The sequence below is a fragment of the Winogradskyella sp. UBA3174 genome, from assembly GCF_002364335.1.
GTDB lineage: Bacteria > Bacteroidota > Bacteroidia > Flavobacteriales > Flavobacteriaceae > Winogradskyella.
Genome location: NZ_DEXW01000080.1, coordinates 1 through 115,343, shown reverse-complemented (window position 1 = coordinate 115,343; position 115,343 = coordinate 1). Strand labels below are relative to the sequence as shown.

Annotated in this window: 106 protein-coding genes and 3 tRNA genes (1 of these 109 running past the window's edge); 67 read left to right on the top strand and 42 right to left on the bottom strand. The window is 32.1% G+C overall.

The window, feature by feature from the left end; all coding sequences use genetic code 11:
- On the top strand, nucleotides 1-17 hold the 3' portion of the coding sequence (locus B2U95_RS15630; protein ID WP_296317800.1) for a hypothetical protein. Its footprint begins 505 nt before the window's first position; 17 of the gene's 522 nt are visible here — the last part of the coding sequence; its start codon lies beyond the left edge, outside the window; it ends in the stop codon at nucleotides 15-17.
- A gap of 53 nt (nucleotides 18-70) precedes the next feature.
- Here the strand turns inward: B2U95_RS15630 and B2U95_RS15625 are convergent, their stop codons facing one another.
- Nucleotides 71-955 (bottom strand): patatin-like phospholipase family protein, encoded by an 885-nt coding sequence (locus B2U95_RS15625; RefSeq protein ID WP_296317798.1) that lies wholly within the window; start codon nucleotides 953-955, stop codon nucleotides 71-73.
- The gene (locus B2U95_RS15620; RefSeq protein WP_296317797.1) at nucleotides 955-2,928 is read right to left on the bottom strand and encodes a M1 family metallopeptidase; all 1,974 of its coding nucleotides are present in this window, start codon (nucleotides 2,926-2,928) and stop codon (nucleotides 955-957) included. Before B2U95_RS15620 ends, B2U95_RS15625 begins: the two co-directional genes overlap by 1 nt.
- Nucleotides 2,929-3,119: 191 nt before the next feature.
- On the opposite strand from B2U95_RS15620, the gene B2U95_RS15615 reads away from it, so the two are divergent.
- The 3 genes from B2U95_RS15615 (at nucleotide 3,120) to B2U95_RS15605 (ending at nucleotide 7,110) form a co-directional block, all read left to right on the top strand.
- Complete coding sequence (locus B2U95_RS15615) at nucleotides 3,120-3,881, top strand: universal stress protein (protein WP_296317795.1); 762 nt, start codon at nucleotides 3,120-3,122, stop codon at nucleotides 3,879-3,881.
- 166 nt (nucleotides 3,882-4,047) lie between these two features.
- A complete protein-coding gene (recG, locus tag B2U95_RS15610; protein ID WP_296317793.1) occupies nucleotides 4,048-6,150 on the top strand; it encodes an ATP-dependent DNA helicase RecG in 2,103 nt (700 codons plus the stop codon).
- 123 nt (nucleotides 6,151-6,273) lie between these two features.
- The gene (locus tag B2U95_RS15605) at nucleotides 6,274-7,110 is read left to right on the top strand and encodes a DUF6671 family protein (RefSeq protein ID WP_296317791.1); all 837 of its coding nucleotides are present in this window, start codon (nucleotides 6,274-6,276) and stop codon (nucleotides 7,108-7,110) included.
- Nucleotides 7,111-7,557: 447 nt separating this feature from the next.
- Here B2U95_RS15605 and B2U95_RS15600 read toward each other — a convergent pair whose 3' ends face one another.
- Nucleotides 7,558-8,784, bottom strand: a complete 1,227-nt coding sequence (locus B2U95_RS15600; RefSeq protein ID WP_296317789.1) for a peroxiredoxin family protein — start codon at nucleotides 8,782-8,784, stop codon at nucleotides 7,558-7,560.
- Nucleotides 8,785-9,031: 247 nt separating this feature from the next.
- On the opposite strand from B2U95_RS15600, the gene pheT reads away from it, so the two are divergent.
- Entirely contained in the window at nucleotides 9,032-11,458 is a 2,427-nt protein-coding gene (gene pheT, locus B2U95_RS15595) for a phenylalanine--tRNA ligase subunit beta (protein WP_296317787.1), read from the top strand.
- A gap of 95 nt (nucleotides 11,459-11,553) precedes the next feature.
- On the opposite strand, the gene B2U95_RS15590 is transcribed toward pheT, so the two are convergent.
- Complete coding sequence (locus B2U95_RS15590; protein WP_296317785.1) at nucleotides 11,554-12,261, bottom strand: hypothetical protein; 708 nt, start codon at nucleotides 12,259-12,261, stop codon at nucleotides 11,554-11,556.
- A 303-nt stretch (nucleotides 12,262-12,564) separates the two neighbouring features.
- Between B2U95_RS15590 and tpx the strand changes: the two genes are divergently transcribed.
- The 7 genes from tpx to ribB all read left to right on the top strand — a co-directional run bounded on the left by tpx (nucleotide 12,565) and on the right by ribB (nucleotide 20,578).
- The gene (gene tpx, locus B2U95_RS15585; protein WP_296317781.1) at nucleotides 12,565-13,065 is read left to right on the top strand and encodes a thiol peroxidase; all 501 of its coding nucleotides are present in this window, start codon (nucleotides 12,565-12,567) and stop codon (nucleotides 13,063-13,065) included.
- Nucleotides 13,066-13,070: 5 nt separating this feature from the next.
- On the top strand, nucleotides 13,071-13,439 hold the full coding sequence (locus B2U95_RS15580; RefSeq protein WP_296317779.1) for a diacylglycerol kinase family protein: 369 nt from the start codon (nucleotides 13,071-13,073) through the stop codon (nucleotides 13,437-13,439).
- 76 nt (nucleotides 13,440-13,515) lie between these two features.
- Entirely contained in the window at nucleotides 13,516-13,884 is a 369-nt protein-coding gene (locus B2U95_RS15575) for a D-alanyl-D-alanine carboxypeptidase family protein (RefSeq protein WP_296317775.1), read from the top strand.
- Nucleotides 13,885-14,312: 428 nt separating this feature from the next.
- Nucleotides 14,313-16,739 carry an FtsK/SpoIIIE family DNA translocase gene (locus B2U95_RS15570; protein WP_296317773.1) on the top strand — a complete coding sequence of 809 codons (2,427 nt, stop codon included), beginning with the start codon at nucleotides 14,313-14,315 and terminating at the stop codon, nucleotides 16,737-16,739.
- Between the two features lie 21 nt (nucleotides 16,740-16,760).
- Nucleotides 16,761-17,402 (top strand): LolA family protein, encoded by a 642-nt coding sequence (locus B2U95_RS15565; RefSeq protein WP_296317770.1) that lies wholly within the window; start codon nucleotides 16,761-16,763, stop codon nucleotides 17,400-17,402.
- A 17-nt stretch (nucleotides 17,403-17,419) separates the two neighbouring features.
- Nucleotides 17,420-19,399, top strand: a complete 1,980-nt coding sequence (locus tag B2U95_RS15560) for an LptF/LptG family permease (RefSeq protein WP_296317769.1) — start codon at nucleotides 17,420-17,422, stop codon at nucleotides 19,397-19,399.
- Between the two features lie 30 nt (nucleotides 19,400-19,429).
- A complete protein-coding gene (gene ribB / locus B2U95_RS15555) occupies nucleotides 19,430-20,578 on the top strand; it encodes a 3,4-dihydroxy-2-butanone-4-phosphate synthase (RefSeq protein ID WP_296317767.1) in 1,149 nt (382 codons plus the stop codon).
- Here ribB and B2U95_RS15550 read toward each other — a convergent pair whose 3' ends face one another.
- The 3 genes from B2U95_RS15550 to B2U95_RS15540 all read right to left on the bottom strand — a co-directional run bounded on the left by B2U95_RS15550 (nucleotide 20,579) and on the right by B2U95_RS15540 (nucleotide 24,132).
- Nucleotides 20,579-22,141 carry a family 16 glycosylhydrolase gene (locus tag B2U95_RS15550; RefSeq protein WP_296317765.1) on the bottom strand — a complete coding sequence of 521 codons (1,563 nt, stop codon included), beginning with the start codon at nucleotides 22,139-22,141 and terminating at the stop codon, nucleotides 20,579-20,581.
- Nucleotides 22,142-22,234: 93 nt separating this feature from the next.
- Nucleotides 22,235-23,428, bottom strand: coding sequence for a DegT/DnrJ/EryC1/StrS family aminotransferase (locus B2U95_RS15545; protein WP_296317763.1), 1,194 nt, complete (start codon nucleotides 23,426-23,428; stop codon nucleotides 22,235-22,237).
- Between the two features lie 74 nt (nucleotides 23,429-23,502).
- Complete coding sequence (locus B2U95_RS15540) at nucleotides 23,503-24,132, bottom strand: NAD(P)H-dependent oxidoreductase (protein ID WP_296317760.1); 630 nt, start codon at nucleotides 24,130-24,132, stop codon at nucleotides 23,503-23,505.
- A gap of 126 nt (nucleotides 24,133-24,258) precedes the next feature.
- Here B2U95_RS15540 and B2U95_RS15535 point away from each other — a divergent pair, with 126 nt between their 5' ends.
- From B2U95_RS15535 to B2U95_RS15505, 7 genes are all read left to right on the top strand, one after another.
- On the top strand, nucleotides 24,259-25,275 hold the full coding sequence (locus B2U95_RS15535) for an XdhC family protein (protein ID WP_296317758.1): 1,017 nt from the start codon (nucleotides 24,259-24,261) through the stop codon (nucleotides 25,273-25,275).
- A gap of 6 nt (nucleotides 25,276-25,281) precedes the next feature.
- Nucleotides 25,282-25,860 carry a nucleotidyltransferase family protein gene (locus B2U95_RS15530; protein ID WP_296317756.1) on the top strand — a complete coding sequence of 193 codons (579 nt, stop codon included), beginning with the start codon at nucleotides 25,282-25,284 and terminating at the stop codon, nucleotides 25,858-25,860.
- A 13-nt stretch (nucleotides 25,861-25,873) separates the two neighbouring features.
- Nucleotides 25,874-26,881: a hypothetical protein gene (locus B2U95_RS15525; protein ID WP_296317755.1), complete on the top strand. Its 1,008-nt coding sequence runs from the start codon at nucleotides 25,874-25,876 to the stop codon at nucleotides 26,879-26,881.
- Nucleotides 26,874-27,371 (top strand): nucleoside-triphosphatase, encoded by a 498-nt coding sequence (locus B2U95_RS15520; protein ID WP_296317754.1) that lies wholly within the window; start codon nucleotides 26,874-26,876, stop codon nucleotides 27,369-27,371. The genes B2U95_RS15525 and B2U95_RS15520 overlap by 8 nt, the downstream gene beginning before the upstream one ends.
- A 76-nt stretch (nucleotides 27,372-27,447) precedes the next feature.
- Nucleotides 27,448-27,909 carry a (2Fe-2S)-binding protein gene (locus tag B2U95_RS15515; protein ID WP_296317753.1) on the top strand — a complete coding sequence of 154 codons (462 nt, stop codon included), beginning with the start codon at nucleotides 27,448-27,450 and terminating at the stop codon, nucleotides 27,907-27,909.
- Nucleotides 27,910-27,920: 11 nt separating this feature from the next.
- A complete protein-coding gene (locus tag B2U95_RS15510; RefSeq protein WP_296317752.1) occupies nucleotides 27,921-30,080 on the top strand; it encodes a xanthine dehydrogenase family protein molybdopterin-binding subunit in 2,160 nt (719 codons plus the stop codon).
- A 122-nt stretch (nucleotides 30,081-30,202) separates the two neighbouring features.
- A complete protein-coding gene (locus tag B2U95_RS15505) occupies nucleotides 30,203-30,490 on the top strand; it encodes a hypothetical protein (protein WP_296317750.1) in 288 nt (95 codons plus the stop codon).
- 236 nt (nucleotides 30,491-30,726) lie between these two features.
- Here the strand turns inward: B2U95_RS15505 and B2U95_RS15500 are convergent.
- Nucleotides 30,727-30,811, bottom strand: a tRNA-Ser gene (locus tag B2U95_RS15500).
- Between the two features lie 177 nt (nucleotides 30,812-30,988).
- Between B2U95_RS15500 and B2U95_RS15495 the strand changes: the two genes are divergently transcribed.
- The 5 genes from B2U95_RS15495 (at nucleotide 30,989) to B2U95_RS15475 (ending at nucleotide 35,162) form a co-directional block, all read left to right on the top strand.
- Nucleotides 30,989-31,768 carry a DUF3108 domain-containing protein gene (locus B2U95_RS15495; RefSeq protein ID WP_296317748.1) on the top strand — a complete coding sequence of 260 codons (780 nt, stop codon included), beginning with the start codon at nucleotides 30,989-30,991 and terminating at the stop codon, nucleotides 31,766-31,768.
- A 45-nt stretch (nucleotides 31,769-31,813) separates the two neighbouring features.
- Complete coding sequence (locus B2U95_RS15490) at nucleotides 31,814-32,152, top strand: FUSC family protein (protein ID WP_296317745.1); 339 nt, start codon at nucleotides 31,814-31,816, stop codon at nucleotides 32,150-32,152.
- A gap of 68 nt (nucleotides 32,153-32,220) precedes the next feature.
- The gene (locus tag B2U95_RS15485; RefSeq protein ID WP_296317743.1) at nucleotides 32,221-33,252 is read left to right on the top strand and encodes a M28 family metallopeptidase; all 1,032 of its coding nucleotides are present in this window, start codon (nucleotides 32,221-32,223) and stop codon (nucleotides 33,250-33,252) included.
- 133 nt (nucleotides 33,253-33,385) lie between these two features.
- A complete protein-coding gene (locus B2U95_RS15480) occupies nucleotides 33,386-34,960 on the top strand; it encodes a M28 family peptidase (RefSeq protein ID WP_296317741.1) in 1,575 nt (524 codons plus the stop codon).
- A 126-nt stretch (nucleotides 34,961-35,086) separates the two neighbouring features.
- Nucleotides 35,087-35,162: transfer RNA gene (locus B2U95_RS15475), tRNA-His, on the top strand.
- Between the two features lie 43 nt (nucleotides 35,163-35,205).
- On the opposite strand, the gene bshB1 is transcribed toward B2U95_RS15475, so the two are convergent.
- From bshB1 to B2U95_RS15430, 9 genes are all read right to left on the bottom strand, one after another.
- Entirely contained in the window at nucleotides 35,206-35,928 is a 723-nt protein-coding gene (gene bshB1 / locus B2U95_RS15470) for a bacillithiol biosynthesis deacetylase BshB1 (protein WP_296317739.1), read from the bottom strand.
- Between the two features lie 24 nt (nucleotides 35,929-35,952).
- Nucleotides 35,953-37,107, bottom strand: a complete 1,155-nt coding sequence (locus B2U95_RS15465; RefSeq protein ID WP_296317738.1) for a trans-sulfuration enzyme family protein — start codon at nucleotides 37,105-37,107, stop codon at nucleotides 35,953-35,955.
- 26 nt (nucleotides 37,108-37,133) lie between these two features.
- A complete protein-coding gene (locus B2U95_RS15460) occupies nucleotides 37,134-37,553 on the bottom strand; it encodes a hypothetical protein (protein WP_296317736.1) in 420 nt (139 codons plus the stop codon).
- Between the two features lies 1 nt (nucleotide 37,554).
- Nucleotides 37,555-37,938, bottom strand: coding sequence for a DoxX family protein (locus B2U95_RS15455; protein ID WP_296317734.1), 384 nt, complete (start codon nucleotides 37,936-37,938; stop codon nucleotides 37,555-37,557).
- Complete coding sequence (locus tag B2U95_RS15450; protein ID WP_296317732.1) at nucleotides 37,923-38,306, bottom strand: alkyl hydroperoxide reductase; 384 nt, start codon at nucleotides 38,304-38,306, stop codon at nucleotides 37,923-37,925. Before B2U95_RS15450 ends, B2U95_RS15455 begins: the two co-directional genes overlap by 16 nt.
- A gap of 148 nt (nucleotides 38,307-38,454) precedes the next feature.
- Entirely contained in the window at nucleotides 38,455-38,643 is a 189-nt protein-coding gene (locus B2U95_RS15445; protein WP_296317730.1) for a hypothetical protein, read from the bottom strand.
- A gap of 72 nt (nucleotides 38,644-38,715) precedes the next feature.
- The gene (ccsA, locus tag B2U95_RS15440) at nucleotides 38,716-41,913 is read right to left on the bottom strand and encodes a cytochrome c biogenesis protein CcsA (RefSeq protein WP_296317729.1); all 3,198 of its coding nucleotides are present in this window, start codon (nucleotides 41,911-41,913) and stop codon (nucleotides 38,716-38,718) included.
- 105 nt (nucleotides 41,914-42,018) lie between these two features.
- Nucleotides 42,019-42,468, bottom strand: a complete 450-nt coding sequence (gene mscL, locus B2U95_RS15435) for a large conductance mechanosensitive channel protein MscL (RefSeq protein ID WP_296317728.1) — start codon at nucleotides 42,466-42,468, stop codon at nucleotides 42,019-42,021.
- 57 nt (nucleotides 42,469-42,525) lie between these two features.
- Entirely contained in the window at nucleotides 42,526-42,915 is a 390-nt protein-coding gene (locus B2U95_RS15430) for a group III truncated hemoglobin (RefSeq protein ID WP_296317726.1), read from the bottom strand.
- Nucleotides 42,916-42,985: 70 nt separating this feature from the next.
- On the opposite strand from B2U95_RS15430, the gene B2U95_RS15425 reads away from it, so the two are divergent.
- From B2U95_RS15425 to B2U95_RS15375, 11 genes are all read left to right on the top strand, one after another.
- Complete coding sequence (locus B2U95_RS15425) at nucleotides 42,986-43,747, top strand: Rossmann-like and DUF2520 domain-containing protein (protein WP_296317724.1); 762 nt, start codon at nucleotides 42,986-42,988, stop codon at nucleotides 43,745-43,747.
- Entirely contained in the window at nucleotides 43,734-44,267 is a 534-nt protein-coding gene (locus B2U95_RS15420) for a KdsC family phosphatase (RefSeq protein ID WP_296317722.1), read from the top strand. Before B2U95_RS15425 ends, B2U95_RS15420 begins: the two co-directional genes overlap by 14 nt.
- 48 nt (nucleotides 44,268-44,315) lie before the next feature.
- Complete coding sequence (locus B2U95_RS15415) at nucleotides 44,316-45,245, top strand: geranylgeranylglycerol-phosphate geranylgeranyltransferase (protein WP_296317721.1); 930 nt, start codon at nucleotides 44,316-44,318, stop codon at nucleotides 45,243-45,245.
- A 1-nt stretch (nucleotide 45,246) separates the two neighbouring features.
- Nucleotides 45,247-45,840 (top strand): Maf-like protein, encoded by a 594-nt coding sequence (locus tag B2U95_RS15410; protein WP_296317719.1) that lies wholly within the window; start codon nucleotides 45,247-45,249, stop codon nucleotides 45,838-45,840.
- 93 nt (nucleotides 45,841-45,933) lie between these two features.
- Complete coding sequence (locus B2U95_RS15405; RefSeq protein WP_296317718.1) at nucleotides 45,934-46,878, top strand: septum formation inhibitor Maf; 945 nt, start codon at nucleotides 45,934-45,936, stop codon at nucleotides 46,876-46,878.
- Nucleotides 46,879-46,943: 65 nt separating this feature from the next.
- On the top strand, nucleotides 46,944-47,486 hold the full coding sequence (locus B2U95_RS15400; RefSeq protein ID WP_296317717.1) for a mechanosensitive ion channel domain-containing protein: 543 nt from the start codon (nucleotides 46,944-46,946) through the stop codon (nucleotides 47,484-47,486).
- Between the two features lie 3 nt (nucleotides 47,487-47,489).
- On the top strand, nucleotides 47,490-48,566 hold the full coding sequence (gene corA / locus B2U95_RS15395) for a magnesium/cobalt transporter CorA (RefSeq protein WP_296317716.1): 1,077 nt from the start codon (nucleotides 47,490-47,492) through the stop codon (nucleotides 48,564-48,566).
- A gap of 32 nt (nucleotides 48,567-48,598) precedes the next feature.
- On the top strand, nucleotides 48,599-49,393 hold the full coding sequence (locus B2U95_RS15390; protein ID WP_296317715.1) for a cation transporter: 795 nt from the start codon (nucleotides 48,599-48,601) through the stop codon (nucleotides 49,391-49,393).
- A gap of 124 nt (nucleotides 49,394-49,517) precedes the next feature.
- A complete protein-coding gene (locus B2U95_RS15385) occupies nucleotides 49,518-52,037 on the top strand; it encodes a PIG-L family deacetylase (RefSeq protein ID WP_296317713.1) in 2,520 nt (839 codons plus the stop codon).
- A gap of 158 nt (nucleotides 52,038-52,195) precedes the next feature.
- Entirely contained in the window at nucleotides 52,196-54,004 is a 1,809-nt protein-coding gene (locus tag B2U95_RS15380) for a sodium:solute symporter (protein ID WP_296317711.1), read from the top strand.
- On the top strand, nucleotides 54,004-54,981 hold the full coding sequence (locus B2U95_RS15375; RefSeq protein ID WP_296317710.1) for a Gfo/Idh/MocA family protein: 978 nt from the start codon (nucleotides 54,004-54,006) through the stop codon (nucleotides 54,979-54,981). Before B2U95_RS15380 ends, B2U95_RS15375 begins: the two co-directional genes overlap by 1 nt.
- 241 nt (nucleotides 54,982-55,222) lie before the next feature.
- Here B2U95_RS15375 and B2U95_RS15370 read toward each other — a convergent pair whose 3' ends face one another.
- Complete coding sequence (locus B2U95_RS15370; protein WP_296317709.1) at nucleotides 55,223-56,068, bottom strand: DUF2911 domain-containing protein; 846 nt, start codon at nucleotides 56,066-56,068, stop codon at nucleotides 55,223-55,225.
- Nucleotides 56,069-56,252: 184 nt separating this feature from the next.
- On the opposite strand from B2U95_RS15370, the gene B2U95_RS15365 reads away from it, so the two are divergent.
- The 22 genes from B2U95_RS15365 (at nucleotide 56,253) to B2U95_RS15260 (ending at nucleotide 72,563) form a co-directional block, all read left to right on the top strand.
- Nucleotides 56,253-56,585 carry an ArsR/SmtB family transcription factor gene (locus B2U95_RS15365; protein WP_296317707.1) on the top strand — a complete coding sequence of 111 codons (333 nt, stop codon included), beginning with the start codon at nucleotides 56,253-56,255 and terminating at the stop codon, nucleotides 56,583-56,585.
- Nucleotides 56,586-56,596: 11 nt separating this feature from the next.
- Entirely contained in the window at nucleotides 56,597-57,067 is a 471-nt protein-coding gene (locus B2U95_RS15360; protein ID WP_296317705.1) for a DUF6428 family protein, read from the top strand.
- A 25-nt stretch (nucleotides 57,068-57,092) separates the two neighbouring features.
- Complete coding sequence (locus tag B2U95_RS15355; protein ID WP_296317703.1) at nucleotides 57,093-57,710, top strand: low molecular weight phosphatase family protein; 618 nt, start codon at nucleotides 57,093-57,095, stop codon at nucleotides 57,708-57,710.
- A gap of 34 nt (nucleotides 57,711-57,744) precedes the next feature.
- Nucleotides 57,745-58,404 carry an aquaporin gene (locus B2U95_RS15350; protein WP_296317701.1) on the top strand — a complete coding sequence of 220 codons (660 nt, stop codon included), beginning with the start codon at nucleotides 57,745-57,747 and terminating at the stop codon, nucleotides 58,402-58,404.
- A gap of 132 nt (nucleotides 58,405-58,536) precedes the next feature.
- On the top strand, nucleotides 58,537-59,193 hold the full coding sequence (locus tag B2U95_RS15345; RefSeq protein ID WP_296317698.1) for a TetR family transcriptional regulator C-terminal domain-containing protein: 657 nt from the start codon (nucleotides 58,537-58,539) through the stop codon (nucleotides 59,191-59,193).
- A 5-nt stretch (nucleotides 59,194-59,198) separates the two neighbouring features.
- Nucleotides 59,199-60,509, top strand: coding sequence for an ABC1 kinase family protein (locus B2U95_RS15340; protein ID WP_296317697.1), 1,311 nt, complete (start codon nucleotides 59,199-59,201; stop codon nucleotides 60,507-60,509).
- A complete protein-coding gene (locus B2U95_RS15335; protein ID WP_296317696.1) occupies nucleotides 60,510-61,142 on the top strand; it encodes a flavin reductase family protein in 633 nt (210 codons plus the stop codon).
- Between the two features lie 135 nt (nucleotides 61,143-61,277).
- The gene (locus B2U95_RS15330; protein WP_296317836.1) at nucleotides 61,278-62,699 is read left to right on the top strand and encodes an SDR family oxidoreductase; all 1,422 of its coding nucleotides are present in this window, start codon (nucleotides 61,278-61,280) and stop codon (nucleotides 62,697-62,699) included.
- Nucleotides 62,700-62,849: a DUF2256 domain-containing protein gene (locus tag B2U95_RS15325; protein ID WP_296317695.1), complete on the top strand. Its 150-nt coding sequence runs from the start codon at nucleotides 62,700-62,702 to the stop codon at nucleotides 62,847-62,849. It begins immediately after the preceding gene.
- A complete protein-coding gene (locus B2U95_RS15320; RefSeq protein WP_296317694.1) occupies nucleotides 62,819-64,126 on the top strand; it encodes a DASH family cryptochrome in 1,308 nt (435 codons plus the stop codon). Before B2U95_RS15325 ends, B2U95_RS15320 begins: the two co-directional genes overlap by 31 nt.
- A gap of 3 nt (nucleotides 64,127-64,129) precedes the next feature.
- Nucleotides 64,130-65,599 carry a cryptochrome/photolyase family protein gene (locus B2U95_RS15315; RefSeq protein WP_296317692.1) on the top strand — a complete coding sequence of 490 codons (1,470 nt, stop codon included), beginning with the start codon at nucleotides 64,130-64,132 and terminating at the stop codon, nucleotides 65,597-65,599.
- 1 nt (nucleotide 65,600) lies between these two features.
- Nucleotides 65,601-67,091: a cryptochrome/deoxyribodipyrimidine photo-lyase family protein gene (locus tag B2U95_RS15310; protein WP_296317690.1), complete on the top strand. Its 1,491-nt coding sequence runs from the start codon at nucleotides 65,601-65,603 to the stop codon at nucleotides 67,089-67,091.
- Between the two features lie 102 nt (nucleotides 67,092-67,193).
- Nucleotides 67,194-67,625, top strand: coding sequence for a hypothetical protein (locus B2U95_RS15305; protein WP_296317688.1), 432 nt, complete (start codon nucleotides 67,194-67,196; stop codon nucleotides 67,623-67,625).
- Nucleotides 67,622-67,894 (top strand): TIGR03643 family protein, encoded by a 273-nt coding sequence (locus tag B2U95_RS15300; protein ID WP_296317686.1) that lies wholly within the window; start codon nucleotides 67,622-67,624, stop codon nucleotides 67,892-67,894. Before B2U95_RS15305 ends, B2U95_RS15300 begins: the two co-directional genes overlap by 4 nt.
- A 55-nt stretch (nucleotides 67,895-67,949) precedes the next feature.
- Nucleotides 67,950-68,642 (top strand): GTP cyclohydrolase I FolE, encoded by a 693-nt coding sequence (folE, locus tag B2U95_RS15295; protein WP_296317684.1) that lies wholly within the window; start codon nucleotides 67,950-67,952, stop codon nucleotides 68,640-68,642.
- A gap of 3 nt (nucleotides 68,643-68,645) precedes the next feature.
- Nucleotides 68,646-68,873: a hypothetical protein gene (locus B2U95_RS15290; RefSeq protein ID WP_296317683.1), complete on the top strand. Its 228-nt coding sequence runs from the start codon at nucleotides 68,646-68,648 to the stop codon at nucleotides 68,871-68,873.
- Nucleotides 68,874-68,877: 4 nt separating this feature from the next.
- A complete protein-coding gene (locus tag B2U95_RS15285) occupies nucleotides 68,878-69,564 on the top strand; it encodes an SDR family NAD(P)-dependent oxidoreductase (protein ID WP_296317682.1) in 687 nt (228 codons plus the stop codon).
- A gap of 3 nt (nucleotides 69,565-69,567) precedes the next feature.
- Nucleotides 69,568-70,107, top strand: a complete 540-nt coding sequence (locus tag B2U95_RS15280; protein WP_296317680.1) for a glutathione peroxidase — start codon at nucleotides 69,568-69,570, stop codon at nucleotides 70,105-70,107.
- Between the two features lie 6 nt (nucleotides 70,108-70,113).
- A complete protein-coding gene (locus tag B2U95_RS15275) occupies nucleotides 70,114-70,284 on the top strand; it encodes a Lacal_2735 family protein (protein WP_296317678.1) in 171 nt (56 codons plus the stop codon).
- Nucleotide 70,285: 1 nt separating this feature from the next.
- The gene (locus tag B2U95_RS15270; protein WP_296317676.1) at nucleotides 70,286-70,756 is read left to right on the top strand and encodes a TspO/MBR family protein; all 471 of its coding nucleotides are present in this window, start codon (nucleotides 70,286-70,288) and stop codon (nucleotides 70,754-70,756) included.
- Nucleotides 70,753-71,214, top strand: a complete 462-nt coding sequence (locus tag B2U95_RS15265; RefSeq protein ID WP_296317674.1) for an SRPBCC family protein — start codon at nucleotides 70,753-70,755, stop codon at nucleotides 71,212-71,214. Before B2U95_RS15270 ends, B2U95_RS15265 begins: the two co-directional genes overlap by 4 nt.
- Nucleotides 71,215-71,258: 44 nt before the next feature.
- On the top strand, nucleotides 71,259-72,563 hold the full coding sequence (locus B2U95_RS15260; RefSeq protein ID WP_296317673.1) for a cryptochrome/photolyase family protein: 1,305 nt from the start codon (nucleotides 71,259-71,261) through the stop codon (nucleotides 72,561-72,563).
- A 569-nt stretch (nucleotides 72,564-73,132) separates the two neighbouring features.
- On the opposite strand, the gene murA is transcribed toward B2U95_RS15260, so the two are convergent.
- The 3 genes from murA to B2U95_RS15245 form a co-directional block, all read right to left on the bottom strand.
- Nucleotides 73,133-74,449 (bottom strand): UDP-N-acetylglucosamine 1-carboxyvinyltransferase, encoded by a 1,317-nt coding sequence (murA, locus tag B2U95_RS15255; protein ID WP_296317671.1) that lies wholly within the window; start codon nucleotides 74,447-74,449, stop codon nucleotides 73,133-73,135.
- Nucleotides 74,450-74,455: 6 nt separating this feature from the next.
- Entirely contained in the window at nucleotides 74,456-75,124 is a 669-nt protein-coding gene (locus B2U95_RS15250) for a DUF4290 domain-containing protein (protein ID WP_296317669.1), read from the bottom strand.
- A 93-nt stretch (nucleotides 75,125-75,217) separates the two neighbouring features.
- Nucleotides 75,218-75,511, bottom strand: coding sequence for a DUF493 family protein (locus B2U95_RS15245; RefSeq protein ID WP_296317667.1), 294 nt, complete (start codon nucleotides 75,509-75,511; stop codon nucleotides 75,218-75,220).
- 91 nt (nucleotides 75,512-75,602) lie between these two features.
- On the opposite strand from B2U95_RS15245, the gene B2U95_RS15240 reads away from it, so the two are divergent.
- The 5 genes from B2U95_RS15240 to B2U95_RS15220 all read left to right on the top strand — a co-directional run bounded on the left by B2U95_RS15240 (nucleotide 75,603) and on the right by B2U95_RS15220 (nucleotide 80,150).
- On the top strand, nucleotides 75,603-76,145 hold the full coding sequence (locus B2U95_RS15240; protein WP_296317666.1) for an ATP-binding protein: 543 nt from the start codon (nucleotides 75,603-75,605) through the stop codon (nucleotides 76,143-76,145).
- Nucleotides 76,145-78,040: a RecQ family ATP-dependent DNA helicase gene (locus B2U95_RS15235; protein ID WP_296317664.1), complete on the top strand. Its 1,896-nt coding sequence runs from the start codon at nucleotides 76,145-76,147 to the stop codon at nucleotides 78,038-78,040. Before B2U95_RS15240 ends, B2U95_RS15235 begins: the two co-directional genes overlap by 1 nt.
- A complete protein-coding gene (gene fmt / locus B2U95_RS15230; RefSeq protein ID WP_296317661.1) occupies nucleotides 78,037-78,996 on the top strand; it encodes a methionyl-tRNA formyltransferase in 960 nt (319 codons plus the stop codon). Before B2U95_RS15235 ends, fmt begins: the two co-directional genes overlap by 4 nt.
- Nucleotides 78,997-79,193: 197 nt before the next feature.
- Nucleotides 79,194-79,466 (top strand): HU family DNA-binding protein, encoded by a 273-nt coding sequence (locus B2U95_RS15225; RefSeq protein WP_296317659.1) that lies wholly within the window; start codon nucleotides 79,194-79,196, stop codon nucleotides 79,464-79,466.
- 129 nt (nucleotides 79,467-79,595) lie between these two features.
- Nucleotides 79,596-80,150, top strand: a complete 555-nt coding sequence (locus B2U95_RS15220; protein WP_296317657.1) for a YqgE/AlgH family protein — start codon at nucleotides 79,596-79,598, stop codon at nucleotides 80,148-80,150.
- Here B2U95_RS15220 and B2U95_RS15215 read toward each other — a convergent pair.
- On the bottom strand, nucleotides 80,141-80,998 hold the full coding sequence (locus B2U95_RS15215; protein ID WP_296317654.1) for an aminotransferase class IV: 858 nt from the start codon (nucleotides 80,996-80,998) through the stop codon (nucleotides 80,141-80,143). The genes B2U95_RS15220 and B2U95_RS15215 overlap by 10 nt on opposite strands.
- Nucleotides 80,999-81,063: 65 nt before the next feature.
- Entirely contained in the window at nucleotides 81,064-81,456 is a 393-nt protein-coding gene (locus tag B2U95_RS15210; RefSeq protein ID WP_296317652.1) for an START-like domain-containing protein, read from the bottom strand.
- A gap of 130 nt (nucleotides 81,457-81,586) precedes the next feature.
- Between B2U95_RS15210 and B2U95_RS15205 the strand changes: the two genes are divergently transcribed.
- From B2U95_RS15205 to B2U95_RS15190, 4 genes are all read left to right on the top strand, one after another.
- Nucleotides 81,587-81,660: transfer RNA gene (locus B2U95_RS15205), tRNA-Met, on the top strand.
- Nucleotides 81,661-81,715: 55 nt separating this feature from the next.
- Complete coding sequence (locus tag B2U95_RS15200) at nucleotides 81,716-83,014, top strand: tyrosine-type recombinase/integrase (RefSeq protein ID WP_296317650.1); 1,299 nt, start codon at nucleotides 81,716-81,718, stop codon at nucleotides 83,012-83,014.
- A gap of 8 nt (nucleotides 83,015-83,022) precedes the next feature.
- Nucleotides 83,023-83,718, top strand: a complete 696-nt coding sequence (locus B2U95_RS15195; RefSeq protein WP_296317648.1) for a hypothetical protein — start codon at nucleotides 83,023-83,025, stop codon at nucleotides 83,716-83,718.
- 49 nt (nucleotides 83,719-83,767) lie between these two features.
- Nucleotides 83,768-84,196, top strand: coding sequence for a hypothetical protein (locus B2U95_RS15190; protein WP_296317647.1), 429 nt, complete (start codon nucleotides 83,768-83,770; stop codon nucleotides 84,194-84,196).
- Nucleotides 84,197-84,283: 87 nt separating this feature from the next.
- On the opposite strand, the gene B2U95_RS15185 is transcribed toward B2U95_RS15190, so the two are convergent.
- The 17 genes from B2U95_RS15185 to B2U95_RS15105 all read right to left on the bottom strand — a co-directional run bounded on the left by B2U95_RS15185 (nucleotide 84,284) and on the right by B2U95_RS15105 (nucleotide 111,894).
- A complete protein-coding gene (locus B2U95_RS15185; protein WP_296317646.1) occupies nucleotides 84,284-84,652 on the bottom strand; it encodes a hypothetical protein in 369 nt (122 codons plus the stop codon).
- 535 nt (nucleotides 84,653-85,187) lie between these two features.
- Nucleotides 85,188-86,711, bottom strand: a complete 1,524-nt coding sequence (locus tag B2U95_RS15180; RefSeq protein ID WP_296317644.1) for a tetratricopeptide repeat protein — start codon at nucleotides 86,709-86,711, stop codon at nucleotides 85,188-85,190.
- Nucleotides 86,701-88,833: an ATP-dependent DNA helicase gene (locus B2U95_RS15175; protein WP_296317642.1), complete on the bottom strand. Its 2,133-nt coding sequence runs from the start codon at nucleotides 88,831-88,833 to the stop codon at nucleotides 86,701-86,703. Before B2U95_RS15175 ends, B2U95_RS15180 begins: the two co-directional genes overlap by 11 nt.
- A 53-nt stretch (nucleotides 88,834-88,886) precedes the next feature.
- Nucleotides 88,887-91,076, bottom strand: coding sequence for a response regulator (locus B2U95_RS15170; protein WP_296317641.1), 2,190 nt, complete (start codon nucleotides 91,074-91,076; stop codon nucleotides 88,887-88,889).
- A 4-nt stretch (nucleotides 91,077-91,080) separates the two neighbouring features.
- Entirely contained in the window at nucleotides 91,081-92,658 is a 1,578-nt protein-coding gene (locus B2U95_RS15165) for a hypothetical protein (protein ID WP_296317639.1), read from the bottom strand.
- Between the two features lie 7 nt (nucleotides 92,659-92,665).
- Nucleotides 92,666-93,826 carry a reverse transcriptase domain-containing protein gene (locus B2U95_RS15160; RefSeq protein ID WP_296317637.1) on the bottom strand — a complete coding sequence of 387 codons (1,161 nt, stop codon included), beginning with the start codon at nucleotides 93,824-93,826 and terminating at the stop codon, nucleotides 92,666-92,668.
- Between the two features lie 390 nt (nucleotides 93,827-94,216).
- The gene (locus tag B2U95_RS15155) at nucleotides 94,217-94,486 is read right to left on the bottom strand and encodes a hypothetical protein (RefSeq protein WP_296317635.1); all 270 of its coding nucleotides are present in this window, start codon (nucleotides 94,484-94,486) and stop codon (nucleotides 94,217-94,219) included.
- A gap of 11 nt (nucleotides 94,487-94,497) precedes the next feature.
- Nucleotides 94,498-96,510 (bottom strand): BREX system Lon protease-like protein BrxL, encoded by a 2,013-nt coding sequence (gene brxL / locus B2U95_RS15150; RefSeq protein WP_296317633.1) that lies wholly within the window; start codon nucleotides 96,508-96,510, stop codon nucleotides 94,498-94,500.
- 2 nt (nucleotides 96,511-96,512) lie between these two features.
- A complete protein-coding gene (gene pglZ, locus B2U95_RS15145) occupies nucleotides 96,513-99,068 on the bottom strand; it encodes a BREX-1 system phosphatase PglZ type A (protein WP_296317626.1) in 2,556 nt (851 codons plus the stop codon).
- 9 nt (nucleotides 99,069-99,077) lie between these two features.
- Complete coding sequence (locus B2U95_RS15140; RefSeq protein WP_296317625.1) at nucleotides 99,078-100,379, bottom strand: type II toxin-antitoxin system HipA family toxin; 1,302 nt, start codon at nucleotides 100,377-100,379, stop codon at nucleotides 99,078-99,080.
- Nucleotides 100,373-100,729, bottom strand: a complete 357-nt coding sequence (locus tag B2U95_RS15135; protein WP_296317623.1) for a helix-turn-helix domain-containing protein — start codon at nucleotides 100,727-100,729, stop codon at nucleotides 100,373-100,375. The genes B2U95_RS15140 and B2U95_RS15135 overlap by 7 nt, the downstream gene beginning before the upstream one ends.
- Nucleotides 100,730-100,906: 177 nt before the next feature.
- A complete protein-coding gene (gene pglX / locus B2U95_RS15130; RefSeq protein ID WP_296317621.1) occupies nucleotides 100,907-104,815 on the bottom strand; it encodes a BREX-1 system adenine-specific DNA-methyltransferase PglX in 3,909 nt (1,302 codons plus the stop codon).
- Between the two features lies 1 nt (nucleotide 104,816).
- Nucleotides 104,817-108,326, bottom strand: coding sequence for a BREX system P-loop protein BrxC (gene brxC, locus B2U95_RS15125; RefSeq protein WP_296317619.1), 3,510 nt, complete (start codon nucleotides 108,324-108,326; stop codon nucleotides 104,817-104,819).
- A 17-nt stretch (nucleotides 108,327-108,343) separates the two neighbouring features.
- Nucleotides 108,344-108,943 carry a BREX protein BrxB domain-containing protein gene (locus B2U95_RS15120; RefSeq protein ID WP_296317617.1) on the bottom strand — a complete coding sequence of 200 codons (600 nt, stop codon included), beginning with the start codon at nucleotides 108,941-108,943 and terminating at the stop codon, nucleotides 108,344-108,346.
- A gap of 3 nt (nucleotides 108,944-108,946) precedes the next feature.
- Nucleotides 108,947-109,564 (bottom strand): BrxA family protein, encoded by a 618-nt coding sequence (locus B2U95_RS15115; RefSeq protein WP_296317615.1) that lies wholly within the window; start codon nucleotides 109,562-109,564, stop codon nucleotides 108,947-108,949.
- Between the two features lie 10 nt (nucleotides 109,565-109,574).
- Entirely contained in the window at nucleotides 109,575-110,831 is a 1,257-nt protein-coding gene (locus B2U95_RS15110) for a DUF2130 domain-containing protein (RefSeq protein ID WP_296317613.1), read from the bottom strand.
- A 61-nt stretch (nucleotides 110,832-110,892) separates the two neighbouring features.
- The gene (locus tag B2U95_RS15105; protein ID WP_296317612.1) at nucleotides 110,893-111,894 is read right to left on the bottom strand and encodes a helix-turn-helix transcriptional regulator; all 1,002 of its coding nucleotides are present in this window, start codon (nucleotides 111,892-111,894) and stop codon (nucleotides 110,893-110,895) included.
- A 241-nt stretch (nucleotides 111,895-112,135) separates the two neighbouring features.
- On the opposite strand from B2U95_RS15105, the gene B2U95_RS15100 reads away from it, so the two are divergent.
- Nucleotides 112,136-112,276 (top strand): hypothetical protein, encoded by a 141-nt coding sequence (locus tag B2U95_RS15100; RefSeq protein ID WP_296317610.1) that lies wholly within the window; start codon nucleotides 112,136-112,138, stop codon nucleotides 112,274-112,276.
- 956 nt (nucleotides 112,277-113,232) lie between these two features.
- Here the strand turns inward: B2U95_RS15100 and B2U95_RS15095 are convergent.
- Nucleotides 113,233-114,183, bottom strand: a complete 951-nt coding sequence (locus B2U95_RS15095; protein ID WP_296317608.1) for a hypothetical protein — start codon at nucleotides 114,181-114,183, stop codon at nucleotides 113,233-113,235.
- 386 nt (nucleotides 114,184-114,569) lie between these two features.
- Entirely contained in the window at nucleotides 114,570-114,956 is a 387-nt protein-coding gene (locus B2U95_RS15090; protein WP_296317606.1) for a hypothetical protein, read from the bottom strand.
- Between the last annotated feature and the right edge of the window lie 387 nt (nucleotides 114,957-115,343).

Sequence of the window (115,343 nt, the reverse complement as noted above, 5' to 3'; positions counted from 1 at the left end):
TTGGTGAAATGTGGTAATCTTAAGCGATAGATAAAAATAAAACTAACTACTTTAAAGTAATTACCAGTCACTATTTTGAGTGTTTTTGCTCAGCATGGTCATAACCCTGTTGCCACCATTTTTCCATAAGACGTTTACTAAAAATTAATGAGTTTTCAGTCAAAGTTGTTGGAGTGTAATATAAGTTCAATTTTACATTTCTATTTTTTGCAGCCAATTTACCAATAGCAATATCGTTTTGTTCTACCTGATCCATCAAATGACCAAAAAGGTTAATCATTAATGAGAAAGGATTTTTACCAAGCACCTTTTGTTTTTTTAAACTCTCAGATTCTAAAACAACAGCATCAATCTCTGTGGCACCTCTTAGAATTGCCTCTCTAATCGGTATTACACAACCAAAACCACCATCTGCATATTCATAACCGTTAACTTTTGCTAAAGACATAAACGGAATGTAGTTACAAGAAATCCAAATCCAGTTACAAAACTCTTCGTAAGAGCAATCATTTATAGACTTGTACTCCACTCTATTCATAGATAGATTAGAGACGGTAACTACGACGTCATTCTTTTCAGCTTTAATTTTTTGATATTCTTCGAATGTAAAATCTCTGCGGATTTTGCGTCTAAGCGCTTTACTCTCACCAAAAGTACGTTTGCGTTTTATAAACTGCCATAGCGAATTTACGAAGTCAATAGACACATACTCTCTGTCACCTTTTTGCCGCTGCACAAAAGGACTTACACTAAATATGTCTTGCTGCTGAACGTTAGTGAAAATATCATACAATTTTGAAATGTCGTTCACAGCTAAATGCGGCACCAACAAACTCCCTGTAGATGTACCCAAAAACATATCGTACTCACGCTTCTCTCGTTCCATGAGATACTGTGCCACTCCGCCTGCAAAGGCACCTTTACTTCCTCCACCAGAAATTACTAAAGCTCGCATTAGTTTTTATTTTGTTCTAACTGTTCTGTTAATTGCTTTGCAAACTTAACCAATCTCCAGTTATGATGTGCTTTTGCCGTTTCTAAGTTAGATTTACATTTTGCATTACAAGATTTCATTAAATCTAGATATTGAAATGCATTCATTCTTAAATCGGCATTATATTTTTCATCGGTGTAACTTACCAACTCATCATAGACCTCCTGCTTTTTATCTGATTGAAATTCTGGAGTATTCAAATTTAAAACCAACCATAGCATCCTTACGTTTTTATCGCTGAGTCCTATGATTTCTTTAGTTTTAGCTAAGTATTTTGATCGCTCTAAAGGAAAGTTAACCCAAAGATTGTATAAGGCATTTTCTATGGTTACATAAGATTTATCCGTTAACAACGACTCATATTCAGGTTTTAAACCAACAGGGATTTTAGTAACATGTTTAGAAATTGCTTGTCGTACTTTTAATCCGTTTTTAAATACATCTTTAGTTACCAAATCTGGCACTTGAGCAATAATCTTAGCTTTTGCATCATCCGAAACGTAGTATTTTAAATACTCCGCACATTTAGATGTTTTTGCTTCACAATCTACCATTATGTATTCTTGTATGTAAGCAGACTCACGTTTTAATAAAGCAATAGCATCATCAAAAGGAAATTCTTTTTGTGCGATCCACGTATTTACAAAACCTGATAAATCTTTTTCCGCGAGTCCTTCAACTTCATTTATAAAATCTGAAGTTTCTACATTACTAAACTGATGCTTTTCAAGATAATTTTTAACAGCTTGTTTAAAAACAGCGTCACCTACTTTATCTCTTAATGCATGTAAAACCCAAGCTCCTCTCTGATAGAAAGTCAGACTACTCGATTTTGGATTTAAAAGCGATGTGCCACTACCAGCAACATCTTGCCTGCCTAAATCTTGAGCAGATTCGTAAAGTTTAAAATTATAATAATCTGTACCAAAAATCTCGCGCTCAGCCAATAAAGCATAATAAGTCGCAAAACCTTCTTGCAACCAATGATGGTCGCCAGATTTTGCGGTTACCAAATTACCAAACCATTGGTGTGCCAACTCATGTGCATTTATATTGACATAGTTTTTATCATTAAACCCAATGGCATCAACCGTAAAAGCATCTGAGAAAATAGTAACACTCGTGTTTTCCATACCTGCATATAAAAAATCGTGAACCGGAACTTGTTTATAATTATGCCATGGATAAGCAAAACCTATTTCATCTTCTAAATAATCGAACATCTGTTTTGAATAACGATACGTTGGCTCAACTTTTAAAGAGTCTTCAGGGTAATAGTAATATTCTAATGGAATACCACTTTTTGAAGTTGCTAGCTTTTTGTTATATTTCCCTACAACAACCGCTACTAAATAACTTGGCATTTTATCTTGCATAGCATATACCCAAAGGGTATTTCTCATGCTTTCTGTCTTAGAAACAAGCTTACCATTTGAAATAACTTCATAGCCATTCGGCGCAACATACTTTAAGTCAAATTCTATTTTGTCATTAACATCATCGATACTCGGAAGCCAATTACTAGTATACTTCCCTTGGCCTTGTGTCCAAATTTGATTTCGACCCTCATTCTCCCAGCCGAGAAAATACATTGCTTTTTTTGGGGCATTAAAAAAAATAAAACTTAATTTATTTTGCTTACCTTTTTCAAAGTCACTGTAAATAACTAAGTGTTTTCCATCATTTTTGTAATTAACCTTAGCATTATTCAAGGCCACATTCTTAAACTTCATTCCCACTGCATCTAAATAAATAGAATCTATAGGTTTATTGATTTTAAAATCAATTTCATAAGAATTATAAACTGTACTATCTACAGTAAACTGATTAAATACAATTAATGCTTCTACCCTTTTAAAATCGACATAATCCGTTTGCTGAGCAAAGGAAGTAGTGACCATAAAAACACAAAAAACAACAAGAATTTTCTTCATACTACAAAACTACACAAGGACAACGCCAAAGTACAAATTTTTGAAAGCATTATTAAAGTGAATTTCATTCCTCTTTTATTTCACTCATCTAACAATCAAGACATTTCAACGAATTAAGATTACTCAACCATATCAGTTCTTTTGTTTAGAACTACTTTTGCACAAAATTTAAGTATTTAAACAAAAAAGGCATGAAAACATTCCTAGTACCTATAAGCTGTTTACGAGACAAAAAAGCAACGTTAATATACGCTATTGACTATGCTAAAGTTTCTGGAGCAGAAATGATTTATGGTATTCAACTTAACGAAATTAGTGAAGAAGACCATTTAGAAGAAATTATGGAGCATGCTGAAAAGCAAAATATAGCTATTAATTTTAGGTTTTTTGAGGGTGACACTATAGAATACATAAAAGAATTCTGTGAGGATTTTAACGTAGATCTTATTATAGCATCCGCAAGAACACCAGAGCCTAATGATACTTTATACTTAGATAACTTATCAGGAAGTATTGTTAAGAAAACAGAAATGCCAGTTTTACTAATTCCAGAGAATTACGAATACAAACCAATAAAAACAATATTAACCGCTATAAAATCTGGAATCGTAAAAACAAAAGGAGCTTTAATACCATTAGAGCATACATTGATTACTGCCAAAGCAGACATGACATTACTACAAATAAAAACTCCTTCTTATTTACCAGAAGATTTAATGTTTGACAAAGATTTAGCAATCCTTACGTCTAAATATTATTCTTCTGAGAATGCCACTTTATTTCAAGGTGTTTTAGAATACATCCATGTTATTGAGCCGGATATGGTTTGTGTATTTAGACGTAAACGTGGCTTTTTTGAAAAACTATGGGATGATGTAACACTAGATCATAGCTTAGATAAAGGGGTTTTTGAAAGTCGTGTTCCTTTATTAGTGCTTAAAGGAGATCAGTAAACATTATTACCACAACTTATCTTATTTTGAGTTTTAAGTGCTATTTCACAATCGTACTTAACTTGAAATAATGCAAAATGAGATTCCGTTTTTATTCATCATTTACTATTAAAAATAATGAATTCATGAATCTTCGATTTCAAAGGAATTGGGTAAATTCGCATCTATGAGTGTGAATTTACAAACTCCTATTGACTACCTCAAAGGTGTTGGCCCAAACAGAGCGGATTTGTTGCGCTCAGAATTGGGTATTCAGACGTATCAAGACCTCATTAACCTTTTTCCAAATCGTTATATAGACCGCACCAAGTATTACAAAATCAATGAACTGCAACGCAATAATGCTGAAGTTCAAATTATTGGTGTAATTACAGGCTTTAGAGAAGTTGCTCAAAAACGAGGCAAACGCTTAGTAGCTGACTTTAAAGACGATACCGGAATGATGGAACTCGTATGGTTTAGAGGTCAAAAATGGATACGAGAAAGTCTAAAAATCGGTCAACCTTATTTGATTTTTGGTAAAACCAATTGGTTTAGCGGAAAATATAGCATGCCACATCCTGAAATCGAATTGCAATCAGAACACGATGGCAATTTACGTTCTGCCATGCAAGCTATTTATCCTTCAACTGAAAAATTATCTAATAAAGGAGTCACAAACAAAGTAGTCACCAAAATAATGCAGCAATTATTTTTGGAAACTAAGGGCCGTTTTGTAGAAACATTATCCGATTCTATTAAAGGTGAATTGAAATTAATTTCAAAATCTGATGCGCTCTTTAATGTTCATTTCCCAAAGACTATAGAGCTTTTAGCAAAGGCTCAATTTCGATTAAAATTTGAAGAATTATTTTACATTCAATTGCAATTAATTCTCAAAAATCTAATCCATAAATCAAAAATAAAAGGCTTTCCTTTCAATAAGGTTGGCGACTATTTTAACACCTTCTACAAAGACCATTTACCATTCGAATTAACCAATGCACAAAAACGTGTTTTAAAAGAAATTAGACAAGATTTAGGGAGTAATGCGCAGATGAATCGGCTTTTGCAAGGAGATGTGGGTTCTGGTAAAACCATAGTCGCCTTTATGTCAATACTCATGGGACTTGATAATGGTTTTCAATGTTGCTTATTAGCTCCGACTGCTATTTTGTCAGTACAGCACTATAACGGATTAAAGGAACTATGTAAACCATTAGATATCAGTATTTCACTATTAATGGGATCAAGTAAAACTTCAGAACGAAAAATAATTCATGAAAATCTCGAAAACGGCAATTTACAGATCTTAGTTGGCACACATGCGTTACTTGAAGATAAGGTGAAATTTAAGAATTTAGGGCTCGCAATTATTGATGAACAGCATCGTTTTGGAGTGGCACAACGCTCAAAATTATGGCACAAGAATACCTCTCCTCCACATGTACTCGTTATGACTGCAACTCCAATTCCGAGAACCTTAGCAATGTCTGTTTATGGTGACTTGGATATTTCAGTTATTGACGAATTACCAGCAGGTCGGAAGCCGATAAAAACAGTTCATCGTTTTGATAATAATCGACTGAAGGTTTTCAAATTTATGAAAGACGAGATTGCTTTAGGTCGACAAATATATATTGTGTATCCATTGATTCAGGAAAATGAAAAAATGGATTACAAAGATTTAATGGATGGTTACGAAAGTGTTTCTAGAGAATTCCCAATGCCAGAGTATCAAATTTCTATTGTTCATGGCAAAATGAAACCTGCTGATAAGGAATACGAAATGCAACGTTTTGTAAAAGGCGAAACCAATATTATGGTTGCTACTACAGTTATTGAGGTTGGTGTAAACGTACCCAATGCTTCTGTAATGATTATTGAGAGCGCAGAACGCTTTGGTTTATCTCAGTTACACCAATTACGCGGACGTGTTGGTCGTGGAGCAGAACAGAGTTATTGTATTTTAATGACTAGTCATAAATTAAGTCAGAATAGTAAAACACGACTAGAAACTATGGTTCGTAGTAGTGATGGGTTTGAAATTGCAGAAGTAGATTTAAAACTTCGAGGGCCAGGCGATATTATGGGAACGCAACAAAGTGGTGTTTTAAACCTGAAAATTGCAGATATCATAAAAGATAAAGACATTTTACAAGAAGCGCGCTACTACGCCAAAAGTGTTTTAAAATTAGACCCTAGCTTAGTACTACCAGAGCATAAGGAAATTCTTGAAACCTATAGGCAAATGAGTAAGTATCGTAATATTTGGAATTATATTAGTTAAAAGAACTAAACATTTTGAATTATTTCATCGCACCTGCCCTAGCCCTTCTGCTTGTCACCATAGCTTTAGCTGAGGAACAAAAGGTTAAATCAATGAAATAATTAAAAATACAAAACGACAACTATGTTTAAAGGAAGGCGCTTAATAATTGCCACAAAACACAACAAAGAACAAGTGATAGCTCCGCTTTTAGAGGATGCTTTAGGTGTGACCTGTTTTGTGGATGAAACTTTTGATACAGATACTTTAGGGACATTTTCTGGTGAAATTGAACGCGAGCAAGATCCTATTAATACAGCCAGATTAAAGTGCTTAAAGGCAATGGAACTTAATAATTGTGATATTGGCATTGCTAGTGAAGGTTCTTTTGGAGCGCATCCTTCTATCTTTTTTGCGAGTGCTGACGATGAGTTTTTAATTTTTATAGATAAAAAAAATGGTTTAGAAATCATTGCCAGAGAACTCAGCACCGAAACCAACTTTAACGGTAAATCCATTAAAAGCGAAAAAGACCTAATGGATTTTGTGGAATTAACCAAATTTCCATCGCATGCGCTTATTCTAAAAAAATCAAAAGAAGATACTGAGGATATGGTTAAGGCCATTACTAGTTTTGAGGTTTTGAAAGTTGCTTTTCATATGTTATTTGAAAAACATCGAAGTGTTTTTGCTGAAACTGATATGCGTGCGCTTTATAACCCAAGTAGAATGCTAGTTATAGAAGCTGCTACTAAAAAGTTGGTTGCTAAAATTCAGTCGTTTTGTCCAGAATGTAAAACTCCTGGTTTTGGTGTTACGGACTTAAAAAAAGGTTTGCCTTGTGATCTTTGCGGATTACCTACAAAATCGACACTAAGTTTAATTTACGCTTGTCAAAAATGCCAACATCTAAACGAAGACTTCTATCCTAATAACAAAAAAGTCGAAGACCCAATGTATTGCGATTTTTGTAATCCTTAAAAAAAAGGCCTGGAACCAACAAACCAGACCTTTCAAAACATAATTAAACGTGTTTTGCTGATGAATTTTATATAAATTCAACTACCAAAACCACAAAATACTCTGATTACATTTGCAGTGGTGTTAGTGTCTTGTTAAAGAAATTTATCATTATGTTAATTAACGTCGCATTAAGAATCGTTATTAACTATAAAATAGCTAAAATTGTTTTAGTAATTTCACTAGAAACTAAAAGTAATTGAATTAGGATATAATTATTCACAAAGAAAACTAACAGAATTAATTAAGGACTAGAATAACAACTATTATCAACACGGTGCATAATTAATTGCTTTGGCAAGTGCTTATTTGGAAAATTCCGCTAGAATTTTCTCTAACACGTATTTGTTTACTAATTTAGTTACTTAACCACGCAACTAACCATACATATCAAGTTAAGCGTAAAACCTACTCACTCAACAATTCACTAACAAACACTTCAAATTCCGTCTTAAACTCAACATGCTTTTCACCAGTTGCAGGTCCATTAAAGCCTGTATGAATTTTGCGTACTTTACCTTTTTTGTCTATAAAAATAGACGTTGGGTAGGACATCACTTTATTCAACATAGGTAATTTTTCTTGTAATTTAGTTTTACTACCTGTGCCATACTGCGCTAAGAGAATAGGATATTTCATACCTATTCGCTCTCTTAATCTTGCAATGTTGCTAAATGCTAGTTCAGGAGTTTTAACAAACTCAACAGCTAAAGCTACAATTTCAAAATCCTTATCTTTATTAGCTTCATAAAATTCAGCGTAGTATTTACTTCCATCTAAACAGTTAGGACACCAAGTACCCATTATTTGTACCACAACCACTTTGTTTTTAAAACGGTCATCACTTAATGATACAAGATTTCCTTCTTCATCAGGAAATGAGAATTCTAAACTGTCGTATCCTTCCTTTAAAAAAGTAAAATCTTCTATACTTGGTAAATCATACTCAGAATTTCGTTTCGCTACAAAAGGCTCTTTCCAATGGTTACCAGAATAAAATGTGCCTTCCATAACAGAATCAGACACTTTTGCAGTAAATAAAAAAGCATGTGCACCATCAAAAGTAGATAGTTTCATGGTATCTCCATCCATAACACCTTCTAGATAACGATAATCACCTGTTGTAGTTCTAAAGGTTCCTGTGACTTTACCATCTTGCTGTTCAAAAATTCCTTTGGCAATATACTCACCGTCAGTTTCTTTACTAAAAACGGTTTCCCATACACCTGTCGCATTTTTACTAGAACCCAGCTTAGGGCTAAAACGCTTCTCGTTTTCATATTCAGCTTTAAAAGGAGAAACCCGTTTTAGCGTCTTATTAGTTAGTTCACCTATTAGATTATCACCATCAAATACAGCAGCTATATAAGATTCGAAAACTGGTGTTTTAATAAAAATGGAATCATTTCTATACGTGATCTCATCGACTTTAATAATTTCATCAGCGTTAAAGATGTGTAACTCAGTTGGGGATTTTACCTCAAAAATAAAAGGTAATTCTTCATTATCCTGTACTTCAAAAATCGCTCTATAGGTTCCAATTTTTAGCACCTTATCTTCTAATGTGTTGTCTTTAGTTTCGTCTTTACAAGACAAAATAGTTAATATTAGGAGGCAAACTATTAGATATCGCATGATTATTTAAACTTAAGTTTTATCAAAATTCGTCAATTCGAGTGATTATTAATCATTAAAAGTAAAAAATAGTATCTAGAATGTGATAATATCCTATTCTAAATACGTTTTCAGAAAACTCAAACTGATACTGTTTGTCATTTCAACATTCAAAAATTACAGTGTTAATATCAATATTAAAAATTATCGTTTCGTATTTTAATAGGAATCAACTATTACTATCTTTGTGACTTGATTAAATTGACACATGAAAATTTCATACAACTGGCTTAAACAGTTTATAAAGATAGATTGGACCGCTGAGAAAACTGGCGAATTACTTACTGATCTTGGTTTAGAAATAGAAGGTATCGACACCTACGAATCTGTAAAAGGTGGATTACAGGGTATTGTTGTTGGCGAGGTTTTAACTTGCGAGCAACACCCAAATGCAGACCGATTAAAAATAACTACAGTAAACATAGGCGGAGAAGAACCTCTACAAATAGTTTGTGGCGCTCCTAATGTTGCTGCCGGACAAAAAGTACCAGTCGCAACTATAGGAACTACACTTTACACCGCAGAAGGAGAAGCTTGGAAAATTAAGAAAGGAAAAATTAGAGGAGAAGAAAGTCATGGTATGATTTGCGCTGAAGATGAATTGGGTCTTGGCGAATCTCACGATGGAATTATGGTTTTGGACAAAAAACATATTGTGGGAACAGCTGCCGCAGATATTTTTGAAGTTGAAAACGATCAAGTTTTTGAAATTGGCTTAACACCAAACCGTGCAGATGCTATGAGTCATTATGGTGTGGCTAGAGATCTAAGAGCTGGTTTATTACAGCACGAAGTTTCTGCACAATTAATTACTCCTTCAGTAAGTTCTTACCACATAGATGCAAGATCACTTAAAGTAGATGTAGATGTTTTAGATAAAGAGAAATGTCCGCGTTATTGTGGTGTTACCATTTCTGGAGTTAAAGTAAAAACGTCACCAGATTGGCTGCAACATCGTTTAAAATCTATAGGCTTAGCACCTATTAACAATATTGTTGATGCAACAAATTACGTTTTACACGAATTAGGGCAACCACTACACGCCTTTGATGCGAGTAAAATTTCTAATAATAAAATTGAAGTAAAAACGTGTAAAGCAGGCACAAAATTCACCACACTAGATGGTATTGTACGCGAGCTACATGAAGACGATTTAATGATTTGTGATGCCGAAAAACCAATGTGTATCGCTGGTGTTTTTGGAGGTATTGATTCTGGCGTTACAGAACATACCATAAATATCTTCTTAGAGAGTGCCTATTTTAATCCTGTGAGCGTTCGTAAAACAGCGAAACGCCATGCTTTAAATACAGATGCATCTTTTAGATTTGAAAGAGGAATTGACCCTAGTCTTACAGAATATGCATTAAAACGCGCTGCAATACTCATAATGGAAATCGCTGGTGGTGAAATTACGAGTGATATTTCTGATGCTTACCAAAATAAAATACAAGATTTCCAAGTCCGACTGAGTTTTGAAAATGCTAAAAAGTTAATTGGTGAAGAAATCCCAAAGGAAACAATAAAAAGTATTTTAACATCTTTAGAGATTAAAGTAAATAACGTTACCGAAACTGGTTTAGGTTTAACTGTGCCAGCTTATAGAAATGATGTACAACGCGAAGCTGATATTATTGAAGAAATCCTTAGGGTTTACGGTTATAATAACATTGCGACGACTACAAAACTAAATGCTTCGATTTCTAATTCATCTAAATTTGAAGATTATAAGCTTCAAAATATTATAGGTAATCAATTAGCTTCACAAGGCTTTTTTGAGATTATGGCGAATTCGTTAACTTCTCCTAAATATATTGCGTTAAGTGAGCAATTAAATGAGACGCACAACGTAAAAATGCTCAACCCTTTGAGTAATGATTTAGAAGTAATGCGCCAATCGTTACTATTTTCTGGTTTAGAAGCAGTATCGCATAATATTAATAGAAGACGTGAGGATTTAAAGTTATTTGAATTTGGGAAAACCTATCATCAATACGAAGAATCTCGCGAGGAATATAAACACTTGTCGCTTTTTGTAACTGGCAATAAAAACCAAGAACGCTGGAATACTGCTACAACACCAAGTGACTTCTTTTATTTAAAAGGAAGCATTGAAGCTGTTTTAGAACGCTTAGGTTTAAATCAGTTAAAGTCTGCACCAACTAAGTTAGACACGCTAAGTGAGGGCATTAGTTTATCTGTTGGAAAGAAAAAATTAGTTGATTTTGGATTAGTTAAAAAATCAGTTTTAAAACATTTCGGAATTTCTCAAAATGTTTTATTTGCAGATTTTAATTGGGACAATGTATTAGAAATTGCTCAGCATAATAAAATTAAGTTTGGCGCTATTTCTAAATATCCAGAAGTGCGACGCGATTTTGCTTTGTTATTAGATAATAATGTTTCTTTTGAAGATATACATACCATAGCTAAGCAAACTGAAAAGCAATTACTAAAAAACATAAATCTCTTTGATGTCTATGAAGGTAAAAACTTACCAGATGGCAAAAAGAGTTATGCCGTAAGTTTTACGCTACAAGACGAACACAAAACTTTGAATGATAAGCAGATTGATAAGATTATGTCTAAGCTACAGTCTAATTTTGAGACTAAGCTTGGTGCTGAGTTGCGTTAGCATTTATCTAGAAAACTAAAAAGCCCTTAATAACTATTAAGGGCTTTTTTTTATGTTTCAGAAAGAAATACAATTTATCTGTTTAATTTATTCTGTTAAGCTTCTTTTGCTCCGAAAGTAAAAGTTGCCGTTTTAAACTTCATTTCAATATAAGAGATTAACCCATAAAAGAAAATCGCAGCTCCAGACATTTCCAAAAATTCTTCAAAACTATACATTAAGGCATAAGTTACTGTTTCTTCTCCATGCACTTCAGAATGAAGTCCTCCTAACATTTCCATACCTACAGCACCAAAAACAAATACAACACCAGACAATATAAATAGCTTTAAAATCTTTTTTGGTAAACGCATCATAAATTTAAAATAAGCAATACCAATAACAACGACTAGAGCTAGATAAGGAATAAACCATGCAAAATAAAGTAATCCAGAAGTGTTAAAAAGTGCTTCCATTGGTGCTCTCAACTGCTCATGTATTTGTATCATTTCATCTAAAGAGATAAAAACAAAAATGGCTGATAAGCCAATCCAATGCCAAAATTTTTCACCCAATGCTTTACTGCCAAAGGCAATAAGAGCCAGTAAAATAGAATCCCCTAACAATACTAATGCCGAAAAATAGGTTGGCAAATTAGCTTCTAAGTTAACGTTAAAGAGCTTAACAAGAAGCCTTGTAACCTTATCCTCCATTCCTGAAGTGCTAAATAATAAATAAACAGAAAATAGATTCCCGATTATTAATAGTCCTATAGCAATAAATAGATTGTAAAGAATCTTAGACTTTCGTACTTGAAATTTCATAACGTATAATAGTTAAACTAAAGACAAATAGAGAGTTTGCCTAAAAATGATTTGATTTAGTTGAATTCGAAGTTAAAAATTTTGACCAATTGTAATCAATATTTTATTCAAATAACCAATAACTTCGATTAAATGTTTTAAAACCACAATCACGACAACTTAAAACACTAAATAATAATAATTTAACGAACAACAACAGATAAATATTAAAGCAGGTAATATTGTTAAATATTATAGTTTTTTTAATATTTAACTACTTAAAAAAAATTATTTTTAACACTTATTAAAAAATACACAATAAAAATGGCAAACGTAACATTAGGAGGAACTCCTGTAGAAACAATAGGTAATTTACCAAAAGTTGGTGATAAAGCACCAAATTTTAAACTCACCGATACAGAGTTAGCAGATAAATCTCATGCAGATTTTAAAGGACATAGATTAGTATTAAATATTTTCCCAAGTGTAGACACAGGTACTTGTGCACAATCTATAAGAACCTTTAACGAAAAAGCTAGTGGATTAGAAAACACTAAAGTGTTATGTATTTCTAAAGATTTACCGTTTGCAATGGCTAGATTCTGCGGCGCAGAAGGTATAGAAAATGTTGTAAGCCTATCTGACTATAAAACAGGGAATTTTGGTAAAGATTATGGATTAACTTTTAAGTCAGGAGCTTTTGAGTCGCTTTTATCGCGTTGTATTGTTACAATTGATACAGATGGTACTATTTTACATACTGAGCAAGTAACAGAAATTGCAGACGAACCAAATTACGAAAGTGCTTTAGCTAGCTTAGCATAGTTGGTATGCAAAAAGAAGAACCATTCATTATAAACAGAATAAAGAGTGTCGGGTATGCCTTTAAAGGCATGCTCATTCTTATTAAAACCGAAGCAAGTATAAAAATTCAGCTATTCATTGCTATAATAGTGACCATAGCTGGGTTTTATTTTGAAATATCTACCACAGAATGGATGTTTCAAGTTGCCATGATTGGTTTGGTAATGAGCATAGAGGGCCTGAATACTGCCGTAGAATATATTGCTGACTTTATTCACCCAGAACATCATCCAAAAATTGGTTTAATAAAAGACGTTGCTGCTGGTGCTGTCTTTATTGCCTCAATTATAGCTACAATTATTGCTGGTATTATTTATTTACCTAAAATACTTTAATACCAAAACCAATAGAATAAACGCTACATATTTGTATTTTTGTTTAACTCGAATTTTCAATACTTTAAACAAGAGAATGAAATTCATATTTACTACGTTTTCTGGTATAATTTTGTTTTTAAGTTGTAATTCGGGTGATAAAAAATTCAGTCAAATTGATATTTCTGAAACAGCTTTAGATCCAATTACCACTTTTAAAAACCACTTAGTTAATATCACTAAAGAATTTGTTCTAGGAAAATTTAATTACAAAACAGATTCAACTTTTACAAAAGCCGGAAGCATCTATTCTGCAAAAGAAGTATATTTAAATACTGAAGTTTATAATGCTTTTTTAAATATGTATAATGCTCCAAAAGCAGATCATATAGATTTAATAATTCTTTCGGGAACAAGTAATTTTAATGAGCAAAAAGCTATTTGGGAACGTTATAAAAACCTATAATCAACACAACGCATACTAAAAGATATTAGAATATAGTTCTATGCCAAGTTCATGAAGACATCATTGGGGAACAGATTTAGATTTAAATAGTTTAAGTAATTCGTATTTTAGCAGCGGAAAAAGACTCGAAGTTTATAAATGATTAAAAGATAATGCGATTGGATTTGGTTTTTATCAAGTTTATTCTGAAAAAAAAATGAGAACAGAACAAATTATAATTTAGAAAAATGGCAGTGGTCTTATTTACCATTAGCAAGTAAATATTTAGAATTTTACAATAAAAGAATAATTAATGATGATATTAATAATTTTAAAGGATGCGAAGAAGCACAGAAACTAAGAATTATTAATGATTATATTAATGGAATCTCACAAAAAACAAGAGATTATAAATAAACAATAAATTTCCGTTTAATCGGAAAGTAAATATGGCAAAAAGAACAACTAAAAAGAAAACCACAACCAAAGCGAAGCCAAAGACAAAGTCTGGACTAAAAAAACCTTCGTTTAAACTGTCTAATCAACAAAAACTTATTTTTGGAAGTTTAATGATTATACTTGGTGTACTTCTGTTTATCTCTTTTCTGTCTTATATCATTACAGGAAAAGAAGATCAAAGTGTCCTCAGTACATTTCCAGAACGCTCAGAAGATTACAAGAATTGGGCAAGTCAAGCTGGTGCATGGGTTAGCGAATTATTTATTACCAAAGGATTTGGTATCCCTTCATTTATTTTTTCAGGATTAATATTTCTTTCGGGTGTTTATACAACTTTAAACTTAAAAAAAGTACGATTACGCAAACATTGGATATGGGGAACACTAATAGTCATTTGGCTATCTATATTTTTAGGGTTCTTTACACATAAATACGATCTTCTTGGTGGTACAATTGGTTATGAGATGAATCATTTCTTTCAAGATTATATAGGTAAAATTGGCACTGCTTTACTTCTATTATTTGGTGTTATCACCTATTTAGCGATTCGGTTTAAAGTTACAGGTGATACTTTTGTAAACCTATTTAAGAAAGCCAAACGCGACATTAATGATGAACTTAATACTAATAAAAAAACGAGTAATGATGCTACCGTAGCAGTAGATAATAGTTTATCTGACGAAGCTGAAGCTTTTAAATCTGCTTTTGAAATTCCGCTTAAAAATTTAGAACCCACCATAAGTAACCATTCTAAGCCAGAGCCAAAGAAAGAAGCTCTTAAGATGGAAGTGGCTGAGAAACCTGTAGAAGAAACTATTGAAGAACCTGAGATTAAGATTGAAGTTGAAGCCACTAAAGAAGAGAAATCTGAAACAGATAATTTATCTGATAAACTCGTTGCAGATTTCGGACAGTTTGATCCTACGTTAGAGTTAGGGAAATTTCAATTTCCGACATTAGATTTGCTTAAAAAATACGATAACGAAGGAATTTCAATAGACCAAGAAGAACTCGAAGAAAACAAAAACCGTATCGTTGATACGCTTAATAATTATAAGATAGGTATTAGTAGTATAAAAGCTACTATTGGTCCCACAGTAACACTTTATGAAATTGTACCAGACGCTGGTATTAGAATTTCAAAAATTAAAAATTTAGAAGATGATATTGCCTTATCGCTTTCTGCATTAGGCATTAGAATTATTGCACCTATTCCTGGTAAAGGAACTATTGGTATTGAAGTGCCAAATAAAAATTCTACTATCGTATCGATGCGTTCTGTCATTGCGTCACAAAAGTTTCAGCAATCAAAAATGGAATTACCTATAGCTTTGGGTAAAACCATTAGTAACGAAACATTGGTCGTAGATTTAGCAAAAATGCCCCATTTACTTATGGCTGGTGCAACAGGACAAGGAAAATCTGTTGGTTTAAATGCTGTATTAACATCATTATTATATAAGAAACATCCAGCTGAAGTTAAATTTGTACTCGTAGATCCTAAAAAGGTAGAATTGACGCTTTTTAATAAAATTGAACGTCATTACTTAGCAAAATTACCAGATAGTGAAGAAGCTATTATTACAGATAACACTAAAGTGATTAATACATTAAATTCACTTTGTATTGAAATGGATAACCGATACGAAATGCTGAAAAACGCCTTTTGTAGAAATATTGCTGAATACAATACTAAGTTTAAGGCAAGAAAACTAAACCCAAATGATGGCCATACATTCTTACCATACATCGTATTAGTTGTAGATGAGTTTGCAGATTTAATAATGACGGCTGGTAAAGAAGTAGAGACACCTATTGCACGTTTAGCACAATTAGCACGTGCCATTGGTATTCATTTAATCATTGCAACACAAAGGCCTTCGGTAAATGTAATTACTGGTATAATTAAGGCAAATTTCCCAGCACGTATTGCGTTTAGAGTAACTAGTAAAATAGATTCGCGTACAATTTTAGATGGCTCTGGCGCAGACCAATTAATTGGTCGTGGTGATATGTTATACACCCAAGGCAACGATTTAATACGAATACAGTGCGCCTTTGTAGACACACCAGAAGTTGAAAAGATTACTGAATTTATTGGCTCTCAAAAAGCATATCCAGATGCACACCTATTACCAGAGTATGTTGGTGAAGAAGGTGGCACAAATCTTGATGTAGATATAGCTGACAGAGATAAATTATTTAGAGATGCAGCAGAAATTATTGTAACATCACAACAAGGCTCAGCATCTTTGTTACAGCGTAAACTTAAATTAGGTTACAATAGAGCAGGTCGAATTATAGATCAATTAGAAGCTGCAGGTATTGTAGGTAATTTTGAAGGCAGTAAAGCAAGACAAGTTTTAGTCCCAGATTTAGCGTCCTTAGATCAATTATTAGAAAACGAGAAACAATAAAGAATTTAGAGCATATATAAAATGAAAAGATTATTTATAATAACGATTTTAGCATTAGGTTGTGTTGGATTTGCACAGAACGACACAAAGGCTGAAGCATTACTTTCTGAAGTAAGCCAAAAGATTAAATCTTATAAAAACGTCAGTTTAGATTTTAAGTACGAATTAAATAATGTTAGTGAAAATATAAGTCAAGAAACACGTGGTGACGTTGTTATTGAAGGTGAAAAATATAAATTAAACATTCTAGGTTTAACTCGTATTTTTAACGGAAAAACCCTCTACACAATTAATCCCGAAGATGAAGAGGTTACAATTTCTTCAGACAATACTAATGAAGAAGGTACAATTACACCAAGTGAAATGCTATCATTTTATGAAGATGGTTATACCTATAAAATGGATATCATGCAGAATGTAAAAGGTAGAAAAATTCAATATGTAAAATTGAATCCTATTGATGCTGATGCAGAAATGAAATATATCTTATTAGGTATTGACGCAACTACAAAACACATCTATAATTTAATTGAAGTAGGACAAGACGGAACAAAAACAACGTTAACCGTTAATTCTTTTAAAACTGATGAGCCTATATCAAAAACCTTATTTACATTTGACGAAAGTAAATACAGTGATTACTTTATCAATAAAATCGATTAAGGCCTAAATTTTAACTTGTGAAAATATTAGATAGGTACATACTTATCACATTCTTAAGGACGTTTTTTAGCGTCTTTATTATATTCATGTTCATCTTTGTTTTACAAGGTGTTTGGCTATATATAGCTGAACTTGCTGGTAAAGATTTAGATGTCTCTGTAACTGCTAAATTTATTTTATACTACATGCCAAAGCTAATTCCTTTGGTAGTTCCACTTACTGTACTTCTATCTTCGATAATGGTTTTTGGTAATTTTGCCGAAAATTATGAATTTGCTGCTATGAAATCTACAGGTATTTCTCTGCAACGCTCCATGAGAAGCCTTAGTATATTCATAATAGCTCTTGGTATTGGTTGTTTCTTTTTTGCCAACAACGTGATTCCTTGGGGAGAATATAATTTCTATAATCTAAGAAGAAATATAGCAAAAGTGAAGCCAGCTTTGGCAATTGCAGAAGGTCAATTTAACGAGATTGGAAATATTAATATAAAAGTTGATAGCAAGTCTGGTGATCGTGGTCAGTTTTTAGAGGGTGTTGTTATTCATGAAAAAGCAACACGAACAGGTAATTATAAAGTTATAATTTCAGAAAAAGGTGAATTAAAAAGCACCCCTGATTCCAATGTGCTGCAATTAGAGCTAATCAATGGAAATCGTTATGAAGAAATCATAAGTAAAGATAGACGACAAGAAGCTAATAAACCACATGCAAATAGCTATTTTGACAGTTATATTATCAATATAGATTTAGAGATTTTAAGCTCAGAAGATTTAGACGAGAAAAACAGCTCTAATAAAGCGAAAATGCTAACAGTAGGGCAATTGAATTACGCAATAGATAGTCTATTTCTAAAGAAAAAAGATGATTATGAAACACTAGCATCGACACTTTTTAACAGAACTACATACAGAGCTTTAAATTTGAGTATTGATACAACTGCAGTAGATTCCATTTATACTGGCAAAATTTTAGATATTTTTGATACAGCAAAAAAAGTGCAAATCCTAAATTTAGCAATTAACTCTTCTAACAGCACAAGACAGATATTAGATTCAAATAAAAAGAACTTTTCTATTAAGGACATTAACCTTAACAAACACATTATAGCACTTCACGATAAGTTTATTTTAGCGCTTTCTTGCATTATACTTTTCTTTGTAGGCGCACCTTTAGGAGCTTTAATAAGAAAAGGCGGTCTAGGTTTGCCAATAATAATTGCTGTAGTTTTATTTTTAACCTATCATTTTTTCGGAATCTTTACAAGAAATAGTGCAGAAAAAGGAAGTTTTAATCCAATAATTGGTGCTTGGTTGTCTACAGCAGTAATGCTACCGTTAAGTATTTATTTAACTACAAGAGCGACCAACGATAGAGGCGTATTTGAGTTCGATGCTATTATTGTACCACTTAAAAGACTATTTACTGCAAAAAACAAACTACAACTTTCAGAAACTGATACTAAATCTTATAACTATTATAAGAAATATGAAATTGAAGAACTTGTTGCTATTATAAAAAAACAAGGTGACTTTGATTTAGATAAAAAACCTAAAGAAATAGCCCTTCATAATTTATTAAATAGAAATATAGCACTTGAGGGTTTAAAGGAAAAAGGTCTAGAAATTCCTGAAAAACTTATTAATGCGAAAGCTTTGTATAAAGACTATAAAGATTATTCTAAAACAAGTCTAGTGAGCTATTCTATTGGCGGCATATTATTAATACTTCATTTTATATTAAAGAATAATAAATTAGAAGAGATTGCAGAGACTTGCTTAAGTCTAAGTATTATATCCTTTGTGTTTTTTGTAATTTATGTAATAGTTGATGCTTTTGTTTATTCTAAATTCTACAAAGCTATTGACCAAAAAGCCAAACGTATAAACCCATTAATTCTATTAATAACGCTTCCTATTTATCCTTTTAAGTATATGATTTTGAGAAATAAAATGGCTCAAGACTTCTATCAGACTTGCTTACAAAATATAAAATAAACGTATCTTTGCATTATTAAATTTAACACCATGACAAGTCAAACTGCGACTACCAAAACAAGCTTAAATACCATTGAAGAAGCTATCGAAGATATTCGTCAAGGCAAGATTATTATTGTTGTTGATGATGAAAATAGAGAAAATGAAGGTGATTTTTTAGCAGCTGCCGAAAAGGTAACTCCAGAAATGATAAACTTTATGGCAACTCATGGTCGTGGTTTAATCTGTACACCACTTACTGAACACCGTTGTGAAGACTTGGAGTTGAGTATGATGGTTAGAAATAACACAGACCCTATGGAAACTGCATTTACAGTATCTGTAGATTTAAGAGGAAATGGTGTAAGCACAGGAATCTCTGCTAGTGATAGATCCAAAACAGTACAAGCATTAGTTAATAAAGAAACAAAAGGGTTTGAACTTGCTAGACCAGGTCATATTTTCCCATTAGTGGCTAAAGAGGGTGGTGTTTTAAGGCGAACAGGTCATACTGAGGCTGCAATTGACTTTGCACGTTTAGCTGGTTTTGAGCCAGCAGGTGTTATTGTCGAAATAATGAACGAAGATGGAACAATGGCAAGATTGCCTCAATTACTAAAAGTTGCAAATAAATTTGACTTAAAAATTGTTTCTATTGAAGATTTGGTAGCCTACCGTATGGAGTACGATTCTTTAATAGACAAGAAAGAAGATTTTGATATAGAAACACGTTTTGGTAAATTTAGATTAAGAGCCTATTTACAAACTACAAATAATCAAATACATATTGCTTTAACAAAAGGAAATTGGAAATCTAATGAATCTATTGTTACTCGAGTTAATTCTACATTAGTAAACAATGATATTCTAGGTACTTTAACAAATAACGCAGACCAAAAGTTAGATGATATGTTTAATGTCATAAATACTAATGGAAAAGGTGCTATTATATTTATTAATCAACAGGCGGAATCTATAAACTTATTATCTCGTCTTTCTATTTTAAAAGAAAACCAAGTTGATGGTCAATTAGTAAAAGCACCAAGTATTGGTATGGATACTAAAGATTTCGGTATAGGTGCTCAAATACTACACGACCTTAAAATAAGTAAACTCAAACTAATGTCTAATAGCTTGCAGACCAAACGTGTCGGTATGATTGGTTATGGACTAGAAATTGTTGAATATATTAATTACTAATTAATCAATAATAACTCTTTTTGTAACAGTTCTAGAGCCTGAATATATTTTTAGAATATATAGTCCTGTATCTATATATTCAATATTTAATTCTTTAGTATTTATCGTTTTGTTTAATACCAATTGTCCAAGAGTATTATAAAGTTCTAAGCTGTCAACGTGTTCTGTTGTCTGTATAGATAATAGATTTGAAGCAGGATTTGGATATACCATAAAACGATTTCCAACTTCATCTGCAACGCTCAAATTTGTGTTTTGAAAAACTCTTACATAATCTATAACCATACTACTCTCATCAAAATTTGGATCTATTTCCCCAGAAACACCTCCCATAGCTATATTCAGAATTAAATACTGATCTTCATAAAAAGGCCAAGTAGTCACATCTTTTACAAGAGGGTTATAGGTGTAAAAACCAACACCATCAATTAAAAATGTAATCTGATTTGGAGACCAATTAACTGAATATACATGATACTCATTTGCCACATCATTTAGAACAAAGGATTGAAAATTTATAGTAGCACCAAAGCAACCAGAACATGCTGTATGTATTGCACTACTTACATGATTTGTAGCACCTAAGCCATGCTCCATAATATCAATTTCACCACACAGAGGCCAATTTGTCGTTCCAAAACCTTCATTATCCCAATAGGCACCATCTTCATTAATATTTTTACCTAAGGTCCATATTGCTGGCCAAGTACCTTCCCCAAATGGTAATTTAGCTCTAACATCTACTCTACCATAAGTAAAAGCAAACTTAGAATTAAGTCTCGCAGACGTATATTGTTTAGTCTCACCTTGATCTGTAAACGGTTCTTTTATTGCTGTAACATTTAAAAAGCCATTATCTACAAAAGAATTTTCTATACGATCTGTATAATGTTGCGCTTCACCATTAAACCAGCTACCGCCTGCTGGTAACTGTGTTTGATGAAACCAATTATTTGCGTCAATTGCTCCATTAGTATCAAATTCATCCGCCCAGACTAAGTCTGAATAGATAACATCTAAAACATTGGGGTCTATTGGCTCAGTACCATCATCAATATCATCTATTAAATAAGTACCTGCTATCGTTTGCCCACCATCAATAAAAATGACTAGTCTAGTAAAACTACCCATTGCATTTACAGAAGTACCTGTACCGCTAAATGTAGCATTTGCAAAATTAAAAGTAACATCATTTGTCCAACCAGAACCAGAAATACTTTGTACGACCTCAACATCTGCAGTAGTTCCATTCTCTAGTTTTATCAAAACAGTATGAGTGTTAGGATCAAAAGAATAAAAAGATAATGTAATCGTTTGTTCTTCAGATAAATTAATCGGCTGATTTAAATCTACAAAAAAACCTTGCCATGGATCACCTCCATCATTAAAAAACTGACCAACATCATCATTAGTTTCGTCTGGATTAACATTAAATGAAAAACCACTACCACTAAATACAGTAAAATTATCTGTATTATCAGAAAAATCTATTGGCATCTGTTGCGCCGAAGAAAATTGAACAAATAAGAGTAATAAACAACTGAATATGTAATTTCGTTTCATAGATATACTTTTTTGTGAAATTACAAACTACAGGTCTTATTTTAAAGTTTTAAAACTATACAAAGACAATACAAAGAGGTGATTTGAGTCGTTTTAACGCGATTTTATGATACAGTCTTTCATTTTCTCTGCGCGTAACTTTACCTCTTCTTCAGTCCAAGACAATTTAATTAAACAAGATATGTTACGACCAATAAAATGATCTGATTGCGAAAAATCTTTTGTTTTGAGTTCCGATAATTCATGTTTAAGGTCTGCAGATAAAGGATATAAAGATTTAGCATCTTTTAGATGATGCCATTCGCGAATGTAGTGCCAATTATTATCGTAATAATTCCAACATACATCAATACCATTTTCTTTGAATGCTTTAGAGACTTTTCTTGAAAACTCTAAGTCTGGTAAAAAGAAATTTAAAAACGCATAGCTTTCTTCGCCTCCTTCTGGTACAGTTCTAAACTGTACTTCGGGTAAATCAACTAAAGTTTCTCTAATGATGGTATAATTACGTTTTTGAAGTTCTATAAACTCTGGTAAGCGTCTCACTTGAGCCAAACCTACAGCAGCATTTAGTTCTGAAATCCTAAAATTATAACCTAAAAAAGGATGTGTTTCGGCACCTCTATCACTACCAATATGGTCGTGTCCATGATCGCTGTAATGATCTGCATTTATATAATAGTCTTTGTTATTAGTGACTACAGCTCCACCTTCACCACAAGTAATGGTCTTTACAAAATCGAATGAAAAACAGCCAACGTCAGCAATGCTACCTAAAGGTTTACCTTTATAAGTACCACCAATGGCTTGGCAAGAATCTTCAACAAAAATTAATTCATTTGTGTTACAAATTCTACGCAACGCATCCATATCACCCATGCTTCCGCACATTTGCACAATCATAACGGCTTTTGTCTTTGGTGTAATTGCGGCTTCAACAGCTTTTGGATCTAACGTTAATGTATCATCAACATCTACTAAAACAGGTATCGCACCCAACATCATAATAGCCTCAAAACTCGCTACAAAAGTAAATGTTGGCATAATAACTTCATCACCAGCACCAACTCCTGCAGATGCTAATGCCACAGAAACTGCTGCAGTACCACTAGATACTAATTGTACATGTTCAGAATTAAATGTTTTAGCTAATTCAGCCTCTAATTCTTTAGCTTTCCAATGGCCTTTACGCATACCGTCAAAACCATAGCGCATTAAAACACCATTATCTAAAACATCATTAACTTCTTTTCTTTCTAAATCACCAAACAACTCAAATCCAGGCATAACTTTTATTCAAATTTAATATTGAAAACTCTTATTACAAATATAAGGCTTTGTGTTATTTTATAATTAAAATCCTACAATTCTATAATAGTTTTAGTCAAAGGCTTTCTTACTTTTTTTAAAGTCGCAAACATATCGTCTTCTGCTCTATATCCAACTGGCAACAATAAAACTGAACTTAAACCTAAAGCATTCAATCCTAAAGCTTCATCTAATTTTTCTGGAATAAAACCTTCCATAGGACAACTATCTATACCCTCTACAGCACAAACCGTCATTAAATTACCTAAAGCAATATAAGCTTGTCTTGTGGCCCAATCATCTTTCTTATCCTCTGCCATATTAGTAATAGTAGCATTTAATTGTTTTTTAAATGGATCTAAAATAGTATCTGGTGTGTTTCTAACATCTTTAATCATATCAAAATGTTCTGTTATATCGGTATCGTCAATTTTAGTCTGTATACACAAAACTAATAAATGAGAAGCGTCTAAAACTTGACGTTGCCCATAGGACAACTCTACTAAAGGTTCTCGTACAAATTTGTCTTCAATAATCACCATCTTTAATGTTTGCAATCCATAAGATAAAGCTGTTAAATTAAAAGCTTCTTTTAAAATTGAAAGTTGTATTTGAGACAATTGCTTGTTTGTATCAAATTTTTTTGTTGCGTAGCGCCATTTTAATTTTTCTATTATAGACATTCTTTTTTTTGCAAAAATAAGAATAAAGTCATCAGAAAACATCAACTAAAATTGTAAGATGACTAGAAAGAGAAATTAAGTACTTCATTAGTGCTAAAATTACTTTTGTTTTTATAATTTTAGTTTATGACTCACGAACTAAAACAAATTATTTATAAAGCCTATTTAAATCAAAATAATGGATTAAAAAATGTTTTAGCTACTGTTGTTTTCTTAGATGGTTCATCTTATAGAAAACCTGGCGTACGTATGGGTATTTGTGAGGATGGTACTATGGTTGGTGCTGTTAGTGGTGGTTGCGTAGAAAATGTAGTTAAACAGCGTGCACAATCTGTATTCAAAGATAAAAAAGCTAAAGTTATAACCTATGATGGGCGACTTCGTTTGGGCTGTGAAGGCATTCTTTATATTCTAATTGAACCCTTCATTATTTCCGAAGAATTATTTATCACATTTCAAGCCGTTTTAAAAAATAGGGAAAGCTTTGAAATTGAATCTCATTTTAAGCTAAAAGATGATTTTACAGGTGATTTTGGAAGTATTCTTAAGCTTAATAATCATCGTGATTTTAAGTTCTCCAAGGAATTCAAAATAGAATCTTCAAAAGATATGAAAATATTTTCACAGACGTTACAACCTTGCTTTAAATTACTAATAATTGGTGGTGAGCATGATGCTGTTAAACTTTGTTTAATGGCAAGTATATTGGGTTGGGACATAGATGTTATTACCTCTGTAAAAGATCCTAAAAACCTATTAGATTTTCCAGGCGCACATTCAGTTATAAGTCAAGCACCAGAAATGATTGACTTAAATATTGATAAAGAAACAGCTGTCATAATAATGACCCATAATTACGCGCTTGATTTAAAGTTTTTATTAAAAGTGATTAAATTTAAGTCGAAATATATTGGTGTCTTAGGCTCGTATAAACGAAAAGAGCAACTTTTAAATGATATTATTAACCAAAATGATACTATTGGTGATGCTGTATTCTCATCTATTTATAGTCCGGCTGGTTTAAATATAGGCGCAATAACACCCGAAGAAATTGCACTATCTATACTTTCAGAAATTTTAGCTTTGGTTCGTGAAAAAGAACCAATTTCTATGAGAGATGTTAAACGAAATTTCACTAAATAATTAAGATTGAAAATTGCAATACTCATTTTAGCTGCTGGTTCTTCCTCTCGCATGGGAACTCCAAAACAACTTTTACCTTATAAAGAATCAACTATTTTAGGAACCGTAGTAGAGAATGCATTAGGTTCTAATACCAATGATGTTTTTGTATTGTTAGGTTCGAATGCTGATACAATTCAAAAAAATATCAATAAATCTGTTGAAATTATCATTAATAATACATTCGAAAAAGGATTAAGTTCTAGTATCGTTAAAGGCATAATAAGTCTTCTCGATTATGATGCTGTTTTAATAGCTCTGGGTGATCAACCTCATATTAGTTTTGACTATTACAATCAAATGATTTCGGAACTAAAAAAACATCCAAATCATAGTATCACTTCACAATATAAAAACCACAAAGGTGTACCTGCCTTATTTCCGAAACAGTATTTTTTAGACTTATTAAAACTGAATGGTGATTACGGAGCAAAAGCCTTATTGAACTCAGATACAATTTTGACTAAAACAATAGACTATTCAGTTAATTTGTTTGATATTGACACTCCCGAAGACTATGAAAAATTGATTAACAACACTAAATGAATTAGCATTACTAATGATAAAATTCCAAGAGAAACCAAATCTATTTAATGCAAAATTAACTGCTATTTGGGCGGTTAGTGAAAGTGGCTTGGGTGGTTTGTTACATGCTATTAAAATCCCTTTTAGCGGTTTATTCTTGGGCAGTTTTGCTGTAATAATTATTACATATTTAGCGTATGTAAATACTAATAAGTTTAGCGCTATAATTAAAGCCACACTATTGGTTATACTTATAAAAGCAACAGTTAGTCCGCATTCTCCTCCAATGGCATATATTGCCGTATTATTTCAAGGAGTTGTTGGTGCAAGCTTTTATGGTGCTTTTGGTGTAAATAAATTAACCGCAATTAGCTTTGGATCTATAGCCTTGTTTGAATCAGCATTTCAAAAAATATTCACCTTAACTATAATTTTCGGCACAGGGTTATGGGAATCTATTAAACAATTTTTTACTGGTATACAAAGTAAATTACAGATGGATTGGATTTCAGACTTACCATGGTTATTCCTGAGTATCTATGGTTTACTGTATTTTATAGTCGGTATTATAGCAGGTAATCTATCTGCGAAATTACCAAAAATCGTTTTTGAGAATGCTAAATCTTTAGGTAAAATAGATGTTAGAATACCTAACGAGACTATTTCTTTAAAAAAAAATAAAAAGAAACGGTTATGGTTAATTGGTGGTTTGTTAATATTCTCAATATTAGTGTTTGTGTTTTCGGGTGCTTTCAATAATGCACTATATATAGTATTGAGAACATTAGGTGCTATCATTTTTTTCCTTTTTGTTTTTAATCCACTATTTAAATTCTTAATGCAAAAATGGGTAGAAAAGAAAAAAAACTCAAATAATAAATCCTTAAAGACTATTATAGAATTAATGCCTTCCATACGAAACAATGTAGGAATCGCTCATCAATTGTCTTCATCTGAAAAAAACCTCTGGAAACGTGGAAAATCATTTACAACTAATTGGTTGAGTTTATCATTATATTATGAAGATGAAAGTCATGAATGATAATCAAGTATACATATTATCTGATGAAAAAGGCATAGGAAAAACTACCGCACTCCAAGAATGGACAAAAAAATCTAATAATCTAAGTGGCTTCTTATCCCCTATCGTCAAAGGTAAAAGGCAATTTCAAAATATTGAAACAGGATTTTTAATTCCAATGGAAACAGATGCTAAAGATTTAATAGTCGGTAAATATGCTTTTGATTTAAAAAGCTTTAAAACAATAGAAGAACTCATCTTAAGTTATTATAAATCGTCTAAATCTGAATTAATTATTTTAGATGAAATTGGTCCTCTGGAAATCTATAAAGATCAAGGCTTTCATAATTTATTATTACAATTAAAAGCAGAATATGCAACGAATAAATCAAAGCTTTTCTTTGTAGTACGAGCATCAGTTTTAAATGATTTTATAACTAAGTATAATTTTAAAAATGAAGTGGTTTTTAACTTAAAAGAATTCAAAGCTAAGTTTATCAATCACAAATAACTAATTGTTAATATGTTATCAAAAAAACACATTTATAGCTTATTATTTTTAACTTTAACTAAATAATCTAAGTGTTATGGCAAGTTATAATTTAAAGGTTAATGGAAAATCTGTTAACGTAAACGCAGACGATGACACTCCTTTACTTTGGGTACTTCGTGACGAACTCAATTTATTAGGCACAAAATTTGGCTGCGGTATTGGTCAATGTGGTGCATGTACAGTCCATTTAGATGGTGTTGCAGTGCGAAGTTGTTCGCTTCCTATTTCTAGTTTGGTAGATGCAAATATCATTACTATTGAAGGACTTAAAGATAAAGCGCTTCACCCTGTGCAAGAAGCTTGGAAAGAACTTGATGTACCACAGTGTGGGTACTGCCAATCTGGACAAATAATGACCGCTTCCTCATTTTTAAAGCAAAACCCTAATCCCAATAATGATGACATAAGAAATGCTATGCATGGTAATTTATGCAGATGCGCTAGTTATAACAGAATTGAGAAAGCAGTAGCATTGGCTGCTAAGAAAATGTCTTAAGCTAAATAATTATGAAAAATAAAAACAAACTTACATTTAGCAGACGTAATTTCATTCGTACTTCTGCGTTGGCTAGTGGCGGAATTTTAATCGGCTTTAATTTTTTAAATTCTTGCAAAGAAGCTGCAGTTCCTGCTGTTGATGTTTCAAAACTCAACTTCAATGACTTTAATGCTTTTATAAAAATTGCAGATAATGGTTATGTAACAATTTACTCTCCTAATCCAGAAATAGGACAAGGTGTAAAAACGTCTATGCCAATGCTTATCGCAGAAGAGTTAGATGTCCCTTGGGCACATGTATCTGTAGAACAAGGAGCTTTAGACACTAAAAACTTTCAGAGACAAGTTGCAGGCGGTAGTCAATCCATAAGGTTTGGATGGGATGCTTTAAGACAAACCGGTGCAACTGCAAAACAAATGTTAATTAATGCAGCTGCAGCTAAATGGGGAGTTGATGCTTCAACGTGTACTGCATCAGACGGAATTATTAAAAATAGTACTGGTGATCAATTAGGCTATGGTGATGTTGTAAACGATGCAGCTGGAATGGAAGTTCCTGAAAATGTAAGTTTAAAATCGCCTAAAGATTATAAAATTATTGGTAAGGATGCGATAAATGTTGACATAGATAAAATTATTACTGGAGAACCTTTATTTGGATTGGACTATGTTGTTGAGGGTATGAAATATGTTTCTGTTGCGCGGCCACCTGCATTTGGCCAGAAAGTAGATACATTTGATGCTACTCAAGCCAAATCTGTTAATGGAGTAACAGACGTTATTCAGTTTGGAGATAAAATTGCCGTATTAGCGACCAATACTTGGGCAGCCATGAAAGGTAAAAAAGCTTTGAAAGTTGAATGGAAAGCTGATGAAAATTTAGAAAGTACAGCACAACACGATAAAGAACTTAATGCCATTTTAGATAGCAATACATTAGATGTCAGACGAGAAGATGGCAACATTAAAAAAGCCTTTGCCGAAGCTGACGAAATCTTAGAACGCACATTTGAATCTCCATTTTTGCCACACAATTGTATGGAACCTATGAATTTCTATGCAAATGTTACTGAAGAAAAAGTATATTTAGTGGGTCCTATACAAACACCAGCTGGCACAGCAAATAGAATTGCATCTTTAATAAATAGAAACCCGGAAGATGTGCATTTAGAAATGACACGAATGGGTGGTGGTTTTGGTAGACGTTTATATGGTGATTTTGCTATGGAAGCTGCAGAAATATCTAATATTACAAAACAACCTATAAAAGTTATTTTTTCACGTGAAGATGATATGGCTGCCGGAATATACAGACCAGCAATAAAATATAGAATTAAAGCATCAATTAAAGACAGAAAAGTAACCGGTTATCATTTAAAAGAAGCTGCTATTAATTCTAATATGTATGGTTTAATTCCGAATTTCTTTCCTGCTGGTGCAATAGCAAACTATAAGATTGAGTCTGGCAACTATAAAAGTAACATCACCACAGGTGCATGGAGAGCACCTTACACTAACTTTTTAGCCTATGCAGAACAAAGTTTTTTTGATGAAATAGCTGAAGCCTTAGAAGTTGACCCTGTGCAGTTACGCTTAGATTTATTAAAAAATGTAAAAGACGTAGAAGATAAAAGTATTGACTATTCAGCAGAACGTATGACAAACACTATTAAACTTGCCGCAGAAAAAAGTAACTGGGGAAATAGTGAAAATGGAGTCTATCAAGGATTTGCGGCTTATTATAGTCATAACACACATGTTGCAGAAGTTGTAGATATAACCATGAAAAATGGGGTGCCTTCAGTTGAAAAAGTAACTGTTGCCGTAGATTGCGGAATTGTTGTTAACCCAACTGGTGCAAAAAATCAGATTGAAGGTGGTGTTATTGATGGAATTGGGCATGCGATGTATGGCAACTTTTCTTTTGAAGATGGAAAACCTCAGGATGTCAACTTTAACACCTACAGATTAATCAGAATGAAAGAAACACCAATAGTTGAAACTTATTTTGTAGAAAATGAATTATCTCCAACAGGTCTTGGCGAGCCAGGTTTACCACCTGCTGGTGGAGCTTTAGCAAATGCTATAAAAGCAGCTACTGGTAAGATTATAACTAAACAACCTTTTATTGATACTTTACAAAATCGTAAGACGGATTTGAATGCTTGATTTAAGTTTCGTTGATTTATTTAAATTAACAAAAGGTTTCTAATAAATGATAATGGTATCAAATGGAATTATATAACTTTCTAAAAGAAATACAATATGACGAAAGACTTTGAATAATTAAATTGATAGAAAAATTACCATTTTCTAACGGAACATATTATAATATAAAAAACGGTAATAAAGATGAATTAACAACTAAACAGTTAGAGAAATTAAAAAATGTTTTTCCTAATGCAAACTTTAGTTTATTAAGAGGTACAAAAGGAACAATGACTTCTAAAGATTCTCATCATAACTATATATACCAAAATGAATTTGTAAATCAAGAAGAACTCACTCTTATGGCTTACACCTTTATAGAAAACTACGACAAGATTAAAAAAATTTGCAATCATAGAAAATTTTATTAATCTTAATATCTGCGATCTGCAGAAGAAAATCAGAAAACAAGGATAATTAATCTTAGCTTATTTACATTAATAGTTGACTAACTGTAATTGTAAAAGCTTCTATTAACAATTCACTCAAAATTGTTATTGTAATTTATAGGTTTTTATTTCTTACTTATCATCGTAAACAGATGGTTTACAGGGTTCCTAAAAAACAAAAGCTCAATTTCTGAAAAGAAATTGAGCTTTGCTTAAAGCGGAGAGTAAGGGATTCGAACCCCTGGAGGTGTGACCCTCAACAGTTTTCAAGACTGCCGCATTCGACCACTCTGCCAACTCTCCATTAGCGGGTGCAAATATAAAATCCTTTTCGTTCTAGCCAAAGATTTTTCTTTAGTTTTTTTATTAATATTTAATTAATCGATTTAAAAAGCAAAAATTAGCAACATTTGGTAAAGCATTGTATTTTTCGGCACAGTATATGCTCTTTATATTGTTATAATTAAAATACTATTTTTTATGAAACATTTTATTTTTGCTTGTTTAGCTTTAATTAGCCTTAATAATTTTGCTCAAAATAAAACTATTGCTACTGGTGAAAAACTAATATTTACAGCAGCTTATAATATGTCTGGTTTATTAACGGACATTGCTCAAGTAAAAATGGAAACTAGCGAGGTCAAAACTTCTAAGAGTACGTTATTACGTTTAAAATGTACCGCTACTACCTATAAAAAATGGGATAATTTCTTTAAAATAAGAGATTTATACGAAAGTTATGTAAACCCAAAAACACTGACTCCCTATTTATATAAAAGAGATATAAACGAAGGTGGATACTACAAGTTTATGCAGTATAAATTTAACCATAAATCTAATACAGTAAAAAGTCTTAAACGAAAAAAGCGTAAAGATGGTGAGACATGGGATGAAAACAAAGTGGTAAATATTGGTGCGTCAACTAAAGATTTTGTGAGCACATTGTATCATATTAGAAATTTAGATATTCATAAAGCAAGTCCTGGAGATCAGCAGAGTTTCAAAGTACTTTTTGACAATAAAGAGACTACCATAGTATTAAAGTATATTGGTAAAGAAACTATCTCTACAAAAATTGGCAGAAAAGAATGTTACAAATTGGCAATTTCAATAAAAGGAAGCGATGTATTAAAAGGCAAGAACGATAATTTATTATGGCTAACCGCAGATGCTAATAAAGTACCTGTATATGTTAAATTTAAAATCCCTGTTGGTAACGGTGAACTGAAAATCGAATCTGCGACAGGTTTAAAAAACTAAACATAATACAATCTTAGATTCATAAATTCATTTAAAAAATATAACATGAGTAAAAAACTATTCATCATTTTAGGATTTATTACTGCAATAATAGCTGTGATATTAGCCGTTACACCTTTATCTAATCTAGCAATTTTACCTATTGGTGTAGCTTTTGTTTGTGGATTAATTGTCTTTTTTATTTCAAAAAAACAAAACACAAAGACAAAAACAATTCAGTACATATTTCTCCTAGTTATTATATCCCTTGGTTTAACAATATACAAAGGTGTTTTTAATGCTAAAGAAGTAGGCAACACTGAAGAATTAGAGATCCGTGAAGAAGAAAATTTAGAAGATTCTAAAGAAATTCTTGAAGATATTGAGATTGACGAAGATTTTTAAAATTTGAATGAATTGGTAAGAAATCATTTCAATTAATTACCTTATTTTTGAAGAAATTTATATTTTAAATGAAGATCTTAGTTGCTTCTGTTCTTATTCTCGTTGGGTCGTGTTCTACGTTCAGACACAGCGAAAAGATTGATAACCTTAAAGATAGTATTCAATTTAACGATAAAGTGGTTATTGAGCAATACCTATCTACTATTGAAATAGAAGAGTTAAAGTATCACGTAGAAGAAGTCTCTTCAGATAAGTATAATGGTAGAATGACTGGTGAAAAGGGACACAATGAAGTATGCAACTATATTAGAAAATATTATGCTTCTCAAAACATAAAAGCTCCTAACACGCACCCAAATTATTACCAAAAAGTACCTAAAGAGGTACTGCCAGATGATTTAAATGATTCCCAAAACATTATAGCTTACATTGAAGGATCCGAATTTCCTAACGAATATATTTACATTACTGCGCATTCTGACCATGAGGGTGTAATTGATGGGGAAATTTACAATGGTGCTGATGATAATGGTTCTGGTACTGCTGCCGTATTAGAGATGGCAGAAGCTTTTAGTAAGGCAGTTAAAGGTGGTCATGGTCCTAAACGCAGTATTGTGTTTTTGCACGTTACTGCAGAAGAAGTTGGTTTACACGGTTCTCGTTACTACACTGATAATCCTATTTTTCCTTTAGAAAATACAGTTTCTACATTAAATATAGACATGATTGGTCGTGTAGATGATAAGCATAAAAATAACGAAAACTATATTTACCTTATTGGTGCTGACAGGTTGAGTAGCGAATTACATTTTATTGCACAAAAAGCAAATACAGAATTTACCAACCTAGAATTAGACTATACGTTTAACAAAGAAAAGGATGTTAACCGCTATTATTATAGATCTGATCATTATAATTTTGCGTCAAAAGGCATACCAGTAATTTTCTTCTTTAACGGAGAACACGAAGACTACACAAAACCTACAGATACAGCAGATAAGATTAACTATCCGCTTTTAGCGAAACGCACAAAACTTGTATTTGCAACGGCTTGGTATTTAGCAAATTCGCCACAGCGTTTAAATCCTGAAATCATCTAGTGTTAAACTTTGTTAAAAGAAATTTACACCCAACTTATTCCCTTTTTTTATTTCGTAATTTTATACATTAGCTATCAGGCTATAACTAACTTTAACTTCTATATTCTAATAGAACTATCTAACATTAAATTAAATGAAAAAACTACTATTAACTTTTTTTGTTTCCGGATTAATTTTAAGTTGCGGCACATCTTCAAAAAGTAATACATCTTCAACAAAACAAATTGAAACAGTAAATCCTGCCGATTATGCTGCGTCAATAACTTCTGAAGAGTTAAAAGAAATGCTATATAAATTCGCTTCTGATGAATTTGAAGGTCGTGAAACTGGTGAAAAAGGAGAGAAAATGGCTATAGAATATTTAAAAGAGCAATATAAATTATTAGCCATCCCTACTCCATTGGGCGGCGACAATTATTTTCAAGAAGTCCCTTTAGAAAAACAAAAAACTGCTCAGGCACAGCTCTCTGTAAATGGTAAATCTTTTAATAGTTTTGAAGATCATATTGTACTTGCTATTTCTAATACTATAGATATGTCTGTAAACGATATTGTATATGTTGGTTATGGCATAGATGCAGATAATTACTCTGACTATAGCGATGTAGATGTTAAAGGAAAAGTCGTTTTAGCAAAAGCTGGAGAACCAAAAGACGAAACTGGGAATTATATCACTACTGGTAAGCCTGAAGATACTAAATGGACGAACGGACGTCAATCTTTATCTAGCAAAAGAGATGCTGCAAAAGACAAAGGTGCTAAAGGCTTTATTTTAATGGATAACACGCTGTTTTCAAGGTATTCACCTTTCTTTAAGAGACAAGCTGAATCTGGTGCTTCTGGCCGTTTATCGCTAAAAAGTAATGAAGAAGGAATGATGATGCTAATGATTAATGAAAATTTAGGAAAAGCATTACATGGTTCAATTTTAGAAGACGATACTACTAAAGTTCTAAATTCAAAACTAGATGTAGCTATTGAAAATAAATCAGAATCTATTATTTCTAAAAATGTAGTCGCATATATAAAGGGATCTGAAAAACCAGATGAAATTATTGTGATTTCTGCACATTTAGACCACGAAGGTATTAAAGATGGTGAAGTATACAATGGTGCTGATGATGATGGCTCTGGTACAATCGCAATATTAGAAATTGCTGAAGCATTTAAAATTGCTGAAAAAGCTGGTCATGGGCCAAAACGTTCTGTTTTGTTTTTACATGTTACAGGTGAAGAGAAAGGACTTTTAGGGTCTAAACATTACACAGACAACGATCCTATTTTTCCACTTGCTAATACGGTAGCTGATCTTAATATTGATATGATTGGTAGGACAGATCCTGAGCGTAAAGAAGGGGACAGAAACTACATATACCTTATTGGAAGTGATAAATTAAGTACAGACTTACACAAGATTTCAGAAGAAGTTAATTCTAAGTATACAAATATTGAGTTAGACTATACTTATAATGATGAGAACGATCCAAATCGTTTTTATTACAGATCGGATCATTATAACTTTGCCAAAAATAACATTCCTGTAATTTTTTACTTTAATGGTACACATGCAGATTATCATAAAGCAAGTGATACAGCAGATAAAATAGAATATGACTTATTAGAGAATAGAACACGTCTTGTCTTTCATACAGCATGGGAAGTTGCTAACAGAGCAGATAGAATTGTTGTAGATAAAGCAACAAAATAAGTATCCTATTATCTAAAAAATAAAAGCATTTCAATTGATTTTGAAAGGCTTTTATTTTTTAAAATTAGTTCAAAAAGTCTTTGTAGAAAATAGGAAATAATCTACATTTGCACTCCTAATTAAAACGGTGGTTGTAGCTCAGTTGGTTAGAGCGTCGGTTTGTGGTACCGAAGGTCGCCGGTTCGAGACCGGTCTTCCACCCTAAATTAGTAAGCCTTTCAGAAATGAAAGGCTTTTTTGTTGGTCTATTTTAAGTCGAATAATGATTCTACAGCGGGATAACGCTCAACGGTGTAACCTTCCGCATATTCAGTTCCGATTAGACGTCCTAAGTTTCTTGCTCTGTATATTATACTATCTGTAAAATTCTTACTAGAAATTGGTGTTTCTGGCTCATCACTGTTTGAATCAAAAAACTGGGTTTTATAAGCTAATACTGAATCCATCTTTTGATCCATATAACCAGAAACATCTACAGCTAAATCTGGTTCAATATCTTTCCACTGTATATAATGGTATACTGCTTTTGGTCTCCATGGCTCTTGATTTGATTTCTCATCTTTATGTACAGTTTCAATTTTAAGCAAACCACTTAAAAAACAGGCATCACTAACTAATTGACTTCCTTTACCATGATCTATATGTCTATCATCAATAGCATTACATATCACTATTTCTGGTCTGTAATACCGAATCATTTTTATGATTTCTATTTGATGTGCTTTATCGTTTATAAAAAAACCGTCTGCAAATCTCATATTAACTCTAGAGTGCACACCTAATATTTTAGCCGCATTAAAGGCTTCTTCATCACGGGTTTCTGCTGTACCTCTTGTGCCTAATTCTCCACGTGTTAAATCAATTACACCTACTTTTTTACCGTTGGCAACTTCTTTGGCTAAAGTAGCACCACAACCTAATTCTACATCATCCGGATGCGCTCCAATAGCTAATATATCTAGTTTCATTTTTTGTCTTTATTATTTTCAATTCTATTTTGAAATAGCGTTAATTGCTTTATCAATATCGCGCTTTAAATCTTTAATATCCTCAATACCAACAGAAAAACGAATGAGTTGATCACTAATCCCAATGGCATTACGTTCTTGCTGAGTTAACAAAGCATGAGAGGTTAAATGTGGTGAAAGCATAGTGCTCTCTACTCCTGCTAAACTCATTGAAGATTTAATTAAGTTTAATTCTTTTTGGAATTTATAAGATTCTAAATCTTCAGATAATTCAAAAGATAACATTGCTCCAAAACCTTTCATCTGTGATTTTGCTAATTTATATTCTGGGTGTGATTTTAAACCTGGATAATTTACTTTAGAAATCTTAGGGTGTTTGTTTAACCACTTTGCTAATTTCATTGCATTTTTAGTTTGGGCTTTAACACGAAGTCCTAAAGTCTTCATGCTCCGTTCTAGCATCCAAACTGTCATATCGCTTAAGCTTCCTCCTAGGTTTTTGCCAACATTCCAAATACGTAAAATATGTTCTTCAGAACTTGCTACTGCTCCTGCACAGATATCACTATGACCACCAAAATACTTGGTTGCTGAATGCATTACCATATCAATTCCCATATCTATTGGGTTTTGATTCACAGGCGATGCAAATGTATTATCTATAGACGTATAAATAGACTTTGATTTTCCTAGAAGAGCAACAGCTTTTATATCTGTAATAGTCATTAAAGGATTTGAAGGAGTTTCAATATGAATTAACTTTGTATTTGGTTGAATTGCTGCTTCAAAGGCTTCAATAGTATAACCACTAGTGAATGTATATTCGATACCGTATTTAGGAAATTCTTCTTTAATAAAGTTGACGGTTCCACCATATAGAGTATTCTGAACAACCAAATGATCTCCTTGTTTTAAAAATGCCAAAAACATAGTACTAATTGCTGCCATACCAGAACCAAAAATCATTGCTGCTTCTGTATGCTCTAAAGCAGCTATTTTCTTTGATAAAAACTCTTGATTTGGTGTGTTAAAATAACGTGGATAACGTTTTACATCTACATCTAAAAACTCGTAAGATGAACTTAAATACATTGGCGAAACTGCACCTTTAAATTGTTCATCTTTAACTTCCCCTATATGTGTGCAAATGGTATTTAAACCCAATTTTTCTTTAGACATTTTAATAATAATTTAGTTGCTTAAAATTAAGGAATTAAGAAGTAATGTAACAATGAAATAACAAAAAGTAATGTCCAAAGTAAGGTTCTTGTCCAATTCTTATTCACCAATTTATTGCAAACATTTTCGACAGGTGTATTATTATCTATACTTTGATGCAGTGGCACAAAAATTAGAAATGTTTGAAGCCATAGTAGCATAATAATTGTGATACTTATAATAGTGTACCAATTTTGAATTTGCCACAGCCGAATACCACCTAAAATAAGCTGACTAAACATTAAAGGCAAAACAATAATTGTGACTCTAGCCGTATAACTTTTATGCCATTTAAATAAATTGTCTTCAGAATAGTACCCAAAGCTTGGATATATAACCAATTGTACTGCCCAAATAAGGATAACAAAGCCAAAATCTATTAATAAGCGTGCTAAATCTAATGACATATTAATTTACTTTTCTAACCACCCAAGCCCAAAAGATGAGCAAAGGATGAAGGAATAACAAACGCACCCATGCAATCCAAGGTGCAACACAAAAAGCACTTTCTACGCAAGAGCCAACCTGAATAAAATATACATGTGATGGAATAAACAAAATAAGTAATACAATAATTCCTTTTATGGCTAGTAGTCTAGTTTTTGGTATCGCAACTCCAATAGCTAATAAAATCTCAAAAAAACCACTAGCATAATTAATTAAACTATGATACGGTAAATACGCTGGAATTAAGTCTGAATAAAACTCAGAGTTTATAAAATGGTAACTGCCTGCAAAGGCATAAAAACTGATTAATAGTATGCGAAGAAACTTTATCAAGATAGTTTCCATTTATAATCAGTATGTACTTTCTTTAAAATTAAGAAGAAAGGAATCCACCAAATAAAATCGTTTGTAAAAAGTGTATAAATGAACTCAAACGGAACATCACCTTTTAAGTAATTAAACACAAAACCTAATGGTCCAAATATCTTTCCTAAAAAACCAACAGCTACGATTGGCCAATGTTTCGTGGGATTATAAGATGCCCACCAATAACCAAGTCCATATACACCAATAACCATTCCCATACCTTGCCAAACCAAAGGATGATTTAACGGTTCCATACCTACTAAATTAAAAAAATGATTAGGAAAAAGAACAACCCAAGCTCCCCAAAGGAGGTTATAAATTGCTGCTAAGCGTAATGTTAATTGCATATTTCTTTTAAGCAAAGATAAGGATATCTTGTAAGCTCTAAAAGGTTATATTTAATCGTTCTTAGATACTTTATTATATGCTTTTATCATTAATGTCGCCCAAATAACTACAAGAACAATCACAATTACAGAAAACCAAAAGACTATATCATTTGCTACCATGATCTACAAGTTTTAAGTAGATCATAACCCCTAGTAAAGTTGGTGCCCAAAGGCCTACAAATATACCATGAAGTTCGTCTCCGGTTAGAAATAAATATTCTGCGACAATAATTATAACCGCGCACAATACCAACATTAGTAGACTTGCAGTTCCTAATTTTTTGAAGTAATTCATTTTAAGGATTCATTTAAAACTTCAAGTTAATAAAAATACTAGTCCATCCCTATAATAATTTAGAGAAATGGATTATTTTTTATAATATATCTTATACTTTCGGTAGGCTAAAAATCCTAAAATCGAAATAACAGATAAGGTTATAACTATAAATTGAAAGCTTAATATTTGATCACCACTTGCATAAGAATGCAAACCAGATAAATAGAAATTAACACCAAAATAGGTCATTACTATACTCCCAAAGGCTATAATAGACATAAAGCTATACAACCAAGTACTTCTTAATCCTGGTACTAAACGCATGTGTAATACAAAGGCGTATATCATAATACTAATCAGCGCCCAAGTTTCTTTAGGATCCCAGCCCCAATACCGTCCCCAACTTTCATTGGCCCACATACCACCAAGAAAATTACCTATGGTTAACATTACTAGACCAACGGTTAATGCCATCTCATTAATAATGGTTAGCTCTTTAATGTTAATGTCCATACGAGCTTTATTTTGTTTATTGGTAAAGATCATTAGTAACAATGCTACTACACCTAAAATCATACCTAAGGTAAAAGGCCCATAACTTCCAACAATTACCGAGACATGTATCATTAACCAATAGCCTTGTAGAACAGGTTCTAGATTTGCAATTGCAGGATCCATCCAATTCCAATGTGCAATCATAAGAATCATTGATGTTACAAAAGCAGTTGACGCCATTGTTAAATCACTCTTTCGTCCAAATAGCAGTCCAAATAACATTGTTGCCCAAGCGACATAAATCATAGACTCATAAGCATCACTCCATGGTGCATGACCAGATAGATACCAACGCGCAATTAAACCACCTGTGTGAACTATAAACAGTCCGATAATTATAAATTTAAATACAGTAACAGATGTATTAATAGCTTTACTCTTAAATTTAAAAATTTGAATAATTAACAATACAAACATTAGAGAACCAGCAATCAAATACCAGCTAAAAAGCTTTTTAAATATGTCGTATTTATTGTATAGGATTTCTGTTTTTATTTTTTCTTCAGATAGCATAATATCACCGCCTAATTTTTGCTGTGTTCTTTTAATATCCTCTAATAATCTATCTGCATTTGTATAATCACCCGATTGTTTCGCATTATTTAACGTCATTAAATAATAACTAAACCCTTTACTGACAAAACCTGCATATAAAGAATCTTTGATGATGTCTTTATAGCCTTCGCGCTTATATTCAAAAGTTGAAATCCATTTATTATTTTCATCATCTGGTACAGGAAAAATCTTTATAGAGCGACCTTCAATAGCATCAGATAGTAAATTTAGGCGACCATAGGTGTCTTTAACTTCTTTTTGAAAACCGTTTGGTACTTGTGCTTTGAAAGCTTCTTCAATATAAGGTCCTAATTTATTTCTACCTTCTTCTGTAAAAAAGTCTAATAGACTTACATATTTTTGACTTTTATCTACTCCGATAATTGTTCTTATAGAATCTGCTTTTCTTGGAGTTAAATAAATGACAGGTATATTATACCAAAGCATTGGACTTTCTTGTATAGATAAGAATATCTGTGTAGCATCCATATCTTCGTACACATCACTCTTGCTTATTTTCCTTAGCATTTCTGATGCATAAGTATGTATTGGCATCATTCTACCACTATAATCTTGTATCACCATCTCAGCAAACTTATCGGCATGTGCCTTTGGTGCGATATTAGCTTTTAAGACAGAGTCTAATTGTACTTTTATAGACTTGTCCTCAGAATGGTCATGGCCATCTCCTGGTGAGTGTTGTTGGGCAAACCCAGAAAGACTAAGCAACAAGACAATCATAGTCGTCATTTTCGCTTTCTTTTTCTTAAGTTTTTCTAAACGTTTTCTTATCTCATCAAAACGTGTATGTTTTGCCATAAGAATAGCCATTAAGCCAAAATACAATAACATGTAGCCAGCATAAGTAATGTAAGTTCCCCACATATCATGGTTTACTGATAAGATAGTTCCTTTCTCATCCGGGTGAAAACTTGCCTGAAAGAAACGATAACCTTTATGATCTAAGACATGATTCATATAAATATGATAATCAAAATCCCCATCTTCTTTATCGATGACTGTGACCTTACTTTCATAAGAAGAATATGCTTTTTCTGTCCCTGGATACTTCTCTGCAATAAAATCGTTTAATTTAACTTCAAACGGTAATTTCTGTAGTTTTGCTCCATATTGCAATGCAATTTCGAAACCACCAACTTCAACTTCTTCAAATTTATTATAAGTACCACTTCCTCCTAAAAGTTTAATACTTTTAGTTTCACCGTTAGCCGTAACATCTAGCACAATACCATCTTCATCATTCTTAAGAATAACAGATCTCTTTACAATATCAAAAACACCTTTTACAACTGGCTTAGGAAATACCAATTGCATGCCACTTATTATGTATCTAGAACGTAACGCTAGAGGTTGTAAACTATCTTTTACCAATTTCCCTGTCGTACCTGTTGCCATGGTTAAAAACTCACCTTCGTATGGCGAATTAATAAAAATACCGTCTTCTGTATTGGTAATATTTATGGCTCCGTCTTGTTGTTTATTTAATGAAATAAGTACATTATGTAAGTTTGAAACCTGTCCGTCTTTTAAAAAATGATTGTGCGGTCTACCATCTGCCGCTTCAACAATTTTAAGGTAACTCTCTCCACTTTCATCTGGAATGATATCTTTTTCTGCACCTTTAATAAACTTTTTAAGGTTAAAATTTACATCTGTTCCACCATAATCAATTGTTTCATCGAAATCATTATCTAGTCGGTGAGAGAAATCAACTTCGCGCTGAAAATTATAGCGTTGCAAAACACCATCTATCTTGTGTGCTCCAACAACATAAGCTGTTAGATATGTTTTTTGAGAACGAAATTCACTTTCTGTAGCACCTTCTTCTATAGACATCATACCTTCGTAACCAACATAACGAGTTATAAATGCGCCAAAAAGAATTAAAATGAAAGATAAGTGCATCGTTAAAGTAGCCCATTTTTCTTTTTTGTGAAGCCTAAATCTAAAGATATTACCCACAAAATTGATAATAAAGAAGACCATAATAGCCTCAAACCACCAAGCATTATATATGAGCGTTCTTGTATATGGCGTGGGTGAAGTTTCCATATTTCTATCTAATATAGTACCGGTTGCCATGGCAACGGCAAATAAGATAAATAAGAAAGCAGTAAGTCTTGTGGAGAATAGGAAATTAGCGATTTTCTTTTGCATAGCTCTAGGCTTATTTTTAGCTCGTGCAAAGATAGGGCTTTTTGACGATTTAGATATAATATATGAACTCCCAAAAAGCGTTAAAATTTAACTAAAATCTTTCATTTATTTTGAAACATTAGATTTTAATAATGTATTCTGTTCTTCCATTAAATCCTTTAAATCAGATAATAATTGAATATCCTTTGGTGTCACAACTGTTTTGTCTGTTGTGTCTTGTGCCTTGGTGCGCAATTTATTCATAAATTTTACTACAATAAATATGGTAAAACCAATAATTAAAAAATCTAAAAACACCTCTATTAATTTACCATAAGCTATAACAACCTCAGTGGATGTAATTGTACCAGAAACATCTGTGATTTGGTCTCTTAGAATTAACTTTCTATTTTCAAAATTAACTCCATCAGACAATAAAGATAATGGTGGTAAAATAACTTGCTTTGCTAATACATCTATGACTTTATTAAAGGAGGCGCCTATAATAATACCAATAGCCATATCCATCATATTACCTTTTACTGCAAATTCTTTAAATTCCGTGAGAAGTTTCATTATGTTTATTTAATTTGATTATATAAAACACAAATTTATGAAGAAGGTTATAAATGACTAGCTATTTCTTGCCTCAAAAATTTTAAGATATAGAAAGGTACCCATCTTACGCGCTCTGCGTTTTGCGTTTTCGGCATAATCGCCTTCAAATAACTCATCAATAGTTTGAAACCAAAGATTTAACCATAAACCAAAATGTAATTCTGTAATAGCATTATTGTTTACTGTATCAACCTGAACGTGAGCTCTTAATGGATCACCATAGTATTTTGTTTTTAAAAACAAACTCGATTCCCAAAATGTGGTTAAATGCTGTAAATGTGCGTCCCAATCTTTAATAGTATCATTAAAAAAAGGACCTAAAACTTTATCTGATCTCACTTTTTCATAAAATGAAGAGACTAAAAGAAATATATCTTCTCTATTTTTTATGTCACTTTTTGTCATATTAATCAAAGTTATTCTTTTAATGCTATAGTTGTTATCACAGAATAGGAAATCTTAGTATTTTTACGTTATGATATCAGTTGTTTTACTTGGCGCAGGTAATGTTGCCTCACATTTATATAATGCTTTTAAAGAATCAGAAGATGTATCTATTGTACAATGGTACAATAGAACGCTTACAACAATAGCATCTTTTACTAATGAAGTAGAGATTACTAATGACCTCAATAGTCTAAAACCAGCAGATATTTACATTATAGCGGTTAGCGATGATAGTATCGCGCAATTATCTAAGGGTTTACCATTTAAAGATCGATTAGTTGTACATACTTCTGGTAGCGTTTCTATTCACGATATGGACAGAAAAAATAGACTTGGAGTATTTTATCCGCTGCAAACCTTTTCTAAAGCCACAGAATTAGATTTTAGCAATGTCCCTATTTGTATAGAAATTAAAGAGAAACAAAATCTTAAAATTTTAAAAAATTTAGCTAATGCACTTGGTTGTACATCATACAAAATATACACAGAGCAAAGGCAAACCTTACATTTAGCTGCTGTTTTTGTAAATAATTTTACGAATCAGATGTACAGAATTGCACACGAAATAGGTGATGCGGAAAATGTTGACTTCAACATTCTAAAACCATTAATATTAGAAACTGCAAAAAAGGTTCAACACATATCGCCTTATATGGCACAAACAGGTCCAGCAAAGCGAAATGATAAAAAAACAATTAAGCGTCATCTCAAACAAATTGAAAGTGATGAGCACAAAAAAATATATGAATTACTAACCAATTCAATAAAAAAAACACATGGACAACGCTAAAAGTTATAAAGAATATTTAGCAGACATCACTACATTTATTTTTGATGTGGATGGTGTACTTACCGATGGGACTATCACCGTAACCACAGATGGCGAAATGCTAAGAACCATGAATATAAAAGATGGTTTTGCCCTAAAAACGGCTACTGATGCTGGTTTTAATATGTGTATTATTTCTGGTGGCTCTAATGAAGGTGTTCGCAGACGCTTAGCAGGTTTAGGCATTAAAGATATTTACTTAGGCGCTCATAATAAGATAGAGCAACTTAACACCTATCTAAACAAACGCAATATTGAAAAATCTCAGGTGTTATACATGGGAGATGATATTCCTGATTATCCCGTTATGAAGTTAGTAGGTTTACCATGTTGTCCTCAAGATGCTGTAGCGGAAATTAAAGCCGTTTCTAAATATATTTCACATAAAAACGGTGGTGAAGGCGCTGTAAGAGATGTTATTGAACAAGTTCTTAAAGTACAAGGCAAATGGAATGGTAATTTTAATGCTAAATACGACTAGTCTTCTTATTGTGAAAAATTATAATTAAACATAGTTTTAATTCTTAGAATGATATATTTTTTTAAACTCATCCGTTGGAAAAATCTAATTATGATTGCTCTAATGCAATACTTAATTAAATACGCACTACTCCTACCCTTTTTTGAAAGTCACGGAGTCGTAACCACACTTAGCCATTTAGGTTTTGCTTTGTTAGTTTTAGCAACAATTTGTATAGCTGCTGGTGGTTATGTAATTAACGATATTTACGATATTGAAATCGATAAAATCAATAAACCAAAACAACTAATTATAAGTAAATATATTAGTGAGAAAAATGCTTTAACGCTATTTATTATCTTAAATGTTATTGGTGTTGGCTCTGGCTATTACCTATCTAATGGTATAGGTAAACCTGGTTTTTTTGTCATATTTATTATTGCCTCTGCACTACTTTATATTTATTCGTCATATTTAAAACAATTGCTCCTTATTGGTAACATCGTTGTATCACTCATCGTCATGTTAAGTATATTATTAGTTGGTGTCTTTGAGTTATTACCTGCTATTACACCTAATAACCTAATTATTCAAAACACTTTTTTTAAAATTATTTTAGACTATGCCATTTTTGCATTTTTAATTAATCTAGTTAGAGAATTGGTTAAGGATATTGAAGATATTGATGGTGATTATAAAGGAGGTTTGCAAACACTTCCAATTATAGTTGGCAGAGAACGCACTAATAAAATTGTATTTGGACTCTCCTTGCTTCCAATATTTGCTGTTGTTTATTATGTGATTACTTATCTATTTAAACAAATAGAAGTTGTTAGTTATTTTTTAATATTGGTAGTTGCACCATTAATTTATATAAGTATTAAATTATTTAGTGCAGAACAAAAATCGGACTATAAGCATATTAGTTTAATGCTAAAATTAGTAATGCTAACAGGTATGCTTTCTATGCTACTTTATAAATTTATCTTACTCAAATAATATGCTAAAAGAAAAGCTTAAAAATTTCAATATTATTTTAGCTTCTGCATCACCACGTCGTCATGCATTTTTTAAAACTATGGATTTAGATTTTGAAATTAGACTACAACCCGTTGAAGAAGTTTACTCAAAAGATTTAAAAAGCCATGAAATCACAGATTATTTGTCCAAACTAAAAGCCAAACCGTTTATTGAAAACCTTAAGAGCAACGATATCTTAATAACCAGCGATACTATTGTATGGCTAAATGGCAAAGCAGTTGAAAAACCTAAAAATGAGGAGGATGCTTTTAGAATGATAAAATCTTTAAGTAATAAAACTCACGAAGTAGTAACATCTATCTGTTTTAGCCAAAAAACTGAACAAAAGATAGTTAATACCGTCACTAAAGTAACCTTTAAAGCACTCACAGATGACGAAATTTGGTATTACGTTAATAATTACAAACCGCTAGATAAAGCTGGTGCTTATGGTATACAAGAATGGATTGGAGCTATAGCTATTACAAGCGTTGAAGGCTCTTATAACAACGTAGTTGGCTTACCTACACATTTACTTTACGAAACGTTAAATACCATTGCAGAAAATAATTAGGATGGTAACTTTGATTATTATTTTCTAAGAACACAAATTATTGTCATTCTGTACCAATAGCTATTGGGTTTCAGAATCTTAAATATTCAAGTTATGATGAAGATTTTTAACTCAAAACCTTTTTTTATTTTTAGTATAGGATTACTATCATTATTAATTTCCTGCAAAGAAAAGAAAACCGAAAGCTCAGAAACTCTGGCAATTTCAGAACCCGAAACTAAAGCGACATTAACTCCAAAAGCAGAACTGTCAAAAGAGTTTAAAGATTACTGGTACATGGGTGAAGCCGAAATTACTTCATACAAATTAAAACAAGCACGTTATGGAGAAATGAGAGACGGAAAAGCGATTCTCGTTTTTGTGACAGAAGATTTTTTACCAAAAGCTCAGGTTAAAGCAGATAATTATACTAAAAGTAATACTCCTGTTTTAAAACTAAACGCGACTAAAAATTTCAATACAGGTATTTATCCATATTCTATAATGCAGAGTACGTTTTACTCTGTAGCAAATAATCAACATGCTCTAAAGGTTTCAGCTTCTGTACAAGAGTGGTGTGGCCACGCTTACACACAACTAAACAATAGAGATCAGTTTGAAATTACATCACACTCCTACTTTCAAAGTGAGGCTGATCAGTCTTTTAAAATTGACAAATCTTGGACGGAAAACGAACTTTGGACCAAACTAAGAATAGACCCAACGAGCCTTCCTGTTGGTGATATTTCTATTATTCCATCTATCGAATACATAAGGCTAAAACATATAGATATAAAGTCTTACAATGCTACTGCTAATTTAAAAAATGGACTCTACACACTTACATATACAGATCTTAATAGAACTTTAAAAATCAACTTTAACCCCAATTTCCCATTTGATATAATAGGTTGGGAAGAAACAATAGTTTCAGGATATGGCTCTAATAGCAAAACGCTTACAACAAAAGCAACTAAACTTGAGTCTATAAAATCTGCATATTGGAGCAAAAACAGTAATGGCGATGAAGCCTTAAGGGAAAAACTTAAATTACAGTAAATTGTATAAGCATTCTAAACTATATTTATTTGGCACTAACTAACTAAATAACTAACTAACTTAACATGTCTGAGTTTATTAAAACTTACCAATCTGAAATTGTATACACCGCAATTTTACTAATTATTCTTTCTGTAATAAGAGCAATAATAGTTCTCACAGTAAAAAAAATTGGTAAAAAAAGCGGAACTACAGAAGCAAGAGCCATCTTAATTGGTCGCTATGTCACAGTTTTACTTGTGCTCATTGCATTTTTAATTGAAGCCTTTATACTAGGTGCAAAGCCACACGATATTTCATTAGTATTTTCTTCTGTATTTGCCGTAATTGGTATCGGTTTATTTGCAATCTGGTCTATTTTAAGTAACATCACCTCTGGTGTTATTATGTTTTTCTCATTTCCATATAAAGTTGGAGACAAAATAAAAATCCATGATAAAGATTACCCAACTGAGGCTATTATTGAAGACATAGGAGCTTTTCAATTAATTTTAAGAGAAGATAATGGTAACTTAACCACCTATCCAAATAATCTTATTCTTCAAAAAGCGGTAACTTTAATTAAAAAGGATGCTTTAGATGATAGGGACGGTAGCAGTATTCTATAAATAATGAAGAAAAGACAAAAGACACGTACTGAAAATTATAAAAAACATATTGGACAAGTACCTGGTACATTAATTTATACTGGTAAAAAATCAGATAAAGATTTTTATGTCGAATGTTTCGATTATACCAAAGAAGCCATTGAAGAATCTGTTTTATTAAATATTGAGGATGCTATTAATTATAAAGGTACAGATTCAGTTACTTGGATTAATGTAGATGGACTTAAATACATTGATGAAATTGCAAATATTGGTAAGCAATATAATTTACATCCACTAGTTTTAGAAGATATTGTCAACACAACGCAACGTCCCAAAATAGATGAATACGACAATTATTTATTCGTATCATTAAAAATGCTGTATTACGATAAAGATGAAAATATTGTGATAGAACAGGTTAGTTTTGTTCTTGGAAAAAACTATGTAATAACATTTCAAGAATCCGAAGGGGATGTATTTGATACAATTAGAGAACGACTTCGCCTTAATAATGGTAGAATAAGAGGCTTAAAATCAGACTATCTAATGTATGCCTTAATTGATGCTGTAGTGGATAATTACTTCAGTATTATTGAGACTTTAGGTAATAAAATTGAAGATTTAGAAACTGACCTTTTTGCTGAAAATACAAGAGATAATATAAATATCGAAGTCCAACAATTAAAGCGAGAAATCTTAAAAGTACGTCGTGCCATATTTCCACTGCGCGAAATTATAAGTCGTGTAGAAAAAGGCGAGCATCCATTAATTTACAAACGCACAATAACTTATTATAGAGATATTTACGACCATTTAATTCAAGTATCAGAAAACATAGATATTTACCGTGAAATGATTTGGAGTTTAATGGATATGTATATGACGACCATTAGTAATCGTATGAACGAAGTCATGAAAGTCCTCACCATAATATCATCCATTTTTATACCACTAACATTCCTAGCAGGTCTCTACGGAATGAACTTTGAGCACATCCCAGAACTAAAATATCACAATGGCTATTTTATTCTACTTGGTATAATGTTTATAATAGTTATTGGCTTGTTTTTTTATTTTAAACGTAAGAAGTGGTTGTAGCTCAGTAGTTAGTCTAAATAGTAAAAAGCTCCATGAATAAATCAGTATTCGAAATCACCAAAATGGATTGTCCTTCAGAGGAAAATCTTATCCGAATGAAGTTAGACGGAATTGCAAACATTGCTAATTTAGACTTTGATATTGCTAATCGAAAATTAACCGTATTTCATACTGGTAAAATTGATGAAATTGAAACGTCTATTATTGAGTTAAACCTCGGAGGAAAGAGAATATCTACCGAACAAACCGACCAAACAGACTTTGCAGAAAACACAAATCAAAAAAAATTACTTTGGTCTGTATTGTCTATAAATTTTGCTTTTTTTATTATCGAAATGACCACTGGTTTGATTTCAAAATCAATGGGACTTGTTGCTGATAGTTTAGATATGCTTGCCGACAGTTTTGTTTACGGAATCAGCTTGTTTGCAGTTGGCGGAACACTAATTAAAAAAAAGCGTATTGCCAAGCTGGCTGGTTATTTTCAGATAACCCTTGCTATTATTGGGTTTGCAGAAGTCTTAAGACGGTTTTTTGGAACAGAAACACTTCCAGATTTTTCAACAATGATTATCGTTTCGATTTTTGCCTTAATAGCAAATGGTATTTGTCTTTATATTTTACAAAAATCTAAAAGTAAAGACCAAGCACACATGAAAGCAAGTATGATTTTCACTTCTAACGATGTAATTATCAATTTGGGAGTTATAATTGCAGGCCTTTTGGTTAACTGGTTTAGTTCTAGTAAGCCAGATTTAATCATTGGGACTATTGTTTTTGTTTTAGTTATTCAAGGAGCGATAAGGATTTTAAAATTAAGCAAATAAGAAATATTAAATACCTTTTAAGAGGTTAACTATAGTTGTTTTTTACAACCGTTAAATAAATCTAAAAACAAAACCTTAGGTACTTATCTTTCCTATATTTGAAAAGTAACTAACTAACAATCACATGTACCAAATAAGACTTTGTCTTTTACTACTTTTAAGCAGTGTTTTTTTTATACAAGCTCAACAACCAAAACAACTTAATTCCTCAGAAATATACAATGCCGTTCAAAAACTAAACGTTTTGGGCTCAGTGCTTTATATAGCTGCTCATCCAGATGATGAAAACACGAGACTTATTTCATATATGTCTAACGAAGTTAAGGCGCGTACAGGGTATCTATCGTTAACACGTGGAGATGGAGGCCAAAACTTAATTGGACCAGAAATAAGAGAACTTTTAGGAGTTATAAGAACACAAGAATTATTAGCTGCTAGAGGTATTGATGGTGGTGAGCAACGTTTTACTAGAGCTAATGATTTTGGCTACTCTAAACACCCAGATGAAACTTTGGAAATTTGGAATAAAAATGACGTACTTTCAGATGTCGTTTGGGCCATTAGAACATTTAAACCAGATATTATTATCAACCGATTCGACCATAGAAGAGCTGGCAGAACTCATGGGCATCACACAAGTTCTGCAATGTTAAGTATGGAAGCATTCGATTTGGTAAATGATGCATCAAAATACAGTGCGCAATTAGAATTAACTGAAACTTGGCAACCTAAACGACTATTCTATAATACGTCTTGGTGGCGTTACGGTAGTCAAGAAGAATTCGATAAAATAGACAAGAGTAATATGCTAAATTTTGATATTGGTGTTTACTACCCATCAAAAGGGATGTCTAACAATGAAGTGGCGTCTTTAGCAAGTAGCCAACATTTATGTCAAGGTTTTGGTCGTTTAACATCTCGTGGAACACAACAAGAATATATCGAATTTTTAAAAGGTGACCCTTTAAACGATAGTAAAGATATATTTGCAGGAATCGATACCTCTTGGAACCGTATTGAAGGTGGACAAGCTATCGGTATAATTATGAGTAAGATTGAAAACAACTTCAATTTCGTCAATCCTTCTGAGCACTTACCAAAACTCTTAGAAGCTTATAAATTACTTCAAACTGCAAAAAACAAACATTGGAAAACTATAAAAACCAAAGAATTAAAAACAATTATTGAAGCTTGTGCTGGCTTGTATTTAGAAGTTTCAGCTAATAGTCCGCATGCTTCACCAAATTCTTCAGTGGCACTCAAAATGGAAGTACTGAATCGAAGTAATTCTAAAATCAGTTTGTTGTCTTACAACCTATCAACACTTCAAAAAGGAATTTCTAAAAACATGGAATTATCCCCTAATCAACGTTTAAATTTTGAAGAAAGTATTACAATCCCAAATAACAGTAATTACACAACTCCGTATTGGTTGAACAATCAGAGTACATTAGGCATGTATAATGTTGAAGATCAAAAACTAATTGGATTGCCGGAAACACCAAGAGCTGTTTTCGTAGATTTTAATTTAAATATTGAAGGCACTTCAATAACAATCACAAAACCAGTAGTATATCGCTATTCTAAACCAGATAAAGGTGAATTATATAGACCTTTTGAAATTATACCTGAAGTTTCTGTAAGTATAAGTGATAAAGTATTCATCTTTGAAAATGACCAACAAAAAGAGATTGAAATCACAGTAAAAGCTGGTCGTAATGCTATTGATGGTTTTATACAAATGGACTATCCTATTGGCTGGAGCGTTTATCCAGACAAGCAAAAAATTGAAATTGCTAATAAAGGAGATATTCAAAAAGTAATTTTCACCATAATTCCACCTTTGGGAAAAAGTGAAGGTGTAATAGTACCAATGGTAAATATTAAAGGCAAATTTTACACAGACGAGTTAATAGAAATCGACTACTCACATATCCCCTTTCAAACGGTTTTAATGCCTAGCGCGAGTAAAGTTGTGCGTTTAGATATTCAAAAAAGAGGAGATAATATTGGTTATATTCAAGGTGCTGGTGATGTGGTACCAGAAAGTTTACGTCAAATTGGTTACAATGTAACTATTATAAAACCAGAACAAATTTCACCAGAAAACTTAACTAATTTTGATGCCATTGTGGTTGGCATCAGAGCTTATAATATTGTTGATGAACTTAAATTTAAGCAGAAGTTTTTATTGGACTATGTTAATGAAGGCGGAAATCTCATCATTCAATACAACACAAGTAGAGGTATAAAGGTAGATAATATAGCACCTTACGATTTAAAATTATCGAGAGATCGGGTTACAGACGAGAATGCTTTAGTTAGAATATTAGAACCAAATCATCCTATCCTTAATTTCCCAAACAAAATCACAATCCAAGATTTTGAAGGTTGGGTACAAGAACGCGGTTTGTATTTCCCAAATAAATGGGCTGAAGAATTTACACCATTACTCGCAGCAAACGACAAAGGTGAAAGCTCTAAAGAAGGTGCTTTACTGGTCGCTAAATATGGTAAGGGCAATTATATTTATACTGGACTAAGCTTTTTTAGAGAATTTCCGGCTGGTGTATCTGGTGCTTACAGATTATTTGCAAATTTGCTGTCCGCAGGAAAAGAAGATCAACTACAACTCAAAAACTAACAACTATTTTATTAACAACCAAAAACTGATTAATATGCAAAACCAAGACCAACTACAAGAGAAACAAAAATGGAATAAAATGTACACTATTGTATTACTAGCTAACGCTTTATACATTATACTGTTTTACTTTATAACAGCTTCATTCGACTAATTGCATGAATCAAACGTTAGATTGGATTGACTGGACAGTTCTCATTGCCACACTAGTGACAATAGTTGGCTACGGTACTTGGAAAACACGTGGTCGTAAAAATGCACAAGATTACATCAAAGGAGGTAACACGTCTAAATGGTGGACTATTGGTTTGTCTGTAATGGCAACGCAAGCCAGTGCTATTACTTTTCTTTCTACAACTGGTCAGGCATTCTCTGACGGTATGGGTTTTGTTCAATTTTATTTTGGACTTCCAATAGCCATGGTCATTATATGTTTGGTATTTATTCCACTCTATCATCGTCTTAAAGTTTATACGGCTTACGAATTTCTAGAAAACCGATTCGATCTAAAAACAAGAAGTCTTACAGCCATCCTATTTTTAATACAACGTGGGCTCGCAGCAGGAATCACCATTTTTGCTCCAGCCATTATTTTATCTGTTGTATTAGGTTGGAATATTGTAACCCTCAATATCGCTATTGGTGTTTTAGTAATTATTTACACGGTCTCTGGTGGTACAAAAGCCGTTACAGTAACGCAAAAACAACAAATGCTCGTGATTTTTGCTGGTATGTTTGCTGCACTTTTTGTGGTTATTAATTTAATACCAGAAGACGTCTCTTTTATTGATGCTATAGATATTGCTGGTGCAACTGGAAGAATGGAAGTCTTAGATTTTTCATTCGATTTAGAAAATAGATATACCGTTTGGACTGGTATTATTGGTGGTACATTTCTAATGCTTTCGTATTTTGGTACAGACCAAAGCCAAGTACAACGTTATCTTTCTGGTAAATCCATGAAAGAAATGCAAATGGGTCTTATCTTCAATGGTTTGCTAAAAGTACCAATGCAGTTTTTTATACTCTTAGTTGGTATTATGGTCTTTGTGTTTTATCAATTTAATCCATCACCATTAAACTTTATTGATGCCTCTACAGAGAAGGTGTTAGCTTCAGAATATGGGAATGAGTATCGCGCACTTCAAGATAAGCAAGCCTTGTTATTTTCTAATAAACAAGCGTTAAGCTTAGCCTTATCAAAAAATAAAGATGCACAAGCAACAAACAAACTTTTTACTTTAGATAGTATTGAAAAATCGTATCGATTAGAATCGAAATTTTTAATCAAAAAAGCAGTCGATAAAGAATATAAAGAGACGTATGCAAAGCTTCAAAATGAAGTTGAAACTCTAGAATCTGATCCAAAAAGTTTAACTTATATCGAAAAATCAGCAGCGCTAGCAGCGCTTTATAAAGACTCAGCAAAAGATACCCAAACCAATGACAAAGATTATATGTTCATTCGGTTTATACTTAATCATCTACCAACCGGACTTATTGGTTTATTATTAGCTGTAATCTTATCTGCAGCAATGTCTTCTACCGCTTCAGAAATAAATGCCTTAGCAACAATTACGTCTATAGATTTATACGGAAGAAGTCTAAAGGAAGACAAAGGAGATGAGCATATGGTAAAAATGACCAAATGGTTCACTTTAGGCTGGGGAATTATCGCAATTATCATTGCCTGTTTTGCTAACCTTGCAGAAAACTTAATTCAATTGGTTAATATAATAGGCTCCATTTTTTATGGCAATGTTTTGGGTATTTTCCTTTTAGCATTCTTCTTTAAACATATAAAAGGAAATGCTGTATTTATTGGCGCACTACTAACACAAGCTATTGTAGTTATAGGTTGGTGGTTTGATTGGATGCCTTATTTATGGCTAAATCTATTTGGCTGCGTGGTTGTTATTACTATTGCTAATATTTTGCAAATGGTTTTACCTAAAAAGGTAGCATAATGGCTTCTAAAATTATTAATTGGGGAATTATAGGAGCTGGTAAAATCGCTTCAAAGTTCGCAACTGATATAAATGCACTAAAAGGTGCTAAACTTTATGGCATTGCATCAAGAAATTTAGAAAAAGCGCAACATTTCGCTTTAAAGTTTAATGCTAATAAAGCCTATGGTGCATACAAAGACTTGGTATTAGATCCCAAGATAGATGCTATTTACATTGCGACACCGCATAGTTTTCATAAGACACATACATTGTTATGTTTAGATCATAAAAAGCCTGTTTTATGTGAAAAACCGTTCGCCATGAATATAGACGAGGTAAACGAAATGATTAAAGCTTCAAAAGAAAATAACACGCTTTTAATGGAAGCCATGTGGACGGCTTTTCTTCCTCACTTTCAATATGTTCAAAACCTAATACATAAAAAGCATTTTGGTAATGTTATAAAACTCAAAGCTGACTTTGGTTTTTTTCCAGAGTATGATGAAGCTTCAAGATTATTTAATAAATCTCTTGGAGGTGGCAGTCTATTAGATATTGGTATTTATCCTGTATTTGCAGTACTTTCAACTCTAGGACCACCAAACTCTATTGAAGCCGATGCTACTTTTTTTCAATCTGGAGCAGATTCAGAATGCAATATAGTTTTCAACTATAAAGATGCAAAAGCAATTTTAAAGAGTACACTATTAGAAGAAACTAAAACAGAAGCGATTTTCTATTGCGACTACGGAACTATTAAAATTAATAAGCATTTTAATGAGCCTTCTACTGTTATATTAATTGATGAACACGGTAATTCTGAAATAAAAGATTTCGATTATAAAACCTTAGGTTTTAGTTATGAAATAGAACATTTTAATGGACTCATTAGAGAAGGCAAAACCGAAAGTAGTGTTATGACTTTTAAACGAAGTCAGCAACTTATAAATACTTTAGACACAATTCGAAAGCTAATTGGTTTAGAATATTTTTGACGAACCTATAATTGAAATTTAAGTGACAATATTTGTTTGATTATCTCACCTTTTTTGTCTGAATGTATCAAGAGCCAACCTATGACTAAAGTTCTAGATATAGTATCTCTTCCATCGCAATTAATCTAAGTGACATAATAGATAGAGATCATAACCAACAAAGAAACGCAACTCAATGAGTTGCGTTTCTTATTTATATTTAAATCGGTAAAAGGTTAAAAACCAATAACTAAAGGCCAGCCTACATAGCTCCCCATTCTTTCAGAGAATCCATATTCATTTTTACATAGTCAGCATTTTCTGCTTTCTTAGATTTCTCTAAAGATAATTTAGCAGTAGCGATAGCATTTTTCTTATCACCCATTTTTGAATATAATAAAGACTGTTGTCTTAATTGCCAAAATGCTGGTTCTTTAGACATAGCCATTGCTTTATCCATCCACATTTTAGCTTTATCTAAATTTTTATCTTGTTGCATAAAATATACAGCAGACGCATAATAATCATTAGCAGAAGGACCTGCCATAGCTTTCTCGATAGCAGCAGTTACAGCAGTATCTGTAGGGACTTCAAACGTAATAGTAGCCATAGTGTTCTCCCAAAGAATACCTAACTCAGCTGAACTGTTAGTTAAATTATCGAAAGTAATAGTAAAAGTTTCAACATTCATTGGCATTTTTATTGCCTTTACCGTTGTTTTTGCTGCAACTTTAGCGTCGTCCCATTTACCTGGTGTTCCCCAATTTTCAGTATCTGAGTAAAAAACAACATCCCAAGAGCTAGAAGATGGTGTTACAAAAATTGCATATGATCCTGCTTTTAAATCTTGTCCGTCAATCTTTACAGGATTACTAAACGTAATCATGGTGTTTTTGTTAGCTCCTGTTCTCCACATTTTGCCAAAAGGCACTAAGTTTCCAAAAACCTCTCTTCCTTTCATACTCGGACGTGAGTATTCTAAAGTTACATCTGTTAATCCTACCTTCTGCTCTACCTTAGTAAAAGGACTTGGTTGTGGTGTTTCAATTTGTGCATTTACTGAAAACATTAAAGTTAAAGCAAATGTGAAAATTACTAATTTTTTCATTTTGTGTAGTGTTAAATAGTTGTTATTAATCTACTGTAAATTTACGACTTACCATAAGCTCTATATGTTAACAAATCCTTAAAACGTAACACTTTTTATTGTGGGATTTTCTCACAAAGTCTGTGAAATTGATAGTTTTAAATTATTTAATCGTAATATTGCAATATAATAATGAATTAGAATTATGGGCTTAACTAAAAGTGAGATATTTACTGATCAACAGAATGAGATCGCTCATATTGCTAAAGTTTTTGGCCATCCTGCCCGAGTCGCTATTCTTCAGTATTTATTTAAAATTAATTCTTGTATTTGTGGTGATTTAGTAGAAGAAATTGGTTTAGCACAACCTACCATTTCACAGCACTTAAAAGAATTAAAAAATATTGGTCTTATAAAAGGCAATATTGAAGGTACAAGTATTTGTTATTGTATTGATAATGAAAATTGGACAAATATGAAAACGGTAATCTCTAAATTCTTAAACCAAGACTTAGCTCCTGAAAATAACTGTTGTTAAAAAACAATCCTATGACACTAAACGAAATCAAATCTAAACTAGCCGAATTAAAAACCATTGCATTTCAATTACCCGATGGTTCTTTGGTGCCGAATCATTTTCATGTAACCGAAGTCGGTAAAATATCAAAACACTTTATTGATTGTGGTGGTACTGAACGTAAAGAAGAAGTAGCTAACTTTCAGTTATGGGAAGCAGACGACTATGATCACAGACTACATCCCAAAAAACTATTAAACATTATAGAACTTTCTGAAAACATTCTAAATATTAGCGATTTAGATATCGAAGTGGAATACCAAGGTGATACCATTAGCAAATATGGTTTAGATTTTGACGGTATAAACTTTTTATTAACATCAAAACAGACAGCTTGCTTAGCGCTAGATGCGTGTGGTATTCCCGAGGAAAAACCAAAAATTAAAATTTCAGATTTACAAAATTCAGCATCTAGTTGTTCTCCAAATTCTGGATGCTGCTAGTTATTAGTTACTTTAAAAAAAACCTATGTTATACTCTAAAATAAAGGCACAAATTGATGCTTTAGATGTAAATTCTATTGCTTGCGAACGTAAAGATACACTACAAGCATTAATTGATTTTATACAACTTAAAGTTGCTAATAAAGCGCTAATAAATCTAAATTTTATCTGTACTCATAATTCACGTAGAAGTCATTTATCGCAAGTCTGGGCACAAACTATGGCACATCATTATACTATAAATAATGTATTTTGTTATTCTGGCGGAACTGAAGCTACTGCCCTATTCCCCATTGCTGCTAAGACTTTAAAACAAACAGGGTTTAAAATTGAAACGCTTTCAAATGAAAATAATCCTGTTCACTCTATAAAATACAGTGACAATACACAACCTATTATTGGGTTTTCTAAAACTTATGATGCTGACTTTAATCCTACTTCAGAATTTGCAGCAATATTAACATGCTCTAGTGCTGATAAAGGTTGTCCGCTTATTTCAGGTGCTGAAAAACGTATTCCTTTAACCTATGATGATCCGAAAGCATTTGACAACACACCACAACAATTAGAAAAATATAAGGAACGAAGTCTACAAATTGCTACGGAATTAAAATACGTGTTTGCTAAAATACGAGCAAACTAAATATAATCGAAGGTTCACGAACTCAAAGAAACAAATGAAAAATTACGTGAGTAAAAAAGGCTTTGCAGAATTATTAGGAACATTTACCATGGTTTTCTGCGGTTGCGGAGCCATGACGGTTAATGAAATAACTGGTGGAGCAATAACTCATGTTGGTGTAGCTATAACTTGGGGACTAGTTGTTATGGCAATGATATATGCTTTTGGGGAAATCTCGGGTGCACATTTTAATCCGGCTGTAACTATTGGCTTTGCTATCGCTAAAAAATTTAGTTGGAAAAAAGTTCCAGAATATATTGCATTTCAAACTATTGGTGCATTTCTTGCAATTTTGGTGCTTTGGGTATTATTTCCTGAGAGCGAAAGTTTCGGGCACACCTATCCAGCAGAAGGATTTGCGCCTTACAAAGCTTTTATATTTGAATTTTTTCTCACATTTTTCTTAATGCTTGTTATCATAAATGTATCTACCGGAAGTAAAGAGATTGGCACAATGGCAGCAGTTGCTGTTGGAGCAGTTATTCTCTTAGAAGCTATGTTTGCTGGCCCTATGACAAAGGCCTCTATGAACCCTGTTAGGTCTCTAGCACCTGCAGTAATTTCTGGTAATTTAGAACACCTATGGCTCTATCTCACCGCACCAATTGCTGGTGCAATCTTTGCCATTATTTGTCATAAGCTAATAAAAGACTAAAAGCTTAGCATAGCATAGCAACCATAAATTCCTAGGGTATTTCTCTCCTATATTCTTGTTAAATTTTGTTTAAGCATCTATTTAAATAGTTAAACATTGTGTACCTTTACATTGTAGTAAAAATCAATTACAATGGCTAAAAAGAAATCAATCTCAGAATCAGATATTATAAGTTTTTATATGGATTATGTGCTTATGCACAATCACAAACCAAAATCAGTATACGCTTTTGTAAAAGAGAATAATTTCGAAGAGCAAAAGTTCTATGAATTTTTTGGGTCATTCGAAGCTTTGGAACAATCAATTTTTAAAGTATTTTTTGATAATGCACATGCCGTTTTAGAAAAAAGTGAAGAGTACCTCACTTTCGATCCTAGAAATAAATTATTAAGTTTCTACTTTACATTTTTTGAAATTCTTACAGCTAATAGGAGCTATGTAGTGCATGCTTTAGAAGGAGATAAAAACGCAATGAAATCCTTAAAGACGCTTGCACATCTAAAGAAGAGATTCACAAATTATATCGAGCATTTAGATATTAAAACTATTGATTTAAAACAAGAGCAACTTGTTAGAATTCAAAATAGAAGTTTAAAGGAAACAGCTTGGTTGCAATTACTAGTAACTATGAAGTTTTGGATGGATGATACATCTCCTTCATTTGAAAAAACTGATATATTTATTGAAAAATCAGTACGAGCAAGTTTCGATTTAATTGATACGACTCCATTAAAAAGCTTAATAGACTTTGGCAAATTTTTGTACAAAGAAAAAATGCACATGAATTAGATTGAATGAAGACCATAGACAGTATACCCATTTCTAAAATATCTCGAGCATCTAAATTAGTATCAACTGGAGCTAAAGTTGGTGTCAACTACTTAAAATATTATGGTGACAAAATGGTGAATTCTAAGGAAGATGCCAAAGAACGTCTCAATCAGAATAATGCTGAGGACATATACGATAGCCTAAAACAATTAAAAGGAAGTGCCCTAAAAGTAGCTCAAATGTTGAGTATGGAAAAGAGTATTTTACCACAGGCTTATGTGGAAAAATTTTCTTTATCACAATTTTCAGTTCCTCCTTTATCACCACCATTAGTTATAAAAACATTTAAAAAATATTTCGGAAAACATCCCGAAGATATTTTTGATACTTTCAACGCAACTTCAGTTAACGCTGCCAGTATAGGACAAGTCCATATTGCAGAAAAGAATGGGAGAAAATTTGCTGTGAAAATCCAATATCCTGGAGTTGCGGAGAGTATCGCATCAGACTTATCTTTAATTAAGCCTATCGCAATTAAAATGTTTAACATTAAAGGTAAAGATTCTGATAAGTATTTTAAAGAAGTTGAGAACAAACTCACCGAAGAGACCAATTACATTTTAGAAATAGCGCAAAGTAAAGCCGTTGCAGAAGCTTGCCAGCATATTCCTAATTTAAAATTTCCAAGTTATTACGAGGAGTATTCTTCTGAGCGTATTATAACTATGGATTATATGAAAGGTGATCACCTTTCGGAATTTGTAACCAAAAATAAAGATAAAGAGAAATCTAATACATTAGGACAAGCGTTGTGGGACTTCTATATGTTTCAAATTCATAAATTGAAAAAAGTTCATGCAGATCCGCATCCTGGTAATTTTTTAATATCTGAAGAAGGTGATTTAATTGCTCTAGATTTTGGTTGTATGAAAACTATTCCAGACGACTTTTACATCCCTTATTTTGAATTGGCTGAAAAATCAGTTATTGATAATCCTGAAAAGTTTACAGAGAAATTATACGAATTAGAAATTTTGAAACCTAACGATACTCCAGATGAACTAAAATTCTTTAGTGCTATGTTTCATGAACTATTAAGTCTATTTACAAAACCTTTTCATTCTGAAGAATTTGATTTTTCGGATCCAGAATTCTTTAGTCAAATTTCAGAAATGGGACAACGTTATTCTAAAAGTACCGAATTGCGTAAAATGAATGCAGACAGAGGTTCTACACATTTTATATATATCAACAGAACATTCTTTGGATTGTATAATTTAATGTTCGATTTAAAAGCTGAAAATGTTCAAATCAATAATTTCAAGAATTTGTAGATGACAAAAATAAGCTTCGACGATATTGATAAAATGCATCATTTATACCGTATCAATCTTATAAATAGTTGTTCTGGTTATAAGTCTGCGAATCTTATTGGCACTAAAAGTAAAGATGGCATTTCTAATGTGGCTGTATTTAGTTCTGTAACACACTTAGGATCTAATCCAGCGCTACTAGGTTTCTTTTTAAGACCAACGACGGTAATGCGAAACACATATCATAACCTGAAAGCTACTGGTACTTATACCATTAATCATATCTATGAAAATATTATAGAAGATGCACATCACACCTCTGCAAAATACGATGAATCTATTTCTGAATTTGACGCTACAGCACTACAAGAAGAATACAAATTAGATATCTCAGTTCCTTTTGTAAAAGGTTCTCCGATACAAATGGAAATGGAATATGTAGAGGAATGTCCTATCGCAGCTAATGGCACTATTCTAGTTATAGGTAAAATAGTGAACTTATTTGTTGCTAAAGACTTAATAGAAAAAGACGGCTTTATCAATTTAGCCAAAGGGAAAGTGGCGAGTATTAATGGGTTAGATGGCTATACCATTCCAGAATTAAAAACACGATTAGACTATCAACGCCCTAAACCAGAATTTGTATCTAAATAGTTGCCTAATAAATTAAGGTTTAAAATTGGGTGAATAAAATGTCGAGAGTAATTTGATTTATAGCATAATTCTTGATATACTTCTCAATGAATTAAACAACTCGAATAGATGAGTTTAAGAAACCCAACATTAGATATGAAAATTCTCATAACAGGCACTACAGGTTACATTGCTAAACGACTAGCACTTCAATTACTCGAAGATAATCACAAATTGATTTGCTGTGTTCGTGATATGAGTAGAATTCCCGATGAAATTGAAGAGCATCCAAATTGTACATTTATAAAAGTTGATTTTCTAGAGCCAGAACTAGCTCAAATACCAAATGATATAGATGCTGCATACTACCTAATTCATTCCATGGCTACATCTTCTAATGATTTTGAAACATTAGAAGAAAAATGTGCCTCTAATTTTAAAGCACTCGTTTCTAAAACGAAGTGTAAACAAGTCATTTATTTGAGTGGAATTGTTAATGACAAATCATTATCAAAACATCTAAAATCCAGATTACAGGTAGAAAACACACTGAAATCTGAAGCCTATGCGCTAACCACATTTAGAGCAGGAATTATTGTTGGAAGTGGTAGTGCGTCTTTTGAAATTATTAGAGATATTGTAGAAAAGTTACCTGCCATGGTAACGCCAAGGTGGCTAAACACCAAAACACAGCCATTGAGCATTAGAGATGTACTCACCTATCTCTCTAGTGCACTTTGTAAAGAAGAGCTTTATAATAAAGCTTACGATATATTTGGACCAGAAATATTAACCTACAAGGAAATGCTTTTGCAATTTGCAGAGGTACGCGGCCTTAAAAGACGCATTTTTACTTTGCCTTTTCTCAGTCCAAAATTATCCTCGTATTGGTTATATTTTGTAACATCCACATCTTTTCAACTCGCTTCTGCATTAGTAGATAGCATGACTGTAGAAGTCATAGGAAGACCAAGTGATATTAACGATCACATCTCAATTGAACCTATGACATATAAAACGGCTGTGGACTTGGCATTTCAAAAAATAGAGCAAAATTCTGTAATCTCAAGCTGGAAAGATGCTGTGAGTAGTGGTGTTTTTAACGATCAATTATCTAAACATATAGAACTTCCGCAATTTGGCTGTTTTAAAGATGTAAGACATAGAATTGTTACAGACGAAGATTATACGCTTGATCGTATTTGGGGTATCGGTGGAAGAAACGGTTGGTACAGTTTTAATCGTCTTTGGAAAATCAGAGGCTACATGGATAAACTATTTGGTGGCGTGGGTTTAAGACGCGGAAGAACACACGATACGTATCTAGAAGCAGGAGATCCGCTAGACTTTTGGCGTGTTCTCTTAGCAGATAAAAAAGAAAAGCGTTTACTGCTATTTGCAGAAATGAAACTACCAGGTGAAGCATGGTTAGAATTCAAAATTGTAAAAGATAAGTTGTACCAACGTGCTGTCTTTAGACCAAAAGGTGTTTGGGGCCGATTATACTGGTATTCAGTATTACCATTTCATGCCTTTGTATTTAATGGTATGATAAACGCGTTAGTAGAAAAAGAATAAATGAAGGGTGTTAAAAAAAACAATTTACCTGAAAAAACATGTCTTGTTTGTAATCGTCCATTTGCTTGGAGAAAAAAATGGGAAAAAAATTGGGATAACGTAAAATACTGTAGTGAAAAATGCAAGAGAAACAAAATAAAACAAACCTAGTATGGTTTAGAAATGATTTAAGAATCACTGATAATACTGTTTTATCAGAAGCCTATAAAAATGGGAATAAAGTTATTGGGGTTTATTGTTTTGACCCGAAGTATTTTGAAGTTAATAAACATGGCTTTAAGATCACAGAGAAGTATAGGGCAAAATTTTTGATTGAAACTATTCAAAATCTAAAACAACAGCTCGACCATTTAAACATCGATTTACTGGTTTACAATGATCTACCGGAAACTATTATTCCGCAAATCTGTGAAGCCTATAACACTTCTGATATTTACCTACAAAATGACTGGACAAAAGACGAAGTTGCTACCGAAGACGCGGTAAAACAAAAAACTAAAGCTATTAATTTTCATTCTATCTACAACCAACTTTTATATCATCCTGATGATATAAATTTTGAAATAAAGAAAATACCACAAGTCTTTACCGTTTTCAGAAAGAAGTTAGAAAAGTATGTTGCTATTCGTGAAGAGACTATTAATGAAGTCTTACCATCGTCTAACCGAATTGAAAACAATACAGAAATCCCAACACTTCAAGTTTTAGGTTTAGAAGATTTTGAAATGCATCCGCATTCAGCTTTTCCATTTAAAGGTGGTGAAACTGAAGCTTTAAAACGTTTAGATGATTATTTTTTTACTACTAAAAAACTAGGCTTTTATAAAAAAACCAGAAATGGATTGATAGGAATAGATTACAGTTCTAAGTTCTCATCTTGGTTAGCAAATGGCTCCATTTCAGCACGAACAATTTATTGGAAAGTAAAACAATTTGAAGATGAGCATTTTAAAAACGAATCTACATACTGGTTGATATTTGAACTCATTTGGCGTGATTACTTTAAATATGTTTCGCTAAAACATGGGAGTAAAATTTTTAAACTCGAAGGTATTTTAGGCAAAGATTACGAATGGGGCACCAACAAAAATCAAATTAAAAAATGGATTAATGGAGAAACGCAGTCCGACTTTGTAAATGCTAATATGATAGAATTAAAACAAACAGGTTGGATGAGTAATAGAGGACGACAAAACGTTGCCTCCTATTTTGCCAAAGAATTAAAATTAGATTGGCGGATTGGTGCCGCATATTTTGAATCGCTTCTCATAGATTATGATGTGCACAGCAACTATGGTAATTGGATGTATGTCGCTGGTGTTGGCAATGACCCAAGAGACAGAAAATTTAATGTACAATTACAAGCGGAACGTTACGATACAAATGGAAAATTTAGAAAACTATGGTTACAACCTAATCTATTTTAATTTATGAAAGAAGCAGTTCTCATATTCCCACATCAACTATTTAAAAACGCACCTATTTTAGATACTAATTGCACTATCTATTTAGTAGAGGAATATCTATTTTTCAAGCATTATAAATTCCACAAACAAAAAATAGCATTTCATCGTGCAACAATGAAATCTTACGAAACCTATTTAAAATCTAAAGGTAAAACAGTTCATTATATTGAAGCTATAACAGAACTTTCAGACGTACGAAATTTAATCCCAATGCTTATTGAAGAAGGGATTAAAACGCTTCATATTACTGACCCAACAGATAATTGGCTTCAAAAACACATAAATTCAGTTTCAAAAAACCTAGACATTAAAGGGTATAATAATTCGTTATTCATAAACACAAAAGAAGAGTTAAGTTCGTTCTTCAAACCAACAAAAAAGAAATTTTTTCAAACGTCTTTTTACAAAAACCAGCGGAAAGAGCGTGACATTTTAATGATAAACGGTGAACCTGAGGGTGGTAAATTAACTTACGATAGCGATAACAGGAAAAAATACCCAAAAGGCAAAATACCGCCACAAATTCAGTTTCCTGATAAAACAGATTACCATAAAGAGGCTGAAGATTATGTGAATACACATTTTGATAATCATTACGGTCAGCTCACCGAATTTGCGCTCTACCCAATTGATAACAAAACATCTGAAGAGTGGTTTCAACAATTTTTAGAAGTTCGATTTTACGAGTTCGGTGTCTATGAAGATGCGATTGTACGCCAAGAAAATTACTTGAATCACAGTATTTTATCACCGTTAATTAATGTAGGATTACTGCATCCTAAAGATGTCATTGACAAAGCAATTGATTATGCGATTAAAAACGATATTCCGCTAAACTCAACAGAAGGATTTGTGAGACAAATATTAGGTTGGCGCGAGTTTATACGAGGAGTCTATGAAGTAAAAGGTACTGAAGAGCGTACTAAAAACTTTTGGAAATTCTCACGTAAAATTCCTGCATCATTCTATGATGGTTCAACAGGTATACAACCTATTGATGATGTTATTAAAAAAGTATTAAAAACAGGATATGCACATCACATAGAACGACTTATGATATTAGGTAACTTTATGGTACTATGTGAATTTGATCCAGATGATGTTTACCAATGGTTTATGGAACTATTCATCGATGCTTACGATTGGGTAATGGTACCAAATGTATATGGAATGAGTTTATATGCAGATGGTGGATTAATGTCTACGAAACCTTATATAAGCGGTAGTAATTACATTATGAAAATGAGTGATTACAAAAAAGACGATTGGCAACCAATTTGGGATGGTTTGTTTTGGACGTTTATGGATAAACATCGTGAATTCTTTTTAAGCAATCCAAGACTTGGTATGTTAATTAGGACATTCGACAAAATGAAACAAGAAACTAAAGAAAGACACTTTAAAAATGCAGAGCTCTTTTTAGAGCAACTATAATATGGCAGAAAAAGAACATATAAACGTCGTTTGGTTAAAACGTGATTTGAGACTTATAGATAGTGAGGCTATTGCTAATGCATTAAAAACAGGTAAACGAGTGCTTCTACTATATGTGTTTGAGCACATCCTTCTCAATGATGACCATTACAATGAGCGACATTTTAATTTTATAAAAGAATCTATACAAGACGTTAATAACCAACTTATACCTTTTAATTCTAAGATTTTAACAGTAACAAGCGATATTACAAGTGCTTTTAATCAACTTCAAGAATTTTATAAGATAGATACTATTTACTCTCATTTCGAAACTGGTCTATTAATAACATATACTAGAGATAAGGAATTTAAACGCTACTGCAGAAATAATTTTATTCAATGGATCGAAAATAAAAACAACGGTATTGAACGTGGTTTAACAAACAGAGCCGATTGGTTTGAAAATTGGGAAGCATATATGTCTAAAAATATAGAAGTCTTTCAACCAAAAGAAAATCAGTTGCTAGCACTAGAAGCTATTGAGACTTTAGAAAACGTCTTTAATATTACAGATTTAGTAACACCAAAAGATGCACGTTTTCAAAAAGGCGGAAGTACTACAGGATGGAAATATGCAGATTCCTTTTTTAATAACCGTCATAAGGACTACATGTTTAACATTTCTAAGCCAGAAGCCTCTCGTAGCAGTTGTAGTAGAATTTCACCATATATAGCGTGGGGAAATATTTCTATTAGACAAGTATTTCAAAAAGGACAAGCAATTAAGGTAGCTAGTAAAGATAAAAAGCACATTGGAGCATTTTTATCACGATTGCGTTGGCAAGCTCATTTTATTCAGAAATTTGAAATGGAACACACCATGGAAGAAGCCAGCGTTAATAGAGGTTACCATAAACTAAAAAAAAGCATCTCACAAGACTATCAGCAAGCTTGGTTTGAAGGTAAAACCGGATTCCCTTTAGTAGATGCTAGTATGCGTTGTCTTATTGAGACCGGTTACGTTAATTTTAGAATGCGTGCCATGTTGGCATCTTTCTTTACCCATATTTTATGGCAACCATGGCAGGCAGCAACAAAACATTTATCACAACAATTCTTAGATTTCGAACCTGGTATACATTTTCCACAATTACAAATGGCAGCCGGCGAAACTGGTATAAATAACATAAGAATCTATAACCCTACAACCAATAGTTTAAAACACGATCCTGATGCTGTATTTATTAAAAAATGGGTACCAGAATTAGCTAAGCTAGATACACCTTTTATACATGAGCCTTATCTTATGACTGAAATGGAGGAAACGTTTTACAGTTTTAAACTTGGTGAAGATTATCCTTCACCTATAGTTGATATTATAGAAAATCGTAAACGTGCTAGCGATATTCTTTGGAATATGAGGAATGATACTGACGTTCTACGTGAAAGTTTTAGAATCTTAAAACGACATACTATAAGTGAGAGAAATCGCCTTTTAAGAAACGAGTAATAAATTCATTCGTAGACTATAGTTATTATAAGTCTAATTAAGTGTTAATTTTTGTTTAACATTAACTGTAAAAGGTTAAACATTTTGTATCTTTGAATTATTATGATAATAAATACAACACATCACAATTCTGAACACAAACAAATCATTACTGACCTTATTGGCAGTCCTTTTAGTTTGGTACAGAAATTGAAACTAGGTGGAATAGGTTCTAAGCGCATGATTGTTGACGATGTTAGCCCAAATATGAAGTCAATGATGAATTTAGTATCAGACACCAATTATGCTAATATAGAAATACGACCAAAAGGTATTTTGATAATGATAAATAAAGGATTAAAAAACTTTACGTGGATTATCCCTTACTATCAATTGGTATTGTATAAAACAAATGGTACTAGTATACATGCTCAAGGTCGATTTGTACATTTTAGAGATAGTAAAACCTTTAGAGAGAATAAAAAATTCTTTGATAAGTTACTCGATGAGAAAGTAAAGTATGATATTGAATTTGCAATGCCAAGTGAATTATGATTTTAGAGCTAAAACACATAGATCGTATTATAGAAATGGCTTGGGAAGACAGAACGCCGTTTGATGCTATAACCTTTCAGTTTGAATTAAAAGAACAGGAAGTGATAACATTAATGCGACGCGAATTGAAACCACGTAGCTTCAGGTTATGGAGAGCACGCGTTCAAGGTAGAGCAACAAAACATAGTAAAAAAAGAAATTTTGAGGAAGGTAGATTTAAATGCTCTCGTCAAAGAACAATATCAAACAACTCTATATCAAAACGATAATTAGTGCTTTGATTTAAGTCTGGAGTTCTTAAAAACAGCACATTAAAAAGATTCTATGAAAACAGAAACAATTACAAAAACAAACGGTGAACATTTTAATGGGTTCACTTCTGACGATATTGGTGACGATCACTTATTTACAAGTCTTGAAACACCAATGAAAGCTAATGCTTTTCAAATGTCTAACGACGAAAAGAAAAAACGAATATCTATATTATTTTCAGAAATAATGGATGTCCTAGGTTTAGATTTAACTGATGACTCTCTAAAAGGCACTCCAAACCGGGTAGCCAAAATGTATATAGAAGAAATTTTTTCTGGATTGGACCCTGCAAATAAGCCTAAAGTAGCTATGTTTGAAAATAAATATCAATATAATCAAATGTTGGTAGAGAAAAATATTACCTTTTACTCGAATTGTGAGCATCATTTTGTGCCAATCATTGGTAAGGCACATATTGCCTATAAGTCTTCTGGAAAAGTTATCGGACTTTCAAAATTAAATCGAATCGTTCAGTATTATGCCAAACGACCTCAAGTACAAGAGCGTTTAACAAATCAAATTGCAAACGAATTAAGAACGGTATTGGAGACTGATGATGTTGCTGTAATTATTGATGCGAAACACTTATGTGTCTCTTCAAGAGGTGTAAAAGATGATACATCTGCTACGGTAACTACGTATTATGGTGGTGAGTTTAATACATCTGATAAAATTTCAGAATTACAAAATTATTTAAATAATTAAGCTATGAAAACAGTAGAAAAAGCTCTAGAATTTGAAAACAGAAAGTTTTCATTCAAAACAACTAGTGACAGAATTTTAGCTGCTAGAGAAGCAAAAGATTTAATATTAGAAGTCAACGAATTATATAAAAAACAGAAAGATGCTAAACTTATGGATTTAATGAAGCGTCTAACAGTGATTAAACAAAAAATTGAAAAACGCTTAAAGGGAAGACCTTTAACGGCATCTTAATTATATGAAGAGATTAATAATTATTGGAGGAAGTAAAGGTATAGGCAATGCAATTGTTACATCTTTACTTTCTTCTTATGATGAAATTGTAAACATCAGTAGAACAGAACCAGATCAACAATATAGTAATTTAAAACACTATAATTGCGATATAAAAAATGATGACCTACCAGACATTGATACTGCTGATGCTTTGATATATTGCCCAGGAAGTATTAATCTAAAGCCAATAAACAGATTAAGTTTAGATGATTTTAGAAATGATTTTGAAATTAATGTATTAGGAGCAGTTAAGGCAATACAAAAATATTTACCTGCTTTAAAAAACGGCACAAATCCGTCTATACTATTATTTAGTACAGTAGCAGCTAAGCTAGGCATGCCATTTCATGCAAGTGTTGCAGCCTCAAAATCTGCAGTAGAAGGTTTAACAAAATCCTTGGGAGCTGAGTTAGCACCTAATATTAGAGTTAATGCCATTGCACCAACAGTAACTAATACCGGCTTAGCAGCAAAACTGTTGCGTAATGAAAGAATGATTGAAAACATGAATGAACGCCATCCTCTAAAAAAATATCTACAACCAGAAGAAGTAGCAGATATGGCCGCTTTTTTAATTTCTAATAAAGCAGCATCACTTTCGGGTCAAATTTTTGAAATGGATTGTGGAATTGTAAGCTTTAAATTATAATATATGAACCCTTTAAAAGCCTTTTTAGGAACCATAACAACAACCGATAAAGATGTTGTTAAAAAAGCATCACGGTCTATTTACGATATAACAATACACAGTTTACAGAATAAGACTATAAACTTATCGGAATTTAAAGGAAAAAAACTGTTGTTTGTAAACGTAGCATCCAAATGTGGTTTTACACCTCAATATAAAGAGTTACAGCAATTACAGGATACTTACAAGGATAACCTTGTCATTATTGGTGTGCCTTGCAATCAATTTGGTAAACAAGAACCTGGTAGCTCAGATGAAATTCAAGAATTTTGTAAAATTAATTATGGTGTTTCTTTTTTAATAACTGAAAAAATTGATGTCAAAGGAAGTAATCAGCACCAATTATACAAGTGGCTTACAAAAAAAGTCATCAATGGTAAGCAAAATTCTACTGTAAAGTGGAATTTTCAAAAATACTTAGTAGATGAAAATGGCGAATTTTTAGACTACTTCTACTCTATTACTAAACCAATGAGTTCAAAAATCACCTCAAATCTTAAATAAACTAGAATGTTCGGACTATTTAAAAAAACATCAGAATTAGATAAACTTCAAAAGGAATACGAAAAACTAATGGCTGATTGGCATAAACTCTCTACTACAAATAGATCTGAGAGCGATAAAAAATATGCTGAAGCTCAAAAAATAATTGAGCAAATAGAGATTTTAAAACAAAAGTAACTTGAAAAAGGTTTACCTTTTTGTACTCTTCTTAATTATTAATTTCGGTGGTTTAGCTATCGGAAACATGTTTATGGGAGATGCAATCTCAGAATCATGGTACACAGATTTAAATAAAGCTCCTTGGACACCACTTGGTTGGGTTTTTGGTGCTGCATGGACATTAATAATGTTATGCTTCTCTTGGTATCTTGCTGAACTTTTTGCAGTAAGAGAAAAAACTAAGCTTTGGATTTTATATGCCTTTCAGGTTTTATTAAATGTAAGTTGGAATTGGGTGTTTTTCAATCAAAAAATGGTAACCGTAGGTCTTGTTGTATTAGTTTTATTAACCTTAATTATTGTTTACTTTTTTATAACATTTAGAAACGATAGACTCAGAAACGCAAAGTATTTGCTCATCCCTTATATTACTTGGCTTTTAATAGCTACTTCTCTAAATGCATATATCTTAACAAATAACCAAATATGAAGATTTATACGTTGCACCAAAAGCAAAAATTACCTATTAATTTAGATACTGCTTGGGAGTTTCTTTGTAATCCTGCCAACTTATCAAAACTAACTCCTTCTGCCATGAACATGAATATCATATCTGGTGCAGATAGACCTATGTATGCTGGTCAAATCTTACAATATAGCGTCACTCCTTTAGCTGGTATAAAAACAAAATGGGTGAGTGAAATAACTCAATATGAAGATAAAAAATATTTCGTAGACATTCAGCTTTATGGGCCATACGCATTATGGCATCATAAACATTTTGTTCATGTAATTGATGGTGGTGTGGAAATGGAAGATATCATCGACTATAAAGTCCCTTTGGGAATTTTTGGACAATTAATGCATCCTGTTTTAGTGAAACCTAAACTTGAACAAGTCTTTAATTACAGAACTCAACAATTAGAAGCGATTTTTGGTAAGTATTAATTTATAACCTTAATACAGTACTTTCTTAGATCTAAAATTTTATAATGAAGAAAAAAATAAACATCTTTTGGTTCAGAAGAGATCTTAGATTAGACGACAATAGAGGATTTTATGAAGCTCTCAAATCAGATTCTTCAGTCTTACCAGTTTTTATTTTCGATTCAGAAATCCTGGACGAACTTCCAAAAAACGATTCGCGTGTCACTTTTATTCATGAGACACTTCAGTATATAAGCAAAACTCTTCGCGAGGGTTACAATAGTAGTATTGCCTTATTTCATGGAAAGCCAAAAGACATTTACAAAAAGTTGATTGAAAATTACAATATTGATACTGTATACACTAATCATGATTATGAGCCATATGCAACAGAACGCGATACTGAAATAAAATCTTTTTTAACAGCACATAACATCGAATTCAAGACCTATAAAGATCAAGTTATTTTTGAAAAAAGTGAGGTCGTAAAAAAAGATGGTGATCCCTATAAGGTTTATACACCTTATATGCGTACTTGGAAAGAAAAGTTTAAAACTATTGATTTCAAAAGCTACCAGACAGACGTTTATTTCAAAAACCTTATTCAAGATATCGATTTACCCAATTTGAGTTTAGCAGACATAGGGTTCGAAAAATCCAATCAACCCATTGCTCCTTATGAAGTCACACCAGATTTAATTCAACGCTACGAAGAGACTCGGAATTACCCAGCTAAAGACTCTACATCTAGATTAGGGCCTCACTTGCGTTTTGGTACTGTAAGTGTGCGTAAAATGGTTGAAAAAGCTATAGCAGAAACCAATGAGATTTTTTGGCAAGAACTCATTTGGCGGGAATTTTTTATGCAAATCTTATGGCATTTTCCACATACAGCAAAAGCAGCTTTCAAACCAAAATATGATAGAATTGAATGGAGAAATAATGAAAATGAATTTAAACAATGGTGTGAAGGTCAAACAGGTTATCCTTTAGTAGATGCTGGCATGCGTCAATTAAATGAAACTGGTTTTATGCATAATCGCATACGCATGTTAGTTGGTAGTTTTCTTTGTAAACATTTACTAATTGATTGGCGATGGGGAGAGGCTTACTTCGCTGAGAAGTTACACGATTACGATATGTCTAGTAATATTGGTAATTGGCAATGGGTTGCAGGAACAGGTGTAGATGCCGCTCCTTATTTCAGGATTTTTAATCCCACCTCACAAATTTTAAAGTTTGATAAAAACTTAGACTATATAAAAAAATGGGCTCCAGATTTTCAAGAACTTACGTATCCACAGCCAATGGTAGATCATAAAATGGCACGAGAACGCTGTTTGGCAACTTACAAGTCTGCGCTAAATTAAAACTTAAGTAGCTTTTTATGCTTTTATTGAATATTTACACAATAAATTAATATTAAGTACGTTACCTATACTAAGACGTGTAACGTCTGAACAGAATAACTATTTCGATAAACAATTTTTAAAAGCTCTGACTAGTCTTCAGGGCTTTTTTTTTATAAAAAAACAATAAGCTTATATTAGCTAAAAACAGCGCGAGAAAGATTTTACTATAATTTAAAAGATATATCTCTTCTGTAATTATTCCAAAGCCATTTATATCTCTAACAAAATTATATAATCGTCAGTTTGCAAATTCGTAAACCCATTCTCAGATTTTGGAGAATACTAACTAAAGGGTACTCATAGTCTCCAAAACCTGAAACGTCTATAGATAAAGAGTTAGCATTAATATAGTCACTGTAGACTTCTTTACTGCCAAAATGGAAGAAGTTTGTGTCTATGAAGTAAAAGACTTAAAAATTGCAAGTGAGCACTATTTTTATTCAATAAAATAAAATTTCAGTCCGTTAATAACTAAAAAGCTTCAAGATTAAACTTGAAGCTTTTTTTTTATCTATTATTTTAGATATCTAGTTGCCTTCGGTACGCTCAATTTTAGCTCCAATAGCCCTTAAACGTTCATCTATATTTTCGTAGCCACGATCTATTTGTTCAATATTATGAATTATAGATGTTCCTTTCGCAGATAATGCAGCAATAAGTAACGATACACCAGCTCTAATATCTGGCGATGTCATTGTTGTAGCTTTTAAAGTTGATTTAAAATCATGACCTATAATGGTCGCTCTATGCGGATCACAAAGAATAATCTTTGCTCCCATATCTATCAATTTATCAACAAAGAATAAACGGCTTTCAAACATTTTTTGGTGAACAACCGCACTACCTCTTGCTTGGGTTAGTACCGTTAGAATAATACTCAATAAATCTGGAGTAAACCCAGGCCAAGGAGCATCTGATATAGTTAATATAGAGCCATCAATATAATTCTGAACTTCGTAACCATCTTTATGTGCTGGTATATGTATATCATCACCTTGACGCTCTACGGTAATTCCAATTTTTCTAAACACATTAGGAATTTGACCTAAATCATCCCAACTTACATTAGTAATTGTGAGTTCACTTTTAGTCATTGCTGCCAAACCAATCCAACTACCAATTTCAATCATATCTGGTAACATTCTATGATCAGTGCCGCCAAGAACATCTACACCTTCTATAGTTAACATGTTAGAACCAACACCAGAGATTTTAGCTCCCATTCGATTTAACATTTTACAGAGTTGTTGTAAATAAGGCTCACAAGCAGCATTATAAATTGTAGTAGTGCCTTCTGCTAAAACAGCTGCCATTACGATATTGGCAGTACCAGTTACAGAAGCTTCATCTAAGAGCATGTAAGTACCTTTTAATCTATCAGCCTCTACTCCGTAAAATAAATCTTCTTTGTTGTAGCGAAATTTTGCACCAAGATTAATAAATCCTTCAAAGTGAGTATCTAAACGACGACGGCCTATTTTATCACCACCTGGCTTAGGAATATAACCTCTACCGAAACGTGCTAATAAAGGACCTACAATCATAATAGAACCTCTTAAGCCTTTTCCATCTTGTTTAAATTCTTCAGACTCTAAATAGTCTAAATTTACTTCATCTGCTTTAAATGTGTAAGACCCCTTACCTACTTTATTGATTTTTACTCCTAGCTTTTTTAGTAAAGCAATGAGTTTATTAACATCAATAATATCTGGAATGTTATCTATTTTAATTTCTTCTGCAGTTAAGAGCACTGCACACAAAATTTGTAAAGCTTCGTTTTTTGCTCCTTGAGGCTGAATTTTACCTTTTAATTGGTGGCCGCCTTCTATTTTAAATGTTCCCATACGTTTCTAGTAACGTTTTCTATTATTGGAATATTTTTTCTTATTCAAATTATTATTCTTTTTATTTGAATTGCTTTTACTATTAGTATTGCCATACTTAGTTTTAGTTCGCATCAAACTTGTAGAATCACTTAATTTTTCATCACTGCTTTTAAGGTCTAGTTTACCACTTGAAAGTTCAAATAAGTGATTAAAAATCACATCATCTTCTACAGTGTCCTTATTCCAATTAAGGAAACACTTTTTCATATGGTTCGCAATTGTAAATTTTAAAGCTTCTTTCAAGTCTCCTTCTTCCCAGCTAACAGCTACGTCTATCATTGTCTTTATGTTATTACCATAAAAGCGATATTTAGGATGGTTTTGCGGATATTCTAAAGTCTCAGGTCTTGCTTGTATTTCTTCTTTTGAAGGCATACCGTATGGAGAATCTGCATCTATGTCAAAATCTGCCATAATAAAGAACTGATCCCATAACTTATGCTGAAAATCTGGTACATCTCTTAGATGTGGTTGTAGATTTCCCATTACGGAAATTATAGCTTTTGAAACTTTATTTCGTTCTTCTTTCGTTTCGCGGGTCTTAGCATGGTTAATCATCTTTTGCAGATGACGTCCGTACTCTGGTATAATTAAATGTTCGCGTTCTGTGTTGTATTCTAAATCGTCAATCAAAATCGTCAAAATGTGTAGTAAATAATTTTTAACCCGTAGTATATATAGGTTTTGCTGCAAAGTACAAAAAATTACCAAGCACAAACCTATTTTTTACAGGGAAATTACACCTTCTATATTTTTAGCTACTTCCTTATATTTTGCAATTACTGCTTCTGGGTTTTTAAGCCTCACATTTATGGAAACACTTGTATATTTTCCTTTCTTAGATTCGTTAGTCTTTATAACAGCACCTAAATCATTAAACAAACCTTTAATAGCTTTTACTCCTTCTCCTTCTGTAAGAACAATAAACTTGTACAAATATTCAGCAGGCCAAAGGGTTGTATCGTATAATTGTGATTTTAGTTTTTCGTAAAATTCTTCTGTTTTTTCTGAATTATTCATTGTAAAATTTTTCGATTGTAAAGATACATTTAACTTTACATTTTTCTGTCTAATTTTTTATCACGAATTTTACCGCAAAAATATTGCCAATTTGAATACAAAAAAAGTCGTTATAGCTGGTGGCCCAGGTACCGGAAAAACATCCATTATTGCTCATTTGAAATCACTTGAGTATACATGCTATGATGAAATTTCTAGGCAAGTTACCCTCCAAGCAAGAAAAGATGGTATTGAACAGTTGTTTTTAACTGAACCTCTATTATTTAGCGAGAAATTATTGGAAGGTAGAAAACAACAATTCTTGGATGCAGAAAAAGAAACCAAAAACGTTGTTTTTTTAGACAGAGGTTTGCCTGATGTATTGGCGTATATGGATTATATTGGTGACACCTATCCCAAACATTTTATAACGACTTGCGATACACATCAATACGATTATATTTTTATATTAGAACCTTGGCAAGAGATTTTTACTAGCGATAGTGAGCGCTATGAAAGTTTTGAAGAAGCTATTAAGATACATCATCATTTACTTAATACCTACAAACGTTTTGGTTATAAACTTATAGATGTACCCTTCGGAAGTATCGAAAATAGGACGGATTTTATTCTAGACCTCTTAAATTTACAGTAATGCATCCGATAGAAATTTTAGAGCGATACTGGAATCACACGTCATTTAGACCATTACAAGAAGAAATCATTACTTCTGTTTTAGAAAATGAGGACACATTTGCTTTATTACCTACTGGAGGAGGTAAATCTGTTTGTTTTCAAATTCCTGCATTAATTAAAGACGGAATATGTATCGTTGTTTCTCCATTAATTGCTTTAATGAAAGACCAAGTAAATACCTTAAAACAAAAAGGTATAAAAGCTATAGCCTTAACCTCTGGTTTATCTTATAAAGATTTAGATACGCAATTAGATAATTGTATTTATGGAAATTATAAGTTTCTATACTTATCACCCGAACGCTTACAGCAACCTTTAGTGCAAGAGCGCATTCAGCAAATGAAAGTAAATTTAATTGCTATTGATGAAGCACATTGTATTAGCCAATGGGGAAATGATTTTAGACCTGCTTATAAAAATATAAATACGTTAAGAGAACTGCATCCTCATACCAATTGCATTGCTCTAACTGCTACGGCTAAGCACAATGTGGTTGCTGATATCATAACTAATCTCGATTTTATAAATCCAAAAATTTATAAAGCATCATTTGGAAGACCCAATATTGCTTACGGTGTTTTACATACCGACGATAAGTTATTTCAACTAGAATATATTTTAAACAGGTACAAAGGATCTTCAATAATTTATGTGAGAAATAGAAGAGCTACAACCAATATTCATAATTATTTAGAATCTAAAGGTTTTGCCTCTACCTACTACCATGGTGGTATTACTAACAAAGAAAAGCAAGAACGTTTACAACAATGGACTAATGACCAAAAGCCCATAATGATTGCTACTACTGCTTTTGGGATGGGAATTGATAAGGCTAATGTAAAAACAGTAATTCATTATAATTTACCAGAAAGTTTAGAAAGTTATTATCAGGAAGCAGGCAGAGCTGGCAGAAATGGTGAACTTGCACATGCTATTGTTTTAAAACAGCGTATTGATGAGGATCATCTTCGAAACCAATTTTTAGCAACACTTCCGTCAATCGATTTTTTGAAGGTGGTATATAATAAGCTCTGTAATTATTTTCAAATCTCTTATGGTGAAGGCGAAAACAGTACACATCAATTCGATTTTAAATCATTTTGCAGTAATTATAATCTAAGTGCAAGTATGACGTATAATGCATTACTGTTACTAGATAGAAATGCTATAATAACCCTAACACAACACTTTAATTTTAGAACTAAGGTTCAGTTTGTAATTTCTAATGCCGCATTGTTTCAATATTTAGAAACGCATATAGACCTCAATGTGCTTGTTAAAGTTTTACTACGTACTTATGGTGGGATTTTTGACTACGAAACCAAAGTAAATTTAAGTTTGGTGATTCAGAAATCGAATTTTTCAGAAAAACAAGTTATAGAAAAATTACAATATTTAGAGAAGGATGGCATTATTAGCCTTCAGATGGCGAATACGGATTCTGAAATTACTTTTTTGAAACCACGAGAAGATGATATTACTATAAATCCTATTGCAAAAATAATAGAACAACAACACCAATTAAAACACGACCAGATTGAAGCTGTTTTAAGTTATACCAAAAACGACACCGAATGCAGAAGTCAACAATTACTCAAGTATTTTGGTGAGCGAACCAAAGCTAAATGTGGAATCTGTTCGGTTTGTGAAAAAGGAAAATTTATTAAAAATGATACTTTAAATTTAAGTATTTCAAGTAAAATACTAAGTGCATTACAGAATGAAGATTTATCTTCGCGACAGTTAATACAAACTATTTTGTGTTCTGAGCAACAGCTTCTAAAAAGTTTATCTGAACTCATGGAAACTAAAAAAATTAAAATAACACTAGCAAATACTTACAAACTTTTATGACAACAAAACGTAACATAAGAATTGTGTTTATGGGCACACCAGACTTTGCTGTAGGCACATTAAAAGCACTTATTGACAATGATTATAATGTTGTTGGCGTTATTACTGCCCCAGATCGTCCTGCTGGTCGTGGTCAAAAGTTAAGAGCTTCTGCTGTAAAACAATTTGCTTTAGAACATAATTTAAGCGTTTTACAACCTAAGAATTTAAAAGCTGATACTTTTATTGAAGAACTTGAAGCTTTAAATGCCAATCTTCAAATTGTGGTAGCCTTTAGAATGTTACCTAAGGTTATTTGGCAAATGCCAGACTATGGCACATTTAATCTACACGCTTCTTTATTACCTCAATACAGAGGAGCTGCACCGATTCATTGGGCAATAATTAATGGTGAGACAAAGACAGGTGCAACAACCTTTTTTATTGATGAAAAAATAGATACTGGTGCAATATTACTAAGTGATACTGTTAATATAGGTAATACAACCACTGTAGGCGAACTGCATGACGATTTAATGCATCTAGGAAGTAAACTCGTAATAAGTACGGTAAAATTAATAGAGACTAATACAGCTACTACAGAGATACAATCTACGGCCGAAGATTTAAAAACGGCTTATAAACTCAACAGGGATAATTGCAAAATAGAGTGGTCTGCTTCTCTAGAGGTTATCTATAATAAAATCCGTGGCTTAAATCCATTTCCTGCCGCTTGGTGTTATTTAGATAATAATGAAGAAGAGCTTCTTTCTGTAAAGTTATATGCTGTAGAGAAAATAAATGAGAAACACAATTATGACTTTGGACACATTTCTGCAACGAAAAATCAGTTGCTTGTAGCCTGTGATGGAGGGTATATTGATATTAAAGAAATTCAACTTCCAGGAAAGCGTAAAATGGAAGTAAAATCACTTTTAAATGGGTTCCAATTTTCTAAAACTGCAAAACTTCTCTAAACCCTTGATACCATTGGTTTAGCAAAAAATCCGATAAAATGCATCTCTTTATTAACAAATGCAATGACTTATCAACAAAATCGCCTATTTCCCTTGCTATTACTTGCGTAGATGAATATTCCTAATAATTTTGTGTAAGGATTTTTAATTAACACTATTTAAAAGTCTATATTTTTAACAATTTAAAATTAATATTTATGAACAAAACAGATTTGATCAACGGTATGGCAGAAAATGCTGGAATTACAAAAGCAGCTGCTAAGAAAGCATTAGACTCTTTATTAGTTGATATCGAAGGATCTTTACAAAAAGGAAACAGAGTATCTCTAGTAGGATTTGGTTCTTGGTCAGTTTCTAGAAGAGCTGCAAGAGATGGAAGAAACCCACAAACTGGAAAAACTATCAAAATTAAAGCTAAAAATGTAGTAAAATTTAAGGCAGGTTCTGACTTAAGTGGTGCAGTAAACTAAAACATTTTTTGTTTAAAATACAGAGCCTGCTCATTGAGTAGGCTTTTTTTTGTTCTAATTTCAAAGGCTTTTGTTGCTTAATTGCTAAAAATACTCTAGATTTAAGAGTACTTAAAGCTTAATAAAAAAATGACCAAACCCGAAAAAGGTAATTTATTAATTGCCGAACCATCCATTATTGGTGATTTATCATTCAACCGTGCTGTGATACTATTAGCCGATCATAATGCTTTAGGATCTGTTGGTTTTATTTTAAACAAACCTCTTGAATATAATCTTAAAGACCTTGTTGAAGGTACTGAGTCGGATTTCACTGTATACAATGGTGGACCAGTAGATCAAGACAATCTTTACTTTATACATAAGTCACCGGACTTAATACCAAATAGTGTAGAAATATCTAATGGTATTTTTTGGGGAGGTGATTTTAACGTCGTACTAAATTTAATAAATGATTATAAAATAGCTCAAACTGACATTCGCTTCTTTTTAGGCTATTCTGGTTGGGATGAGCAACAATTAGACAACGAATTAAAATCGAATGCTTGGTTAGTATCCGAAAACATATATGATAACGAGATTATAGCGAAACCTTGTAATTCGTTTTGGCGCGAAAAGATGATAGAGCTTGGTGGTGACTATTGCATTTGGTCTAATGCACCAGAGAATCCTAGTTATAATTGAGCCAAACGTAACTTCGCATTTAATTTACCTACCAAACGCTTAGCAAAATCAGTTCCATACGTTTTTTTACGATACTGTGTGATAGGAACGATACCCTTAATTACATTAGTAATAAATAATTCATCTGCTTTTTGAAGTTCAAAAGGACTTATAGACGTTTCCTCAATAAATAAATTTACGTCCTTAGATAAAACTTCTAAAACTTGCTTTCGCATAACACCTTTTAAACAACCGTCTTCTAATGGAGCCGTTTTAATTTTATCCCCTTTAACTAAAAACAAATTTCCATTGAGCGCTTCTATAACACTTTTGTTAGTATTTAAAACTAAGCAGTTATCTAAATCATTTTCCTTAGCATAGATACTTCCTATTACTTGTAAGGCTTTATTATTAGATTTTAAGCCAGATAATAAACCTGGCGCCATAAAGTAGTCTTTATATAAATCTACAACATAGTTAGCATTAGCATCAATAACATAAAATGGATTGCTATTGGATTCTGCAATAATGCTGAAAGAAACATCTGCAGTATCAGAAGGTAAATATTTACCACCCTCTCCTCTATCTACATTTAAGCGCACGCGTGCAGCTGATTTTAGTAAGCTATTAGATTCAATTGTTTTTAAGATTTCTGCTTCAAGAAATTCCATAGTGAAGCTCATGGGAATCTTCATTCGCAGTATACGCATCGATGCCATTAATCTAAAGTAGTGGTCTTCCCAGAAGAAAATCTTACCATTTACAACTTTTAAAGTTTCAAAAAGTGCGTCACCGTATTTGTAACCTCTATTCTCAGAAGTGATTTTAGAATCGTCTTGAGCAACTAAAGTTCCATTAAAATTTACCATAAAAATGTCTCGACTTATTTAAAATTAAATCGAGACAAAGATATATATAGATTAGTTAGTTACACTTATCGAGAGCCCAAAACTTGCTTTAAGCTAGAAATTTGATTATCCCATAACATTTTAGCTTCTTCTATCTCATCTTCTTCTGCAAAGTCAGTTATCATTAGAGCCACATCTTTTGTTATTTCATCTACTTGAATTCTAATTTCAAAAAAGTAAGAAGCACCATCTTCATCATCTTCAAGCCATCTATACTTTACCCGCTCACCATTTTTCTTAGTTAATAATTTTGCTTGCTCTTCTGAGCCATCCCAAATAAAAGTAAATAATTCTCCACGAGAATTTACATTATCGGCGAACCACTCTGACAAGCCTGAAGGTGTTGATATATATGTATATATTAATCCCGGAGATGCTTGTATAACAAACTCCATTTCATATTTTACTTTATCGTCCATAACTGCATAATATTATGTGCTCAATATATACAATTATACAATAATTAGGAACTTTAAATTAAAAATTATTTTTTTAGAATGTTATGTTTGTTGTCGTAGAATTTGTTTCTATATTTGCAGCCGAAATAATGGCGAGGTAGCTCAGTTGGTTAGAGCGTCGGATTCATAACTCGGAGGTCACGAGTTCAATTCTCGTTCTCGCTACAAATACTTAAGTTGTTCAAATTCAACGGTTTAGTTCACTCTAAACCGTTTTTTTATGAATACCATTTATGAATTGATTACCTTCGATGTTGAAAATGAACACGATTTGGAACACGATTTGGAACACAAAACAAAATTTTCAATACCAACTATTTTTGATGCTAAGGGTGATATTAGCCAACGTTGGTATGTCTACTACTCATTCCGAGACCCTGAGACAGGGAAGCTAAAACGTATGAAAAACATCTATGGCAAAGCCAATAGATACAAAACAAAAGCAGAACGCTACGCGGCACTTAGTCTTTATAAAAAGCGTCTTTTACGATTTTTAAGAGAAGGCTACGACCCTTTTGAGGATAATACGGAGTTCCATCAGACTAAATTAAATGAGACGAAAAAGCTAAAGCCAAAAATTATTGAACCTTTAGTAGAAAAACCAAAAGCGGTTAAAAAAGAAAAAGCAATAACGATTAAAGTCACTTTTGAGAGAGCTTTAGAACTAAAAACTAACGTAATTGGTGAGAAATCTTTAGAAGACTATGGTAGTAGACTTCGTGGTTTAGAGGCATGGCTAAAAACAAACCATAAAAAAATAAAAAATATTAATCAACTCAATAAAAAAATTATTGTTGAATTTTTAAATGGTGTTCAACTAAGAAGCTCTGCAAGAAACCGAAACAATTATAGAACAGTTTTTAGTAGCATTTTTCAGGTTTTAGAGGATAATGAAATTATTGAAAAGAACTATATTAAACTCATAAGCGGTTTAAAAACAAAACCTACACGGCACAAAACGTATACGGACAAAGAACAAAAGGCAATTTTTAAGCACCTAGAGACTAATGATCCACATTTGTTACTCTACATAAAATTTATGGCTTATAGCTTTACAAGACCTATTGAAGTATGCAGACTTAAAGTAAAAGATGTAAATATAGTGGACAAAACAATTCAGTTTAAAGCGAAGAACAAAGCTTTAAAAACAAAAATCCTACCTGCAATATTACTTAAAGAATTACCTGATTTATCTCAACTCAATAAAGAAGATTTTTTATTTAGTGCAAAACATATAGGAGGCGAATGGAAAACAAATTTACTAAACCGAAGAGATCATTTTAGTAAACGGTTTAAAACCGTAAAAGATGAGCTTGGTTTTAACGATAACTATGGTCTTTATAGTTTTAGACATACATTTATTACAAAAGTTTACAGGGCACTAGTAAAAGAGTCCTCCCCTTTTGAAGCTAAAAGTAAATTAATGCAAATCACAGGACATTCTACAATGACAGCACTAGAAAGGTATCTTAGAGATATTGATGTAGAGTTGCCTGAGGATTATTCAAATCTATTATAAGAAAATATATGGCATTACGTAATGACATGCAGGTTTTAATTAAATCAATAAGGCAACCCATACTGTTCTTTTTACCAAGACAAGTATTTGAAGAAGTTACCAAAAAAGATTTAACTAATTTGGAAAAACTTGGATTATTAAACACACTATTTATTACCAATAGTATGGGTGAAAGTAAACCTATTATTCATTGTACCGAATTACTCCAAATCTTAGAAAAACCAAAAATATTTAAATCGAATGTGTTTGAATTATTAGAACTAAGAAATACCCTAGATAAGTCAGCTTTTCATTATTTGATAGATGACTATTTTAAAGAATTAAGCACATGGATAAGAACTACGGATATTATCTGTGAAGAAGCTAAGAATCATGTTATAAATTTTCAACCAGAAATGCAAGGATATTTAAAATTGCAATATGATACATTAATAGACCACCAAATTGAATTGAAAAGGCATTTTGGTAAATGGAAATCGCATTTTGAGTTTAGACGTCTTTTAAATTTTAACGATAAAAACTTCGACAAAGTTGTTACATCAATAAAAGATTCCACACCTATTAAACTGTTAGAAACTAAGAATAAAAAGGTTAAACCTGTTAACGTTAAACCAAAAAGCATACCTATTAGCGAAATTGAAGCTGATCAATACATATTAAAATCTATTTTTAATGTTGATTTCACCAAAATAAACATAAAATAACGTTGTTTTTTCATAATTTAGCGTAAAACAAACGTTTATTTTACGCTAAATGAAAGAATTAGAATCTTATATCTGTAAATACTGCATTAAAGAGTTTGAACCAAAAAGACGACGTGTGCAAAAATATTGCAGTGATACTTGTCGCTCTAAAGCCTTTCATGCTAGAAAAACAAATAAAGAATTAACGACTAAGTCTAATGACATCGGAATTCCTAATAACCAGCCTACTCCACCAAGTCAAAAAATGTCTACCGCAGGAGTTGGAAACGTTGTTGCTGGTGTATTGGCAATAAATGCAGCTAAAGCTATATTTACTAAAGAACACAATAAACCTGCTACCAAAGGTGATTTAAAAGCTTTGTCTGAAAAATTACAAGGACGTTATCATTTAGTAAAAAATTTACAACAGAATTCACATGGTCAACTTCCTTATTTTGATTTAGAAATGAATATTGTTGTTTATTTAAAAGTGAATTAAATATAACTTTTGATAAACGTTAATATTATCAGATCTAGTTTTGTCATTAAAATATTAGCAATTATTTACTGTCACTCTTACTTACCTTTAAAATGCTTGGTGAATACCTAAAACAACATTGGAATAAAAATCAAATCTAATTTCAAATTTCTTCTGGTTTGTTAAATTAAAAAACCATTCAGTTTTAACTAAATAATCTTCACAAGCTGTATACAAAGCGTATTTAGATATATTAAAATTACTTAAGTCCTTCATACACTCAATCATAATATTAACTTCTCTTATTGGAATGGTTTCATCTATAGTTTGAAGATATAAACCGTTATTTACAGAAGCAGTTAAATCACAAAATAGAACGAGGAAGTTATCATAATCCTCTTCGATATTAGGTGTAGACTCTATTTTGCTATAAATAAATGAATTGTTGATATAAAAATCATCAAAAAAGGCACTCATAATTAATTCTAAATTCTATGTTTTTAACAACAATAAAATTATAGGAATAGAATAAAAATATGAAGTAAAATACTAAAAATAGTTATCTACAAAATAAAATATTGACAAGCTGAAATTATTAACAAATCATACTTTTCTTATATGGTTTTTTATGGTTTTTTTAGAATTCGAATCAAAGATTCGAGGTATATATAAGTAATATAGTTAGACTTCTAGATCTAAAGCCAGTCATGTTAAAATAACAAACCAACATTTTACTGATAAATCTAAAGAAATAATAGTTCGTCAAGACCTTCCTTCAGCAACAAAACAAAAAATATTTACCCATGGAATTGGACATAATGTAATTGATGTGTTAGTAATAAATGTAACTAAGACTTTAATAGATAGCGAAAGTATCAGACCTGTAACCAAAAATCATCTAAAAGTTTTGACAAGAAAATTACAAGGACAGTATAATATCTTTAAAAAAGGAACTCAAGATCAATTTGATGGATAATGTACAAGTATATTCAGAATAGAATCAATATCTAAACTAATACTTTAAAATCTTAAAACACTTCCAACCCCATTCATTTTTTTTCTTATTAAAAGATTGAATAGCATTACAAGTTATTTCATCTTGATTTTTCAGACTGCCATTTTCTATATGACCTGGTGTAATAAATACGTCTTCTAAAAAACCAAAGTTTTGGCCATCATTTATTCTAATAGATCCGGTAACTTGTTTAATCGCCTTACATTCTTGATACTCATCTTTTGCAACTTCTTTAATGGTCAAGGCCTTGTAAAAACCCTCATTACCAAAAGGTTGCAACCTTACTTTATAGACGTCTCCAATTTCAGGTTTAATATTAAGACCTTTATATTTAAAAAATCCATGTAAAGAATGATCAGAAACGAAGTTGATAACGTTTTTATCATGATTTACAAACTCAACTGCAATACAGCTTTCTGGAGTGTCTTGAAACAAAATCTCATCAGCTTCCATACTATGTTTAGCATAAAGCTGCTTGTTACTCGCCTGAGATTCTGTATTTGCATACCAATCACTTTGCATCCAGTCAGATAATTGATTGGAAATCTTCCAACCATGTTCTTCTCTTATCGAAATTATTTTTTGAATCTCCGTTTTAGCTTCTTTATAATGTTTTCCTTTAATCAACAATTCGGCAAATTTCTGTCTTGTTTTAACCAAAAATTCTTTCGGAGCTCTTAGACTTAATGCCTTACAATAAGAAGCAAATTGTACTTTTTCATCATTCTCAAAAATCTCTGCCATTAAGTCCCAAACCCAAAAGTCATTACGCTGCTGCTTGGCAAATGGCAGAAAAGCAGACAGAACATTGTCGCCATCCCCTATAGCTAATAATAATTTAGCCTTAAAATATGGAGGATATTGATATTCAGGATGGTCAGAAATAATCTTATCTAGTTTGGGCATAAAAAGCTTTATTTTATCCTTATCAACTTCTCTAATTGCGCCAAAGGCATCTAGAGGTTGACCCTCCAATAATTTCTTCGAATATGCAATATAAGCTTGATCTGCAAGTGCCATTGTCTCCCGATCATTATAAACAGTTTTATCATAATCTTCTTTTTTGAAATTTTCAAAATTCCACCAATCAGCAAACTCTATAAATCGTGACCAATTTTTATATCCTTTATGGAAAGCTTTATATAGTAATGAATAACTTTCAGAAGGTTTTGTTAAATGAAAACCTTTTACAAGATCAAATACCTTATTTATTTTAGAATAATCAATAGTCTCAGCGGCTTGCAGTTTAAATACCATACTTCCTATTTGCCAAGCAGTCGTATCAAAAACCATAATCTCTTCTTGAGGTAAATTAAGCTCTTTCAGTTTAGTTAGATTATCGATAAATCCTTCAAAATTAGAAGCAGCAACATTCCTCTTAATATACTCATAATAGACCCAACTAATATTTCGCTTTCCCCAAATATTATCTGGTTGTGCGTCTAGCTCTTCCTGCGCTATAATAAGTGCTTCTTCTAACTTACCTGATTGTCTTAGTTCTTTGATTTCTTTAGCTGGCATAATTAGTGAGTTTAGCTATTAATTGTATCAGTTTTTTGTCATCGTCGCATTGAAAGCTTTTAGGCATTGCTGTTGAAAAACGAAATTTCCCATTGAAATAAAATTGGATATATGAACAAACAGCATCTGTTACCAGATAATAGTTGACATAGTATTGCGAGACTTGTTCCTCGATATTTGTAATAGAAATATCTAGACGATTACATTCATCTTGCATTATGGAATATAAATTTTCTAATGCTTTATGACTTGGTGAATATTTTAAAGTAATATTTAGTTTATCACTTGAATTAAAGATAGTTTTCAATTCTTGTTCCTTCTCCAATCCTATTGGATTTAAAATTTTAAATGTATCTAAAAAATGGCCTGAACCTTTATGACTAGCCTGCAATAAAAATTCTAAATTATTCGAATTTACAACAGTATAACATTCCAAAGAATCGCCTTTAGATTCAATATTGGTTATTCTGAAATCTGTTTGTTCCAGTTTTTCCAATAGACCCCAGTACTTCAAGCTCTTGCCCTTATGTTGATTAGTATTGTGAAAAGGTGACGTACTTACTGCTTCAAAATTTATGGTATTTTGCGGAATTCTTCCAATTTGTGTAATTGCTGAAAATTTAAGTTTACTGAAACTCGTAAAATAAGGCGCATTAAACGTATATAACGTATTTATAGCGCGCGTTGTTGCTGTATAAGACCAACGCAACGGGTCATCTGAAAGACCTACTCGACCTGAATAGTCCACAATAACCTTATCCCATTCTCCACCTTGTGCCTTGTGGCACGTAATAGCATACCCATATTTAACTCTTAATGCATTATAAAATGGATCATTTTTCAAGGCCGTTTTAAATTCTTCTGAACCCACCTTATAAGAATTTAATTTAAATGACTTTCTTCGATTTTGCTCTTCACGAAAGCGCATTACAAAGTTGATATATAACGCCTTCATCATATCAACATTTAAATCTCTATCGATAGAATTTAATAAAGAATCAATAATATAACATTCGATTTCTCCATCATAATTAGGAACTCTTATCGTCACTTTTCTAAATTCTAAAGTGATTGTTTTCTTTTCCTTTTTTGTGGAATTATTAACAAAGACTGGTGCTGACTGAGAAACAATTACATTAGACACTTTTACAACTTTGGCGATATCCCCATTAAATAATTCGGTATCATAAGTGTGATAGTTATTGTTGTTGATTAAAACTAAATCACCAGCTAAAATGCCTTTTTGCAGAGGAAAAAGAGTGTTTCTTATTCCAACATTGTAATGATAGCATTGAGAGTTAGAAAATGAAATTATAACACCATCACCTATTGCGGGATTTGGAAATAAGGCCAGATAAGTGTCAATGATATTTATTGCATTTAATTTTATACAGGATTCATTATCAAAATCAAAAATTAATTCATTTCGCTTTTCTTTTTCTAAAACTGACCTAATAGTTGTTGCGTTTTTAAGTATTAGATTATCTTCTTGCCGCTTTACTTCCTTCAAAACGCTTAGATCACAAGAATAACCTTTGCTGTCAAAATAAGCTTTATCTAAAGCATAAGAATTATTATCACCAACAGGCGCTAACTGGGCAGGATCACCAACAAAAATCACTTTATTATACTTATTAGACCCAAAAATATGTGATAACAAATCCGCCAATAAAATGTTTGTTCCAAAATCAAATAACTCATTTTTCGACTCTCTGCTAGAAACCATTGAAGCTTCATCTACTATTAAAATACGTTCATTATTATTTGATAGATCAATTGGAAAATGATACTTAACGGAATGCTCAGCTTCTTCTTTAGAGTTTGCATTAACTGCTTCAATAGCCTTTAAGTTGAATATAGTGCTATGAATAGTTCTGCCATGGCCAGTTTTATCTCGCAAAATCTTGGCTGCTCTGCCTGTAGGCGCAATTACCTCGAATGCTTTGTTTTTACTTGCTAAATAAGAAGACAAACCTTTAATAAGAGTCGTTTTTCCTGTGCCTGCATAACCTTGAAGAATAAAAACTTGATTTTGATTATTAAAGAAGCACTCAATTTCACATATTGCGGATTGTTGGTCGCTTGTTAGATTTATATTTTTAAAATAGTTGTAAATATTCATTCCTCATTTCTTTATCACAAAAATCAATAGTTTATATGCAATATATCTGCACATTACATTTTGATTAAAATCGTTTTAAGTTTTTCAAACCAATTGGATATCTTACTAGATTCTAATTTAGTTAGATTAAATCTATTATCAGGATGAATATAGTCATTTCTGTATTTTGAAATCTCAAAAATAAATTGAGAAATATTATCATCTTCTAAATTCAACTTTTCTCTAATTAGACACTGAACTTTATTACTTGTAGATTTATATGAGTGACTGGAAATAACATTGTTTTTAGAAATCAAAGTATAAGTTCTATCTGAATACTTACAAAATTTTACTTCTGTATTATCCCAAAATAACAGTATTCCATTCGCAGTTTCTGAAGTGACGAAAATATCGGCTAGACATTCAATAATTTTATACATTGAAAGCATTGCGACAGCATATTTGTTTTTTTGCTCAGACTCAAGGATCGTATATGATAACTCAAGCTCCTCTAAAATAAGATTTTGATAACTCAAGGCTTTTAACAGTTCAAAATTTGAGGTAAAATACTTTTTTAAAGGATTACTCTTTAGGCTAGTATTAATTGAATCTATATTTAGCCATATTTTCTTTAAATATTCTCTTTTTAAAGAATGCTTAATGAGGTTTAAACAACTAATAATATTATTTTTTGAAAACTCAGAATCCAAACTATTTTCAACATTTTCTTTAATCACAAAACCATCAGCACCAGCATTTTGTAATAATTGTAAGTTCCATATCCTATGGGTGGCAGAAAATATTATGACTTGTATACCTGGATTAAATTCTTTTATCTTGTTTAGAATCTGCATACCAGAAATTAAGTCAATGTTTACTTCATTATTATCAGAAGAATGTAATCTGAAATCTAAAATTATAACATCATAATTTATCTCTTGGGTTTTTGTATCTATAATACTATTGTAAGCGTCTTCTATAATTTGATCTCGACTTAGTGTTCTATAATTAATTTCAAGCTTGTCAAATTGTAAATCTTTACTCGCTTTAAATAAAGATTTAAAAATATCAAACCAGCCTTTTTTGTAATTATCGTCAATAAGTAAAACTTTACCACTAAAACTATTTAAAAAATTAAGCTCTGTTTCTCTTATTGAAGAAAATTTAGACGTTGGGTAGAGTGTTTGTAAATATTTAAAATAAAGTCTATTCTCAACTGTATCAAGAACATCATCGATTTTATCATATATAGGGTTAGGTATTGTAAAGTTCCATTTATAAATGGCCCATTCATTAGTTATCGCATGATTATCGTCAAAATCTTTAGGTATATTAAGCTTTAATTTTTGAATCTCATTTGGTAACTCTTCCTTTGTAAGGACCTCTTTTACTTCTAAAGCTGTTTTTTGAAATGCTGACTTTTGAAATGGTATTAATTTTACATTTTTAGTCTTTAAAATATTAAAGCATTCATGATTTAATATATAATCCATACCAACAAAACCATACAAATAAACATTAGTTAATTGATTCATTGTATCTGTGCAACGAATTAATGTTGCTAAACGAAGTCCGTTATAATCAGAAAGAATAGAACCAAAACACAAGGGAATAAATATGTTATCGTATTTAACTTTATCTAAATATTTCTCAATATAATCCGTGAATTTAGCATCGGAAATATCCTTATTAAATAAAGTTTCTTCCTCAGCATTTTCAATTGCATTTTGTATATAGTTTTTCGTCGTTCTAAAAACTAAAGATTTCTGATTAGGGATATTAGCAGCTTCAGCTTCTATTTCTCTTAAAGCTATCTTTAATTTCTCATTTAACTCATTTTCAATTTCAGGCTTATTTCCAAAAAGCAAAAAATTTAAATCTAAAACTTCTTCTTGTACTTGATACAAGAATGCCTCTAAATTTGAATAAAGAATAGAGACAGGTAAGTGAACAACATTATCTTCAAAATTACGATTGGATTTACTTCCACTAAAAAACACGAGATTAAAATCGCTATTAGTCTTCGCAAATTCCTCTAAATGTTTTCTCTTGTCTAATGCCTCATTTGAATAAAGTGAATTATCTAAAAAAGATTCATGATATAGCACTGTATTTCCTTTTTTGAATATATTTTGAGAATTTACAATTAACTCTTGAAGGTCATATATCGGTCTTAATTCATTTACAAAATTATTAATCTTGTCTTCATTAAAACCAAAATCAATCTTTTGTCTTTTTCTTTTATCGTCAATTAAATAAATCATTTTTTTATTTTTTTGGAAAAACAAACAAATGTTCAACACCTTTAAAATCATTGTCCACAATCAGCTCATTCTTTCTTTGTTTACCATTCCACAAATTAATTTGAGCAAACTTATTTTGACCAAAATCTGCCCTTAAATACATTTCACACAAACCATTGATTTGATTTCTAATCAAGTGACTATAGCTTTGCCCTAATCGCTCTTCTGTATTAACTATTGATTTTTGATATATTGTATTTATATGATGAATTGAAAATTGAAAATTATTATTATCGACGGATGCTGATAATTTTACTCTTGGTTTTTCTAACTGATATATTTCTGCTACTTCCAGAACTAGTAAAATAATTCTCTTATAGGCTTGAATAAGTTTGTCTATATCTGTAAAATGCTCAATGTTGTTAGGAAACGTATTATCCTCAATTATAAAATCAATTCTATTTTGCCATTGTTCAACTTCATTCTTTCTATAAATGAGTGATTTTAATGAGTTGTCGCTCCTAATATGAAAAAGGTGCTTGAAATGAATAACTAACTCACTAAATGATTGTAAATTTTGTCCTGTGATTCTTGATTCAATACTATCAAATTCATAGCCTGTATTTTCTCGTTCTTCTACAATACCAACACTAGGATTAGGCGGGACATTTGGGTTTTTATCACTCCACTTTTTTAAGTCTAAACAAGACCAATTAATCTTTATTACATCCGATGTCCATCCTTTTGACAATTCACCTTTATAATTTTTACCTGTTAAATACACACGAAATAAAGTTTGCAAACTTGCTGGTGCAAAATACTTTTTTTCATGAATTTCATAAGTTTCGATAATTTTCTCTAAATGCTTACTAAAATTATAATCTTCAGTATTACAATACTCTTTAATAATTCCTAACTCATCACTATCAATATCATGACATGTTGATTTCAATATTTTATTTTGATTATATCTTAATAAAAACGTGTATAAACTTTTTGGATAATAGTAATTGGGAAGTTCATCATAATTACTATTGTCCTCTTTGAGGTCTAATGAAGTTTCTAGATTTTTTTTGTTAAAATCACTGGATATAAACTCATCCTCTAAAATCTCTAAAGCATCTTTCTCTGTTCCGACTATAACAGCGTTTTTTACAGAAGCCTTCTCTAATTCTTTTAATCCAAATGATTTATCACTATCTACTTCTACAACCGATTCTCTAATTGATGATTTTTCAGAATTGTCTACATTCTTCACTGCACTCTCCATCAAAATCTCAATCGCTACTCTACTCTCATTCAATTCTGGCTTGTCATTTTGCTCTTTATCATTAACTAGACCATCATCTTCTTCTTCTTTATCTTCATCATTGCCAAAATCCCAATCATCAAATAAATAACTATCATCTGGTAAACCATTTGTATTACCCTCTTCACTTAACCCTAACTCTTTCTTAATCGCTTCAACATCCTTAATTAATTCATTATCTCTAACATCTGAATCCTCAAGCTCTTTAGATACCAACTTTAAAAACCGATCCTTTTGATTAGAATTGAATTTCTCATTTTCTAACAATTGTTTTATGAAACTATATTTATTCATAGACCGATTATTTTTCTAATTGATATTGTGACATTGCTTCATTGATGCCTTCTTTTTCCCAAACACTTAATATTCTTTCAATACTAGAATCTTTAGTTTTTAATAATTCAAAACGCTTTCTAAGCTTTAAATAAGTAGTATCATTTTGACCCTTTACCATCTTTAAATATTCTAACTTTCCACTAAGAACATTTTCAAAATTAGGTTGTCCTTTTTTTACATGGCCCTTTTCGACCTTATAATCTTGTTTAAAGATGTGTTCTGCCTTAAATCTGCCATATTTTTCCCAGTAATATAACCACATACGTAACTGCTTAATGTATCTAGAATTTACATTAACTTTAGTATTTACAATAAGTCCTGTAACTTCCTGACGATATCCTACTTGCTGTAAGCGAGTTTTTGTTAGGTTAATTTCGAACTTCTGATCATTAATAATTCTATTAAGTTCATCTAAAAACTCTGCTTTTCTAAACACATTAGTTTGAGAAGAAAATGTAATATCGTCTGCATAACGAGAATAGTTAATTATAAATCGTTTAGCTAAACCGTTTAGTCGTCTATCTAACTTTATACATAATATATTAGTTATTGTTGGCGAGGTTGGTGCTCCTTGTGGCAAAACAGTTTTCATCTCTCCATTTATTTCAAAAGGATGGGTACAAAGGCTAGCTAAACTAAAAGCTAAAGGTTCTGCATCTCCTCCAAAATTGAATGGTGCATACATAAAACCTAATTTCACACGATTTCTATCAAATGCATGAAAAAAGTCTTTAAGATCGATATTGTAAACATATTGGCTATCTACATGTTGTTTAGCATTATCTACAATCGATTTGCCAATTACAAAACCTGTAGCTTTGTGGTGTGGTTCAGCTACACTGTTCAGAATTATATTTAACGGACGTAAAATATGTTTAAGACCATTTACTGGTGCGTTGATAATTCGATCTCCTCCACTTTTCTTTTTTATACAAAATGATGTATATCTTGTTTTACTAAGTTTTGGATTTGCATAAAAATTAAAACCTTTTTCTGTTAACGGTCTATAATCTATACCATACAATAATTCATTAACGTAATTAATTAAATTAACGATGTCATTTTTGCTTTTAATTAGAGCAAACTGATTCTTAACTTCTTCTGTATGTTGTTTTTTTAATTTCATAATAAAAAGTCCTCAAAAACCTAAACCGATATTCTTTATGTATGATAAGACTTTATAAATACTTCAAAAGATTTAAAGATTTAAACTTTTAAAAGAATTATAAATTGAACAATAATTTGAATAATTAAGCATATTTAATGTGATGCTACTTTATGATGTTTATTTCATTTAAGACTTCAACATTATTTCTCTTTTATGTGGTTTATTACATTAGAGATTACTTAATTACCTACTTACTTTCGTCCCAATCTAATAGACTGGGATAATATGCCGATCGTTGTTTAAATACAAGTATTCAAACCAGCATACACTTTCAATACTTTTGGTTTAGGTTTTTCAAAGAACTTTGCAAATATGATTTACATATATGCAGTATACCTGCGTATTTGATTATACTTTCTGAATTTTACAAATCCATTGATCCTTAGCTCTCAAATAAATTCTTCCATCTGTTTTTTTACAGACTTTCACATTTTCCGTTTTAAACTTTGTTCCAACGGGATGTGATTTTCGTTCTTCAGAACTACATTCGATAAGAATATTTGTTGGTAACCCTTGTCCTTCCAATGGACGCACTCTTACTCTAGATGTTTCCGGATCCATAAAACTTTCACATTTTACATTATTAATAATATTTCCAATAACTAATAAATCTTTCATAATAACAAAATTTAAATCTTTAAATAAGTCAACTCACAAGACTTACATTTCCGTCTAGTTTGGTCTATATCTGCCACACTAAAGCGTTCTTCTATTTTCTCAAATATATCCAAACCCCTTCCTAGCGTAATTTTCCAACCATTATCGGCTGCAATAAAGCGATCATGATGACGCTCAAAACGGATGGTTAAATGAACACCAATACTTTGTACATTTTGAGCTAATTCCTCTAAAGAAGACCTAGAATCTTCCAAATATTCTTCATCATTCCACGTCACTACCTCCAAATTAATTTGATCTTCAGGATCTTTATTATTCCCTAACATGATGCAAAACTCTAATAAATTTTTAAACTGATAATACATCCTTATGTATGGATCTTGAATCGTAATATTTTTAGCCCCTTTAAGGTAATCGGCAAAGAGTTTTTTATAAGAAATCCCTGTTTGATTGTCTTTTAAAATCGTTTGGTGTGGTTTTAAATCTAATTTTGGTTTTATAAGGACTTGACCAGAATCTTCTTCATCCGATTCTTCCTTTACCTCAACAGCTGCTTTATAGTTTAAGTTTTCGAGTGTTTCTGGATATACTTCTACTCCGTTAGATAAAATAGTATACTTAAACTCCACAGGTTCAGATTTAAAAGTTTCATCGATGATATACAACTGATCCTTTACACGCTTACGACCTTCTACACTAAAATCTAACAATTCTAAAACTTCTTTTTCTGTTAGCTCCTGATGTGGATAAATCAATTTTACCAATCCGGAAAAGGATTTTCTAATCGCTGTTTTATCTCTTGTGGTCAATGAACCATCAAGAGTCACATAGTCATCCATAATGGATGAAAAATCATACTTCCTTTGTTCTCGTAACAGTTCCGCCAAATAATCAACTATAAATCCATATTCAGTTGAGAATACTGATGTTTTTAAAATACGCACTTCCCAACCTGGAATGTACATGTGCATTCTATCCAAAAAAGCCCCTTTTAAATAGCCTTCAGGTATGGATTCAAATAAGTGAGAGTTTTTCAGCATATAAGGTACATTGTGTTTCGTATTCCCTATAAATGCCATTGAGGCCGTTGCTTGATACGTTTCTTTACCTCTATTAAAGCTTTGGTTAGCCATGTAGTTCTGCATGATCTTCACCAAATCACCATCGGTACGTTTACCTCCCTTCTCTTGCTCAAATTCGTCTAAGGCAACAACATCCCAATATCCTACTAAACCAATAGCTCCTTTTCCTGTATTATTGACAAATAATCTTGCTTTAGAGACATCTCCTCCAGAAACTAAAACACCATGTGGCGATAATTCAGAGAATATATGCGACTTCCCTGTTCCTTTAGGGCCTAATTCAATAAAATTATAATTGTTTTCAACATGTGGAATTAATCTTGACAGTTGTATAAACTTATCACGCTTATTAAAGTATTCTGGATTTAAGCCAATGCTGTGCATTAATAAATCTAACCACTCATCAGTTGTAAACTCTTTTCTTAAGTTTATATATTCTGGCAAATTGATATTTGCAACTTGGATAGGTTTTAAATCTACAATAATCCATCTCATGTTAATATCGTCTGCATGAGAATACCCAACGGTTAAAATACACCAAACGCCACCACCACTCAATAATTTAGGATTATCCAATACCATTTGATCTGCAATAGGGACTTTGCGCAAACCTAAACTTGCAAAATCTGCCTCATACATATTTGCCTGCGTATCGTTTAAGGTTACATTTATTTTATCAATGATTTTATAGCTTCCTGTATTTCTTACTCTTGCTTTTACTAATTCAGCATCCGATCTGTGCACATAATTGTTTTGTATCACATTTTTAACCGTCTCAACACCTGCCTTAATAATTTCATCATCATCTACAGCGCAATGTTGACCTAACAAATACTCTAACACATATGCAGGTACTGGATTACTGCCCTTTACTAATGCCGTTAAATCTTTTCTAACCACTTTCCCTTCAAAGTGCTTTAAAATTTTATCTTTTAATTCCATAATTAAAATTCATCTTTTTCCATTAATGTATTCACTTTAATTAAATCGTTTGTGCCTAATGGATTTAATCTTGATTTATCGTCTTTATGATAGGCTTTGAGATAACAAAAGCTTGCATTAGAGCCCAAAGTATTTAGTGACAATATGATTTCAAAAATGCGTTCTTTTGGGTTACCAGATGTAGAATTAAAATGTACTTCCACTTCTTTTGAATATAAATCCCCTTTTTCAGAATACAATGCAAATAATACCTCAGCACTTTTTAGCTCATTATCTACAGGTTGATCTTGCAATAAGGTTACCTTAATACTTCCTGATGATATTCTATCATTTTGATCAATACGTTTAAAGCTTACTAAATCACTTTTCTCTTTTTTAGTATCCTTGAAAAATTTAACTACCGGCACCAATAACTCTTGTAAACTTGCACCTCCATGAACGAATTGCACACCTATATTCCCTTGTTTTCTGTACCTGTTAATCGCTCTAGGAATCGCTATTTTTAAATCTGTATCGATATTGGTTGTATTCTTCATTTCCAAGCCATAACCATCTAATTTCGATTCAAAATCATCAGCCACTACAAAGCGAGAATGATCTCGACTATAGCCTTTAGGTTTTGGTAAGTGTTCTCTACTTGACTCGGTTAGTGTTGTATTATTATAAAGAAATCCATGATCAGATGTCACTAAAACATTATACACATTCCAACCATAAATTTTCATGATTAGATCTTTAATATCTTCGATAGTCTTAGTCGATGCATTAAAGGTTTCGTGTTCCGTTCTTTTTTTATCACCAATAGCATCCATCCAATCATGATATATGTAAAGCACCCTATTATCTCTAAAGAAATCTCTTCCCTCATCTCGACTAAATTTCATAGCCCGTGAATAATCTAAACAAGCACTTTTAGGTTCACTGTTCTGTAATATTTTAGCTCTGTTTGTACTTACTGTAGACTTACCATCAATTTTAAACACTAAATCTTTATCTCCTTTTTCAACAGTTATACCTTTGTTTGGTAATAAATTAGACATCCCCAAATTTGTATAGGATGGTAAGGAAGCCAAATACGGTTCAATCTCTACCAAATTTTTACTGTCGGCCATGAGCTCATCATACAACTCATATCCCAACTCATACCTAAATGCATCCGAAATTATAACTACAATCTTAGAATTAAAATCTTGCACATAGTTTTTATGAAAATCAAATTGTTTATTCGTCTTTATGTTGTGGAAATTAAAATTATTCTCTTGTAATATTTTTTGCCACTCAGTATTTAATTCAATTAAAAAACGATCATACTTGCCATTGATTTCATTAAATAATGGGATGGCTTTGTCTTCAAACTCAAATAGCTTATCTCTAACACTATCAAAAGCTAAAACAGCCTTTCTATAATGCAAATCGACTTTATATAATTCGTTTTTATAAGTATCTATATAATCATCTGGTGTATTAAACTTAAACGATTTAAAGGCGTTTAGAACCTCTAACATGGATGCGACATGGTATATAAATACAACTTGTGATTTTAAGCGATCTTCAAGAATGTCAGATCGTTTCCACTTAATACTTTTATCTTTAGTTTCTATGGATTGATTCAATACCGTATCATACAATCCATTTATGATCGCGTTTAACATCGCTTCAGAATAATAACCATATTCCTGTTCTATGCTATACCAATCTAATAAATTTGAAGTTTTAATATCTCTTGCCAACATATTAAAAACTTCATCTATAGCTACTTTACTATTAGGATCTGTTTGCCAATCCTGAAAAAAAGATTGAACCTTATTGATATCTGCAGTACGCTCTAATTTTAATTTTGAATAGCTATCAGAACTTAACGGTTTACTAATAAATCCAACTAAGACATTATATTTTAACTTATTTGCTATTTCTGTTAGCGTTTCATAATTTAACTGACGATACTTGGTGTCCAACAAATTGTTAAACCACATCAATACGACTTCATCTAACTCTAATTCTTTTAGATTTTTAATCGTCTTATCTAACTTATTTTCATCTGTAGCAATTTCCAATAGTCTTGACATACAACTATTTTTATCTGTAACAGAATGATAATTTAAAGTAATAGCTATTAACCCTAACTTTAAACTATCCGCAGAAAAATGATCTGGATCAAGAATTTTAGCTAATTTTTTTTGATTGCTCTTTAGTTTTAATTGCTTGATATAATGCTTAACCAGTGGTAAATGAATCTCATTTAATTTATAATCTGATAAGAACTCTGAAGCAGCATCTAAACGTAATTCCGTATTGGCTTTTAGTAAGCCCAGGAATGGATATTTTTTAATTTTTGAAGGCAAAGGTTTTGCAAAGGGGTGGTATAAAAACACCAACTCTTTAGTCCATTCAAATTCTAATTTATATTTTAATTCAAAATAATTATCAGATACCTCAACCACTTTAATTCCAGAATTTTCAATAGCCGTCAGCTCCTCTTTAAACGATCCATCCTCATCAAAATAGAAAATGATGTTGCGCTTTTGCTGTTTTAATATGTTCTGTATTTTCTCTATCATCGCTCTTTCCTAATGCATTTTTAAATGCGTTTCTGCTATCGTTTGTGTTAATTGCTGCTTTACGTTTGCTTTATTGGCATAGCTATTCCAATTTGCAACCACTTTACTAATGGTTTTTATTATAGTCTCACCTTTTTTAATATTATTGGCTTTTGCAATAGTCATTAAATCATTTTGAGTTATTTGTTTATGTTTTCCATTAATACTTAACGTATGTTGGCTTACCCAAATATTAGTAGGATCGTATGAATAACATACGTCATACGCAGGTGATAATTCCCATGATTTTCCCTGTTTTAATCGAAACGAAAAGTTCTTGGTATGATCGTCATAGTTAGTAGCCAATACATTAAACACCATACGTCTAAACATTTCTTCTGCTTCTGGATATGGCAAACGTAATACACGCATGGTTTGAAATAGTTGTTCGTAGCTATAGCCCTGTAAATTATTATAATCGTAATGCTGTATACCACACCAGGTTTGAATATGATGTTTTGTGTTGCCATCACGATCAAAACGTTTGGTCATAAAATGTGCTCTACCGTTTTCTTCTAACAACTTACAGTCCATCATGGTAATTCCAGCATCTTTCGCCATGAGATAATAGGCATATTCTACGCGTCCCCAACCATGGGTTTCTCCAAATTGTGCATCACTCACACCATCTAACTTCAATAACCAATGCTCAAAACCTTTAGGTACTGTTGTTTGACCAGATTTTACATCACCTGTTTTTTCATTGTATGCAATTACAGCTTTTGGACGTGCTCCACCAGCTGAAGTTCCCACCTTCAAGACTTCCATTAGTGCCTTTTCTTCATCGTCATTTAAATTAGTATCTAATTGTTCTTTTTTGGATAGCATTTTATGTGCTGCTTCTACCAAACTACTAATTTGGATATCAAAGCTATTTTGTGGTGCTATTTGTGCCGGCTCAAATTCTAATGCTCCCATAGATCGTGTTCCAATAAAACAAAGTTGTTCTACAGGATTCATACTATCTGCAGGACGACCATTTTTTGCTAACCAAAGGTTAATTAATTGATTTCCATAACGATCTGGTAATGCATCTGCTAACAAACCAGGCAACCCTTTAAAGGTGCCTACACGCTCATTTTTTCCTTTTCGCAGTTCCGGGAAGGAAAAAATACGCGATTCTTCTGCGATCGGCATTTTAATAGGTGAGATATCCCATTGCTTTTTAAGAATGACTGGACTGTATTGAAAACTTGCCAATTGGTTTTGCGCATCCCAACGCACAGCGCCAACTAATTCGCCCCATATTTTTATTTCGGCTGCATCTACCATCCTAAATCGTCTTTTTTATTGGTTGTTTTTGTTGGGTTACCACTTGCGCGTTCGCGTTGTTCTTTTTTTAATTTGGCATAGGCCAAAGGACTTATAGCTTCACTAAACTCAAAATGATCCAACACATACAATACATCTAACGCTCTTAATAACTGAATTAAACTTGTAAGTGTTACAGACTCTCCATTTTCTATCTGACTGATCGTCCAACGGTTTAAACCAGAAGCTAGAGCTAATTGTTTTTGGGTTTTGTTTTTGCTTAAACGGGTGTTTTTTATAAAATGACCTATTTGCTCTATGATGGCAAGATCTGTCATTTGCACCCAATCTGTGTTAGTACTTCCCATCATTATGTGTTTTTTTAAAGCTTAACGCTAGTATTTCCCAACAAATATAATCAATTTAACTGTATTTAATACTGTTTGCATGTTGGTATTTCCCAACATTAATACTTTAAATTAAGGCTAATGTCGGGTTTTGCTCGCATCATTTATGAGATTGCTTCGTCCTTCGTCCTCGCAATAACGTTAAATAATAGCAACAGCTCCTTCAAATTTGGCATAGTTAACCGTTACACCATCATCTAAATCTATTTCTATTTGCTGGTTGGCTAATGCTTTTAAAACCTCATTGTAATCACGGCACTCTAACTCCCAATCGCGCATTAGTTCTAAACGTTTTTGCTGTTCTCTGTCTAGGCTATCTTCATCGCGTTCTAATTTATCCTTTTCGTTTTTAATATACTCTTGGTGTGGATATAAATAACTACGCTGTATCTGTTGTACCGTATATTTATCCATACGATGCATATACACCAATACTTTAAAAGCGGCTTGTTGTGGTTTTTTCACATTGCTACTAAACAACCAGTAAATGGGTTTCTTTTTGTACATACTAGTGTGGTATTTCCAGAATTTTTCTGTGAGAAATTTATGTAACTTCAGACCTAAACTCTCTTGTAGAAAGTTGATATTTTCGGTTAGTGCATCTTCTCCCCAAATGGCTAATAGCAAATCTTCAGTACGCGTTAAAGCATCATCTGGGAAAGTACAATCCTCGCCCATAAGTGGGACAATACCATCGTCGTCTATGGTTATTTTACGTGAGATTGCTTCGTTCCTCGCAATGATGTTGTAAGACGCTAATTCTTGATCTGTTGGATTTGGGTGTGCTATATTAAGTCCAGGCTTGTCTAAACGGTAGCGTCCTAAAAAGATACCAATACAATAACTTATAAATTGGCTTACTACTTCTGTTTTATTAATAGGCAAGCATATAGCATTTTGACCCTTTTCTCTAAAGGTTGATTCTAAAACTTCCAAATCACTTTTTTTTAGTTCTTCTTGTAAAATGGTAATATCTTTTAAAGCCACCGTTGGTGTTAACTCGTCTTGTAAGCCATAAATATCTATAAAAATACGGTTGAGCTCTTCTTCATTAGCATGTAGCTGAAAAAAGTCTTGCGTAACATTGTCTTTCCAAACACCGTAGGCTTCTTTTAATGTATTACCAACGTTTATTAACGGCGACAGTTTAAAACCCCATGAGGTTTCTCTGGAATTCCAGTCTTTTTTGGATAAAAAAACAGAGTGATTTGAATATTCAATTAATTTATTATTATTTACACTAATAAAAGGAAGATTAGAAATATTACCTGCTTGATAATTAATAGTAGGGTTATAAATTGATAAAAAATATTGAGACACAATTGAATTAAAATAGCCCAGTAAATCTACAGTAATTTCACTATCTGGATAACAAGCCGAACCACCTGCATCACAAAGAAAACCTTCTTCCGAATATCTGGCTCCAAATCCTCCAGCTGATACCGCAGACCAGGAAATGTTAGATTTAAATATAAAATCTAAATTATAGTTACTAGAAATTGGCCTTAATCCATTAGGATGCATTGTACTTCTAATTAACTTCCCGTCATTTTCCCAGTTAACTACATATTCATTGTTCCCATACCACTTCCTAAAATCACCTCCCTTTTTGTATGGAAACCACTTAAAGTTACTTTTTTGAGCATCTAATCTATTTGAATATTTAAGACCAAACTTTTTTAAAGATATTTCATGCCACAATTTTGTGAAACTCGAATTATCTCCAGTTACCATTCCTTTTCTTGGGTTTGTAATTTCACCAACTTTATCTTTTCTATCAAATATTGAAATCGCAACATCATTAACCCAATATCCAATAGTGCAACCTGGTATTTTGGTAAAGTTAGCTTGTCGTATGTTTGGATAAAATAGTTTTTGTCCAGTTATTGTGCCTTCTTCTGGAATTTCTGTTATTCCTTCATCACCTCTATATTGATTAAAATTGTATTTGTAGCCGGTTTTACCATTACTGTATAAAAATAGTTTTTCTATGTCTTGATATAAAATATGCTGAAAATTACGTTCGTGCAACCTAAAATAACTACCCACAGCACTGTTACTTGCTGTCTTTTTCATTGCAAATGCAACTGAACCAAAATCGATGCCAAAAATACCACGTCCCATATGTAGTAAACTATCAAAGGTAAATTGGTTAATATAGCCTGTTCTTATTTTTTCAAAAGAGGATAAAAATAACCAAGACGGTAAATTTATTAATGCAAATCGAGAATCATCAGCAGTAAGATTAGGTATGACCTCCATAAAAATGGTCATTAAATCATTTTTAGTATCAGGATAGTGCTTGTTTACATAGTCCTTTAACTCGGCATTCATACTCTTTTGCCCCATATATGGTGGATTTGCCACAACCGCTTTATATTGTTTAGCCAACACCAAAAACACCTCTAAAAACGGTTTTAACAGGTTAAAAATACTGGTTTCTTCTAGGTCAAGTTGGGCAGTGCTTTCTTTTAAAAGCCAATTATGATAGGTTTCGTTAATATGGTTATAAACTTCTCTACTTATGTTAAGTTTAATAGCAGAGCCCAAATTTTTACTTTGGCGTAATAGCTTAATGGCATAAAAAAACTCGCTGTAATTATGTGGTTTTTCATAGTCGCCCCAGAATAGCTCTAGTTCTTGTGAGTAATCTATGGCAATGGCGTCTTTACAATGTAATTTCAACAAGTCAACCATCGCCTCATTTAGCGAATCGCCTTTTTTATAGATTATTTTTTTGGTTTTAGTTTTGCCTTTTTTGGTTTCTGCCCATTCCATACTAATAGGCGCTACCAATTGCATTCCCAACAAATCGTGCCAATTACTTTGGCTTTGGCTATAATAGGCTTGGGTAAAACAATTACCCAAGGTGTCTTCTGGGAAACTGTAAACATTAGGCATTAGAGGCTCCTCTATAATAGATGTATCATAGTGTGCTGCTTTCAGCAACACTGCAAAACGTGCTAATTGCATGGCGCGATCGTCTATATCTAAACCAAACAAATTGTGTTGCAATATGTTTTGTACGGCTTGTTTGGCAGTATAACCTGCTTCGCGATACATTTTCATATATAACTCAAAACCTGTTACTAAAATGTGTCCACTACCTACCGCTGGGTCTATAAGGGTAAGTTGCTCGAGGTCATTTATTAATGCTTTGTGCTCGACTGCGCTCGAACTTACAGCAGTATCAGAATCGTTCTCCACAAGGTATTTCATATCCTCTTTTAAAGACGAGTCTGGCTCGTAATCAAGATAGATTTTGCCTACGGTATTTTCTACCATATATTTTACAATCCATTTGGGTGTAAAAATTTGGGTAGCTGCAGGAATGTCTTCGGCTCTTGCTTTTATATTCTTTTTAAATCCTTTAAAAACCTCATCTTTTTTATCGGAAATATAAAACTGGTACAACCAACCAATGAGTTCTACTTCTTTGTAATCGTCTTCGCTAATAGCATCGCTATTAATAAGATCGAGTAAGCCATTAATTTGTAGACTGTGCTGTGGAAACAGGATTTCGGTGTAATCATCTATACGTCCAAAAATATCGTGTAACAATTTATTGGTATGACATAAATTGGTGATGAGTAATGCAAAAGCTTCTTCGTCTTTATCTTCTTTTAGATATTCTATTAAGAGTTCTTTTTCAGCACGATTGGTGATGTTATGTTCACCACGTTTTGCGTTTTGCACTATGAGTGGTGTTCGAGACCCTTGAGTATAGGCTAATTGTTTTGGAATGTAACCATTAGCTTCTAAAATTTTAACGGCCATTAAACGGTTAAACCAAGTATACCCAGCTTCTTCAAGTATATCCTTAACGTCTTGCTTATTTTTAAGTTTAGCTTTTAGTTTATGCCATTTAGTAGGCACTGTAATATCTGTATAGGGATTGGTTCTGAAGATATAACCTCCTTGTGTAGTTTGTAGGTTTTCGGTATTTGTACCATCCTCTTGAAATCCCCAATATTTTAAACGCTGAAATACACCTTCTATTAGTATTAATCGTGCTTCTCTTGCAAATGATTTTATATCGTTTGTGTTCATATTAGCTTAAGTATATTTTTTTGTTTTTAGCCAACTTCACCATCAGGCGTTCTCTTAATTTAGTGATATAGGCCTCTAATTGCTCAGCATTCTCGATCGTTGTTGGTGGCATTTCTGCTACTAAAGACACATCGATACTAGTAGTATATGCTTTTCCCGATTTTTTAGCTTCTTCCTTAGCTTTAAAGTCAATAAGAACTTTAAAGTTATCTGATCTGAAATCTGAAGCTTTTAATTGGTAAATTTCTAACTGTGAAATTTCCTGCTCTTTATGTATTTTATTTAATACATGGTCTGCGTCTGCGGTTAAATTAGCTTCCGAAATACCTAACTCACTTTTCTTAAGTTGGATTTCACTAAAAATAGCTTCATAGGCTTTAATGACTTCGGTTTTTAAAATGGCTATTTTTTTCTTAAGGGCATCGTATAGCTCTTTATAACCTTTTTTCATTTGAGGAAACTTATCCCAAGGTTCTTGATCTTCCTTTACGTAAACCATTAATTGATCCGCCACAACTTGAGCCGTTTCATCTAATGCTGATAGGTTGTTTTTGTTATCGGCAATAAAATCCACCAATTTTTCGTAAGCTTTAAAGTTGTATTCAATAAATTCTTCTACATATTTAAAAGTGTCTCTAGACGCCTTTAGTTGCTCTTTTTGAGCTATTACTTGTTCTACTATTTTTTCTGGATTTCGCTCATTGTATAAGTCACTCAGTGATCTGTGAAACTTTTTAAGATGTATGGCAAATGGAAAGGTGTCATAGTCTTCCTTCATTCGGTTAAGTGCCTTTAATTGAGGTTCTAACTTTAATTTGAAAGTGCTAACAGCCTCTTTATAATCTGTAGTGCTTGAAGGCACTATAGTCTCTGCGAAAATATCGTCATTCACAGTTTTTATAAAGTTGATTACCTCATCTTTAGAGTGTACTTTTTCCTTGTGGATTGTTACTGCGTCTCTTTCCCTAGAGTTTAAAGCTTTTTCTGCATACAGTTCTAAAGTTATTTCTTCGTTTCTCCATTCAAAACGTCTGTGTCCCTTTCTCGCAATTTGTAACAATACGTCTAACGTTGAAAGATCTTTCCAGCCATAAGGTGCTTTTTCGAATTGTTTAACGATATCCCCAACTACTGGACCTTCGCCACTTAAATTTAATTTATTGTTTACTTCCTCTTCTGCAGGTGTTAACTCATTGGTGGTTGTTGTTTGCTTAGACTTTGCATGTGACAATAAGTCGATATTAGAAGATGCATAAGCATTCGCTAATGCATTTTTTCGGTATACCGCTTGCATGTGAAACTTCACCATTTCATCGAATCTCGCATTTGGTGTACTACCTGTTATATCACTAGACTGAATAACCTGATTGCTAGAGATGAAAGCAGTTTCCATGAACTTTTTCTCGAAGCGCAATTTAATCTCATTAAGCAATAATTTATTAGTTTCCCTAAAGTTTACTAATGTTTCTGCTCTTGAGCCTGTAGCTGCTGAAAAATTGCGACTAATATATTTTTGAGTCCTCACGTAATCAGACACTTTTGCTGCCAGATCCTTATCATGCTTAAACCAATCGTGGATCCCAATGATCATATCTTGAGACGCTGTAGCGTGTGCTAATTGGTCAAGATCCGTTCCATCATATATAGAAAATCTAAGATTAAAATCGCCTCTTGAGCCGATTTCTTTATCGTCTATGTTTATGGCAATCTTAAAATTTTTGTTACCCAAAGGTACATTTGGATTTGGTTTAACCACTTTTTGAATCACATCATCGTAGAGATAGGTTAAACGATCCTCATTGGTAATAGGTGAGTTCTTTATAAGCTGGGCAACTTCAATTTCGTCCTCTTTTAAAAAGCGATACTTCCCTTCTGATATTTGGATGATATTTTTTGAAACCAAAACATTTAATACAGTTTCTACTTTTTTCTGCATTTCTAATTTTGGCGTATCCACAGCATCCATAATTAACAATGCAATATTTTCAATAGTCGCAGGAAAATTAACACTTTGAATATCTCCTAAATTAGATACCATAAATAATACATTCACTACACGACGCGCAAATGGATTATTTTTAACATCATCAATATTGTAAGCTTTATCTAATATCCCTCTAGCATGGTGGGTCAGATTCTTTGTAAATTGCTCGTTAAAAAATAAATCAAATGGCACAAAATATCCAATGTCTTCATCTTTACATAAGTTAGCTGTAAAATGAGTAATCCCTAAAATTGCACGTTCCGTATTTTTTACGCCTTCACCAACATAACCTACATTACTAAAGGATTCAAAAACATCGGATACCAAACGGAATTGATACGGTACAAACGGATAGGTTAGAGTAAAATCTTCTTTATCTGAATAATTCTCATACAAGTCGTGATCAAACACAAATTGGTTTTCAATGGCACCTTTATAATCTTTGTAGTAATCGTTTAAGTGACCAATACCTTCTGATTTTTTTGATAAGATTCTTCTTTTTGTAATATAAGCAGCATCCTGACTTTCTAATGAAATCATAGTTTCAAAACGACCTAAAATTTTACCAAAGTCTTCACCTTTATTATCTGTGTTGTTGATTAAGTTCGATAAATCTTGTTGTGCTGTACATACGATCCATACTTGTGTGCCGACTTGAACCCCTATTTCTTCAACAATCGTTTGCAAATTGAGTAACAACGACGTGTTTGATCCTATATATTGAGACACCTCATCTAATAAAAATAACAATCTATAATTCTCGTCCTTAGTAGAAAGGTACTCTTTAATTTCCTTGATAAAAGCCTCAATAGTATAGTCTTGGTTTCGGTCTAGAATACTCGCTTTTATAGATTCCTTATCAATATCAGCATCAAATTCTTTAGCAATTTCAATAACCTTGTCTAAATACCTTCTGATAAAACGTATTTGATTTCCATCCCAATTTTCATTAAACGACGATTTAATTTTATCTTTAAATGCCTGAAAATTTCCATTTTCATCTAAAGGTTTTTCGAGATATAAGGCTAAAGCAATATTGGTGTTATTATACCCTCTAAACTCATTTAATTTTTTGAAAAGCACTCGCGTAATCCTTTCCTTTTCATCTTTATTATCCGCTACAGCATCGATATTAAACATGATCTCATCAATCTGTAGTTTCTTTAAAGACTTTTTTAAACTTTCAATTTGTGCTGGATTTGGTTCATCTAAAGAATCTAATAACTTAATAGAATCTTCAAATCGTTGAATCGCCTGATCCTTAAATTTGTCATTTAAACAATAGAATAAATATTTTATAAAATGCGATTTACCACTACCATAATACCCACTAATCCAAGCGCCTGTTTTGCCTTCTTTTTTAGTGGCGACAGCATTTAAAAACTTAAATACATTTTTAGTAATTACTGGTGTAAACTCATATTCATTGATCTCTTGGTCAATGTAATACTCCTCCATTTCACTAACTACAACAGCAGGGTTTATTCTTCTGGTAATATCTTTATCGTATAACTGTTCAATACTCATTATGATGCTATTTTATATTATTCTCCTAGTTGATTGTTTAAATGATTTGCTCTGTACAAATTATCGTCGTTTAATTCGTTAAATAAGCTATAGTTGGAATTTTCATAGGTGCCTGGATAAAACACAATCACCTTAAATTCTTTAATTAGTTTTTCTGTTTTCTTTAAAAAATCTGAAGCTCGCACATAAGGAAAAACAGTTCCAAATCCATAAATGATCAAAAACACGCGTTTATCATTTTTATCTTTAAAATGATTTTTTACTTTTTCCTCAAAATGTGCATAAAACCCATTGTCAACCTCATCTAAAATCCAATTCAAGGCATCTTCATAATCTTCCTTTTCTTTTTCCATTATGGAATCGAATATAGTAGAACCAGAGAATGAATCAGCTTTTAAAAATGTTATAAGTTCTTCGTAAATATTAACAACTAAACAATCTAAATAATGATTGGGTCGTTTTAGTTTTTTAATAAGTTGAGTAATTTGATCTCTAATCTCATATTCCAACTCTGGCTTATAAGTATAGACGTAAGCTGGGAAAAACAAATTCCCTGTTCTAGGCTCCTGAAAGCCTTTGTCACTCATTAAGTCATAAATTTTATCTGCGCTATTCATTTCTTATAAAAGTTCTTTTAATTCGTGGTCTTTAAGAAATATGGCTTCTAAAAACCATGTATCCCCATTTTTTAGTATTGCTTTTAAAACAGAATCATCGAACTCTATTTTAATTAACTTACCTTTTTGCATCAAACCTAATTGTTTCAACATTGTTATAGCAACTTGGCTTAATTTATTTCTAGTGTTTTCTGTAATCTCCGATAGCTCATCATGCTTGCCCATTTTTTTATAAATAAAATTTTGGAAGTCATCAGAAGTCAAATCAAGATCAATATTATTCCATTTATGCAGTACGACTTCTAACATAAAATCAGCTAGTAAGTCATACAACTTACAAGACGCATAAAACAGAATTAGTTTTTTGTTGGACTCATCAGAAATTTGAAACAATTCAATGAACTTACTATCATTTAAAGCTCGTAGTCTTTTTTCTAACTCTTGCCTAATGCGCTTTTTTGAAGCTTCAGAATTATGAGGCAAAAACTCTTGTCTAAGCCCTTCCTTACCTAACAAAAACTCTTTTGAATCATTAATAGCATTGATTACAAATGGTGCTTCCTTATACAGAAGTGCACCACTTGTAAATCCAGTACTATATTTCTTAATTTCGTTAGTCAATTTGTCTATTTTATTCAATTAACAGTTCACCCTCAATTTCTAACTCTAAGGCAGGAATACTCTGAATAGCGTTACCCGCAATACCCTTGATAGAACCATGCATAGCTATAGCATTAGCTCGCACACGTTCAATCTGTTTATCACGCTTTTTCCAGATACTCTTCATTGCTGTTTTTTCTTTCTGCAAATCGATATCCATCTGCGTGAACCCTTCAACCACACCTTCCATTTGTAATCTAAATTCATTACTTGTTAGGAAGTCATAAAGCATTTCCATTTTATCTCCTTTATTCTCCTGATTTAGCTTTACACGACTCCACTGAACAATAGATTGACGCAGAACAGCACATAATCCTTTAAATTCTTCAAAAGTGCAAATCCAAATTCCATTACGCAATCCCATGCGATCCATATCACTAGGCATGACTTCAGTCACCAAAACACCTATATTAGCATTCTTTTCACGGATATCATTTTTAAATTTCTCTATCCAAGCTGGTTGAAAGGCCTTTGTTCGTTTACTTTCGTAATAAATAGTACCACAGTTTTGTAACTCTCTAGTATTGACTATTTGCAAACAGTCGGCACCATTAGCTCCTTTCTTAATTTCATCAATAGTATCCAGAGGGAATTCTCTTGCTAACCATTCTTCTATAGCCAGCTCCAATACTTCTCCTTGTAGCTGCATAGAGCCTTGTTCGTGTTTACGTTGCATCTCTTCCATCAGCCTTTTCTGATCTGCTAACTTCTTCTCAAACTCTTTTATTTTTAATTCATTTGAATCTTCGGCCTGCTTTTTGATTTTATCGCGCTCCTCCTGAAGCTTTGCATTAAAGGCTTTTTCTTGTTCAGCCTTTATAGTCTCTTCCATTTCATTCTTTTCGCGCTTCAATCGTTCGATTTCTGCCTTACTCTTATTTAACTCTTTAAGCTTTTCAGACTTTTCGTTAAGCTCTTTGTTTAAAGCCTCTAGTTGGTCAGCATTTTCTGAACTTATTTTTTCTTTAAGAGCTGCCTCTTTAATTAAAAGACTTGCTTTTAATTTTTCTTGAAGACGTTTTTGAAATTCGTCTTCCGTTTGCTGCTTACTTTCTAGAAAATCAGCCTTCTCTTTATCAAGAGCCTCTTTATGCTTTTCGATTATTTTGCGCGCACCAATCTCCTTTACAGCATATTCCTTCCTAATACTATCTTCTAATTGATGTTTTAAAACATCATTAACATCGATATTTTCTCCGCAATTTGGACAGGCAATTTTTGATTTCATAACTCAATACATTTAAAGTTCGATACAAACATCATATTCAAGTGTGCAAACTATCTGCATATTAATAATTATTATTCATGTCTTTAATTCTTTCAGCCATTTCTTCTCTAACACCTGGAGGAGCAATAACCTCTAAATCTGATCCAAACGACAATAGCAACTGGTACAATTCATTATTTGGAATGACCTCAATCGTCAATGTTCGCTCATCTTCGTCTGCCTTACCCGGCTTCTGTGTGCCATGCAAAGGTTTTGTCAAGACATAATTAATACGCTGCACCGAAAACTTTAATAAAATCTTTTCTAAATTTCTTTCTTCTGGTTTTGTCACCCCTATTATATCGTCAAAATAATCTACCCAATTAATTGTACTCGATTTAAAACTATCAGCCAACTCTTCAATATTGATTATCCTATCTAATGGATAATTTGAAATGGACTTGTACTCTTCATTATAACAAAACAAAAACCAGCGGTTATTGTATTGCTTCAAATGATACGGACAAATAATGGTTTCTTGTTGTGGTTTTCCGTAAGGCTCGTAAATTAATCTGGTTTTTTTTCTTTTGAGAATTAGATTGAATATTATTCCTATAAATTCTCGCCCTTTTAGGTATATATTTTCTTGATAGCTTATTGCACCATTTTCACCTTTTGCCACTAAATCAAAGCCCTGCTTCATTCTAGGAATTAATTCTTCTAACCAGGAGAACTCAGCTCTATTTTTGTAACGTGATAAAATGGCTATTGTGGTTTCTAATTGCTCCGAATCATTGACATTAAGAGGGTGATTAGAAATCGAGAAGCTTTTATTCTTGTAACGGAACGCTTTTTTACGAACTAGCTTTAAATCTTCATCTAGATCAATTGCCCAACCTGAATCTGATTTCATGTGTTCAATATCGTACTGAATCTGACGTAATTTAATACCTTCTGTACCTAAATCGTAAAGCACAGAATTCACTTCTTCTAAAAGCCCATCATAGTCGTACAGCCTATTAAAGTTGCTGAAGCAACGATCTAGTAGTGTATATCGTATTTGAGCATGCCGATTGGTTGCCATGGACTTAAAATTTTAAAAAGGCAATTAATTAAGGTGTTTAAAAATAGTAAAATTGAATCGTACTAAACCTGATTTAAGTCAATAATTTATGACTTTTTTTTACATGCAGATGTATTGCATAGATAAAGTAGATTTGTGTACGAAATAGAGCTATGAAAACTACTGCAATAATAAAATTAGACGATTTAAATGATCATAAAAAATTAATGATTTTAGTTTAATTTGTTATGCAGTTATGTACATGAGCAAATCCTTTTTAGACAGTCTTTTGGAGGATTCTATAGTGTATGAAGATATTGGAAAAGAACAATTTGTAAATAAAATTAAGCTTACAAGTTTAAAATCTGAAGGAGATACTGAATTATTTTTCGCTTTATTTTGATATCAAGAATTAAGTTATTAAAGATATTTATCATTGTAATTGGTATGGTGAAATTGATTTTTTAGACAACTTTTAGTGAAAAATAAAATTATAACCTATAAACAGATTGCTTATTTACTTTTTCCATGACTCATAAGATACAATTTACTGCTAGTAATATAAATGATGAGGAAGGAAAGGTTTCATGACTTTCCTATAACCGTTGCAAGACGTTGCTAATGACTAAATTTATAGTCAAATTTCATGATTTAAGCTAAAATCTAATATTGAAGCCGTTGGAGTTAAACTTATTTGACTATGATTATAGTCACCAAAAAAATTAGTATTTCAAATCGAAATTCAATTATTTTTTCTAAATTTGAGTATCATTATTTCTAACAAAAAGTGAACATAAAATTGAACACAATTTGGAACACGATTTAAGATTTTGTAAATTTTAAATACTTGATTATCAGTATTTTAAAAATATTTAGAACTAATTCATAACTCGGAGGTCACGAGTTCAATTCTCGTTCTCGCTACTAGTATTAGTAAATAAAGTCAAGATTTTAAATCTTGGCTTTTTTTAATTACTAAAATAAAGCTAAAACATTTCATAGAATTCTTAGACAAATTATGTATGTTATTACAGCTGATGCAATTAAATCAAAGTAAATCATATTGTATCTTTTTCTAGATAACTCACTCTTTTTTAGCAGAAATACCGTTTATTAACCTCAGCTATTCCTCTCAGAAAAGGATATTCTTTCTAAGAATGTATTTAAAGCTCTTCGACTAGGTGTATTAATATTAGGTGAATGAAATGTTTGTGTTGCTGAATCTAAATTTGATTTAGTCTGAACAGGTTGACTGATTGGTTCTGCACTTGAAACATTGACGTCAATAGACTTACCATTAGCCTCTATCAATCTATCAACTGCTATATAAAGGAGATTCTGAACGTTTAATATAGACGCTTAGTCTAGTGTAATCACTTCGCTCTTCAATATCCACTTCCCATTAACTAGTTCACTGTGTGTTACTGTAATTTTATTGGGACCCGTTTTTTTAAAAACATCAATAAGTTTTAGATTTTTATGGACGGTAGTATTAATTACAACAGGCTCGCTCAGCAAAGTACCATTGGTTGCATTAAAAATATATAGGCTCTTGGTAGTGGGTTTTATATCCCAAAAACCAATTTCGTCTGCACCGTCGCTATTAAGGTCTTTAAGATTTTCTAATTGTGATCGGTACGCACCTATGATCGTGATGGCTTTAAGGTCTTTATTACTAAAGGTGATCACGCTGTTGCATCCTCCTTTGCATTGTACAGCATCAGTACTTTGAGCATCCGCTGTTGTAGCGGAGCTTATTTCTGGGGAGATCACGGAAGCATAGTCTGATAGACCATCTCCATTAAAATCGCCATACAGTTGCCTGTTTCTAAAGATAACGGCATTGTCGCCACGAGAGCTGGGAAAAATAGGAGCATCAATATCTTTAGCATTATCAGCAACACCTTCTCGTAGTATTCTGAACTTACCATTTTTTAATATCAATGAAAGATACGAGTTGTAATCTGCTTCTATTCCGTTGTAATTTACACGTTTGGTAAACATCACAATATAGATCCCAGCCTCTTTAGTAATCACCAATTGATCATTTAAAGCACGCTGCGTATAGTCTGGGAATTGTTCAAACAGCAAATTTTTATCTTGCTGCACTTGCGTTCTGGTGCGCTCTTTCCCGTAATAGGTTACAACATCCATATAGTCACGTCCTAAATAGGGAGACTTTACTTGTGTGTGCGTATCGTTCCATTGTTTTACAAAGACACGTACCTCTTTCTCATCCTTGGGATTGACCTCCTTACAACCAAATAGTAGTGCGACGAACATACAGAAAACGAGAGGGTAGAACTTCATAGATATAGTGGGATTTTAGCTTAATAATTGAATCTTAAAGATACGGGATATTTTGATGACTTTAGGTTCCATGTGCGTATATAAAAACGCTAATTTGATGACCTCTTTACGAAATCACATAAGATGCTAGGTCTTTTATGATATGTATTCCTTTTTCCCTTCTGCACTTATAGATTTAAAACCATTCTACCTTTAAAAGAAAAACCAAAAGCTTATCATGCCAGAAAAACAACCAAAGCACTAACTACTAAGTCTAAAGACGTTGTAGTTCCCAATAACCAGCCTACTCCACCAAGTCAAAAAATGTATACCGCTAGAGTTGAAAACGTTGTTGCTGGTGTATTGGCAATAAATGCAGCTAAAGCTGTATTTACTGTCACTCTTATTCACCTGTAAAATGCTTGGTGAATACCTAAAACAATATTGGAATAAAAATCTAATCTAATTTTAAATTTCTTTTGATTTGTTAAACCAAAAAACCATTCCGTTTTAACTAAATAATCTTCACAAGCTCTATATACAGCATATTTCGAGAGCTTAAGATCATTTAAGTGATTCATGCGCTCAATCATAACGTTTATTTCAGATATTGGAATGGACTCATCTATGGTTTGTAGGTACAGATGATTATTTATAGACGCTGTTAAATCAGTAAATAGAACAAGAAAATGGTCATATTCTTCTTCGATTTCAGGCCTACGATACAGCATCGCTTCTATTTTGCCATGTCGATCTATATTGTCGTAATAAAAATCATCAAAAAACGCACTCATAATTCAATTACAATTCTATTATTTTTAGAGCAATAAAATTATGAGAATAGAATAAAAGTAGAAAGCAAAACGCTAAAAATAGTTCTCTACAGAATAAAATGTTGACAAGCTAAGATTATTAACAAATCATACTTTTCTTACATGATTTTTTAGGATTTATAATTTTAGAAAAACTAAATAGCAGATACCATTTAAATAAAAATATGGATGTTAGTTTTAATCGTCAGTATCCTTATTATGATTTGGACACTAATACTCTTATTTATTTAGAGCATAAGGTTCAATAACGCTTTAATTAACTAGCTCTCTTTGTGTCCCAATTCTAAAACAACGCTCCTCCCCTAAATACAATGGATTCCCGTGTTTTTCTGACCAAAAGCCCTCTAA

Coding starts and splice junctions, on each gene's coding strand:
- B2U95_RS15355 (WP_296317703.1), top strand. CDS start 57,093: ATGTTATACTCTAAAATAAAGGCACAAATTGATGCTTTAGATGTAAAT.
- B2U95_RS15340 (WP_296317697.1), top strand. CDS start 59,199: ATGAAGACCATAGACAGTATACCCATTTCTAAAATATCTCGAGCATCT.
- B2U95_RS15510 (WP_296317752.1), top strand. CDS start 27,921: ATGAAAAATAAAAACAAACTTACATTTAGCAGACGTAATTTCATTCGT.
- ccsA (WP_296317729.1), bottom strand. CDS start 41,913: ATGCAAAAGAAAATCGCTAATTTCCTATTCTCCACAAGACTTACTGCT.
- B2U95_RS15605 (WP_296317791.1), top strand. CDS start 6,274: ATGTTTAAAGGAAGGCGCTTAATAATTGCCACAAAACACAACAAAGAA.
- B2U95_RS15335 (WP_296317696.1), top strand. CDS start 60,510: ATGACAAAAATAAGCTTCGACGATATTGATAAAATGCATCATTTATAC.
- B2U95_RS15400 (WP_296317717.1), top strand. CDS start 46,944: ATGTCTGAGTTTATTAAAACTTACCAATCTGAAATTGTATACACCGCA.
- B2U95_RS15170 (WP_296317641.1), bottom strand. CDS start 91,076: ATGATTTATTTAATTGACGATAAAAGAAAAAGACAAAAGATTGATTTT.
- B2U95_RS15525 (WP_296317755.1), top strand. CDS start 25,874: ATGATAAAATTCCAAGAGAAACCAAATCTATTTAATGCAAAATTAACT.
- B2U95_RS15245 (WP_296317667.1), bottom strand. CDS start 75,511: ATGAATAATTCAGAAAAAACAGAAGAATTTTACGAAAAACTAAAATCA.
- corA (WP_296317716.1), top strand. CDS start 47,490: ATGAAGAAAAGACAAAAGACACGTACTGAAAATTATAAAAAACATATT.
- B2U95_RS15235 (WP_296317664.1), top strand. CDS start 76,145: ATGCATCCGATAGAAATTTTAGAGCGATACTGGAATCACACGTCATTT.
- B2U95_RS15160 (WP_296317637.1), bottom strand. CDS start 93,826: ATGAAATTAAAAAAACAACATACAGAAGAAGTTAAGAATCAGTTTGCT.
- B2U95_RS15480 (WP_296317741.1), top strand. CDS start 33,386: ATGAAAAAACTACTATTAACTTTTTTTGTTTCCGGATTAATTTTAAGT.
- B2U95_RS15365 (WP_296317707.1), top strand. CDS start 56,253: ATGGGCTTAACTAAAAGTGAGATATTTACTGATCAACAGAATGAGATC.
- B2U95_RS15590 (WP_296317785.1), bottom strand. CDS start 12,261: ATGAAATTTCAAGTACGAAAGTCTAAGATTCTTTACAATCTATTTATT.
- B2U95_RS15370 (WP_296317709.1), bottom strand. CDS start 56,068: ATGAAAAAATTAGTAATTTTCACATTTGCTTTAACTTTAATGTTTTCA.
- B2U95_RS15190 (WP_296317647.1), top strand. CDS start 83,768: ATGAAAGAATTAGAATCTTATATCTGTAAATACTGCATTAAAGAGTTT.
- B2U95_RS15280 (WP_296317680.1), top strand. CDS start 69,568: ATGAACCCTTTAAAAGCCTTTTTAGGAACCATAACAACAACCGATAAA.
- pglX (WP_296317621.1), bottom strand. CDS start 104,815: ATGAACACAAACGATATAAAATCATTTGCAAGAGAAGCACGATTAATA.
- B2U95_RS15380 (WP_296317711.1), top strand. CDS start 52,196: ATGAATCAAACGTTAGATTGGATTGACTGGACAGTTCTCATTGCCACA.
- ribB (WP_296317767.1), top strand. CDS start 19,430: ATGACAAGTCAAACTGCGACTACCAAAACAAGCTTAAATACCATTGAA.
- B2U95_RS15110 (WP_296317613.1), bottom strand. CDS start 110,831: ATGAAATCAAAAATTGCCTGTCCAAATTGCGGAGAAAATATCGATGTT.
- B2U95_RS15275 (WP_296317678.1), top strand. CDS start 70,114: ATGTTCGGACTATTTAAAAAAACATCAGAATTAGATAAACTTCAAAAG.
- B2U95_RS15575 (WP_296317775.1), top strand. CDS start 13,516: ATGAAATTCATATTTACTACGTTTTCTGGTATAATTTTGTTTTTAAGT.
- folE (WP_296317684.1), top strand. CDS start 67,950: ATGAAAACAGAAACAATTACAAAAACAAACGGTGAACATTTTAATGGG.
- B2U95_RS15300 (WP_296317686.1), top strand. CDS start 67,622: ATGATTTTAGAGCTAAAACACATAGATCGTATTATAGAAATGGCTTGG.
- B2U95_RS15210 (WP_296317652.1), bottom strand. CDS start 81,456: ATGGACGATAAAGTAAAATATGAAATGGAGTTTGTTATACAAGCATCT.
- B2U95_RS15615 (WP_296317795.1), top strand. CDS start 3,120: ATGAAAACATTCCTAGTACCTATAAGCTGTTTACGAGACAAAAAAGCA.
- B2U95_RS15090 (WP_296317606.1), bottom strand. CDS start 114,956: ATGAGTGCGTTTTTTGATGATTTTTATTACGACAATATAGATCGACAT.
- recG (WP_296317793.1), top strand. CDS start 4,048: ATGAGTGTGAATTTACAAACTCCTATTGACTACCTCAAAGGTGTTGGC.
- B2U95_RS15345 (WP_296317698.1), top strand. CDS start 58,537: ATGGCTAAAAAGAAATCAATCTCAGAATCAGATATTATAAGTTTTTAT.
- B2U95_RS15570 (WP_296317773.1), top strand. CDS start 14,313: ATGGCAAAAAGAACAACTAAAAAGAAAACCACAACCAAAGCGAAGCCA.
- B2U95_RS15405 (WP_296317718.1), top strand. CDS start 45,934: ATGATGAAGATTTTTAACTCAAAACCTTTTTTTATTTTTAGTATAGGA.
- B2U95_RS15285 (WP_296317682.1), top strand. CDS start 68,878: ATGAAGAGATTAATAATTATTGGAGGAAGTAAAGGTATAGGCAATGCA.
- B2U95_RS15330 (WP_296317836.1), top strand. CDS start 61,278: ATGAAAATTCTCATAACAGGCACTACAGGTTACATTGCTAAACGACTA.
- B2U95_RS15260 (WP_296317673.1), top strand. CDS start 71,259: ATGAAGAAAAAAATAAACATCTTTTGGTTCAGAAGAGATCTTAGATTA.
- B2U95_RS15135 (WP_296317623.1), bottom strand. CDS start 100,729: ATGATGGGAAGTACTAACACAGATTGGGTGCAAATGACAGATCTTGCC.
- B2U95_RS15520 (WP_296317754.1), top strand. CDS start 26,874: ATGAATGATAATCAAGTATACATATTATCTGATGAAAAAGGCATAGGA.
- B2U95_RS15540 (WP_296317760.1), bottom strand. CDS start 24,132: ATGTCTATAATAGAAAAATTAAAATGGCGCTACGCAACAAAAAAATTT.
- fmt (WP_296317661.1), top strand. CDS start 78,037: ATGACAACAAAACGTAACATAAGAATTGTGTTTATGGGCACACCAGAC.
- B2U95_RS15425 (WP_296317724.1), top strand. CDS start 42,986: ATGATATCAGTTGTTTTACTTGGCGCAGGTAATGTTGCCTCACATTTA.
- B2U95_RS15185 (WP_296317646.1), bottom strand. CDS start 84,652: ATGAGTGCCTTTTTTGATGATTTTTATATCAACAATTCATTTATTTAT.
- brxL (WP_296317633.1), bottom strand. CDS start 96,510: ATGGAATTAAAAGATAAAATTTTAAAGCACTTTGAAGGGAAAGTGGTT.
- B2U95_RS15310 (WP_296317690.1), top strand. CDS start 65,601: ATGGCAGAAAAAGAACATATAAACGTCGTTTGGTTAAAACGTGATTTG.
- B2U95_RS15320 (WP_296317694.1), top strand. CDS start 62,819: ATGCAAGAGAAACAAAATAAAACAAACCTAGTATGGTTTAGAAATGAT.
- B2U95_RS15550 (WP_296317765.1), bottom strand. CDS start 22,141: ATGAAACGAAATTACATATTCAGTTGTTTATTACTCTTATTTGTTCAA.
- B2U95_RS15420 (WP_296317722.1), top strand. CDS start 43,734: ATGGACAACGCTAAAAGTTATAAAGAATATTTAGCAGACATCACTACA.
- mscL (WP_296317728.1), bottom strand. CDS start 42,468: ATGAAACTTCTCACGGAATTTAAAGAATTTGCAGTAAAAGGTAATATG.
- B2U95_RS15140 (WP_296317625.1), bottom strand. CDS start 100,379: ATGGTAGATGCAGCCGAAATAAAAATATGGGGCGAATTAGTTGGCGCT.
- B2U95_RS15155 (WP_296317635.1), bottom strand. CDS start 94,486: ATGAAAGATTTATTAGTTATTGGAAATATTATTAATAATGTAAAATGT.
- B2U95_RS15220 (WP_296317657.1), top strand. CDS start 79,596: ATGACCAAACCCGAAAAAGGTAATTTATTAATTGCCGAACCATCCATT.
- B2U95_RS15515 (WP_296317753.1), top strand. CDS start 27,448: ATGGCAAGTTATAATTTAAAGGTTAATGGAAAATCTGTTAACGTAAAC.
- B2U95_RS15215 (WP_296317654.1), bottom strand. CDS start 80,998: ATGGTAAATTTTAATGGAACTTTAGTTGCTCAAGACGATTCTAAAATC.
- B2U95_RS15350 (WP_296317701.1), top strand. CDS start 57,745: ATGAAAAATTACGTGAGTAAAAAAGGCTTTGCAGAATTATTAGGAACA.
- B2U95_RS15375 (WP_296317710.1), top strand. CDS start 54,004: ATGGCTTCTAAAATTATTAATTGGGGAATTATAGGAGCTGGTAAAATC.
- B2U95_RS15305 (WP_296317688.1), top strand. CDS start 67,194: ATGATAATAAATACAACACATCACAATTCTGAACACAAACAAATCATT.
- B2U95_RS15360 (WP_296317705.1), top strand. CDS start 56,597: ATGACACTAAACGAAATCAAATCTAAACTAGCCGAATTAAAAACCATT.
- B2U95_RS15430 (WP_296317726.1), bottom strand. CDS start 42,915: ATGACAAAAAGTGACATAAAAAATAGAGAAGATATATTTCTTTTAGTC.
- B2U95_RS15315 (WP_296317692.1), top strand. CDS start 64,130: ATGAAAGAAGCAGTTCTCATATTCCCACATCAACTATTTAAAAACGCA.
- B2U95_RS15225 (WP_296317659.1), top strand. CDS start 79,194: ATGAACAAAACAGATTTGATCAACGGTATGGCAGAAAATGCTGGAATT.
- B2U95_RS15490 (WP_296317745.1), top strand. CDS start 31,814: ATGAGTAAAAAACTATTCATCATTTTAGGATTTATTACTGCAATAATA.
- B2U95_RS15545 (WP_296317763.1), bottom strand. CDS start 23,428: ATGCCTGGATTTGAGTTGTTTGGTGATTTAGAAAGAAAAGAAGTTAAT.
- B2U95_RS15165 (WP_296317639.1), bottom strand. CDS start 92,658: ATGAATAAATATAGTTTCATAAAACAATTGTTAGAAAATGAGAAATTC.
- pglZ (WP_296317626.1), bottom strand. CDS start 99,068: ATGATAGAGAAAATACAGAACATATTAAAACAGCAAAAGCGCAACATC.
- B2U95_RS15265 (WP_296317674.1), top strand. CDS start 70,753: ATGAAGATTTATACGTTGCACCAAAAGCAAAAATTACCTATTAATTTA.
- B2U95_RS15100 (WP_296317610.1), top strand. CDS start 112,136: ATGAGCAAATCCTTTTTAGACAGTCTTTTGGAGGATTCTATAGTGTAT.
- pheT (WP_296317787.1), top strand. CDS start 9,032: ATGAAAATTTCATACAACTGGCTTAAACAGTTTATAAAGATAGATTGG.
- B2U95_RS15385 (WP_296317713.1), top strand. CDS start 49,518: ATGTACCAAATAAGACTTTGTCTTTTACTACTTTTAAGCAGTGTTTTT.
- B2U95_RS15180 (WP_296317644.1), bottom strand. CDS start 86,711: ATGCCAGCTAAAGAAATCAAAGAACTAAGACAATCAGGTAAGTTAGAA.
- B2U95_RS15120 (WP_296317617.1), bottom strand. CDS start 108,943: ATGAATAGCGCAGATAAAATTTATGACTTAATGAGTGACAAAGGCTTT.
- B2U95_RS15495 (WP_296317748.1), top strand. CDS start 30,989: ATGAAACATTTTATTTTTGCTTGTTTAGCTTTAATTAGCCTTAATAAT.
- B2U95_RS15460 (WP_296317736.1), bottom strand. CDS start 37,553: ATGTCATTAGATTTAGCACGCTTATTAATAGATTTTGGCTTTGTTATC.
- B2U95_RS15195 (WP_296317648.1), top strand. CDS start 83,023: ATGGCATTACGTAATGACATGCAGGTTTTAATTAAATCAATAAGGCAA.
- B2U95_RS15325 (WP_296317695.1), top strand. CDS start 62,700: ATGAAGGGTGTTAAAAAAAACAATTTACCTGAAAAAACATGTCTTGTT.
- B2U95_RS15175 (WP_296317642.1), bottom strand. CDS start 88,833: ATGAATATTTACAACTATTTTAAAAATATAAATCTAACAAGCGACCAA.
- B2U95_RS15450 (WP_296317732.1), bottom strand. CDS start 38,306: ATGCAATTAACATTACGCTTAGCAGCAATTTATAACCTCCTTTGGGGA.
- B2U95_RS15445 (WP_296317730.1), bottom strand. CDS start 38,643: ATGAATTACTTCAAAAAATTAGGAACTGCAAGTCTACTAATGTTGGTA.
- B2U95_RS15620 (WP_296317797.1), bottom strand. CDS start 2,928: ATGAAGAAAATTCTTGTTGTTTTTTGTGTTTTTATGGTCACTACTTCC.
- bshB1 (WP_296317739.1), bottom strand. CDS start 35,928: ATGAAACTAGATATATTAGCTATTGGAGCGCATCCGGATGATGTAGAA.
- B2U95_RS15600 (WP_296317789.1), bottom strand. CDS start 8,784: ATGCGATATCTAATAGTTTGCCTCCTAATATTAACTATTTTGTCTTGT.
- B2U95_RS15565 (WP_296317770.1), top strand. CDS start 16,761: ATGAAAAGATTATTTATAATAACGATTTTAGCATTAGGTTGTGTTGGA.
- B2U95_RS15105 (WP_296317612.1), bottom strand. CDS start 111,894: ATGGCAACCAATCGGCATGCTCAAATACGATATACACTACTAGATCGT.
- B2U95_RS15485 (WP_296317743.1), top strand. CDS start 32,221: ATGAAGATCTTAGTTGCTTCTGTTCTTATTCTCGTTGGGTCGTGTTCT.
- brxC (WP_296317619.1), bottom strand. CDS start 108,326: ATGAGTATTGAACAGTTATACGATAAAGATATTACCAGAAGAATAAAC.
- B2U95_RS15625 (WP_296317798.1), bottom strand. CDS start 955: ATGCGAGCTTTAGTAATTTCTGGTGGAGGAAGTAAAGGTGCCTTTGCA.
- B2U95_RS15290 (WP_296317683.1), top strand. CDS start 68,646: ATGAAAACAGTAGAAAAAGCTCTAGAATTTGAAAACAGAAAGTTTTCA.
- tpx (WP_296317781.1), top strand. CDS start 12,565: ATGGCAAACGTAACATTAGGAGGAACTCCTGTAGAAACAATAGGTAAT.
- B2U95_RS15580 (WP_296317779.1), top strand. CDS start 13,071: ATGCAAAAAGAAGAACCATTCATTATAAACAGAATAAAGAGTGTCGGG.
- B2U95_RS15200 (WP_296317650.1), top strand. CDS start 81,716: ATGAATACCATTTATGAATTGATTACCTTCGATGTTGAAAATGAACAC.
- murA (WP_296317671.1), bottom strand. CDS start 74,449: ATGGGAACATTTAAAATAGAAGGCGGCCACCAATTAAAAGGTAAAATT.
- B2U95_RS15415 (WP_296317721.1), top strand. CDS start 44,316: ATGATATATTTTTTTAAACTCATCCGTTGGAAAAATCTAATTATGATT.
- B2U95_RS15095 (WP_296317608.1), bottom strand. CDS start 114,183: ATGAAGTTCTACCCTCTCGTTTTCTGTATGTTCGTCGCACTACTATTT.
- B2U95_RS15390 (WP_296317715.1), top strand. CDS start 48,599: ATGAATAAATCAGTATTCGAAATCACCAAAATGGATTGTCCTTCAGAG.
- B2U95_RS15455 (WP_296317734.1), bottom strand. CDS start 37,938: ATGGAAACTATCTTGATAAAGTTTCTTCGCATACTATTAATCAGTTTT.
- B2U95_RS15535 (WP_296317758.1), top strand. CDS start 24,259: ATGACTCACGAACTAAAACAAATTATTTATAAAGCCTATTTAAATCAA.
- B2U95_RS15410 (WP_296317719.1), top strand. CDS start 45,247: ATGCTAAAAGAAAAGCTTAAAAATTTCAATATTATTTTAGCTTCTGCA.
- B2U95_RS15465 (WP_296317738.1), bottom strand. CDS start 37,107: ATGTCTAAAGAAAAATTGGGTTTAAATACCATTTGCACACATATAGGG.